This is a genomic window from Stenotrophomonas sp. YJH_SMC_16, from assembly GCF_059367875.1.
This window is the reverse complement of sequence record NZ_JCAFRH010000003.1, coordinates 282258-389620: the sequence shown is the minus strand read 5'-3', so window position 1 is coordinate 389620 and position 107363 is coordinate 282258. Positions and strand designations below refer to the sequence as shown.

The 107363-nt window shown below is 63.3% G+C and carries 112 protein-coding genes, 2 tRNA genes, 1 pseudogene and 1 riboswitch (2 of these 116 cut by a window edge); of the genes and pseudogenes, 65 read left to right on the top strand and 50 right to left on the bottom strand.

The features are described 5' to 3' along the window. Positions 1 to 135: the 5' portion of an alpha/beta hydrolase family protein gene (locus AC5P6E_RS09370; RefSeq protein WP_329834775.1), read on the bottom strand. The gene continues 939 nt to the left of window position 1, outside the view; 135 of the gene's 1074 nt are visible here — the first part of the coding sequence; its start codon is at positions 133 to 135; its stop codon lies off the left edge, out of view. A gap of 261 nt (positions 136 to 396) precedes the next feature. Between AC5P6E_RS09370 and AC5P6E_RS09365 the strand changes: the two genes are divergently transcribed. Beyond that, on the top strand, positions 397 to 903 hold the full coding sequence (locus AC5P6E_RS09365) for a P-loop nucleotide/nucleoside kinase family protein (protein WP_049482965.1): 507 nt from the start codon (positions 397 to 399) through the stop codon (positions 901 to 903). Positions 904 to 921: 18 nt separating this feature from the next. On the opposite strand, the gene AC5P6E_RS09360 is transcribed toward AC5P6E_RS09365, so the two are convergent. Next, positions 922 to 1416, bottom strand: coding sequence for a DUF6265 family protein (locus AC5P6E_RS09360; protein ID WP_010486050.1), 495 nt, complete (start codon positions 1414 to 1416; stop codon positions 922 to 924). Between the two features lie 134 nt (positions 1417 to 1550). On the opposite strand from AC5P6E_RS09360, the gene AC5P6E_RS09355 reads away from it, so the two are divergent. Next, positions 1551 to 2384: an AraC family transcriptional regulator gene (locus AC5P6E_RS09355; RefSeq protein WP_049436581.1), complete on the top strand. Its 834-nt coding sequence runs from the start codon at positions 1551 to 1553 to the stop codon at positions 2382 to 2384. 4 nt (positions 2385 to 2388) lie between these two features. Here AC5P6E_RS09355 and crcB read toward each other — a convergent pair whose 3' ends face one another. Then, positions 2389 to 2781: a fluoride efflux transporter CrcB gene (crcB, locus tag AC5P6E_RS09350; RefSeq protein WP_313125080.1), complete on the bottom strand. Its 393-nt coding sequence runs from the start codon at positions 2779 to 2781 to the stop codon at positions 2389 to 2391. Positions 2782 to 2863: 82 nt separating this feature from the next. Beyond that, a riboswitch (Fluoride riboswitch) is annotated at positions 2864 to 2927 on the bottom strand. A 22-nt stretch (positions 2928 to 2949) separates the two neighbouring features. After that, positions 2950 to 3351 carry a transcriptional regulator gene (locus AC5P6E_RS09345; RefSeq protein WP_010486043.1) on the bottom strand — a complete coding sequence of 134 codons (402 nt, stop codon included), beginning with the start codon at positions 3349 to 3351 and terminating at the stop codon, positions 2950 to 2952. A gap of 111 nt (positions 3352 to 3462) precedes the next feature. On the opposite strand from AC5P6E_RS09345, the gene AC5P6E_RS09340 reads away from it, so the two are divergent. Next, the gene (locus tag AC5P6E_RS09340) at positions 3463 to 3672 is read left to right on the top strand and encodes a helix-turn-helix domain-containing protein (RefSeq protein WP_010486042.1); all 210 of its coding nucleotides are present in this window, start codon (positions 3463 to 3465) and stop codon (positions 3670 to 3672) included. 352 nt (positions 3673 to 4024) lie between these two features. After that, positions 4025 to 4261, top strand: coding sequence for a hypothetical protein (locus AC5P6E_RS09335; RefSeq protein WP_019337197.1), 237 nt, complete (start codon positions 4025 to 4027; stop codon positions 4259 to 4261). A 1-nt stretch (position 4262) separates the two neighbouring features. On the opposite strand, the gene AC5P6E_RS09330 is transcribed toward AC5P6E_RS09335, so the two are convergent. Both AC5P6E_RS09330 and AC5P6E_RS09325 read right to left on the bottom strand, forming a co-directional pair. Next, on the bottom strand, positions 4263 to 5312 hold the full coding sequence (locus tag AC5P6E_RS09330; protein ID WP_134958222.1) for a 4Fe-4S dicluster domain-containing protein: 1050 nt from the start codon (positions 5310 to 5312) through the stop codon (positions 4263 to 4265). Continuing rightward, complete coding sequence (locus AC5P6E_RS09325; protein ID WP_010486039.1) at positions 5309 to 5596, bottom strand: hypothetical protein; 288 nt, start codon at positions 5594 to 5596, stop codon at positions 5309 to 5311. The genes AC5P6E_RS09330 and AC5P6E_RS09325 overlap by 4 nt, the downstream gene beginning before the upstream one ends. A 179-nt stretch (positions 5597 to 5775) precedes the next feature. On the opposite strand from AC5P6E_RS09325, the gene AC5P6E_RS09320 reads away from it, so the two are divergent. Further along, a complete protein-coding gene (locus AC5P6E_RS09320; RefSeq protein WP_029380056.1) occupies positions 5776 to 6216 on the top strand; it encodes a group III truncated hemoglobin in 441 nt (146 codons plus the stop codon). Between the two features lie 44 nt (positions 6217 to 6260). Next, positions 6261 to 7670, top strand: coding sequence for an oxygen-independent coproporphyrinogen III oxidase (hemN, locus tag AC5P6E_RS09315; protein ID WP_029550729.1), 1410 nt, complete (start codon positions 6261 to 6263; stop codon positions 7668 to 7670). Positions 7671 to 7693: 23 nt separating this feature from the next. Here the strand turns inward: hemN and AC5P6E_RS09310 are convergent. Then, positions 7694 to 7780 (bottom strand) — tRNA-Leu (locus tag AC5P6E_RS09310). A gap of 131 nt (positions 7781 to 7911) precedes the next feature. Here AC5P6E_RS09310 and AC5P6E_RS09305 point away from each other — a divergent pair. From AC5P6E_RS09305 to AC5P6E_RS09290, 4 genes are all read left to right on the top strand, one after another. Then, positions 7912 to 8346: a BLUF domain-containing protein gene (locus tag AC5P6E_RS09305; RefSeq protein WP_010486035.1), complete on the top strand. Its 435-nt coding sequence runs from the start codon at positions 7912 to 7914 to the stop codon at positions 8344 to 8346. Between the two features lie 142 nt (positions 8347 to 8488). Further along, positions 8489 to 9775, top strand: a complete 1287-nt coding sequence (locus tag AC5P6E_RS09300) for a nucleotide sugar dehydrogenase (RefSeq protein WP_010486032.1) — start codon at positions 8489 to 8491, stop codon at positions 9773 to 9775. Positions 9776 to 9830: 55 nt separating this feature from the next. Further along, positions 9831 to 11453 carry an FMN-binding glutamate synthase family protein gene (locus AC5P6E_RS09295; RefSeq protein ID WP_043402155.1) on the top strand — a complete coding sequence of 541 codons (1623 nt, stop codon included), beginning with the start codon at positions 9831 to 9833 and terminating at the stop codon, positions 11451 to 11453. A 108-nt stretch (positions 11454 to 11561) separates the two neighbouring features. Beyond that, on the top strand, positions 11562 to 12023 hold the full coding sequence (locus tag AC5P6E_RS09290) for a GNAT family N-acetyltransferase (protein WP_071305438.1): 462 nt from the start codon (positions 11562 to 11564) through the stop codon (positions 12021 to 12023). A gap of 122 nt (positions 12024 to 12145) precedes the next feature. On the opposite strand, the gene AC5P6E_RS09285 is transcribed toward AC5P6E_RS09290, so the two are convergent. Both AC5P6E_RS09285 and AC5P6E_RS09280 read right to left on the bottom strand, forming a co-directional pair. Beyond that, entirely contained in the window at positions 12146 to 13393 is a 1248-nt protein-coding gene (locus AC5P6E_RS09285; RefSeq protein ID WP_329834779.1) for a TIGR03862 family flavoprotein, read from the bottom strand. Further along, positions 13380 to 13814 (bottom strand): FKBP-type peptidyl-prolyl cis-trans isomerase, encoded by a 435-nt coding sequence (locus AC5P6E_RS09280; RefSeq protein ID WP_004152813.1) that lies wholly within the window; start codon positions 13812 to 13814, stop codon positions 13380 to 13382. The genes AC5P6E_RS09285 and AC5P6E_RS09280 overlap by 14 nt, the downstream gene beginning before the upstream one ends. Before the next feature lie 70 nt (positions 13815 to 13884). On the opposite strand from AC5P6E_RS09280, the gene AC5P6E_RS09275 reads away from it, so the two are divergent. From AC5P6E_RS09275 to AC5P6E_RS09260, 4 genes are all read left to right on the top strand, one after another. Further along, a complete protein-coding gene (locus AC5P6E_RS09275) occupies positions 13885 to 14250 on the top strand; it encodes a DUF6164 family protein (RefSeq protein WP_049413235.1) in 366 nt (121 codons plus the stop codon). A gap of 366 nt (positions 14251 to 14616) precedes the next feature. Further along, positions 14617 to 15384 (top strand): sulfurtransferase, encoded by a 768-nt coding sequence (locus tag AC5P6E_RS09270; RefSeq protein ID WP_329834781.1) that lies wholly within the window; start codon positions 14617 to 14619, stop codon positions 15382 to 15384. 153 nt (positions 15385 to 15537) lie between these two features. Continuing rightward, positions 15538 to 16533 carry an LLM class flavin-dependent oxidoreductase gene (locus tag AC5P6E_RS09265; RefSeq protein ID WP_043402145.1) on the top strand — a complete coding sequence of 332 codons (996 nt, stop codon included), beginning with the start codon at positions 15538 to 15540 and terminating at the stop codon, positions 16531 to 16533. A gap of 69 nt (positions 16534 to 16602) precedes the next feature. Further along, positions 16603 to 17100, top strand: coding sequence for a pyridoxamine 5'-phosphate oxidase family protein (locus AC5P6E_RS09260; protein WP_019338431.1), 498 nt, complete (start codon positions 16603 to 16605; stop codon positions 17098 to 17100). Between the two features lie 57 nt (positions 17101 to 17157). Here AC5P6E_RS09260 and AC5P6E_RS09255 read toward each other — a convergent pair whose 3' ends face one another. Further along, entirely contained in the window at positions 17158 to 17817 is a 660-nt protein-coding gene (locus tag AC5P6E_RS09255) for an exopolysaccharide biosynthesis protein (RefSeq protein ID WP_329834783.1), read from the bottom strand. Beyond that, entirely contained in the window at positions 17801 to 19105 is a 1305-nt protein-coding gene (locus AC5P6E_RS09250; RefSeq protein WP_032952709.1) for a hemolysin family protein, read from the bottom strand. The genes AC5P6E_RS09255 and AC5P6E_RS09250 overlap by 17 nt, the downstream gene beginning before the upstream one ends. A 292-nt stretch (positions 19106 to 19397) precedes the next feature. Here AC5P6E_RS09250 and AC5P6E_RS09245 point away from each other — a divergent pair, with 292 nt between their 5' ends. Both AC5P6E_RS09245 and AC5P6E_RS09240 read left to right on the top strand, forming a co-directional pair. Continuing rightward, positions 19398 to 20024, top strand: a complete 627-nt coding sequence (locus AC5P6E_RS09245) for a DUF47 domain-containing protein (RefSeq protein ID WP_004152833.1) — start codon at positions 19398 to 19400, stop codon at positions 20022 to 20024. A gap of 13 nt (positions 20025 to 20037) precedes the next feature. Further along, entirely contained in the window at positions 20038 to 21159 is a 1122-nt protein-coding gene (locus tag AC5P6E_RS09240; protein ID WP_019338433.1) for an inorganic phosphate transporter, read from the top strand. 330 nt (positions 21160 to 21489) lie between these two features. Here AC5P6E_RS09240 and AC5P6E_RS09235 read toward each other — a convergent pair whose 3' ends face one another. The 3 genes from AC5P6E_RS09235 to parE form a co-directional block, all read right to left on the bottom strand. Continuing rightward, positions 21490 to 22986: a S10 family peptidase gene (locus AC5P6E_RS09235; RefSeq protein WP_483698735.1), complete on the bottom strand. Its 1497-nt coding sequence runs from the start codon at positions 22984 to 22986 to the stop codon at positions 21490 to 21492. Between the two features lie 109 nt (positions 22987 to 23095). Next, entirely contained in the window at positions 23096 to 23671 is a 576-nt protein-coding gene (locus tag AC5P6E_RS09230) for a GNAT family N-acetyltransferase (RefSeq protein WP_049447770.1), read from the bottom strand. Between the two features lie 153 nt (positions 23672 to 23824). Next, positions 23825 to 25714 carry a DNA topoisomerase IV subunit B gene (parE, locus tag AC5P6E_RS09225; RefSeq protein WP_019338185.1) on the bottom strand — a complete coding sequence of 630 codons (1890 nt, stop codon included), beginning with the start codon at positions 25712 to 25714 and terminating at the stop codon, positions 23825 to 23827. Positions 25715 to 25886: 172 nt separating this feature from the next. Between parE and AC5P6E_RS09220 the strand changes: the two genes are divergently transcribed. From AC5P6E_RS09220 to truD, 10 genes are all read left to right on the top strand, one after another. Continuing rightward, on the top strand, positions 25887 to 26120 hold the full coding sequence (locus tag AC5P6E_RS09220) for a hypothetical protein (protein WP_010485998.1): 234 nt from the start codon (positions 25887 to 25889) through the stop codon (positions 26118 to 26120). Positions 26121 to 26520: 400 nt separating this feature from the next. Further along, positions 26521 to 28185, top strand: a complete 1665-nt coding sequence (gene pyrG, locus AC5P6E_RS09215; protein WP_019338186.1) for a CTP synthase — start codon at positions 26521 to 26523, stop codon at positions 28183 to 28185. Positions 28186 to 28274: 89 nt separating this feature from the next. Then, the gene (kdsA, locus tag AC5P6E_RS09210) at positions 28275 to 29105 is read left to right on the top strand and encodes a 3-deoxy-8-phosphooctulonate synthase (RefSeq protein ID WP_019338187.1); all 831 of its coding nucleotides are present in this window, start codon (positions 28275 to 28277) and stop codon (positions 29103 to 29105) included. After that, positions 29102 to 29449 (top strand): hypothetical protein, encoded by a 348-nt coding sequence (locus tag AC5P6E_RS09205; RefSeq protein WP_049435949.1) that lies wholly within the window; start codon positions 29102 to 29104, stop codon positions 29447 to 29449. Before kdsA ends, AC5P6E_RS09205 begins: the two co-directional genes overlap by 4 nt. Further along, the gene (locus tag AC5P6E_RS09200) at positions 29449 to 29778 is read left to right on the top strand and encodes a hypothetical protein (protein ID WP_019338189.1); all 330 of its coding nucleotides are present in this window, start codon (positions 29449 to 29451) and stop codon (positions 29776 to 29778) included. Before AC5P6E_RS09205 ends, AC5P6E_RS09200 begins: the two co-directional genes overlap by 1 nt. Before the next feature lie 95 nt (positions 29779 to 29873). Beyond that, positions 29874 to 31166 (top strand): phosphopyruvate hydratase, encoded by a 1293-nt coding sequence (gene eno / locus AC5P6E_RS09195; protein WP_057502983.1) that lies wholly within the window; start codon positions 29874 to 29876, stop codon positions 31164 to 31166. Positions 31167 to 31170: 4 nt separating this feature from the next. After that, positions 31171 to 31524 carry a cell division protein FtsB gene (gene ftsB, locus AC5P6E_RS09190; RefSeq protein WP_019338191.1) on the top strand — a complete coding sequence of 118 codons (354 nt, stop codon included), beginning with the start codon at positions 31171 to 31173 and terminating at the stop codon, positions 31522 to 31524. After that, positions 31521 to 32219 carry a 2-C-methyl-D-erythritol 4-phosphate cytidylyltransferase gene (gene ispD / locus AC5P6E_RS09185; protein ID WP_010485984.1) on the top strand — a complete coding sequence of 233 codons (699 nt, stop codon included), beginning with the start codon at positions 31521 to 31523 and terminating at the stop codon, positions 32217 to 32219. The genes ftsB and ispD overlap by 4 nt, the downstream gene beginning before the upstream one ends. A 34-nt stretch (positions 32220 to 32253) precedes the next feature. Beyond that, a complete protein-coding gene (gene ispF / locus AC5P6E_RS09180; protein WP_043402123.1) occupies positions 32254 to 32751 on the top strand; it encodes a 2-C-methyl-D-erythritol 2,4-cyclodiphosphate synthase in 498 nt (165 codons plus the stop codon). Continuing rightward, complete coding sequence (truD, locus tag AC5P6E_RS09175; RefSeq protein ID WP_071305430.1) at positions 32748 to 33779, top strand: tRNA pseudouridine(13) synthase TruD; 1032 nt, start codon at positions 32748 to 32750, stop codon at positions 33777 to 33779. The genes ispF and truD overlap by 4 nt, the downstream gene beginning before the upstream one ends. Positions 33780 to 33878: 99 nt before the next feature. Here truD and AC5P6E_RS09170 read toward each other — a convergent pair whose 3' ends face one another. Next, positions 33879 to 34418, bottom strand: a complete 540-nt coding sequence (locus AC5P6E_RS09170; protein WP_005409007.1) for a Smr/MutS family protein — start codon at positions 34416 to 34418, stop codon at positions 33879 to 33881. Between the two features lie 209 nt (positions 34419 to 34627). Between AC5P6E_RS09170 and surE the strand changes: the two genes are divergently transcribed. From surE to AC5P6E_RS09150, 4 genes are read left to right on the top strand one after another with little or no spacing between them, the layout of a single operon-like run. After that, entirely contained in the window at positions 34628 to 35407 is a 780-nt protein-coding gene (surE, locus tag AC5P6E_RS09165; RefSeq protein WP_010485979.1) for a 5'/3'-nucleotidase SurE, read from the top strand. Then, complete coding sequence (locus AC5P6E_RS09160; protein WP_010485977.1) at positions 35404 to 36081, top strand: protein-L-isoaspartate(D-aspartate) O-methyltransferase; 678 nt, start codon at positions 35404 to 35406, stop codon at positions 36079 to 36081. The genes surE and AC5P6E_RS09160 overlap by 4 nt, the downstream gene beginning before the upstream one ends. Before the next feature lie 18 nt (positions 36082 to 36099). After that, the gene (locus AC5P6E_RS09155; protein WP_010485975.1) at positions 36100 to 36714 is read left to right on the top strand and encodes a YqaA family protein; all 615 of its coding nucleotides are present in this window, start codon (positions 36100 to 36102) and stop codon (positions 36712 to 36714) included. Beyond that, positions 36711 to 37496: a peptidoglycan DD-metalloendopeptidase family protein gene (locus AC5P6E_RS09150; RefSeq protein WP_329834789.1), complete on the top strand. Its 786-nt coding sequence runs from the start codon at positions 36711 to 36713 to the stop codon at positions 37494 to 37496. The genes AC5P6E_RS09155 and AC5P6E_RS09150 overlap by 4 nt, the downstream gene beginning before the upstream one ends. Positions 37497 to 37634: 138 nt before the next feature. On the opposite strand, the gene AC5P6E_RS09145 is transcribed toward AC5P6E_RS09150, so the two are convergent. After that, the gene (locus AC5P6E_RS09145) at positions 37635 to 38009 is read right to left on the bottom strand and encodes an Mth938-like domain-containing protein (protein WP_329834791.1); all 375 of its coding nucleotides are present in this window, start codon (positions 38007 to 38009) and stop codon (positions 37635 to 37637) included. A 13-nt stretch (positions 38010 to 38022) separates the two neighbouring features. Then, positions 38023 to 38328, bottom strand: a complete 306-nt coding sequence (gene yhbY, locus AC5P6E_RS09140; RefSeq protein ID WP_004152868.1) for a ribosome assembly RNA-binding protein YhbY — start codon at positions 38326 to 38328, stop codon at positions 38023 to 38025. Between the two features lie 65 nt (positions 38329 to 38393). On the opposite strand from yhbY, the gene rlmE reads away from it, so the two are divergent. From rlmE to AC5P6E_RS09050, 18 genes are all read left to right on the top strand, one after another. Then, entirely contained in the window at positions 38394 to 39026 is a 633-nt protein-coding gene (gene rlmE / locus AC5P6E_RS09135; protein WP_005409014.1) for a 23S rRNA (uridine(2552)-2'-O)-methyltransferase RlmE, read from the top strand. A gap of 69 nt (positions 39027 to 39095) precedes the next feature. Next, a complete protein-coding gene (ftsH, locus tag AC5P6E_RS09130) occupies positions 39096 to 41030 on the top strand; it encodes an ATP-dependent zinc metalloprotease FtsH (protein ID WP_057502978.1) in 1935 nt (644 codons plus the stop codon). 102 nt (positions 41031 to 41132) lie between these two features. After that, positions 41133 to 41318 carry a hypothetical protein gene (locus tag AC5P6E_RS09125; protein ID WP_005416039.1) on the top strand — a complete coding sequence of 62 codons (186 nt, stop codon included), beginning with the start codon at positions 41133 to 41135 and terminating at the stop codon, positions 41316 to 41318. 581 nt (positions 41319 to 41899) lie between these two features. Then, positions 41900 to 42796, top strand: coding sequence for a dihydropteroate synthase (gene folP, locus AC5P6E_RS09120; protein WP_019338212.1), 897 nt, complete (start codon positions 41900 to 41902; stop codon positions 42794 to 42796). Further along, a complete protein-coding gene (gene miaA, locus AC5P6E_RS09115; RefSeq protein WP_019338213.1) occupies positions 42796 to 43749 on the top strand; it encodes a tRNA (adenosine(37)-N6)-dimethylallyltransferase MiaA in 954 nt (317 codons plus the stop codon). The genes folP and miaA overlap by 1 nt, the downstream gene beginning before the upstream one ends. Before the next feature lie 96 nt (positions 43750 to 43845). Further along, entirely contained in the window at positions 43846 to 44121 is a 276-nt protein-coding gene (hfq, locus tag AC5P6E_RS09110) for an RNA chaperone Hfq (RefSeq protein WP_004152891.1), read from the top strand. Positions 44122 to 44135: 14 nt separating this feature from the next. Continuing rightward, a complete protein-coding gene (gene hflX / locus AC5P6E_RS09105; RefSeq protein ID WP_019338214.1) occupies positions 44136 to 45446 on the top strand; it encodes a ribosome rescue GTPase HflX in 1311 nt (436 codons plus the stop codon). A gap of 103 nt (positions 45447 to 45549) precedes the next feature. After that, positions 45550 to 46044, top strand: a complete 495-nt coding sequence (locus tag AC5P6E_RS09100; protein WP_005409020.1) for a CinA family protein — start codon at positions 45550 to 45552, stop codon at positions 46042 to 46044. A gap of 34 nt (positions 46045 to 46078) precedes the next feature. Further along, the gene (gene ubiB, locus AC5P6E_RS09095) at positions 46079 to 47761 is read left to right on the top strand and encodes a 2-polyprenylphenol 6-hydroxylase (protein ID WP_029550825.1); all 1683 of its coding nucleotides are present in this window, start codon (positions 46079 to 46081) and stop codon (positions 47759 to 47761) included. Between the two features lie 165 nt (positions 47762 to 47926). Then, complete coding sequence (gene lexA / locus AC5P6E_RS09090) at positions 47927 to 48562, top strand: transcriptional repressor LexA (RefSeq protein ID WP_010484251.1); 636 nt, start codon at positions 47927 to 47929, stop codon at positions 48560 to 48562. A 204-nt stretch (positions 48563 to 48766) separates the two neighbouring features. Next, positions 48767 to 49804 (top strand): recombinase RecA, encoded by a 1038-nt coding sequence (gene recA, locus AC5P6E_RS09085; RefSeq protein WP_010484252.1) that lies wholly within the window; start codon positions 48767 to 48769, stop codon positions 49802 to 49804. Positions 49805 to 49914: 110 nt separating this feature from the next. Next, on the top strand, positions 49915 to 50406 hold the full coding sequence (gene recX, locus AC5P6E_RS09080; protein WP_049412637.1) for a recombination regulator RecX: 492 nt from the start codon (positions 49915 to 49917) through the stop codon (positions 50404 to 50406). Between the two features lie 109 nt (positions 50407 to 50515). Next, entirely contained in the window at positions 50516 to 53164 is a 2649-nt protein-coding gene (alaS, locus tag AC5P6E_RS09075; RefSeq protein WP_019338219.1) for an alanine--tRNA ligase, read from the top strand. A gap of 147 nt (positions 53165 to 53311) precedes the next feature. Continuing rightward, positions 53312 to 53515 carry a carbon storage regulator CsrA gene (gene csrA, locus AC5P6E_RS09070; protein ID WP_004152909.1) on the top strand — a complete coding sequence of 68 codons (204 nt, stop codon included), beginning with the start codon at positions 53312 to 53314 and terminating at the stop codon, positions 53513 to 53515. A gap of 78 nt (positions 53516 to 53593) precedes the next feature. Further along, positions 53594 to 53686 (top strand) — tRNA-Ser (locus tag AC5P6E_RS09065). Positions 53687 to 53768: 82 nt separating this feature from the next. Then, positions 53769 to 55247 (top strand): DUF6538 domain-containing protein, encoded by a 1479-nt coding sequence (locus AC5P6E_RS09060; RefSeq protein WP_495230917.1) that lies wholly within the window; start codon positions 53769 to 53771, stop codon positions 55245 to 55247. A gap of 184 nt (positions 55248 to 55431) precedes the next feature. Then, the gene (locus AC5P6E_RS09055; RefSeq protein ID WP_495230916.1) at positions 55432 to 55860 is read left to right on the top strand and encodes a hypothetical protein; all 429 of its coding nucleotides are present in this window, start codon (positions 55432 to 55434) and stop codon (positions 55858 to 55860) included. A gap of 103 nt (positions 55861 to 55963) precedes the next feature. Further along, entirely contained in the window at positions 55964 to 56560 is a 597-nt protein-coding gene (locus tag AC5P6E_RS09050; protein WP_495230915.1) for a hypothetical protein, read from the top strand. A gap of 733 nt (positions 56561 to 57293) precedes the next feature. On the opposite strand, the gene AC5P6E_RS09045 is transcribed toward AC5P6E_RS09050, so the two are convergent. Further along, complete coding sequence (locus AC5P6E_RS09045; protein ID WP_126559308.1) at positions 57294 to 57641, bottom strand: helix-turn-helix domain-containing protein; 348 nt, start codon at positions 57639 to 57641, stop codon at positions 57294 to 57296. Between the two features lie 149 nt (positions 57642 to 57790). Between AC5P6E_RS09045 and AC5P6E_RS09040 the strand changes: the two genes are divergently transcribed. From AC5P6E_RS09040 to AC5P6E_RS09030, 3 genes are read left to right on the top strand one after another with little or no spacing between them, the layout of a single operon-like run. Continuing rightward, positions 57791 to 58654 (top strand): hypothetical protein, encoded by an 864-nt coding sequence (locus AC5P6E_RS09040; protein WP_495230914.1) that lies wholly within the window; start codon positions 57791 to 57793, stop codon positions 58652 to 58654. Continuing rightward, positions 58651 to 59013, top strand: a complete 363-nt coding sequence (locus AC5P6E_RS09035; protein WP_495230913.1) for a hypothetical protein — start codon at positions 58651 to 58653, stop codon at positions 59011 to 59013. Before AC5P6E_RS09040 ends, AC5P6E_RS09035 begins: the two co-directional genes overlap by 4 nt. Before the next feature lie 45 nt (positions 59014 to 59058). After that, positions 59059 to 59553, top strand: coding sequence for an ABC transporter permease (locus AC5P6E_RS09030; RefSeq protein WP_239519075.1), 495 nt, complete (start codon positions 59059 to 59061; stop codon positions 59551 to 59553). Between the two features lie 676 nt (positions 59554 to 60229). Here AC5P6E_RS09030 and AC5P6E_RS09025 read toward each other — a convergent pair. From AC5P6E_RS09025 to AC5P6E_RS08995, 7 genes are all read right to left on the bottom strand, one after another. Further along, positions 60230 to 61408, bottom strand: coding sequence for an ATP-binding protein (locus AC5P6E_RS09025; RefSeq protein WP_164190871.1), 1179 nt, complete (start codon positions 61406 to 61408; stop codon positions 60230 to 60232). A 409-nt stretch (positions 61409 to 61817) separates the two neighbouring features. Next, complete coding sequence (locus AC5P6E_RS09020) at positions 61818 to 62021, bottom strand: hypothetical protein (protein ID WP_495230912.1); 204 nt, start codon at positions 62019 to 62021, stop codon at positions 61818 to 61820. 198 nt (positions 62022 to 62219) lie between these two features. Beyond that, positions 62220 to 62882 (bottom strand): His-Xaa-Ser repeat protein HxsA, encoded by a 663-nt coding sequence (gene hxsA / locus AC5P6E_RS09015; RefSeq protein WP_495230911.1) that lies wholly within the window; start codon positions 62880 to 62882, stop codon positions 62220 to 62222. 2 nt (positions 62883 to 62884) lie between these two features. Next, positions 62885 to 64054, bottom strand: coding sequence for a His-Xaa-Ser system radical SAM maturase HxsC (gene hxsC, locus AC5P6E_RS09010; RefSeq protein ID WP_495230910.1), 1170 nt, complete (start codon positions 64052 to 64054; stop codon positions 62885 to 62887). After that, a complete protein-coding gene (gene hxsB, locus AC5P6E_RS09005) occupies positions 64041 to 65537 on the bottom strand; it encodes a His-Xaa-Ser system radical SAM maturase HxsB (RefSeq protein WP_495230909.1) in 1497 nt (498 codons plus the stop codon). Before hxsB ends, hxsC begins: the two co-directional genes overlap by 14 nt. Continuing rightward, a complete protein-coding gene (locus tag AC5P6E_RS09000) occupies positions 65524 to 65829 on the bottom strand; it encodes a hypothetical protein (protein ID WP_495230908.1) in 306 nt (101 codons plus the stop codon). The genes hxsB and AC5P6E_RS09000 overlap by 14 nt, the downstream gene beginning before the upstream one ends. Positions 65830 to 66333: 504 nt before the next feature. After that, positions 66334 to 66699, bottom strand: coding sequence for a hypothetical protein (locus AC5P6E_RS08995; RefSeq protein WP_495230907.1), 366 nt, complete (start codon positions 66697 to 66699; stop codon positions 66334 to 66336). Between the two features lie 214 nt (positions 66700 to 66913). Here AC5P6E_RS08995 and AC5P6E_RS08990 point away from each other — a divergent pair, with 214 nt between their 5' ends. Continuing rightward, entirely contained in the window at positions 66914 to 67360 is a 447-nt protein-coding gene (locus AC5P6E_RS08990) for a BLUF domain-containing protein (RefSeq protein ID WP_495230906.1), read from the top strand. A gap of 620 nt (positions 67361 to 67980) precedes the next feature. Here AC5P6E_RS08990 and AC5P6E_RS08985 read toward each other — a convergent pair. After that, positions 67981 to 68280 carry a hypothetical protein gene (locus tag AC5P6E_RS08985; RefSeq protein WP_495230905.1) on the bottom strand — a complete coding sequence of 100 codons (300 nt, stop codon included), beginning with the start codon at positions 68278 to 68280 and terminating at the stop codon, positions 67981 to 67983. Positions 68281 to 68341: 61 nt separating this feature from the next. Here AC5P6E_RS08985 and AC5P6E_RS08980 point away from each other — a divergent pair, with 61 nt between their 5' ends. Further along, the gene (locus AC5P6E_RS08980; protein ID WP_495230904.1) at positions 68342 to 68956 is read left to right on the top strand and encodes a hypothetical protein; all 615 of its coding nucleotides are present in this window, start codon (positions 68342 to 68344) and stop codon (positions 68954 to 68956) included. A 169-nt stretch (positions 68957 to 69125) separates the two neighbouring features. Here AC5P6E_RS08980 and AC5P6E_RS08975 read toward each other — a convergent pair whose 3' ends face one another. The 3 genes from AC5P6E_RS08975 to AC5P6E_RS08965 all read right to left on the bottom strand — a co-directional run bounded on the left by AC5P6E_RS08975 (position 69126) and on the right by AC5P6E_RS08965 (position 72083). After that, positions 69126 to 69602 carry a hypothetical protein gene (locus tag AC5P6E_RS08975; protein ID WP_495230903.1) on the bottom strand — a complete coding sequence of 159 codons (477 nt, stop codon included), beginning with the start codon at positions 69600 to 69602 and terminating at the stop codon, positions 69126 to 69128. Between the two features lie 348 nt (positions 69603 to 69950). Beyond that, complete coding sequence (locus tag AC5P6E_RS08970) at positions 69951 to 71123, bottom strand: MFS transporter (protein WP_495230902.1); 1173 nt, start codon at positions 71121 to 71123, stop codon at positions 69951 to 69953. A gap of 204 nt (positions 71124 to 71327) precedes the next feature. Beyond that, the gene (locus AC5P6E_RS08965; protein WP_495230922.1) at positions 71328 to 72083 is read right to left on the bottom strand and encodes an EAL domain-containing protein; all 756 of its coding nucleotides are present in this window, start codon (positions 72081 to 72083) and stop codon (positions 71328 to 71330) included. Between the two features lie 1564 nt (positions 72084 to 73647). Here AC5P6E_RS08965 and AC5P6E_RS08960 point away from each other — a divergent pair. Further along, the gene (locus AC5P6E_RS08960; protein WP_495230901.1) at positions 73648 to 75915 is read left to right on the top strand and encodes a methyl-accepting chemotaxis protein; all 2268 of its coding nucleotides are present in this window, start codon (positions 73648 to 73650) and stop codon (positions 75913 to 75915) included. 211 nt (positions 75916 to 76126) lie between these two features. Here AC5P6E_RS08960 and AC5P6E_RS08955 read toward each other — a convergent pair whose 3' ends face one another. The 5 genes from AC5P6E_RS08955 to AC5P6E_RS08935 all read right to left on the bottom strand — a co-directional run bounded on the left by AC5P6E_RS08955 (position 76127) and on the right by AC5P6E_RS08935 (position 79598). Continuing rightward, positions 76127 to 76405, bottom strand: coding sequence for a hypothetical protein (locus AC5P6E_RS08955; RefSeq protein ID WP_125892001.1), 279 nt, complete (start codon positions 76403 to 76405; stop codon positions 76127 to 76129). A gap of 39 nt (positions 76406 to 76444) precedes the next feature. Then, positions 76445 to 76678 (bottom strand): hypothetical protein, encoded by a 234-nt coding sequence (locus tag AC5P6E_RS08950; RefSeq protein WP_200731513.1) that lies wholly within the window; start codon positions 76676 to 76678, stop codon positions 76445 to 76447. Positions 76679 to 76795: 117 nt separating this feature from the next. Beyond that, a complete protein-coding gene (locus tag AC5P6E_RS08945) occupies positions 76796 to 77314 on the bottom strand; it encodes a chemotaxis protein CheW (protein WP_495230900.1) in 519 nt (172 codons plus the stop codon). A 75-nt stretch (positions 77315 to 77389) separates the two neighbouring features. Next, positions 77390 to 77695, bottom strand: a complete 306-nt coding sequence (locus AC5P6E_RS08940; RefSeq protein ID WP_495230899.1) for a hypothetical protein — start codon at positions 77693 to 77695, stop codon at positions 77390 to 77392. A gap of 151 nt (positions 77696 to 77846) precedes the next feature. Continuing rightward, positions 77847 to 79598 (bottom strand): EAL domain-containing protein, encoded by a 1752-nt coding sequence (locus AC5P6E_RS08935; protein ID WP_495230898.1) that lies wholly within the window; start codon positions 79596 to 79598, stop codon positions 77847 to 77849. 271 nt (positions 79599 to 79869) lie between these two features. Between AC5P6E_RS08935 and AC5P6E_RS08930 the strand changes: the two genes are divergently transcribed. The 3 genes from AC5P6E_RS08930 (at position 79870) to AC5P6E_RS08920 (ending at position 82610) form a co-directional block, all read left to right on the top strand. Then, positions 79870 to 80322 carry a BLUF domain-containing protein gene (locus AC5P6E_RS08930; protein ID WP_495230897.1) on the top strand — a complete coding sequence of 151 codons (453 nt, stop codon included), beginning with the start codon at positions 79870 to 79872 and terminating at the stop codon, positions 80320 to 80322. Positions 80323 to 80824: 502 nt separating this feature from the next. Then, complete coding sequence (locus AC5P6E_RS08925; RefSeq protein WP_495230896.1) at positions 80825 to 81436, top strand: hypothetical protein; 612 nt, start codon at positions 80825 to 80827, stop codon at positions 81434 to 81436. A gap of 592 nt (positions 81437 to 82028) precedes the next feature. Next, on the top strand, positions 82029 to 82610 hold the full coding sequence (locus AC5P6E_RS08920; RefSeq protein ID WP_495230895.1) for a hypothetical protein: 582 nt from the start codon (positions 82029 to 82031) through the stop codon (positions 82608 to 82610). On the opposite strand, the gene AC5P6E_RS08915 is transcribed toward AC5P6E_RS08920, so the two are convergent. After that, positions 82550 to 83194: a LuxR C-terminal-related transcriptional regulator gene (locus AC5P6E_RS08915; RefSeq protein WP_495230894.1), complete on the bottom strand. Its 645-nt coding sequence runs from the start codon at positions 83192 to 83194 to the stop codon at positions 82550 to 82552. The genes AC5P6E_RS08920 and AC5P6E_RS08915 overlap by 61 nt on opposite strands. A gap of 217 nt (positions 83195 to 83411) precedes the next feature. Between AC5P6E_RS08915 and AC5P6E_RS08910 the strand changes: the two genes are divergently transcribed. Next, positions 83412 to 83582: a hypothetical protein gene (locus AC5P6E_RS08910; protein WP_495230893.1), complete on the top strand. Its 171-nt coding sequence runs from the start codon at positions 83412 to 83414 to the stop codon at positions 83580 to 83582. 296 nt (positions 83583 to 83878) lie between these two features. Beyond that, positions 83879 to 84031 (top strand): hypothetical protein, encoded by a 153-nt coding sequence (locus AC5P6E_RS08905; protein ID WP_495230892.1) that lies wholly within the window; start codon positions 83879 to 83881, stop codon positions 84029 to 84031. Between the two features lie 27 nt (positions 84032 to 84058). Here AC5P6E_RS08905 and AC5P6E_RS08900 read toward each other — a convergent pair whose 3' ends face one another. From AC5P6E_RS08900 to AC5P6E_RS08890, 3 genes are all read right to left on the bottom strand, one after another. Further along, positions 84059 to 84709 carry a YoaK family protein gene (locus AC5P6E_RS08900; RefSeq protein WP_495230921.1) on the bottom strand — a complete coding sequence of 217 codons (651 nt, stop codon included), beginning with the start codon at positions 84707 to 84709 and terminating at the stop codon, positions 84059 to 84061. An 89-nt stretch (positions 84710 to 84798) separates the two neighbouring features. Further along, on the bottom strand, positions 84799 to 86394 hold the full coding sequence (locus AC5P6E_RS08895; protein WP_495230891.1) for a sensor domain-containing diguanylate cyclase: 1596 nt from the start codon (positions 86392 to 86394) through the stop codon (positions 84799 to 84801). 631 nt (positions 86395 to 87025) lie between these two features. Then, positions 87026 to 87454: a BLUF domain-containing protein gene (locus tag AC5P6E_RS08890; RefSeq protein ID WP_481442063.1), complete on the bottom strand. Its 429-nt coding sequence runs from the start codon at positions 87452 to 87454 to the stop codon at positions 87026 to 87028. A 461-nt stretch (positions 87455 to 87915) separates the two neighbouring features. Between AC5P6E_RS08890 and AC5P6E_RS08885 the strand changes: the two are divergent. Beyond that, a pseudogene (locus AC5P6E_RS08885) lies at positions 87916 to 88312 on the top strand (hybrid sensor histidine kinase/response regulator); the annotation flags it as partial. Positions 88313 to 88641: 329 nt separating this feature from the next. On the opposite strand, the gene AC5P6E_RS08880 reads toward AC5P6E_RS08885, so the two are convergent. The 5 genes from AC5P6E_RS08880 to AC5P6E_RS08860 all read right to left on the bottom strand — a co-directional run bounded on the left by AC5P6E_RS08880 (position 88642) and on the right by AC5P6E_RS08860 (position 95378). Beyond that, positions 88642 to 90816 carry a methyl-accepting chemotaxis protein gene (locus tag AC5P6E_RS08880; protein ID WP_495230890.1) on the bottom strand — a complete coding sequence of 725 codons (2175 nt, stop codon included), beginning with the start codon at positions 90814 to 90816 and terminating at the stop codon, positions 88642 to 88644. 945 nt (positions 90817 to 91761) lie between these two features. Further along, a complete protein-coding gene (locus tag AC5P6E_RS08875) occupies positions 91762 to 93222 on the bottom strand; it encodes a DASS family sodium-coupled anion symporter (protein ID WP_495230889.1) in 1461 nt (486 codons plus the stop codon). Between the two features lie 116 nt (positions 93223 to 93338). Continuing rightward, positions 93339 to 93797, bottom strand: a complete 459-nt coding sequence (gene atpC, locus AC5P6E_RS08870) for an ATP synthase F1 subunit epsilon (protein WP_495230888.1) — start codon at positions 93795 to 93797, stop codon at positions 93339 to 93341. Between the two features lie 81 nt (positions 93798 to 93878). Further along, positions 93879 to 94658: an acetoin reductase gene (locus tag AC5P6E_RS08865; RefSeq protein WP_495230887.1), complete on the bottom strand. Its 780-nt coding sequence runs from the start codon at positions 94656 to 94658 to the stop codon at positions 93879 to 93881. A 420-nt stretch (positions 94659 to 95078) separates the two neighbouring features. After that, the gene (locus AC5P6E_RS08860; RefSeq protein WP_495230886.1) at positions 95079 to 95378 is read right to left on the bottom strand and encodes a diguanylate cyclase domain-containing protein; all 300 of its coding nucleotides are present in this window, start codon (positions 95376 to 95378) and stop codon (positions 95079 to 95081) included. On the opposite strand from AC5P6E_RS08860, the gene AC5P6E_RS08855 reads away from it, so the two are divergent. Next, positions 95318 to 96160, top strand: a complete 843-nt coding sequence (locus AC5P6E_RS08855; protein ID WP_495230923.1) for a hypothetical protein — start codon at positions 95318 to 95320, stop codon at positions 96158 to 96160. The two genes, AC5P6E_RS08860 and AC5P6E_RS08855, sit on opposite strands and share 61 nt — an antisense overlap. 216 nt (positions 96161 to 96376) lie before the next feature. On the opposite strand, the gene AC5P6E_RS08850 is transcribed toward AC5P6E_RS08855, so the two are convergent. The 4 genes from AC5P6E_RS08850 to AC5P6E_RS08835 all read right to left on the bottom strand — a co-directional run bounded on the left by AC5P6E_RS08850 (position 96377) and on the right by AC5P6E_RS08835 (position 99789). Continuing rightward, positions 96377 to 97261: a hypothetical protein gene (locus AC5P6E_RS08850; RefSeq protein WP_495230885.1), complete on the bottom strand. Its 885-nt coding sequence runs from the start codon at positions 97259 to 97261 to the stop codon at positions 96377 to 96379. 57 nt (positions 97262 to 97318) lie between these two features. Further along, entirely contained in the window at positions 97319 to 97723 is a 405-nt protein-coding gene (locus tag AC5P6E_RS08845) for a hypothetical protein (RefSeq protein ID WP_495230884.1), read from the bottom strand. Positions 97724 to 98738: 1015 nt separating this feature from the next. Beyond that, positions 98739 to 99107, bottom strand: coding sequence for an H-NS histone family protein (locus AC5P6E_RS08840; protein ID WP_293793107.1), 369 nt, complete (start codon positions 99105 to 99107; stop codon positions 98739 to 98741). A gap of 187 nt (positions 99108 to 99294) precedes the next feature. Next, the gene (locus AC5P6E_RS08835) at positions 99295 to 99789 is read right to left on the bottom strand and encodes a hypothetical protein (protein ID WP_495230883.1); all 495 of its coding nucleotides are present in this window, start codon (positions 99787 to 99789) and stop codon (positions 99295 to 99297) included. A gap of 509 nt (positions 99790 to 100298) precedes the next feature. Between AC5P6E_RS08835 and AC5P6E_RS08830 the strand changes: the two genes are divergently transcribed. Together AC5P6E_RS08830 and AC5P6E_RS08825 are read left to right on the top strand one after the other, a co-directional pair. Next, the gene (locus AC5P6E_RS08830; RefSeq protein WP_293793111.1) at positions 100299 to 100775 is read left to right on the top strand and encodes a hypothetical protein; all 477 of its coding nucleotides are present in this window, start codon (positions 100299 to 100301) and stop codon (positions 100773 to 100775) included. A gap of 258 nt (positions 100776 to 101033) precedes the next feature. Further along, the gene (locus AC5P6E_RS08825) at positions 101034 to 101735 is read left to right on the top strand and encodes a hypothetical protein (protein WP_495230882.1); all 702 of its coding nucleotides are present in this window, start codon (positions 101034 to 101036) and stop codon (positions 101733 to 101735) included. Positions 101736 to 102187: 452 nt separating this feature from the next. Here the strand turns inward: AC5P6E_RS08825 and AC5P6E_RS08820 are convergent, their stop codons facing one another. Continuing rightward, complete coding sequence (locus AC5P6E_RS08820) at positions 102188 to 103042, bottom strand: SMP-30/gluconolactonase/LRE family protein (protein ID WP_495230881.1); 855 nt, start codon at positions 103040 to 103042, stop codon at positions 102188 to 102190. A gap of 46 nt (positions 103043 to 103088) precedes the next feature. After that, entirely contained in the window at positions 103089 to 104813 is a 1725-nt protein-coding gene (locus AC5P6E_RS08815; protein WP_495230880.1) for an IlvD/Edd family dehydratase, read from the bottom strand. Positions 104814 to 105002: 189 nt separating this feature from the next. On the opposite strand from AC5P6E_RS08815, the gene AC5P6E_RS08810 reads away from it, so the two are divergent. Further along, the gene (locus tag AC5P6E_RS08810; protein ID WP_495230879.1) at positions 105003 to 105788 is read left to right on the top strand and encodes an SDR family NAD(P)-dependent oxidoreductase; all 786 of its coding nucleotides are present in this window, start codon (positions 105003 to 105005) and stop codon (positions 105786 to 105788) included. Positions 105789 to 105839: 51 nt separating this feature from the next. Here the strand turns inward: AC5P6E_RS08810 and AC5P6E_RS08805 are convergent, their stop codons facing one another. Then, entirely contained in the window at positions 105840 to 106790 is a 951-nt protein-coding gene (locus tag AC5P6E_RS08805) for a LysR family transcriptional regulator (protein WP_495230878.1), read from the bottom strand. Between the two features lie 171 nt (positions 106791 to 106961). On the opposite strand from AC5P6E_RS08805, the gene araD1 reads away from it, so the two are divergent. Beyond that, positions 106962 to 107363: the 5' end (the start) of an AraD1 family protein gene (gene araD1 / locus AC5P6E_RS08800; RefSeq protein WP_495230877.1), read on the top strand. Its footprint extends 603 nt past the window's final position; only the first 402 of its 1005 coding nucleotides appear in the window; it begins with the start codon at positions 106962 to 106964; its stop codon lies beyond the right edge, outside the window.

The following is a 107363-nucleotide window of genomic DNA, read 5'->3' as shown; positions in this document are numbered from 1 at the left end:
TGCCGGTACATCCAACCGCCAGGGCGCGCCCTGCAGTTCGCCGCTGAGCATGCGTGCCGCCGTCGGCGGTGCAGCCAGCGATGTCATCCAGGGCAGCAGGCAGAGGGCAACAGTGCATCGAAGCAAGGGACGCATCGGGGTCATTCCATGCGGGAATGGCGCCGAGCATAGATGCCAACGAAACGTTGCGCGCGCTGCACTGCCGCAGGGGGTTGCGGGCCGAACAGGCGGCGCTCTACGCTGGCGGCATGGCCCTGCACAGCACCGCGTCGATTATCCGCATTCCTCACGGGAAGGCGGGGGAGCGCGCGGTCGTCACGGCCATGCAGCCCGCCCGGGAAGGCGGGCTGCACGCAGCGCTCTCCCGGGTAGATGAATCCACCAAGGAGAACGCAGATGCACGACTCTTCATCGAACGACCCTGCGCCGACCCTGCACCTGGTGTGTGGCAAGATCGGTGCCGGCAAATCCACCCTGTCTCAGCAGTTGGCATTGGCGCCGCGCCACGTATTGATCAGCGAAGACGCATGGCTGGCGGCGCTGTACCCGGGCGAAATCCATTCCATTGCCGACTATCTGCAGCGCGCAGCCACGTTGCGCACTGTGCTGGCCGATCATCTGCGCGCATTGCTGCAGGCGGGTGTTTCGGTGGTGCTCGATTTTCCATTCAATACGCCAGCCAGCCGCGCGTGGGCACGTGAAGTGTTCTCGCCGGCTGGCGCTGCACATCAACTGCATTTCCTCGATGTTGCCGACGACGTCTGCAAGGCGCGGCTGCGCGCGCGCAATGCACTCGGCGAGCATCCGTTCCAGGCCAGCGACGAGGAGTTCGCACAGATCACCCGCCACTTCGTGGCACCGGCCGCGGAAGAGGGCTTCGTGGTGATCCGCTATACGGCGTAGGACTGGGCGCGGTGCCGGTCAGGTCGCGGGCACCGGTCCACCGCATGCGACGCGATGCATCGGGAAGTCCATTGCCTGCTTCGGATTGTCCTGCGCGATCTCGATGCGCGCATGCGCGCGCTGGTCGTCGAGGCGCCGATAGTGGATACGCTGCGGGAAGTCGTTGGCGGGATTCTCGAACACGGCTTCATTGCCATCGACCCGGGTGGCGTTGAAGTCTGTGGCGTTCTGGCCAGAAGGCAGGGCGGTCAGCACCAGGCGTCCATCATCGTGCTGGCGCAGCTGCATGAACTCGAAGCCCACCGTGCGGCCATCCCGCAGGGTGCGGCTGCTGCCGAACAGGGTGTTTCCAGCCAGGATGGACCACTGCTCGCCGGCACCGGCCGGCTGGCCATCAAGCTGCCAGCAACCGGCCAGCCAGGCCAGGTGTTCGATCTTCGAGGGTGAGGCGGACAGTGCGTGCGGGGCCGCGAGCAGCAGCGGCAACAGGGCCAAGGCGATGCGGAGAGACATCGGTGCCTCCATGCGCGGGAACGTGCGGCCTGTATAGCGCCCGGGGGATCACGCGGCCAGTGCCGTCCTTTCCAGTGCTTATTCCGATACGATCTGTCGCATTGAGCCCTTTTTGATTGACCCGGAGTCCCGCCATGGTCGACCGTCTCGCCATCCTGCTCGAACGTTTTGCGGTCACTGCCTCGGTGTTCCATGCTGGCGCGCTGTGCGGTATCAACACGCTGGACGGCGAGGACGAGGCGGGTCAGTTGCACCTGGTGCGGCGCGGGCCGCTGCAGGTCAGTCACGGGCAGCAGACCGTGCAGGTCGAAGTGCCGAGCCTGCTGCTGTATCCGCGGCCGATGCCACATCGCTTCAGTACCGACCCGCAGCAGGGCGCCGACATGGCCTGCGCCAACCTGCATTTCGAGGGCGGCCGACTCAATCCGATCAGTGCTGCGCTGCCCGATTTCATCTGCTTGCCGCTGGCCGACCTGTATGGAGGCAACGCGGCGCTGGAACTGCTGTTCGAAGAGGCGTTCGAGCAGCGCTGCGGGCGGGCAGCGATGGTCAACCGGCTGTTCGAGGTGGTGATGATCCAGGTGCTGCGCCAGCTGATGGAAGGTGGCGAGATGCGCGGCGGCCTGTTCGCCGGGCTGGGTCATCCGCGGCTGCGGCTGGCATTGGTGGCGATGCATGAAGCGCCCGCACAGTCCTGGACCCTGGAAGACCTGGCCGAGGTCGCCGGCATGTCACGCAGCGTGTTCGCCGCCAGCTTCCGCGAGGCGATGGGCACCACGCCAGGCCAGTACCTGCAGGGGTGGCGGGTCGGACTCGCGCAACAGGCGCTGCGGCAGGGGCGGCCGCTGAAGCGGATCGCCGACGATGTGGGCTATGGCAGCGAAGCGGCGTTGTCGCGCGCGTTCAAGGCGCATACCGGGCAGTCGCCACGGGAATGGCGCGGGCAGGCGCGGGCCAGCGCGGCCTGATCGGTCAGCCCAGCACCAGCCGGGCCAGCTTCATGCCACCAAACAGACCGGCCAGGGCCAGCGCCACCGAGCCACCGGCATACAGTGCCGCCAGCCCATGCTGGCCACGCTGCAGCAGCAGGCCGATCTCCAGCGCGTAGGTGGAAAACGTGGTGTAGCCGCCGAGGATGCCGGTGGCCAGCAGCAGGCGCAGCTGTGGCGAGGCGCCATTGCGCATGGCGAAGACCTCGACCACCACGCCCATCAGCAGCGCACCGCTGATGTTGATCAGGAAGGTCGACCAGGGCCAGGGACTGCCGACCGCCACCCGCGCGCCGATCAGGTTGCAGGCGTGGCGCAGGCAGGCGCCGATGCCGCCGCCGACGAAGACCAGGAAGTAATTGTTCAATGCTTGCATGGCGTGCCTCGAATGCGGGTTCGCAAGGTCAATGGCGAACGCCGAGGGCAGGCACGACCTGCCGTCGACGAACACCGGGTTCGTCCTGGCAGGAGCCATCAGCCTTCTCAGGCGGTTATCGGGGGAGCCCCATCCCCATCGTGGTCCATGCTACCAGCGGCGGTGCATTCACGTCATCGAGGTCGTCAGAACGCGAGCCACCTTGCTGCGGCTGAAGCCATCCATCAGCAGTTCGAACGCGAGCAGATCCAGCGCCGCATGGCGGCGGTGGTCGATCTCCAGCCCGTTCTCGGCCACCAGATGGCTGACCAGCTCGTAGGCGTCCTGCCAGACATCCAGATGGGCCTGGCTGGGGATGTAGGCACTGCCGGGCTCACCGACGCCGAGCCCGCTGACCCCGTACAGCAGCTCGCGGGCGTCCAGCTTGGCCGCATCTGCGATGCGGAACAGCTGTTCGGCTTTCACGTGCGAGGCGCTCACGTGATCGTTGAGCCAGTTGCTGATGGTTGCTGTCGTTGATTTGGCGGCGCGTGCCAGATCGGCCGGGCGTGGGTGCCCGGCTTTCTTCATGGCTGCCGCGAGTCGTTGGCCGAGAGTATTCATCTATGCAAGCCAGCTTAACGCGTGGATTGCGAAGAAGCCTTGTCGCAAGAATCAGTCTGGTTAACAGAAGGACCGACCGTGACCGAATTCTGGAGCAAGCGGCAGGTGCGCACCCGGCTGGGATTCCGCACCGACGCCGAACTGGCACGCTTCTTTGGCATAAGCCGTTCCGCAGTGTCGCAATGGCCGAGGGACTTCCCGATTCCGGCCCTGCGGCAATACATCCTGCATCAGCGCTATCCGAACCTGTTCCCCACGACAGAAGCGTCGGCGGGCGAATCCATCTGACTTGCGCCGCCTTTTGTCGCATCTAGCACGCTAAGCGCCTTTTGCTAAGTATGCTTAGCAAAATAGGTAAGATCGATCGATCTGAGAATCACAATTGGCGCCATCTACTGGAGGTGTCGGTTCCTGGGTCCCGCTTACTGTCGGCTTCACCCCATCCGGGGGGCCGGGTCCCCGTATGTAGTTTCGTGAACGATTAATAATTTCAATCACGAAAGTCGCTGCATGTAATTGACCTGTCGTGAAATCTATGACTAATTGGAGTCAACCAAGCGTGAAGCCTGGGAGTCTTTCAGTAGCACGCAAGTGAGTCGGTAGACCGTCAACAATGCAGAACAAGTCCAACGGAGGTCGTATGGAATACGGCATGCATGGCTTGGCTGAACGGGTACGCCGCGAACTGGAAGCCAGTTACCACAAACACGGATGCGGTCCGGCGTTCTGGGATACCTACCAGCAGGTGCTGGACCGTCTGGTCCCGCAGGGGACCGAGCGTACCGAAGTCACCAACGAAATGGCGCTGATCATCGAGCAGCTTGGCATCGTCCGGCGTGCGCAGCTTGTGCCGCCGCACGCCAACGGGTCGCGTTGATTCAGAGCAGGCGCCAGGCGCCGCAGGCAAGCAGCGCCAGCAACAAGGACAGCAGGGCCAGGGTCCGGGGTCGCCACAGGCGCTTCGGTTGTCCAGCCATCGCCTGCGGACTGCAGTAGCGCACCAGCCCCGGACCGAAACCGGCCCGGTGCTGTTGTTGTGCGCAGGCCTCCAGGCAGGCGCCGCAGGCCAGGCAATCGGCCTGCGGCCCCTGGCGGATGTCCAGCTGCATCGGGCAGGCGCTGACACAAGCAGCGCAGTCGATGCAGTCACCGAGGCGGTCGGCGCTGAAGGTCGGCATCGGTCCGGCCAGCAGCGGATGCGCGGCGCGGAATACGTAGTCCTGCGCAGTGGTCGGGTCGAGCAGGCCGCGGCCACGGCCCAGTACTCCGCCAAGCCCGGACGGACGTGGCCCGCGCGGCTCACCGCGACGGGCGTCGTACAGCATGCGCGGTGTGTGCGGATCGGTCAGCAGCGGCTGCATGCGTGCGAACGGGCACAGCGAGCGGCAGACCTGCTCGCGCAGGAAACCGGCATTGCCCCAGGTCGCGGCTGCATAGAACAGCACCCAGAAGGTTTCCCAGCGGCTCCAGCCGGCGTGGGGCGCAGCGGTCACCAGTTCGGCGATGGGGCTGAACAGGCCGACGAAGGTGATCCCGGTCCACAGCGACAACAGCCCCCAGGCCAGCTGGGTGGCCGGGCGTACAGCAGGTGCAGGCAGCATGCGGGCCGCGCTGCGGGCGATCCAGTCGAAGGCGCGCCGCCACAGGGTCTGCGGGCAGGCATGGCCGCACCAGATGCGCCCGGCGAGGTGGGTAAGCAGCGCAAGGCCCACCGCCAGCACCGCCAGCAGTCCGATCAGCACGCCGGCGTCGCTGGGCCACAACGTCCAGCCAAACAGGTCGAATCGCCGCGCGTTGATGTCCAGCAACAGCGCCTGGCGACCCTCCCAGCGCAGCCACGGCAGTGCGTAGAACAGCGCCAGCAAGGCGGCGCTGAGCGTGCCGCGCCAGTGCCAGGGACGAGGGATCCGGGTGCAGGACGTACTCATCCCAGCGGCAGCTCGTCGTCGTCATCGCTCGGCATCGGCCGCTGCAGGTACCAGGTGACCGCACTGGACAGTGCCGTCACCGACCAGAACATGAAGAATCCCGCCGTATAGCCCAGTTCGCGACTGATGGCCGTGCCCGGGAAACTGATGGCCTGCAGGCGCAACGGATCGACGAAGGCGAAGAACACCACGCTGGCAACACCGGCGGCGATGAAGCTGGGCCAGAGGATGGCGCCCCACTGCTGGATCAGCCTCTGGCGGCGGTTGGGAGAAGGTCTGTTCATGCTGTCCCGGATCGAAAAGTGGGCGGCGCGTATACTTCGCCAAGGCTGGCGCGGCATCCGCAGGGCATGCTTCCTGCAAGCGTGCCAGCCTAGGTGCAGCGGACTGCGCCGACATTGATCTGGATCAACGGCGCTGCCGCCTGGGTGCGGCACACTGCCGGCACGCTTTGGGTACCCCGATGAACGCAACACCGCCGCCTGTCCTCCCCGTCGCCTCGCCCGGGTTGTGCACCGAGCAGGACGTGACCCGCCTGGTTCACGATTTCTATGCCCGCGTGCGTGAGGAAGAACGGCTGGGACCGGTGTTCGAGGCGCACGTCCACGATTGGCCTGAGCATCTGGCGCAGCTGGTCGACTTCTGGTCGGCGATGCTGCGCGGTACCCGCCGCTTCAAGGGCTCGCCGATGTCCAAGCACATGGCCATCGAGCTGGACAAGGACCTGTTCGACCGCTGGCTGGTGCTGTTCCGGATCACCACTGCCGAATGCAACAACCCGCCGATGCAGGAACTGGCCAACGACGTGGCCGCGCGCATCGGTGACACCTTCTGGAAGCGCTACCAGATGCTGCGCTGGCCGCAGGTGGGTCTGCCGGTGCTGGGGATCCCCGGCAAGGATTGATCTGGGTCAAGGCGGCGCAGGCCGCCCGGCGCGATGCTGGCGGCATGGACACGTTCTCTCCCGCCGCCGGTGGCCTGGCCTGGACCTTCGACCCCGACCTTCTGCGCCGGCACGACCGGCCGGGCCCGCGCTACACCTCGTATCCGACCGCGCCGCATTTCCATGATGGCTTCGACGCGCCGGCGCTGCGCCAAGCGATTGCCGACAGCAACCAGCTGGCCCGCGCGCTGTCGCTGTATGTGCATGTGCCGTTCTGTTCCAGCCCCTGCTTCTACTGCGGCTGCAACCGGGTGATCACCCGCGATCGCGGTCGTGGCCACAGTTACGTCTCGCGCGTGCTGGCCGAGGCCGACCTGTTGGCGCCGCAGTTCGATGACGGCCGCGAGGTGATCCAGCTGCACCTGGGTGGTGGTACGCCGAACTTCCTCGATGCCGAGGCGATGACCACGCTGGTGGAAGGGTTGCGCCGGCGCTTCGATTTCAGTGATTCGCCGCAGCGCGATTTCTCGATCGAACTCGATCCGCGCTTCATCGACACCCGCGACGTCGCCATGCTGGCGCGGCTGGGCTTCAACCGGGCCAGCCTCGGCGTGCAGGATTTCGACCCGCAGGTGCAGGAATCGATCAACCGCATACAGGGTGTGCAGCAGACGCTGGACATCCTGCGCGCCTGCCGCGACAGCGGCATGCGTTCGGTCAACGTCGACCTGATCTATGGCCTGCCGGGGCAGAGCCTGGAAGGATTCGGCGGCACCCTTGAACTGGTGCTGGCGCTGCGCCCGGATCGCCTGGCGGTGTATGGCTACGCGCATCTGCCGCATCTGTTCCGCGCGCAGAAGCAGATCGACGAAAGCCGCTTGCCTTCGCCGGAAGACAAGCTGGCATTGCTGGGCCTGGCGGTGGAGAAGCTCTCTGCGGCTGGCTACCAGTACATCGGCATGGATCACTTCGCACTGCCGGAAGAGGATCTGTCGCGCGCGCAGCGTGCCGGCCAGCTGCATCGTAACTTCATGGGCTATACCACCCACGCCGATACTGATCTGCTTGGCTTGGGCGTGAGTGCGATCAGCCACATCGGTGCCACCTACAGCCAGAATCCGCGCGATCTGCCGTCGTGGGAGGATGCGGTGGACCAGGGCCAGCTGCCGGTCTGGCGCGGCGTGGCGTTGAGTGCCGACGACCAGCTGCGTGCGGAACTGATCCAGCAGCTGATGTGCCAGGGCGAGGTGGATGGCGTGCTGCTGGGGCAGCGTCACGGCGTGGATTTCGAGCAGTACTTCGCCGAGGACCTGCGTTCGGTGCAGCGGCTGCAGGAAGACGGCCTGGCCGAATACCGCGATGGCGTGGTGCGTGCCAGCGAACCTGGGCGACCATTGCTGCGGTTGCTGGCGATGTGCTTCGACCCGTACCTGCGTGCCGCGCACGAGCAACCGCGTTATTCGCGGGCGATCTGAAGGTAGCGTGTGCTGCGCTCGCGTGGTGCCCGGAGCCGGAATCGAACCGGCATGGGGTTGCCCCCGGCGGATTTTAAGTCCGATGCGTCTACCAGTTTCGCCATCCGGGCCTGCAGCGCGGCGCCGATTGTAGCCCACCTGCGGTGCCGCGACCGGATTGCATCACGGCGGCCGCGTGCTTAACTGTCGATCGCATTCATGTCATAGTCCCTGCCATCGTTCCCAGGGGGGGAGCCACCTGATGTCGCTGCACGCGATTGCCTATGCCAGTGAGGCCCGCGCCGATCTGCAGACAACCGATCTTGACCGCCTGCTGGCCGACGCCACGGCATTCAATCGTGTAGCCGGTGTCACCGGTGTCCTGATGTTCGACGGAGCACGCTTCCTGCAGTATCTCGAGGGCCCGGAGGACGGCATCGATTCGGTGTTCCAGCGCATTCTCAACGCGCGCAGCCACGTGCAGCTGAAAGTGCTGTGCCGTGCACCCGTGGTGCAGCGCGCATTTCCGCGCTGGTCGATGGGCACGCGGCGGATCGAGCCGGAGCTGCTGGCGCAGATTGTCGATGCCGCGTGGCCCGGCTTCCTGCTTGGCAGTGGTGGATTCGAGCGCCTGCTGCAGGCCTGGACCGGCGCCGACGGCGAACTGGAACCGGCCGCGGTGGCGTTGGGGTCCTGAGCCCGCCTTGGCGGCAGGGCGCCGGGGCCGGTAGGCTGTAGCCTTTCTGGCGCAGGTTTTCCGGAGTGGTGCAGCAGATGAGTGTGTTGGCCGAAGCCATGGCAGCGTATGTGCGATCGCATCCGTTGCACGGGATGTGCCGATGAGTGCGCCGGTTGCGGCGGCCAGCGCCCCCCGGTTTGCGGTGATCGGCCTGGGTTATGTCGGCCTGCCTTTGGCGGTGGCGTTTGGCCGGCAGTGGCCGACGTTGGGCTTCGATATCGATGCCGGTCGCATCGCCGAGCTGCGCAGCGGCCAGGACCACACGCTGGAAATGGAAGCCGACGAGCTGGCCAGTGCGCAGCTGCTGCAGTTCGGCAGTGATCCGGCATTGCTCGATGCCTGCAATGTCTACATCGTCACCGTGCCGACCCCGATCGATGCTTACGAGCAGCCTGACCTGGAGCCCCTGCGTTCGGCGACACGGCTGATTGCCAGTCATCTTCGCGCCGGCGATCTGGTGATCTACGAGTCCACGGTGTACCCCGGCACCACCGAGGAAGTGTGCGTGCCGCTGCTGGAGCAGGGGTCGGGCCTGCGCTTCAACGAAGACTTCTATTGCGGCTACAGCCCGGAACGGGTCAGTCCCGGCGACCGCCAGCGGCGCCTGGCCGACATCCGCAAGATCACGTCCGGCTCGACACCGGAAGTCGCTGCGGTGATTGATGGTCTGTACCAGCGCATCATCGCCGCCGGTACGTTCCCGGCACCTTCGATGCGCGTGGCTGAGGCGGCCAAGGTGGTCGAGAACATCCAGCGCGACGTCAACATTGCGCTGGTCAACGAGCTGGCCCTGATATTCGATCGGCTCGGTATCGATACCCAGGACGTGCTCGACGCCGCCGGCAGCAAGTGGAATTTCCTGCCGTTCCGGCCGGGGCTGGTCGGCGGTCACTGCATCGGCGTCGATCCGTATTACCTGCTGCACAAGTCCGAGAGCGTGGGCTACCACCCGGACCTGATCCACACCGCACGGCAGGTCAACAACCGCGTCGGCGAGCATGTGGCGGCGCGGGTGCTGGCGATGCTGGCCGAGCGTGGCCGTGTGCCGGCGGACGCACGCATCCTGGTGCTGGGCGTGACCTTCAAGGAGGATTGCCCGGACCTGCGCAACAGCCGCGCGCTGGAACTGGCGCAACGGCTGCGCGATGCCGGCGCGCAGGTAGAGGTCAGCGACCCGTGGGTCGGCCCGGCGGCATTGACCGGCGAGGGCCTGGATTGGCTGGCCGAGCCCGGGGCAGGGCGCTATGACGCAGTGGTGCTGGCGGTGGCCCACGCCCGTTTCAAGGCGATGGATGAATCCGCAATCCGGGGGCTGTTGGCGCCGGGTGGCCTGGTCTACGACGTGAAATCGGCCTGGCCGCGCAACGTGGTTGACGATCGCTTGTAAGCCCGGGCAGTGAACGGCGCGGTAGACTCGGGGGCAGTTGCAACCGAGGAAAGCCATGCACCGGTATATCGTCTACCTGCTCGCCATCCTGATGTTCCCGATATGCCTGTGGCTGGCCACGATCTGGCCGGCCTGGTATTGGGGCGTCGGCTTGACTGCCGCGATGGTGGCGCTGGGGACCTGGGATCTGCTGCAGAAGCGCAGCACGCTGCGCCGCAACTATCCGGTGATGGCGCACTTCCGCTACGGGCTGGAATCGATCGGCCCGGAGATCCGCCAGTACTTCGTGCAGAGCGACCTGGAAGACGTGCCGTTCTCGCGCCAGCAGCGGGCACTGATCTACCAGCGCGCCAAGAACGAGATGGACACGGTGCCGTTCGGCACTCTGCGCAGCACCTATGCGGTGGACTACGAGTGGATCAATCATTCGCTGGCACCGACCGCCATCGCCAAGCATGACTTCCGCGTGTTGATCGGCCCGAACTGTGCCAAGCCCTATTCGGCCAGCGTGTTCAACATCTCGGCGATGAGCTTCGGTTCACTGTCGGCCAATGCCATCCGCGCGCTGAACGAAGGCGCGCGCCAGGGCGGCTTCTATCACGACACCGGCGAGGGTTCGATCTCGCCCTACCACCGCGAGATGGGCGGTGACCTGGTATGGGAGATCGGCTCGGGCTACTTCGGTTGCCGTGACGAGAAGGGCGGTTTCAGCGAGGAGCGCTTCGTTGCCAATGCCACCCATGACCAGGTCAAGATGATCGAGATCAAGCTGTCGCAGGGCGCCAAGCCGGGCCACGGTGGCGTGCTGCCGGCGCCGAAGGTGACCGCCGAGATCTCGGTGACGCGTGGCGTGCCGATGGGGGTGGACTGTGTGTCGCCGTCGCGTCACTCGGCGTTCTCGACGCCGGTCGAGCTGCTGCAGTTCGTCGCCCGCCTGCGCGAGTTGTCCGGTGGCAAGCCGGTCGGCTTCAAGCTGGCCATCGGCCACCCGTGGGAGTGGTTCGGCATTGCCAAGGCGATGCAGGAAACCGGGTTGCTGCCGGATTTCATTGTGGTCGACGGCGCCGAGGGCGGCACCGGTGCGGCACCGGCCGAATTTGTCGACCATGTCGGCGTGCCGATGCACGAGGCGCTGCTGCTGGTGCACAACACCCTGGTCGGCCTCGATCTGCGCGACCGCATCCGCATCGGTGCGGCTGGCAAGATCACCAGTGCGTTCGACATCGCGCGGACCATCGCGCTGGGGGCTGACTGGTGCAATGCCGGCCGAGGCTTCATGTTCGCGCTGGGCTGCATCCAGTCGCTGAGCTGCCATACCGACAAGTGCCCGACCGGCATCGCGACCCAGGATCCCGCACGCTGGAAGCATCTGGATGCACCTGACAAGGCCACTCGTGTGTACAGCTACCACGAGCACACGCTGCATGCCTTGAAGGAACTGCTGTGTGCAGCGGGCCTGAACGACCCGGCTGAACTTGGGCCGGAGCACATCCTGCGTCGTGTTTCGCCGGTGGAGATCCGTTCGCTGGCCTCGCTGTACCGTTACCTGGAACCGGGCGAGCTGCTGCACAAGGTGCCCGACCATGCGGTGTTCCATGCGTTCTGGGCCGATGCACGCAGCGATTCCTTCCAGCCGCCGCCGAAGATCCAGGCACTGCGCGCCAGCAAGTCTCGATAACGTGTTGTGTTGTAGAGCCGAGCCCATGCTCGGCTGATCTTCGTTCCAACATCGCGATGCGTGATCGAGAAGCAGCCGAGCATAGGCTCGGCTCTACAAGGAGATGTCATGCAGTTCAGGACCGGCACCATGGATGACGTGGCCATGTTGTGGGCGCTGCGCACGCGGTGCGTGCGGGAGACCTGCAGCAGTCATTACCCGCCTGAGGTCATTGCGCCCTGGTCTGCCTCGCCGCCACCGTCGCAGTACGCGCGGCTGTTGTCGCAGGGTCGCTGCGTGGTGGCCGAGGACGAGCAGGGCGGTCTGCTCGGCTTTGGCGTGTTCGATGCCGATGCCAATGAAGTCGATGCGTTGTTCGTCGATCCGGATCGTGGCGGCAAGGGCATCGGCCAGGCGCTGATGCAGCGCCTGCTGGCGATGGCCGATCCTGAGCGCGAGGTGGTGCTGTCAGCCTCGCTCAACGCCGTGCCGTTCTATCAGCGGCAGGGGTTCATCAGTGTGCGCGAAGAGGCCTACCCGCATCCCAGCGGCGTGGCGCTGGCTTCGGTGAGCATGCGCCGGCCGTGGTGAGTGCCCGTTTTCTGCGTTCTGTAGAGCCGAGCCCACGCTCGGCTGCTTTTGATTCAAGCTGAGCGTGGGCTCGGCTCTACAGGTAGCGCAGTCGAGCATGGCTCGACGCTACAAGGCCGGTTTCAGCGCCCGGCCAACCACCCGATCACGCCTTCCGCAGCACGCAGGCCACTGGCGTAGCACGCGGTCAGCAGGTAGCCACCCGTTGGTGCCTCCCAGTCCAGCATCTCGCCGGCACAGAACACCCCGGGCACTGCCCGCAGCATCAGGCCATCATCCAGCGCACCCAGGCGCACGCCACCGGCGGTGCTGATCACTTCGGCCATTGGCCGGGGACGCAGCAGGCGCAGCGGCAGGCGCTTGAGCGTAGCCGCCACAGCCGGCAGGTCGTTGCCCGCTTCTTTACCCAGAATCTCGAACACCAGTGCGGCTTTCACTGCATCCAGGCCGGCCTGGCGGCGCAGGTGCTCGCCGAAGCTGCGGCCCTTGCGCGGGCGTGACAGATCGGCCAGCAGGCGCGTCTCGTCACGGCCCGGCACCAGGTCCAGCCACAGCATCGCGTGGCCATCGCGGTTGATGGTCTCACGCAGGTCCGCCGCCAACGCGTAGATCAGGCTGCCTTCGATGCCGTACTCGCTGGCCACGCATTCGCCCTGCAGCGACTGTGGCTGTCCGGCCAGGTCGATCCAGTGCGCGACCACCGGCTTCAATGGCGCGCCGGCATTGCGCTGGGCGAAGAATGGGGTCCAGCCCACGTCGAAACCGCAGTTGGCCGACTGCAGCGGTGCGATGTCCACGCCATGGGCCTGCAGTGGCGCGACCCAGCCGCCGTCGCTGCCCAGCTGCGGCCAGCTGCCGCCGCCCATGGCCAGCAGGGTGGCATCGGCATGTACTTCAACGGCGCCGTCTTCGGTTTCAAAGCGCAATGCGCCTTCATCACTCCAGCCGATCCAGCGGTGGTTGGCGTGCAGGCGCACACCCTGCTCCTTCAACCGACGCACCCAGCCGCGCAGCAGCGGCGCTGCCTTGCGGTCGACCGGGAACACGCGGCCAGAGCTGCCCACGTAGGTCTCCACGCCGAAGCCGGCGGCCCAGTCACGCAGTGCCTGCGCGTCGAAGCCATCCAGCCAGCTGCCGACAACGGCAGCCTGCTCGCGGTAGCGGCTGTCGAACAGCGGGCGCGGATCGGAATGGGTCAGGTTGAGTCCGCCCTTGCCGGCGATCAGGAACTTGCGGCCGGGCGATCCCTTGGCCTCGTACAGGTCGACCTCCAGCCCAGCGGCGCGCAGGCGCTCGGCGGCGAACAGGCCGGCCGGGCCGCCGCCGATGACGGCGACCCGCTGGGTCAGTGCGGTGTTACGGTTTGACATCGAGCAGCTCGACGTCGAACACCAGAGACGAGCCGGCCGGAATCGGGCCAACCCGGCGGTCGCCGTAGCCGTAGTCCGGGGGGATCATCAGCGTGCGCTTGCCGCCGACCTTCATGCCGGCCACGCCCTCATCCCAGCCGCGGATGACCTGGCCGGCGCCGAGTGCGAAGGTGAACGGTTCGCCACGGCTGACCGAGCTGTCGAAGGTCTTGCCGTGCTTGGTCTCGGTGCGGTTGTCATAGATCCAGCCGGTGTAGTGCACGGTGACCTTGTTGCCGGCAACGGCCTCGGTGCCGGTGCCTGGGACGGTATCGATGCGCTCGAAGGTGGTCAGGGTGCCACCCGGCGGCGGGCCGGACGGTTCGGTCGAGCAGCCAACGGCGGCGAGGGACAGCAGCAGGGGAAGCAGCAGGCGGCGCATCGGGCGTCTCCGGAAGGGCGCAGGGCGAGGGCGGCAAGGGTAGCGCATCGGCGCCGGGTATCATGGGGGCATGGCAAAACTCCTGCTCAATCTGCGCAATGTCGGCGACGACGAATATGCCGATGTCTGCACGCTGCTCGACCAGCACGGCATCGCCTGGTATCGCACCGAACCCAGCCCCTGGGGCATTTCCAACGGCGGCCTGTGGCTGCGCGAGGACGCCGATCACCTGCGTGCGAAGGCGCTGATGGCGGAGTACCAGGCCGAACGCGGGCCGCGCATCCGTGCCGAGCGCGAGCAGGCGTTGCGCGAGGGCACGGCGGAGACCTTCGGCAGCCTGTTCCGGCGCCGACCGGGGTATGTGGTGCTGGTGCTGCTGGCGATGGCCGGTGCGGCGGCGCTGGTGCTGCTGCCGTTCGTGCTGTTGCGGGGGTAAGGGGTTTCGGCCGGGTTGCACCCGGCACCCGCAGAGGCAACGGCAACGTCAAAAGCCGGGCTTCAGTGAGAGGGCGGGGCGGTGTGGGCACGCGGGGGACGGCAAAAGCTGCTCCTGCGTGCCTCGTAGAGCGCCTTGCTCGTGTGCGCTGTCCTGCGCACACGGCAAGACCGGGGTTGGGCATCCTGCCCAACCCGCCCGGCGCATGCCCCGGGCCCATGGCGCTCTGCGCCCCCGCCTGCCCACACCGCCCCACCCCTGACAGATTCCGGGTGTCTGCCGGGCTTGGGGTCGGATCCCTCTGCCGTGCAGAGGGCTCTGATCCCTGAATCTGTCTGTGCGGGCAGGAGGCGCTAAAATGGCGGGATGATCGCCAATACCGCCGCTTACCATTTCGTCGTCATCGACGCTCCCCAGGCCCTGTGCGACCAGCTGCTGGCACGTGCCGAGGCGGCGCAGCTGCGCGGCACGATCCTGGTGGCGGGCGAGGGGCTGAACCTGTTCCTGGCAGGGGCACCGGAAGCGGTCGAGGGCTTCTATGCGGCCCTTCGTGCCGATGCGCGCTTTGCCGACATGCGGGTCAAGACCAGCCTCAGTGAGCATCAGCCGTTCGCGCGGCTGAAGGCCAAGGTGAAGGACGAGATCATCAGCTTCCGCCGTGACGACGGCCAGCCATTGGACTATCCGCGCGCGCCGGCGATCGATCCGGCCACGGTGCAGCGCTGGTTGCGGCAGGGGCATGATGACGCCGGCAAGCCGGTGGTGATGCTCGATACGCGCAACCTGCAGGAAGTGGAGTACGGCACCTTCAAGGATGCGCTGGTGCTGCCCATCCACAAGTTCACCGACCTGCCCGAGGCGCTGGCGCCGCACCGCGAAGCGCTGAAAGACAGCACCGTGGTCAGTTTCTGCACCGGCGGCATCCGCTGCGAGAAGGCCGCGCTGTGGATGTTCAATGACGGCATGGACAATGTGCTGCAGCTCGATGGCGGCATCCTCGGCTACTTCGAGGAGGTGGGTGGCGAAGGCTACGAAGGCCGCTGCTTCGTGTTCGATGAGCGCGTGGCGCTGGACGCCGAGCTGAAGCCGATGGTGGACCAGCCGCTGCCGGAGCCGCGCCCCAGCGCGTTCTGACCGCGCTTCTGTAGAGCCGAGCCAATGCTCGGCTCTACACGATCCGGTGGGCGCTGAACCTGCCCCCACGGGAATCAGCATCCCGCCACCGTCACTGGCCGCGGCGCCGGGCCGTCCCCATGCATGGGGGATCCTGTGACGGAAAAACGCCTGATGATCCCGTTGTCGATCCTTGACCTGGCCCCGGTCTGCGAGGGCAGTGACACCACAGCCGCTTTCGCCAACATGCTGGAACTGGCCCAGCACGCCGATGCGCTGGGCTACCGCCGCTACTGGCTGGCCGAACACCACAACATGCCCGGCATCGCCAGCGCGGCCACCGCTGTGCTGATCGGCCATGTGGCCGGGGGCACAAAGCGCATCCGCGTCGGTGCCGGCGGCATCATGCTGCCGAACCATGCCCCGCTGCAGGTGGCCGAGCAGTTCGGCACGCTGGCCTCGCTGTATCCGGACCGCATCGACCTCGGCCTGGGCCGCGCGCCGGGCACCGATCAGCCGACCGCGCGTGCACTGCGCCGCTACTTCGACAGCGCCGACCAGTTCCCGCAGGATGTGCGCGAGCTGCTGCACTACTTCGAGCCGGTACAACCCGGGCAGGCGGTGCAGGCGGTTCCAGGTGGTGGCCTGCGGGTGCCGACCTGGATCCTCGGTTCGAGCCTGTTCGGCGCGCGCATGGCCGCCTCGATGGGCCTGCCGTATGCGTTCGCCTCGCACTTCGCGCCCGACGTGATGGACGAAGCGCTGGCGGTGTACCGCCGCGAGTTCCGCCCTTCGGCCACGTTGAAGCAGCCGCACGCGATGCTGGCCCTGAACGTTGTCGCCAGCGACAGCGAAGCCGAGTCACGCCGCCTGTTCACCAGCCAGCAGCAGAGTTTCGTCAATCTGCGCCGTGGCCGGCCGGGCAAGATTCCGGCGCCCATCGACGACATCGAATCGTTCTGGGAACCGCATGAAAAGCTGGGTGTGGAGCGGGCATTGGCCTGCACCGTGCTGGGTGATCCGCAGCAGGTGGCCGAGGGCATCGCCGCCTTCGTCGAACGGCACAAGCCGGACGAGCTGATGCTCACCGCCAATCTGTACGACCACCGCGCGCGCCTGCGTTCGTTCGAACTGGCGATGCAGGCCTGGCACGCCCGCCACGCGGGCTGAACAATTGCGTCACGGCCTGTTGCGGCCGATCCGCGTCTGATGGGGGCTCCCACTTCTGGAGTCCCCACCATGGCCGAGACCCGTGCCGAACACATTGCCCAACTGGCCGAGCTGATCAAGGACGTGGAGGTGGCCATGTTCACCACCACCGGCGTCGACGGGCGACTCTACAGCCGGCCGCTGGCCACCCAGCAGGTCGCCTTCGACGGTGACCTGTGGTTCGTGATCACCGGCGACAGCCCGAAGGTGGCCGAGATCGCGCTCGATCCGCGGGTCAACGTGGCCTACGCCTCGCCCTCGAAGAACACCTACGTGTCGGTGGCGGGGCGGGCACGCGTGGTCGATGATCGCGCGAAGATCGAGGAGCTGTGGTCACCGGCGATGAAGCTGTTCTTCCCCGGTGGCAAGGATGACCCCAACCTTCGCCTGATCCATGTGCGCGCCGACAGTGCCGAATACTGGGATGGCCCGGGCACTCTGCTGGGCACGGCGCTGAGCTTCGTGCTGTCGGCAGTGCAGGACGAACCGGCGGCGTTGGCCGACAACGGGTTCATCGACCTTCGGTGATGGCCGATGTCCGGTAGTGGTAGTGCCGGCCAGCGGCCGGCTCTACCGGCTTCCGGCTCAGAACCAGCGCTGGAACAGTTCCACCGTATAGCCCACCAGCTGCCCCGAACTGAAACCGAAGAATGCGATCGCTGCCAGCGCCGCGATCCAGTTGAACAGCATCAGCGCGCCATCGCGTTCCATCAGCGCCAACGAGAACAGCAGCAGCTGGAAGCCGAACAGGAAGTTGGTGAAGGGAATCGGCAGCGACAGCAGCAGGCCCAGCAACACCAGCAGCAGGCCGCTGAAGGCGTGGGCGGGCAGCGGTGTCAGCAGTTGCGGCATGCGTGGTTTCAGCATCTTGTCCAGACGCCGAAGCGGGCGGTCGATGCGGTCCAGGAAACGGTGCATGGTGCCGCGCTTTGGCCCGCGGCGGGCGATGAAGCCCGGCAGCCAGGGGCGGCGCAGGCAGCACAGCATCTGCAGGCCGATCAGGATCACCAATGGACCGCTGACCGCGCCGCCCATGCCCGGAATCGGAATGAACGAGGGCAGGATCGCCACGAACAGGAACACGCCGAACGCGCCCTGCTGCAGGTTGCACAGGATCTGGCCCAGCGGCATGTGCTCGGCCGGATCGCCGGAGGCGAACATCTCCAGCAGGGTGCGGATGCCCTCGTTGCGGTAGGCCGGGCGCTGGGCGCCCGGGCCCTGGCCGGCCTCAGGCGGTGAGCTCATCGGCCTGCTCGTCGGACAACGTGCGCAGCAGCAGCTTGTCCACCCGCGCACCGTCCAGGTCGACCACTTCGAAGCGCCAGCCGGCCCAGTCGAAGTACTCGCCCGCGTGCGGAATGCGGCCGAAGTAGTGGATGCACATGCCGGCCAGCGTGTAGTAGTCGCCGTCCTCGGCGTCGGGCAGGTCGTTGCTGCCGATCAGTTCGCGCACGTCTTCGATCGGCAGTGAGCCGTCCACCAGCAGCGAGCCGTCCTCGCGGGTCACCACCAGCGCATCTTCGTCGGCGTTCTCCACCGCCTGCAGGCGGCCGACCACGGCACCCATCAGGTCACTGATGGTCACCAGGCCCTGGATCTCGCCGTACTCGTCCACCACCAGCGCCATCGACTGCTGTTCCTCGCGGAAGATCTCCAGCAGCTTCATCGCGTGGGTTGATTCGGAAACGTACAGCGGTTCCCGCAGGGTCTGGAACAGCGCGTTGTCGCCGCGCGCCATGCGCGTGGCCAGCGATTTCAGTTCGAGCACGCCGACCACGTCCATGTCGTTGTCGCGGTACACCGGGTACCGCGAGAACTCGTGCTCGGCCATGATCTCCAGGTTGCGCTCCAGCCCGGCCTGGGTGTCGAGCCAGGCGATGCGGTTGCGCGGGGTCATCAGGCTGTCGGCGGTGCGGTCGCCCAGGCGCATCACGCGGTTCATCATGTCGCGCTCGTGGGCGTCGATCACCCCGGCCTCGTGGCTCTCGGCCACCAGCATGCGGATCTCTTCTTCGGTCACCGAGGCGACTTCATCCTTGCCCAGGCCGAACAGCCGCAGGACCAGCTGGGTCGTCTTGGACAACAGCCAGACGAAGGGCAGGGCCAACCTGGCCAGCCAGCTCATCGGCATGGCGACCAGGCCGGCAATGGCCTCGGAGCGGGTCAGGGCCAGACGCTTGGGAACCAGTTCGCCGAAGATCAGCGTGATGAAGGTGATCAGCGAGACCGCCAGGGCGGTGCCTACCTCGCGCGCGTACGCAAAGCCGGGCATCAGGCCCTGCAGCCAGCCGGCGATCGCGTCGCCGATCGCATCACCGCCGAGGTAGCCGGTCAGCACGCCGATCACGGTGATGCCGATCTGCACGGTGGACAGGAAGCTCTCCGGCTTCTCCGACAGCTCCAGTGCCTTGGCGGCGCGCTTGGAGGTGGCGGCCATCTGCTTCAGGCGGCTCTTGCGCGAGGTCATGACCGACATCTCGGACATGGCGAAGAAGCCGTTCAGGAGAACCAGCGCGAAGACAATCAGGATCATTTCAAACACGGGCATCGTCCCCGGTTGGTGGCAGGGAGGGCGGGTGCTTGCGATGGCGGCTGGCGCTCAGGAACAGGGTCCGGCGCGGCGCAGGGGGATAAGGGTCGTCGTCCATAAGGTGCGCCCGAGGGCGCGCTGGCATCTTAGCAAAGGGGCGTGGCAGGGTGGCAACCGCCTGTTCAGGTTGGGGGCTCCAGAGCCCCGAAAGGGTACGGGGATACCCGTGATGGTCATCTAGCCGTCATAATTCCGTCTGGTGCCGTCCTTCCCGCGACGGCTGACAGGTTTCTCAATGTTCTCTCTGCAGACCATTTTCGGTTCCGGCAAACAGTTCTACACCCTGCTTGATGAGGCTGCCGTCGCGGCCTCCGACGCCGCCAAGGCGCTGCATTCCATGCTGCGCGAGGCCGACCGCCAGCCCGCGCTGGACGCCTTCAAGCTGGCCCGCCTGCGCGAGCGCGCGGCCTCGGACAAGATCAGCCAGGCGCTGGTAGACAGCTTCATGACCCCGATCGAGCGCGAAGACATCGAAGCGCTGGGTTCGGCCCTGTACAAGATTCCGAAGCAGATCGAGAAGTTCGCCGATCGCTATTCGCTGGCCACGACCCACCTGGAGCACATCGACTTCGCGCCGCGCGCGGCGATGCTGGAACAGGCTGCCGGCGTGGTGGTGGAGATGGTCGCCGACCTGCGCCACATGAACCTGGACCGGATGACCGCGCTCAACGAGAAGCTGCGCTCGCTGGAGAACGAGGCCGACCGCCTGATGCTCGAGCTGTACCGCGACATCTATTCCGGTCGCCTGGACAACCTGCAGATGTTCCTGCTGAAGGAATTCTTCGAGATCCTGGAAAAGGCCATCGACCGTTGCCGCGAGGCCGGCGTGGTGGCGTACCAGATCGTGTTGAAGAACAGCTGACGGACGCCGCCGCATGTTGACCCTTGTCCTGGTGGTGATCCTGGCCGCGCTCGTTTTCGAGTTCATCAACGGCTTCCACGACACCGCCAACTCCATTGCCACCGTGGTGGCGACCAAGGTGCTCTCGCCCGGCTGGGCGGTGATGCTGGCCGCCTTCATGAACCTCATCGGCGCGTTGACCGGTACCGCGGTGGCGCTGACCATCGCCTCGGGCCTGCTCAACACCAACGTGGTCGACGTCACCCCGCAGGTGATCCTGTGCGCCCTGCTGGGCGGCATCATCTGGAACCTGATCACCTGGTGGAAGGGCCTGCCGTCCTCGTCCTCGCACGCCCTGATCGGTGGCCTCTGCGGCGCCGGCCTGGCTGCGGCCCACAACAACTGGGACGCCCTGATCTGGTCCGAGCGGCTGGGCAGCTGGGCGCAGAACAAGGGCCTGCTGTGGAAGGTGTTCGTGCCGATGATCACCTCGCCGATCGCCGGCTTCCTGCTCGGAATCGTGGTGATGGTGCTGCTGTGGGCGCTGATCGCCGGCCTGGCCAAGATCGGTGGTGCCATCGGCCGCCTGGCCCGCCCGCGCATCGTCAACGCGTTCTTCGGCAAGGCGCAGATCGCCTCGGCGGCCTACATGGGCTTTGCCCACGGCCACAACGATGCGCAGAAGACCATGGGCATCATCGCCATGACACTGATCGGTGCAGAAGCCACCGGCGCACTGAACGACCTGCCGTCCTGGCTGGCCTTCATGCACCCGGATGCGCATGCCGGTGACGGCATCGCGATGTGGATCGTGCTGACCTGTGCGGTGGTGATGGCTGCCGGTACCGCCTCGGGTGGCTGGAAGATCATCAAGACCCTGGGCCACAAGATGGTCAAGCTGCACCCGATCCACGGCTTCGCCGCGGAGACCAGCTCGGCCACCATCCTGACCCTGGCCGCCCACTTCGGCATGCCGGTCTCGACCACGCACAGCATCTCCACCGCGATCATGGGCGTCGGCTTCGCCAAGAACCCGCGCTCGCTGAAGTTCGGCGTGATCGAACGCATCGTCTGGGCCTGGATCCTGACCATCCCGGCAGCAGGCGGTTGTGCGTACCTGATCCTGAAGCTGTTCGAGCTGGTCGGCTGGACCTGATCTGCACGCACACGTTGCACAAAAAAAGCCCGCCGTATTCCGGCGGGCTTTTTTCATGGGCAGATCATTCTTCCGTATCAAGCGTGTCGACCAAGGTCGACACCCACCAGAGCAGTGCACGACGCCGTTCCGACAGTTCGCGGAGATCTGTCGAAGGCGGGACGGGGCCGGTTGTGGGGGTTTCCGCGGCATGGATGCCGCGGCCAAGCCCCCAGGGACGGGTTTACGGCGTCCCCCGCAACCGGCCCCACCCCGCCCAACCACGGAAAGCCCGCTTTTGCCGTTGCCGTTGATTCGGCGGGTGCCGGGCCGCAGGCCCGGCCGAACCCCTCAATTACGCTGGAACAGCGCCTGCACATCCCTGCGGAACGCCGCCTGGCTGTCGGCCCGGCTGTAGAACATGTGCCCGCCTGGATAACTGCGCACCTGCACCCGGTCCGGGTTGCTGCCCATCGTCGGCATCTGGTCCACCGTCAGGATCGACCCCATGAACGGGCACGACAGGTCGTTCCAGCCATGCACGATCAGTACCTGCAGATGCGGATCGATCGCCACCGCCTGGCGCAGCTGGGTCACCGCGCCCTGGCGCAGCTCGCCGTTGCGGTCCCACAGCCGGTTCACGTCGTAATTCAGCGCCTGGTAGCGCGCATCCACCTTCCAGCCGACCACGCGCGTCACGAAGTCGACCATCGCCGTGGTGGTCGGTGCAATGATGCTGTCCAGCAGCGGATCATTGGCGCGCTGCTCCGGATCATTCGGGAACGGATCGAACGCGGTCACGTTCGAGTCGTAGCGGCTGCCCAGCGTGCCCTTGTCGCGGAACACCTCACGCAGATAGGCCTGCGTCTCCAGGCGGCCACCGGCGCGGCGCACGAACTGCGGGTCCAGCCCGGTCAGTTCGGTTACCCGGCGCAGCATCGCCTCGGTCGCCTGCGGGTCGCTGCGGCCTTTCATCAGCGCGGTGGCGTAGTCGCCACGGGTGTACTCCACCACGTCACGCATCGCTGCATCCGTCAGCTTGCCCTGGCGCTCCAGGTGCGCGGCGGCGATCGACGGCAGTGTCTGCATCCATGCCATCGGCGAGACATCGGCGTTGTCTTCCAGGGTCGGGCTCAGGTAGGGCGAGACCAGCACCAGGCCGTTCATCGCCACGCCCAGCCGGGTCTGCAGGAAGTGGGTGATGCGGGGGCCACGGTAGCCACCGTAGCTCTCGCCGGTCAGGTACTTGCGTGCACCCATGCGCTGGTTGCGCAGCAGCCAGTCGTAGATCGAGCGCGACAGGTACTCGATGTCAGCGCTGGGGTTGTACAGCTGCTTCTTCGCTTCGTCATCGCCGATGCGCGCGCGGCTGAAGCCGGTGCCGACCGGATCGATGAACACCAGGTCGGTGAAGTCCAGCCAGGTGCCCGGGTTGTCGTGCAGGGTGGCGGGGGCCGAGGCACTGTCGCCTTCCGAACCGAAGGTGACCACCTTGGGCCCGATCGCGCCCATGTTGAGGTAGACCGACGAGGCACCGGGGCCGCCATTGAGCGCGAAGGTCACCGGCCGATCCTTGCCCGCCATCGTGTAGGCGGTGAACACCACATCGGCGATCACCTTGCCCTTGTCGTCGCGCACCGGCAGGGTGCCGACGGTGGCGGTGTAGTCGAGCGTGCGGCCGGCCAGGCGCATGCTCTGGCGGACCGACGCATCGGCGGGCAGCGCAGGCGCTTCGGTCTTGTCGTCCTTCGGGTCGGGCTTGGCGTCGGCGGCGGGCGCGGCCAGTACCGTGGCAGGGGCGATGAGCAGGCCGACGCAGAGCGCGGCAGTGTGCAGCAGGGACTTCATGGCACCGGATTGGCAGCGGAAGGGGGTTCCGATGCTAGGCCGGTGGCGGGCATGCCGTATGTGTCCAAAGGCATGCCCGCCGGTCGAGGCCGCCACTGGCCAGATTGGGTCAAGCGGGCAGGGGTGTGCGCACGTCGTCGGCCAGCAGGCCGTATACCGCCGAATCGGACAGTTCACCCTGGATGCGCCAGCGCTGCCGCAGCACGCCCTCCAGGTGGAAGCCCAGCCGTTCAAGCACGCGTGCCGAGGGCTGGTTGCGCGGGTCGACCTCGGCTTCCACGCGATGCAGGTGCAGGGTCTGGAACAGGTAGTCCAGCAGGTGCTGCAGCGCTTCGTGCATGTAGCCCCGGCCCTGCCTGTCGGGGGCCAGCAGGTAGCCGATCTCGGCACGTGCGGCATCGCGGTCCAGGGCGAACACCACGCAGATGCCCAGCAACGGACCGTCCAGCGTTTCGCGCACGGCCAGCTTGAGCTGGGTGCCAGTGGCCTGTGCGGCCAGATCATCGTCGATCTGCGCGCGCGACTCGGCCGGTCGTGTCCACGCCGGGTGGTTCCAGAACCGCATCACGTCCGGATCGGACTGGATCGCGAACAGGGCGGCCGCATCGTCGCGGCGGATCGGGCTCAGGACCAGGCGTGCGCTGTGCAGCGGCAGGCCCGGGAACAGCAGCGAGTGGCTGGCCAATACGATGATCCACGCGGATGGACGCGCATTATGGCGCCGCCGGGTTTGCCGATGGGGGCGGGATGTCTGTAGAGCCGAGCCGATGCTCGGCTGCCCGGCACGGCGCGGAATGCAGCCGAGCGTGGGCTCGGCTCTACAGGAGGGCTGCGGGAGTCAGACTTCCAGCGAAGCCAGGTCGCCCTTCGACTCCAGCCAGCCCTTGCGGTCGGAGGCACGCTTCTTGGCCAGCAGCATGTCCATCAGCGAGCGGGTCTGCTCGCCGTCGTCCACGGTCAGCTGCACCAGGCGGCGGGTGTCGGGGTGGATGGTCGACTCGCGCAGCTGTGGCGGATTCATCTCGCCGAGGCCCTTGAAGCGGGTGACGTTGATCGCACCCTTGATCTTCTCGCGTTCGATCTTGTCCAGCATCGAGCGCTTTTCTTCCTCGTCCAGGGCGTAGAACACCTGCTTGCCCACGTCGATGCGGAACAGCGGCGGCATGGCCACGAACACGTGGCCGGCATCGACCAGCGCCGGGAAGTGCTTGAGGAACAGCGCGGTGAGCAGGGTAGCGATGTGCAGGCCGTCCGAGTCCGCGTCGGCCAGGATGATGACCTTGCCATAGCGCAGGCCGGCAATGTCGTCCTTGCCCGGGTCGCAGCCGATGGCCACGGCCAGGTTGTGCACTTCTTCCGACGCCAGCACGCTGTTGGAGGACACTTCCCAGGTATTGAGGATCTTGCCGCGCAGCGGCAGGATCGCCTGGAAGTCCTTGTCGCGCGCCTGCTTGGCGCTGCCGCCTGCCGAGTCACCCTCCACCAGGAACAGCTCGGTGCGCGACAGGTCCTGGCTGATGCAGTCGGCCAGTTTGCCGGGCAGGGCCGGGCCCTGGGTGACCTTCTTGCGGACGACCAGCTTTTCGGTCTTCAGGCGCGCACTGGCGCGTTCGATGGCGATCTGGGCGATCTTCTCGCCCAGTTCCACGTTCTGGTTCAGCAGCAGGCTGAAGGCATCGTGGGCGGCGCCTTCGATGAAGCCAGCAGCCTGGCGCGAGGACAGGCGTTCCTTGGTCTGGCCGCTGAACTGCGGGTCGGTCATCTTCAGCGACAGCACGAACGACACGCGGTCCCACACGTCTTCCGGGGCCAGCTTGACGCCACGCGGCAGCAGGTTGCGGAAGTCGCAGAACTCGCGCAGCGCCTCGGTCAGGCCGGTACGCAGGCCGTTGACGTGGGTGCCGTGCTGGGCAGTGGGAATCAGGTTGACGTAGCTTTCCTGCACCAGCTCGCCTTCCGGCAGCCAGGCCACGGCCCAGTCAACAATTTCGGTGTCCTTCTTCAGGTTGCCGACGAACAGCTCGGCCGGCAGCATCTCGCGATCGCCCAGTTCCAGCTTCAGGTAATCGCGCAGGCCGTCTTCGTAGTACCAGGTATCGACTTCACCGGTGGCTTCGTCGGTCAGCTTCACGGTCAGGCCCGGGCACAGCACGGCCTTGGCGCGCAGCAGGTGCTTGAGCGCGCGCACCGCGAACTTGGGCGTGTCGAAGTACTTCGGGTCGGGCCAGAAGCGCACGCGGGTACCGGTGTTCTTCTTGCCGACGCTGCCGACCACTTCCAGCGGGGTGGCACGGTCGCCGTTGCGGAAGGTGATGCGGTGTTCGGCACCTTCGCGCTTGATGTGCACTTCCACCAGGGTCGACAGCGCGTTGACCACGCTGACGCCGACGCCGTGCAGGCCGCCGGAGAAAGTGTAGTTGTTGTTGCTGAACTTGCCGCCGGCGTGCAGGCGGGTGAGGATCAGCTCGACGCCCGGGATCTTCTCTTCCGGATGGATGTCCACCGGCATGCCGCGGCCGTCATCGCTGACCTCCACGCTGCCGTCCTTGTACAGGGTGATCTCGATCGAGCGGGCGTGGCCGGCGAGGGCCTCGTCCACCGAGTTGTCGATCACTTCCTGCGCCAGGTGGTTCGGGCGCGCGGTGTCGGTATACATGCCGGGACGGCGCTTGACCGGGTCAAGGCCGGACAGGACTTCAATATCGGCGGCGTTATAACGGGCGTTCATCTGTCTTCGAAAGCTTGGAGCGACGGGCAAGTGTGGGGTCTGGCACGGGATTTTGCACGCCTGCGGTTCAGTCTCGGCGACGCAGAGGGGGTAAAATGGCAGCCGCTGGAATCTGAACGCCGGCGACCCCCGTTGGGTCGAAACATCCAAGCCACACCGCGAGGAGGACCTCATGAAGAAGTTGCTGACCATTGCGATCCTGGCCGCTGCCGCCGTTGCTGTGCCGCTGGTGATGGCCCAGAACGCCGGCCAGCCGGCCCCTCAGCAGGGTGACCAGGCCGACAAGGCGCAGGCCGAGGCCGATGCCAAGGCCAAGCGTCGGGCGCAGGCCAATGCCGAAATGAAGGCGCAGGGCCAGCCGGCCCCGCAGCAGGAAGAGGAAGAGGAAGCGCGCAAGAAGCGCTGATCCCGCAACCTGCCAGGCGCCCTTGCGACAAGGGCTGCGCTCCGGAACGCCCCGCATTGCGGGGCGTTTCTTTTTAGTGGCGTGCCATCTGCCTCTTGGGTTGGCGGCCATCAATCTGTAAACTATGGCTTTCCGGGAGTAAGTGCGTGTCCACCCTTTGCGAATGGGCTGGAGCGGCCAAGCGTGGCTTCCAGCATGGCGGGTCGCAGGTGACGGTCGATTTGACCGGCACGGCCGCCCCGACCTCGCACGGTGGTCCCGGTCCGGCGCCTGCCGCCGCACGGATCCGCACCTCCCTCGCTGTCCCAGCGAACCGGAAAACCCCCTCCGAGCACCATGCCTGCCCTCCGGGCGCGCGTGGTGCTGCCGTTTTCCATTTCCAGACAGGATGCTTGCAGCCATGACTCCCTTGATTTTCGTAACCGGCGGCGTGGTGTCCTCGCTCGGCAAAGGCATTGCCGCTGCGTCACTGGCCGCCATTCTTGAAGCCCGTGGCCTGAAGGTCACGATGATGAAGCTCGACCCGTACATCAACGTCGACCCGGGCACCATGAGCCCGTTCCAGCACGGTGAGGTCTACGTCACCGACGACGGCGCCGAGACCGACCTCGACCTGGGCCACTACGAGCGCTTCGTGCGCACCCGCCTGAGCCGCAAGAACTCGGTCACCACCGGCCGCATCTACGAGAACGTGATCCGCAAGGAGCGCCGCGGCGACTACCTGGGCGCGACCGTGCAGGTCATTCCGCACATCACCGATGAAATCCGCCGTTGCATCGACGAAGCCACCGAAGGCTACGACGTGGCGCTGGTCGAGATCGGCGGTACCGTCGGCGACATCGAGTCGCTTCCGTTCCTGGAGGCGATCCGCCAGGTGCGCACGGAGCGTGGCCCGGAGAAGGCGCTGTTCATGCACCTCACCCTGGTGCCGTACATCGGCGCCGCCGGTGAGCTGAAGACCAAGCCGACCCAGCACTCGGTGAAGGAACTGCGCTCGATCGGCATCCAGCCGGACGTGCTGCTGTGCCGCTCCGAGCAGGCGGTGCCGGATTCGGAGCGCCGCAAGATCGCCCAGTTCACCAACGTTTCCGAGCGCGCGGTGATCAGCGTGCCGGACGTGGACGTGCTGTACCGCATTCCGTCGGGCCTGCACGCGCAGGGCCTGGACGAAATCGTGGTCAACCAGCTGAAGCTGGCCGACAAGGCCGGTCCGGTCGATCTGTCGATGTGGGAAGACGCGGTCGACGCCACCCTGCACCCGTTGGACGAAGTGACCATCGCCGTAGTCGGCAAGTATGTGGACCATCAGGACGCCTACAAGTCGGTCGGTGAAGCACTCAAGCATGGCGGCCTGCGCCAGCGCACCAAGGTCAACCTGAAGTGGCTGGAAGCACAGGACCTGGAAGGCACCGACATGGCCGCACTGGCCGATGTTGACGGCATCCTGGTGCCGGGTGGCTTCGGTGACCGTGGTTTCGAAGGCAAGGTGCAGACTTCGAAGTTCGCCCGCGAGCAGCACGTGCCGTACTTCGGCATCTGCTACGGCATGCAGGCGGCCGTGGTCGATTACGCGCGCAACGTGGTCGGCCTGGAAGGCGCCAACAGCACCGAGAACGACCGCCAGTCGCCGAACCCGGTGATCGGCCTGATCACCGAATGGCGTACCGCCACCGGCGATGTCGAGAAGCGTGACGACAAGAGCGACCTGGGTGGCACCATGCGCCTGGGCCTGCAGGAGCAGCGCCTGAAGCCGGGCACGCTGGCCCGCGAGCTGTACGGCAAGGACGTGGTCGCCGAGCGCCACCGCCACCGTTACGAGTTCAACAACCGTTACCGCACCCAGCTGGAAGACGCCGGCCTGGTGATCGCCGGCAAGTCGATGGACGACACCCTGGTGGAAGTGGTTGAGCTGCCGCGCGATGCGCACCCGTGGTTCCTGGCCTGCCAGGCGCACCCGGAATTCCTGTCCACGCCGCGTGACGGCCATCCGCTGTTCATCGGTTTCATCCGTGCCGCGCGCGAGCGCAAGGCCGGTGGCAAGCTGCTTTCCGAAGCGCGCGCCTGACTTGTGAATGGGGGCTTCGGTCCCCATCCTGCATGCTTCAACCCCCAGCGCACCGGCCCGGCCGGTGCTGCGGACAACAAGGAAACGCCATGAAACTGTGTGGATTCGAGGTCGGGCTGGACCAGCCCCTGTTCCTGATCGCCGGCCCCTGCGTAATCGAGTCGATGCAGCTGCAGCTTGATACCGCCGGCAAGCTGAAGGAGATCACCGACAAGCTCGGCGTCAACTTCATCTTCAAGTCCAGCTTCGACAAGGCCAACCGCACCTCGGGTACCGCCTTCCGTGGCCCGGGCATGGAGGAGGGCCTGAAGGTCCTGGCCGAGGTCAAGAAGCAGATCGGCGTGCCGGTGCTGACCGACGTCCACGAATACACCCCGATGGACGAAGTGGCCTCGGTGGTGGACGTGCTGCAGACCCCCGCGTTCCTGGTCCGCCAGACCGACTTCATCCGCAAGGTGTGCTCGGCCGGCAAGCCGGTCAACATCAAGAAGGGCCAGTTCCTGGCGCCGTGGGACATGAAGCCGGTCGTGGAGAAGGCCAAGGCCACCGGCAACGAGCAGATCATGGTCTGCGAGCGCGGTGCCAGCTTCGGCTACAACAACCTGGTCAGCGACATGCGTTCGCTGGCGGTGATGCGCGATACCGGTTGCCCGGTGGTGTTCGACGCCACCCATTCTGTGCAGTTGCCGGGCGGGCAGGGCACCAGTTCCGGTGGCCAGCGTGAGCACGTGCCGGTGCTGGCCCGTGCTGCGGTGGCCGTGGGCATCTCCGGTCTGTTCGCCGAGACCCACCCGGACCCGTCCAAGGCGCTGTCCGATGGCCCCAATGCGTGGCCGCTGGACCAGATGGAAGCGCTGCTCGAGACCCTGATGGAACTCGATGCGGTGACCAAGAAGCACGGCTTCTCGCGCTTCGCGTGAGTCGTGACCCGTGGCGGGCGCTGGAGGACCAGCGCCGCCGCCGGCACTGGAAGCAGTGGCCGTGGGGCTTGATCGCACTGGCCCTGGCCGTGCTGTTCACCGTGGGCATGTTCGGGCTGGTGCTGATCGGCGCCGCATCCGTGCGGCCACCGGGTGATGGTGGCAGCGCGCTCAATCTGCGCGCGTACTTCATTGCGCTGCTGGTGGCGGAGCTGCTCGGTGCCGCGGGATGCGTCGCTGCCGCCGTGCTGGCCTGGCGGTTGAATCGCGGCAAGGTGGCCGCTGGCCTGGCGATCATCCTGCTCTCGCTGTGGCTGGGCGCCCTGTTCTACGGAGTGCTTTGATGAATACGACCACATCGGCGCGCGGCTGGCCTTGGGGCCTGATCGCCCTGGGGCTGTCCGTGTTGACCTGGATCGCGCTGGTGGTGGGCGTGCTGGCCTTCACCGCCAGTTTCCGGCCGCCGGGGGACGGAAACAACGGCGTGCAGGCCACGCAGTGGTGGTTGCTGGGCGCGCTGGTCACGATGGTGCTGTCCTTCCTGGGTAGTCCGGTGGCGATGGTGCTGGCCTGGCGACGGCGGCGTGGCCCCATCCTGGCGGCGATTGCCGGTGCGTTGCTGGTGATGTTGGTGTCGCTGGTGCTGATCGTGATCGGGTCCAGCTGGGGCTGAAGCCGCCCATTCCATTTGGCAAGTGGCGGGCAGCCGGGGATAATCACGCGGCATTCGTTTTGTCGCCCCTCTCCAGACAGGTAACCGGTCCGACCATGAGTACGATCCGCAGCATCCACGCCCGTGAAATCCTCGACAGCCGTGGCAACCCCACGCTGGAAGCCGAAGTCATCCTGGAGGACGGTTCGTTCGGTCGTGCCGCGGTTCCCTCCGGCGCCTCGACCGGCACCAAGGAAGCGGTCGAGCTGCGTGACGGCGACAAGACCCGTTACCTGGGCAAGGGCGTGCGCAAGGCCGTCGACAACGTCAACACCACGATTGCCGCCGCGCTGAAGGGCGTCGAGGCCACCGACCAGGCCGGCCTCGACCGTCGCCTGATCGACCTCGATGGCACCGAGAACAAGGGCCGCCTGGGCGCCAACGCACTGCTGGGTGTTTCGATGGCCGCCGCGCACGCCGCCGCCGCATCGAGCAAGCAGGCACTGTGGCAGTATCTGGCCGCCAAGACCGGCGTGAGCCCGTCGCTGCCGGTGCCGATGATGAACATCATCAACGGCGGTGCGCATGCCGACAACAACGTCGACTTCCAGGAGTTCATGGTGCTGCCGGTCGGCTTCACCTCGTTCTCCGAAGCGCTGCGCGCCGGTACCGAAATCTTCCATTCGCTGAAGTCGGTGCTGAAGGGCCACGGCCTGAGCACGGCGGTCGGCGACGAAGGCGGCTTCGCGCCGGACTTCCGCAGCAACGTCGAAGCGCTGGACACCATCCTCGAAGCGATCGGCAAGGCCGGCTACACCGCCGGTGAAGACGTGCTGCTGGGCCTGGACGTGGCTTCCAGCGAGTTCTTCGAGAACGGCAAGTACAACCTGGTCGGCGAGAACAAGCGCCTGACCTCCGAGCAGTTCGTCGACTTCCTCGCCGACTGGGCCGCGCAGTACCCGATCATCACCATTGAAGATGGCCTGGCCGAGAACGACTGGGCCGGCTGGAAGCTGCTGACCGACCGCATCGGCAAGAAGGTGCAGCTGGTCGGCGACGACCTGTTCGTGACCAACCCGAAGATCTTCCAGGAAGGCATCGACTCGGGCACCGCCAACGCGATCCTGATCAAGGTCAACCAGATCGGTACCCTGAGCGAAACCCTGGAAGCGATCGCCATGGCCGATCGCGCCGGCTATGCCGCCGTGGTCTCGCACCGTTCGGGCGAAACCGAAGACACCACCATTGCCGACATCGCCGTGGCCACCACCGCCACCCAGATCAAGACCGGCTCGCTGTGCCGCAGCGATCGCGTGGCCAAGTACAACCAGCTGCTGCGCATCGAGGAAGCCCTCGGCGCCGGCGCGCGTTACGCCGGTCGTGACGCGTTCGTTTCGCTGAAGCGCTGAGCCGATGCGCGACTGGCGCTGGATGCTGCTGGTGCTGGCCCTGCTGCTGGGCTGGCTGCAGTACCGCTTCTGGTTCGGTCCGGGCAATTCGGGTGAAGTGATGATGCTCGAAGCCCAGGTCGCCAACCAGGAGCGGGACAATGAGGGCCTGCAGCAGCGCAATGATGCGCTGGCTGCCGAAGTGAAGGACCTCAAGGAAGGCCAGTCCGCCATCGAGGAACGCGCGCGAAGCGAGCTGGGCATGATCAAGCCTGGCGAAAAGTTCTACCGCGTGGTCGAGGATGCGCCGGTGCATCCGGCGCAGCCTGCGGCGAGCGTCAGCGCGCAGGTCGGCGAGCACCCGGCGGACGTGCCATGAGTGCGGCGATCTGGGTCGTGGTTCCGGCTGCTGGCCGTGGCACCCGCTTCGGCGCGCCGTTGCCCAAGCAGTACCTGCAGGCAGGTGGACAGATCCTGCTCGCCCATACCCTGGACGCCCTGCTGGCGCACCCGGCTGTGGCCGGTGCGATGGTGGTGATCGGCCAGGACGACGCCGACTGGCCGGGCTGGAACGAGTGGGCGGGCAAGCCGGTGCTGACCTGTGTCGGTGGCGCGACTCGTGCCGCTTCGGTGCTGGCCGGGTTGCAGGCGCTGCCGGAGTCGGTGCGCGCCGATGAGTTCGTGCTGGTGCATGACGCAGCCCGACCGAACCTGTCCCTGGCCGATCTCGGCCGCCTGCTTGAAGTCGGCCGTGCCGACCCGGTTGGCGCGATCCTGGCCGCCCCGGTGCGCGACACCCTCAAGCGTGCGGGTGACGACGGTGGCATCGACGGCACCGAGCCGCGCGAGCGCCTGTGGCGCGCACTGACCCCGCAGCTGTTCCGTCGCCATCAGCTCAGCCGCGCGCTGTCCGAAGCTGCCGCCGCCGGTGTTGAAGTCACCGACGAGGCCATGGCCATGGAGCGCCAGGGCCAGCGCCCGCTGCTGGTGGAAGGCAGCGAGGACAACTTCAAGGTCACCACCCCGGCCGATCTGGACCGGTTCGAATTCGTACTTTCCCGCCGCGCCAGCTGATTGCCCGCGCGGCCCTGCTGCAAGGGTTGCATCCATGAGCACCGCACCTTTCCCGCCCGTCCGCATCGGCCAGGGCTATGACGTCCATGCCTTCGGTGAAGGCGATCACATCATGCTCGGTGGCGTGAACGTACCGCACAGCTGCGGCGTGCTCGCACACAGCGACGGCGACGTGATCCTGCACGCTCTGTGCGACGCGATGCTGGGCGCACTGGCGCTGGGTGACATCGGCCAGCATTTCCCGCCAAGCGACAGCCGCTGGAAGGGCGCCGACAGCAGTGATTTCGTGCGCCACTGCGACAGCCTGCTGCGTGAGCGTGGCTGGCGTGTCGGCAACACCGACATCACCGTGATCTGCGAGCGGCCCAAGGTTGGCCCGCATGCGCTGGCCATGCGTGAGCGCATCGGCGAGCTGCTGCAGTTGCCGCTGGATGCGGTCAGCGTCAAGGCCACCACCTCGGAAAAGCTGGGCTTCACCGGCCGTGGTGAAGGCATCGCCGCGCAGGCCGTGGTGCTGCTGGTGGCCGCATGATTCCGTTGCCGCTTGCATTCGGTGCGCCATTGCTCACGGCGCGCATCCGCACCACGCCGGACGATTTCCAGGTGGACGAACTGCCGGCCTTCGAGGCCACCGGCGAAGGTGAGCACCTGCTGCTGCATATCCGCAAGCGCGGCGCCAACACCGTGCATGTGGCCAAGGTGCTGGCCAAGTGGGCCGGCCTGCCGGAAATGGCGGTGAGCTACGCCGGCATGAAGGATCGTCACGCGGTCACCACCCAGCGTTTCAGCGTGCACCTGCCCAAGCGCATTGCGCCGGACCTGGCCGAGTTGGCCAGTGATGAGATCGAAGTGCTCGAAGCGACTTGGCATAACCGCAAGCTGCAGCGTGGCGCACTGGCCGGCAACCGTTTCAAGCTGGTGTTGCGTGAAGTGCAGGGCGATGCCGCAGCTATCAGCGAACGCCTGCAGCAGGTTGCCGAGCGCGGCCTGCCGAACTGGTTCGGCGAGCAGCGCTTTGGCCGCGACGGCGGCAACGTACCGGCGGCACTGGCGATGTTCGGTGGCCGCCGCATGCGCAAGGATCAGCGTTCGTTGCTGCTGTCAGCCGCGCGTTCGGCGCTGTTCAACCGCGTGCTGGCCGCGCGCGTGGAGCAGGGCAACTGGGATCAGCCGCTGGAGGGCGAAGTGTGGATGCTCGATGGCAGCCGCAGCGTGTTCGGACCCGAGCCGTACACCGACGTGCTGGCCGAGCGCCTGGCGCGTTTCGACATCCATCCCAGCGCGCCGCTGTGGGGCGAAGGCGAGCTGCGCAGCACCGATGCGGCACGCGAGCTGGAGCTGGCCGCGCTGGACGACGAGGAATCGAAGGCCCTGCGTGCCGGCCTGGAAGGCGCACGGCTGAAGCAGGAGCGCCGCGCGCTGCGGCTGCGCCCGGCGCTGCTGCAGCACCAATGGCTGGCCGATGACGTACTGGAGCTGTCGTTCGCGCTGCCGCCGGGCTGCTACGCCACCGCCGTGCTGCACGAGCTCGGCCCGGTCGAAGACGCCTCGCAGGCCTGACAGAAAAAGGGGACGGAGGCGAAGAGCATCCACGCATGGCGTGGATCTACTTTCCTCCGCTCACCACAGTAGATCCACGCCATGCGTGGATGCGTTACCTCACCGCCGTGCCAGCAGCACCAGTACCGCGCCGGTACCGCCTTGCCCGGTTGGCGCCGAGTGGAACGCCAGCACATCGTTGCGCAGCCGCAGCAGGCGGTCGACCAGGTTCTTCAGTACCGGCGCACCGCCATCGGACTGCAATCCTTTGCCGTGGATGATGCGCACGCAGCCATACTCGTGTGCATGCGCCTCCAGCAGGAACTGGCGCAGCAGCGTCTCCGCCTGCGCGGCGGTGGCACCATGCAGGTCCAGCTCGTCCTGCACCGAATACTGGCCACGCTTGAGGCGCTGGAACAGGCGCGGTGGCAGGTTGTCGCGGCGATAGCTGGCCACGTCGCCGGCTTCCAGCGGCGTGCTGTCGCGCAGCAGCCGGGCGAACTCGCCGGCGGCTTCGGCCTCGTCACGTTCGGCCATGCGCGCGCGCGGCTTCGGCCGGGGCGCAGCCGGTGCCGGCTCGGCATCCTTGCGCAGCGGCGTCACTTCGCCGATGGCCGCACGGAACAATGCGGCCGGATCTTCGTCTTCAGGGTGCGACATGCGCACAGGGTAAACCGCCGGCGCAGGTCTGCCTATGACGGTTCGATGTCGGCCGTGACCGCCGGCAGGGTAGGACCAGCGGCTCGCATGCGGCACAATAGACGATGCCCTTGCAGGGTCGACGGCTTCCGCAGGGGAGTACGACGGTCCCGCCCACACTGCACGGTGATGGAATCGAATTCTTGGAAAATCAAGCGGTTAAATCGAAGATGCGAATCCTGGTCAGTAACGACGATGGCGTCGACGCCGCAGGCATCCGGATGCTTGCTTCGGTGCTGCGCGAGGCCGGACACGAAGTCACGGTGGTGGCACCCGACCGCGATCGCTCCGGCGCCAGCAATTCGCTGACCCTGGACCTGCCGATCCGCCTCAAGCGCATCGACCATTACACCGTCTCGGTGGCCGGCACCCCGACCGACTGCGTGCACCTTGCGCTGACCGGGCTGCTCGAGTTCGAACCCGACATTGTCGTGTCCGGCATCAACAACGCCGCCAACCTCGGCGATGACGTGATCTATTCCGGCACCGTCTCGGCGGCGATGGAAGGCCGCTTCCTCGGCCTGCCGGCGGTGGCGGTCTCGCTGGTCACCCGCAACCACGATCCGAAGCACTTCGAAACCGCCGCGCGCGCCGCAGTGGAGATCGTCGCCCGGCTCAAGGCCGATCCGTTGCCGGCTGACACCATCCTCAACGTCAACGTGCCGGATCTGCCGTGGAGCGAGGTCAAGGGCTTCGAGGTCACCCGCCTCGGCAACCGCCATCGTGCAGAAGGCTGCATCGCGCAGAAGGACCCGCGCGGCAACGAGGTGTACTGGATCGGCCCGGCTGGTCGTGAGCAGGACTCCGGTCCCGGCACCGACTTCCATGCGGTGCGCACCGGCCACATCTCCATCACCCCGATCCAGGTCGACCTGACCCGCTACCAGGCACTGGAGAAGGTGGCCAGCTGGGTTGGCGGCCTCAGTGCGGCGCTGGACCAGCCGGCATGAGCCCACGCCTGCGCCTGCAACCGGAAGCCGTCGGTATCGGCATGACCTCGCAGCGCGTGCGTGACCGACTGGTCGATCGCCTGCGCGAAGCCGGCATCGTCGACGAGCCGACCTTGAACGCGATCCGGGTGGTGCCGCGCCATCTGTTCATCGACGAGGCACTGGCGTCACGCGCCTACGAAGACACAGCCCTGCCGATCGGCCACGGCCAGACCATCTCGCAGCCCTGGGTGGTCGCGCGAATGACCGAGGCGGTGCTCCAGGTCGCGCCGAAGCGGGTGCTGGAAGTCGGCACCGGTTCCGGTTACCAGGCCGCCATCCTCGGTGCGCTGGGCCTGGAGGTCTACACCGTGGAGCGCATCGGCGATCTGCTGCGCCAGGCCCGCAAGCGCTTCCGTGCGCTGGGCATGAACATCCGCACCAAGCATGACGACGGCCGCGTCGGTTGGGCCGAGCACGGTCCGTTCGACGCCATCGTGGTCACTGCGGCGGCGCCGGCACTGGTCGACGCCCTGATCGAGCAGCTGGCCGAGGGCGGCCGCCTGGTGGCGCCGGTCGGTGGCCCCGGAGCGCAGTCGCTGGTACAGCTGGACCGCAAGGCCGACGGCAGCATCGAACAACACGTGCTGGCGCCGGTCACGTTCGTGCCGCTGCTGTCTGGCATGCTCGACTAATCCACGGAGCAGGGTTGCATGAAGATTTTCGGGCCGCTGTACGAGCGGGCGATGAAGTGGGCGGCGCACGAGCGCGCGCCGACCTACCTGACGGTGTTGAGCTTCTTCGAGGCGATCATCTTCCCGGTGATGCCGGAGGTGATGCTGGCACCGATGTGCGTGGCCCAGCCCAAGCGCGGCTGGTGGTTCGCCACCCTCAGCCTGGCCGGCTCGATGGTCGGCGCGCTGATTGGCTATGCACTGGGTCATTACGCCTTCGAGGCGATCAAGCCGCTGTTCGAAGCGCTGGGCATGCTGCCGGCGATCGAGCAGGGCATCATCACCGTGCAGGCGAAGATGGCCGAGTCGCCCTGGGCGGTGTTCACCTTCCTGGTGCTGGGCGGCTTCATGCCCATCCCGATGAAGGTCTTCACGTGGGCATCGGGTATCGTCGGCGTACCGATGCCGCAGTACCTGCTGAGCATGCTGATCGGTCGCGGCAAGCGCGTGTTCGTGCTGGCTGCGGTCATCCGTATCGGTGGTGCGCGTGCCGAAGCGGCACTGCGTCGCTGGATTGAACCGCTGGGCTGGATCGCCACCGCGCTGGTGGTGGTGCTGATCGCCTGGCTTGTATGGAGGTCGAAGTTCGCATGAGTCCTGATCGTCTGAGCAAGGGAGTGCGCATCGGCGCGCTGGCGTTGCTGGTTTCCACCCTGGCCGCCTGCGGCACCGCCACTGTGGTCCGCCCGGGTGGTGGCAGCACCGCCAGTGGTGTGACCACGCCGAAGACCTCGGTGCCCAAGCCCGGGCAGACCGTGGTGGTGCGCAAGGGCGACACCATCTATGCGCTGGCCCGCATCCATGACATCACCCCGGCCGACCTGATTGCCTGGAACAGCCTGGACAACCCCTCGACCATCCACCCGGGGCAGGTGATCCGGCTGTATCCGGCCGGTGCAAGCGGTGGCCGCGCGCCGACCACGGTGGTGACCCCGCCGCGCTCGGGTGGCAGCAGTGGCGGCAGCACCGCGCGGGCCCCGGCGCCAGTCGGTCCGGTGAAGAGCAACATCGCCTGGCGCTGGCCAGCTGACGGCGCGATCGTCGGCCGCTACGTGGCCGGTGATGCGACCAAGCAGGGCGTGGACATCGCCGGCACCAGCGGCCAGGCGGTCAAGGCCACCGCCAATGGCGTGGTGGTGTATTCCGGCGCCGGCCTGGTCGGCTACGGTGAACTGATCATCATCAAGCACAGTGACCAGTGGCTGTCGGCCTATGGCCACAACCGCAAGCGGCTGGTGAACGAAGGCCAGAGCGTGAAGGCCGGTGAGCAGATTGCGGAAATGGGCCGTACCGGTGCGAACCGCGACATGGTCCACTTCGAGATTCGTTACAACGGCAAGCCGGTCGACCCGCAGCAGTATCTGCCGGCACGCTGATCACCGTGTGATCGGGTAGCGCCGGGTCACGCCCGGCGGCTTTCCGCGCCGCGACGCGGCGCCGCCCGAGCATGGGCTGGGGCGCTACAGAGTACGTGTGATCCAGGGCACTGCCGGGCCATGCCCGGCGACGCCACGTCAGCCTTCGAGAATGAAGGCGGCGGCGACCTTGCGGCCTTCGCCGGCCAGGATGTTGAAGGTGCGTGCGGCGGCCGGAGTGTTCATCACTTCCAGGCCGATGCCGCGTGACAGGCAGGCGGCCATCACCACCGCCGGCGGGAACACCTGGCGGTCACCGGTGCCGAGCACGATCAGCGCCGGGTTCAGCGCCAGGATCGGCTCCAGGTCGGCCAGCTGCAGTTCGGTGGCCTGCTTCACCGGCCAGCGCTCGACCAGCTGGTCCGGGGTCAGGAAGAAGCTGCTGCCCAGCACCAGCTCGTTGACCCGGGCCGAGCGGCCATCGGCGGCGCGCAGGCTGTAGGCGTAATCTGGCGGTTCGTGGTTCAGCTGCATGGCAGTAGGGCGATCAGCCGCGCGGCAGCACGATCTGTCGCTGTTCCTTGCTCGGGCGGTACAGCACGGCGACGTGGCCGATGCGCTGCACCAGCGCGCTTTCGGTGGCTTCGACGATCTCGCCGATCATCACGTCACGGGCGTCGCGGTCTTCGGCAGCGACCTTCACCTTGACCAGCTCGTGGCGCTCCAGCACTTCGTTCAGCTCAGCGATGAAGGCCGGGGTCACACCCTTGCCGCCGGTCTGCAGCAGGGCCTTCAGGTCGTGGGCTTGGCCGCGCAGGAAACGGGTCTGGGAAGCGGTCAGGGCGATGGACATGCAGGAAAACACGGTTGAATGGGGCGATCAGGGTATCATGAGGACCCCATCAGCCCCTATTTTCAATGGCTACCCGCAGCAAAAGCAGCCAGCGCTGGCTCAAGGAACACTTCTCCGACCCCTTCGTGAAGAAGGCCCAGGCCGAAGGCATGCGTTCGCGCGCCGCCTACAAGCTCGAAGAGCTGCTGGAACGTGACCGGTTGCTGAAGCCGCACATGGTGGTGGTCGACCTCGGCGCGGCCCCGGGCGGCTGGTCTCAGCAGGTTCGGAGACAGATCGGCGACACCGGCCGCGTGCTGGCGCTGGACATCCTGGACATGCCGCCGCTGGCCGGCGTCGAGTTCCTTCATGGTGACTTCAGGGAAGAAGCCGTTCTATCACAGTTTGAAGCCATGCTCGGGGATCAGCCGGTAGACCTTGTGCTGTCGGACATGGCCCCCAATAAGAGTGGTGTGGGCGCGGTCGACCAGCCGCGGATGATGCACCTGGCGGAGCTGGCCCTGGATTTTGCCGACAACCACCTGAAAACCGGTGGGGCATTCCTGATCAAGCTGTTCCAGGGCGAGGGCTTTGACGACTACGTGCGCGACATGCGCCGCCGGTACGACAAAGTCTCCATCCGCAAGCCGGAAGCCTCGCGCAAGCGCTCTCCCGAGGTGTATGCCTTGGGTCAGGGAAAACGCGCCCACATGAAGTAAGCTCGCAACGTACGCAAGTTCGACCCCAACGCAACGCCAGCACTGAGAGGAACACCGGAGCCAATGAGGATGAACGACTTGACCAAGAACCTCCTGCTATGGGTGGTCGTCGCCGTCGTGCTGATGGTGGTCTTCCAGAGCTTCTCGCCCAAGTCCTCCGGGGCCGGGGCGCAGGGCGCGTCGTATTCGCAGTTCCTGGACCAGGTGGACAGCGGCAACGTGCAGAAGGTCGCCTTCGGCGGCGACATGCGCGGCGGCACCAGCCAGCTGACCTACACCACCCGCGGTGGGCAGTCGTCCACCATCACCGCGCCGTTCGATCGTGACCTGATCAACGTGCTGCGCACCAAGAACGTGGAGATCGTGCAGGAGGAGCCGTCCAGCGGCATTTCCCTCGGCGCGATCCTGATGAATTTCCTGCCGGTCATCCTGATCATCGGCTTCTGGTTGTTCATCATGCGCCAGATGCAGGGCGGTGGCGGCGGTGCCAAGGGCGCGATGTCCTTCGGCAAGTCGCGCGCCAAGCTGCAGGGCGAAGACCAGATCAAGGTCACCTTCGCCGACGTCGCCGGCTGCGACGAGGCCAAGGAAGAAGTGGGTGAACTGGTCGACTTCCTGCGCGACCCGTCCAAGTTCACCAAGCTGGGCGGCAAGATTCCACGCGGCGTGCTGATGGTGGGCCCGCCGGGTACCGGCAAGACGCTGCTGGCCAAGGCCATCGCCGGCGAAGCCAAGGTGCCGTTCTTCTCGATCTCCGGTTCGGACTTCGTTGAAATGTTCGTCGGCGTCGGCGCCAGCCGCGTGCGCGACATGTTCGAGCAGGCCAAGAAGCACGCGCCGTGCATCATCTTCATCGACGAAATCGACGCCGTCGGTCGCCACCGTGGCGCCGGCCTGGGCGGCGGTCACGACGAGCGCGAGCAGACCCTGAACCAGCTGCTGGTCGAGATGGACGGGTTTGAAGGCGGCGAAGGCGTGATCGTGATCGCCGCGACCAACCGTCCGGACGTGCTGGACCCGGCGCTGCTGCGTCCGGGCCGTTTCGACCGCCAGGTCGTGGTCGGCCTGCCGGACGTGAAGGGCCGCGAGCACATCCTGAAGGTCCACATGCGCAAGCTGCCCCTGGCCGACGATGTCGAGCCAATGGTGATCGCGCGCGGTACCCCGGGCTTCTCCGGCGCCGACCTGGCCAACCTCTGCAACGAGGCCGCCCTGTTCGCTGCGCGTGGCAACGAGAAGGAAGTCCGCATGGACCACTTCGACCGTGCCCGCGACAAGATCCTGATGGGTGCCGAGCGCCGCTCGATGGCCATGAGCGAAGAAGAGAAGACGCTCACCGCGTACCACGAGGCCGGTCACGCCATCGTCGGCCGCCTGGTGCCCGAGCACGACCCGGTCTACAAGGTCACCATCATTCCGCGCGGCCGTGCGCTGGGTGTGACCATGTACCTGCCGGAAGGCGACAAGTACTCGATGAATCGCGTGGCGATCAAGTCGCAGCTGTGCTCGCTGTACGGTGGTCGTGTGGCGGAGGAGCTGATCTTCGGTGCCGACAAGGTCACCACGGGCGCTTCCAACGACATCGAACGCGCCACCAAGATGGCCCGCAACATGGTCACCAAGTGGGGCCTGTCCGACCAGCTCGGCCCGATCGCCTATGGCGAAGAGGATGACGAGGTGTTCCTGGGCCGTTCGGTCACCCAGCACAAGAGCGTGTCCAACGACACCGCGCGCCGCATCGATGAGGAAGTGCGCAAGATCCTCGACGAAGCCTACGCGCGCACCACCGAGCTGATGACGGCCAACCTGGACAAGCTGCACGCGATGTCCCAGCTGCTGCTGCAGTACGAGACCATCGACGCGCCGCAGATCGACGCCATCATGGAAGGCCGCGATCCGCCGCCGCCGGCCGGCTGGAGCAAGTCGAACAAGGATGGTGGCAACGACAAGGGCGGCGACGCCCGTCCGCTGCCGCCGATCGCAGGCCCGGCCGAATCGCACTGACGGCCCGCTGCACGTGACACCAGACGAGGCCGGGGTAACCCGGCTTCGTTGTTTATGGGCCATCGGCCCATCCTGAAGAACCGATCTGACGCTGGAGCCCGCATGTCCGCCCCGAAGCCCGAACCGATTTCCCACACCGCCGAAATGGTCATCGCCACCGTGGTCGGCGTGGGTGTGGGCCTGGGGGCCGACAATCTGCTGCTGGGCTGCGTGGTGGGTATCGCCGTTGGCATCGTGCTGAGCATCGCCAGGACCCTGTACGTGGATCGCAAGCGCCGCCGCCGTTGAGGGGTATCGGCAGGGCTGCGCCCTGCACCCGCGGTAGTGCCGGCCGCTGGCCGGCAACCTCAGCAGCAACAGCAACAGCAACAGCAACATTCCGTGGTTTGGCGGGGCGGTGTCGGAGGGCGGGGACGCCGTGAACCCGTCCATGGGGGCTTGGCAGCCGCATCCATGCGGCTGACACCCCGCCCTCCGACACCGCCCCACCTCTGACAGATTTCTGCTGCTGTTGGTGGGTGTCGACCTTGGTCGACACGGTGGATCCACGCCATGCGTGGATGAATTTCGATTCCAATTCGAAATATTCGATTCCGATGGAGATTCATCCACGCATGGCGTGGATCTACTGCAGATCGCGGAAATCTGTCGAAGGCGGGGTGGGTCCGGTTGCGGGGGCGTGAGCCGCATGGATGCGGCGACCGAGCTTACATGGACGTACTTGCAGCGGCCCCCGCAACCGGACCCACCCCGCCATTCTTCAGTGAACCCGCTGTTGCTCCGGCTGTTGCTGTCGCTCTGGCCTCTGCGGGTGCAGGGCGCCGCCCTGCCGAACTAAACTACCTTTCGTTGTCCCAGCAGGATTGCCCATGTTCGATACCTCGCCCCAGCTCGACTGCGCCGGCCGCATCCTGCGCCTCGACCGTGCCCAGGTCATGGGCATCGTCAACGTCACCCCGGACTCGTTCTCCGATGGCGGCGCGCACGACACCACCGAGGCGGCCGTCGCCCACGGTCTGAAGCTGGTCGAGGAGGGCGCCGACCTGCTCGACATCGGCGGCGAATCGACCCGCCCGGGCGCTGCGCCGGTGTCGATCGAGGATGAGCTGCGCCGGGTGATTCCGGTGATCGAGCAGCTGGCCGCCCGCACCCAGGTGCCGATCAGCATCGACACCTTCAAGCCGGAGGTGATGCGCGCGGCGGTGGCCGCTGGCGCCGGCATGATCAACGACATCTTCGGCCTGCGTCAGGACGGGGCGCTGGACGCCGCCGCTGCAACCGGCGTGCCGGTGGTGCTGATGCACATGCAGGGCGAGCCAGGCCACATGCAGGCCGATCCACATTACGACGACGTGGTCGCCGAGGTGCACGGCTTCCTGGTGCAGCGCCTGTTCGCTGCCGAGATGGCGGGCATTGCGAAGAAGAACCTGTTGATCGATCTCGGTTTCGGTTTCGGCAAAACCACTGCCCACAACATGACCCTGCTGGCGCGCTCGGAACGCTTCCTGGAACTGGGCGTGCCGATGTTGGCTGGCCTGTCGCGCAAACGCAGCCTGGGCGAACTGACCGGCCGCGACACGCCATCCGAACGGGTGGCTGCCTCGGTGGCGGCGCATCTGATCGCGGTCCAGCGCGGTGCGCGAATCGTGCGCGTGCATGACGTGGCGGCGACCGTCGATGCGCTGAAGATCTGGCAGGCCGTCGACGCCGTGCCGACGCCACGTGCCGACGCCACGCCGACGATCCGCTGGCCGGACGAAGATTGATGGGCATCGACCGGCGGCCACTGGCGATCGCCGTGATGGGGCCGACCGCCAGTGGCAAGACCGCCACCGCGATCGCCCTGGCACAGCAGCTGGATGGCGAAATCGTCAGCGTCGACTCGGCGCTGGTCTACCGCCACCTCGACATCGGCTCGGCCAAGCCTGACGCCGCCGAGCGTGCACAGGCGCCGCATCATCTGCTGGATCTGCGCGATCCCTGGCAGACCTACTCGGCAGCCGAGTTCGCGGCCGATGCCAGCCGGGTCGTGGCCGACATCGTGGCGCGTGGCAAAACGCCGATCCTGGCAGGTGGTACGGGGCTGTACTTCCGGGCCCTGCTGCAGGGCCTGTCGCCGATGCCGGAGGCTGACCCGGTAATGCGCGAGGCGCTCAGCGCCGAGGCGGCCGAGCGTGGTTGGGCGGCACTGCATGCGGAGCTGGCCGAGGTCGATCCGGCAGCGGCCGCGCGCATCCATGCCACCGACCCGCAACGCATCCAGCGGGCGCTGGAAGTCTACCGCCTGACCGGTACCCCCATCACCGAATGGCAGCGTCGGCCGGGCGTGGCGCCGTTGCCGGTACGCACCCTCAAACTGATCCTGGCACCGCGTGACCGCGCCGTCCTGCACCAGCGCATCGAGGCCCGCTTCGACGCCATGCTGGCGCAGGGCTTCCTGGACGAGGTGCGGGCACTGCGTGCAATGCCGGAAATGGCCGCCGTGACGGCGCCGCTGGACCTGCCGGCGGTGCGTGCGGTCGGCTATCGCCAAGCCTGGGAATACCTCGACGGCGAGGGCGATGCCGCCCGTTTCCGTGACAAGGCGATCTTCGCCACCCGCCAGCTGGCCAAGCGCCAGCTGACCTGGCTGCGTGGCGAGCTTGATGCGCGCTGGTTCGACCCCCATATGGACAGGGAGCGCCTGGCCGGCGCGGTGTCGACCTTCGTCGCACGCTGAACCCCCGCCAGCCGTGTAACATCATCGGTCGGCGGGCGGCTCGGGGGCCGTGGCAACCGTCGGCAACCCAATAAGAACAATAATCAGGAGTGTGCAATGTCCAAGGGGCAATCGCTGCAGGATCCTTTCTTGAACGCACTGCGGCGCGAACGCGTGCCGGTTTCGGTGTACCTGGTCAACGGCATCAAGCTGCAGGGCACAATCGAGTCGTTCGACCAGTTCGTGGTCCTGCTGCGCAACACGGTCAGTCAGATGGTCTACAAGCACGCCATTTCCACGGTCGTTCCGGCACGCAACGTAAAGGTCGGTCCGGGCGGTGGTTACGTGCAGTCGGGTGAAGGTGGTCAGGCAGGTGATGAAGCAGACGAGTAATACCGGAGCGGTGAATGTTTGACCGCTCGAAGAAGGGCGAACACGCCCTGTTGATCCAGCCCCATTTCGGCAAGCTGGAAGACGATGTGCTGGAAGAATTCGGTGATCTGGCCCGCTCGGCTGGGGCCAGCATTGCCGCGACGATCACCGCGCGCCTGGACCGTCCGAATCCGTCGACCCTGATCGGCAGCGGCAAGCTGGACGAGATCAAGGCGGCGGCCGACGCCAGTGGTGCCGACCTGGTCCTGGTCAACCATGCGTTGAGCCCGGGCCAGGAGCGCAACCTGGAACGGTTCTTGGAGCGCCGGGTGATCGACCGTACCGGCCTGATCCTGGACATCTTTGCCCAGCGTGCGCACAGCCACGAGGGCAAGCTGCAGGTCGAGCTGGCGCAGCTGCGTCACCTGGCCACGCGGCTGGTGCGCGGCTGGACCCACCTGGAGCGCCAGCGCGGCGGTTCGATCGGCCTGCGCGGCCCGGGTGAAACCCAGTTGGAAACCGACCGGCGCCTGCTGCAGAAGCGGGTCGAGCAGCTGCAGAAGCGCCTGGAAAAGGTCGAGGTGCAGCGTACCCAGATGCGCCGTGCGCGTGTGCGCAGCGAGCTGCCGCGCGTGGCCCTGGTGGGCTACACCAACGCTGGCAAGTCGACCCTGTTCAACGCCATGACCGGCGCCGAGGCCTATGCCGCCGACCAGCTGTTCGCCACGCTGGACCCGACCGTGCGCCGCATCGCGGTGCCCGGTGGCAACGTGGTGCTGGCCGACACTGTCGGTTTCGTCCGTGACCTGCCGCATGACCTGGTTGCCGCCTTCCGCTCGACGCTGTCGGAGGCACGCGAGGCCGATTTCCTGCTGCACGTGGTCGACGCCGCCGATCCGCACCGCGAGGAGCGCATCGCCCAGGTGGACGAGGTACTGACCGCAGTCGGTGCCGGTGATCTGCCGCAGTTGCTGGTGTTCAACAAGATCGACCGCATTGAAGGCGCCGACGTCCGTCACGACGGCCAGGACGGTATCCCGGACGAGTCGCGCCGCGAGCGGGTGTGGATTTCCGCGCGTGACGGGCAGGGCCTGGACCTGCTGCAGGCGGTGCTGGGCAAGCGCCTGGGACTGCAGCACGTCACCGGCGAACTGCGCCTGCCGCCGGATGCGGGCCGCCTGCGCGCGCGCCTGCACCAGCTGGAAGTGATCCGCAGTGAGCAGGCCGACGAGGAAGGCTGGCTGCTGCAGGTCGACCTGCCGATCGCCGAAGCCGAAAAGCTGGCCGCCAGTGCCGACGGCGCACCGATCCGGGCGCTGCTGCCGGAGAAGCTGCCGGAGTGGTGAGGCAGCGCCGGGCCATGCTCGGCGACTGCTATCGCGGCGGCGCGCGACATCAGCCTGTCATCTGCGGTACAACGTGCAGGCTCTTCACCCCACCGTCATGCCGATGTCCATTCCCACCGACGCCGATCTCAATGCCCAGTCCGCCGCGCTCGGGCAGCGCCTGCAGCAGGCCTCGCTGCAGCTGGTGACCGCTGAAAGCTGCAGTGGTGGCTGGATCGCCAAGTGCATGACCGACATTGCCGGTTCCTCGGCGTTCTTCGACTGCGGCATGGTGGTCTACAGCTACGAAGCCAAGCAGCGCCTGCTGGGCGTGCGTGCGCAGACCCTGGAGCAGTTCGGTGCGGTCAGCCGCGAAACCGTGCTGGAAATGGTGTCCGGTGCGCTGGTCAACTCCGGCGCCGGTATCGCCGTCGCGGTGACCGGGATCGCCGGCCCCGGTGGAGGGAGCCCGGACAAGCCGGTCGGCAGCGTCTGGATCGGCTGGAAGCGCCGTGGCGGCTATGCCCGCGCCGAACTCTTCCAGTTCGATGGTGACCGCGAAGCCATCCGCCGGCAAACCGTGGCGGCGGCATTGCGCGGTATCGACGCCCAGCTGTGACATGCTGCTCCGGTAATCGTCCGGAGCACGCATGATGTGGGAAACGCTGGGCACGGTCCGTGACCTGGGCCGACTGCAGGAAATCGCCGTCGTCCTGATCCGCTATGGCTTCGGCGATGTGGTGCGGCGCATCGGCCTGGCCACCACGCTGGAGCGGGCAGGGCGCCTGCTGCACTGGAACGAGGACCGCCAGGAGCTGCTGCGGATGACCGCACCGGTGCGCGTGCGCAGCGCGATGCAGGATCTCGGCCCGACCTTCGTCAAGCTCGGCCAGGTGCTGGCGACGCGCGTCGACCTGCTGCCACCGGAATGGATCGCCGAGCTGTCCGAACTGCAGAACGCGGTACCTGCGCTGCCGTATGCGGACATCCGCGAGCAGCTCGAAGCCGATCTTGGTGCGTCTCCGCAGGACGTGTTCGCGTTCCTCGACGAAACCCCGATGGCGGCCGCCTCGCTGGCGCAGGCCCATCGTGCGCGCCTGCATGACGGTCGCGAGGTGGTGCTGAAGGTGCGGCGCCCCGGCATCCGCGATGTGGTCGAGGCCGACCTGCGGTTGCTGGCCCGCCTGGCCGAGATCGTCGAGGCCCGACTGCCGGATCTGCGACGTTACCGCCCGGCCGAAGTCGTGCAGCAGTTCACCGTGTCGCTGCGCCGCGAGTTGGATTTCGCCGCCGAATGCCGCAATGCCGAGCGCATCGCGCGCAACTTCAATGGTCGTGATGACATCCTGATTCCCCGCGTGCACTGGCAGTGGACCTGCGAAAGCCTCAACGTGCAGGACTTCGTCGACGGCATTCCAGGGCGTGACCTGGCCGGTGTCGATGCGGCTGGGCTGGACCGCCGCGAACTGGCGCGACGCGGTGCCGACATCGTGTTGAAGATGGTGCTGGAGGACGGCAGCTTCCATGCCGACCCGCACCCGGGCAACATCATCTACCTGCGTGACGGCCGCATCGGCGTGATCGATTTCGGCATGGTCGGCGCCTTGTCGGAAGTGCGGCGTTTCCAGGTGGCTCAGCTGCTGCACGGGCTGGTCGAGCAGGACCCGCAGGGCGTGGCCGACGTGCTGCTGGACTGGGCCGGCGGTGTCGAGGTGGACGAGAACCGGCTGCAGCACGACATCAGCCAGTTCGTCGACCAGTACCGTGGCGTGCCGCTGAAGGACCTGCGCATCGGCCTGATGCTGGGCGACATCACCCAGCTGCTGCGCAGCTACAGCCTGACCCTGCCGGCTGACCTGGCGTTGATGATCAAGGCGTTCCTGACCCTGGAAGGGATGGGGCGGCAGCTGGACCCGGATTTCGACATGGCCAGCGCCGCGCGCCCGTTCCTGGAGCGGGTGGTGCTGCAGCGCTATGCCCCCACGGCGCTGCTCAAGCGTGGCCGACGCAGCCTGCTGGGCCTGGTCGACTTCGCCGGCGAACTACCGCGCGACCTGCGCAAGCTGGTACAGGCAGCGCGCCGTGGGCGCCTGCAGCTGAAGGTGGAAACCACCGCACTGCAGGGCTTTGGCGAACAGGTGAACCGGGCCGCGAACCGGCTGGTGATGGGCATCGTCACTGCTGCGCTGATCATCGGCTCGTCGATCGTGATGCACAGCGTCGGTGGCGTCTCCAGCCGCTGGCTGCTGGCGTTGGGGGTCTGCGGCTTCATCGGCGCCGGCTTCTGCGGTGTGTGGATCCTGTTCTCGATCTGGAGAAGCGGCAAGCACAACTAGTGTGCTTGCCGCAGCGATTCCTGTAGAGCCGAGCCATGCTCGGCTGCTCTTGCCCAGGTCAGCCCAGACATTCACCACATTGCCGAGCACGGCTCGGTACTACAGATGTCGCCGTGTCGTCTCCGGCACTTGCAGTCCTGTGAGTTAGTAGTAATACTGCTAATCATGGACCTGACCGACACCCAGCAGGCGATCCTGCAGTTGATCGCCGAGCGTATCGAGAGCGAAGGCGCACCGCCGTCGCAGACTGAAATCGCACGTGCGTTCGGCTTCAAGGGCGTGCGCGCGGCCCAGTACCACCTGGAGGCCCTGGAGCAGGCCGGTGCGATCCGTCGCATCCCGGGCCAGGCCCGCGGCATCCGCCTGGTGCAGGCGCCGCCGGTCGAGAAGCTGGCCGAGCCAGGCCTGCCCGACAGCGTGCTGCGCCTGCCGGTGCTCGGCCGGGTTGCGGCGGGCCTGCCGATCGGCGCCGATATCGGCTCGGACGATTTCGTGGTGCTGGACCGGGTGTTCTTCTCGCCAGCGCCGGACTACCTGCTGAAGGTGCAGGGCGATTCGATGATCGACGAGGGCATCTTCGACGGTGACCTGATCGGCGTGCACCGCACCCGCGACGCCCATTCCGGGCAGATCGTGGTGGCCCGCATCGATGACGAGATCACCGTCAAGCTGCTGAAGATCGCCAAGGATCGTATCCGCCTGCTGCCGCGCAACCCCGACTACAAGCCGATCGAGGTGCAGCCGGACCAGGACTTCTCGATCGAAGGCCTCTATTGCGGCCTGTTGCGACCCAACCGTTGACCCGTTCCATAGCGCATTACCCCGCGGTCTTTTGTGGCGATTCTCTGGTTCCACTGAGGTTGGTACGGATGTCCGATAATTCTTTTCAGAGCGCCGGGCAGAATCTCAGCCTGTGCGATACGTCCGACTTAAAGTGAGCCCATGGCAAAGAAGACCCCCAAAGACAGCACCTCCAACGACACGACCTCTGCAAGGACCCAACCGATGGACGAGAACAAGAAGCGCGCCCTCGCTGCAGCTCTGGGCCAGATCGAAAAGCAGTTCGGCAAGGGCTCGGTGATGCGCATGGGCGACCGCGTGGTCGAGCCCGTCGAAGCCATCCCGACCGGTTCGCTGATGCTCGACATCGCACTGGGCATCGGCGGTCTGCCGAAGGGCCGTGTCGTCGAGATCTACGGGCCGGAATCCTCGGGCAAGACCACGCTGACCCTGCAGGCCATCGCCGAATGCCAGAAGATGGGCGGCACCGCGGCCTTCATCGACGCCGAGCACGCGCTGGACCCGATCTACGCCGCCAAGCTGGGCGTGAACGTGGACGACCTGCTGCTGTCGCAGCCGGATACCGGTGAGCAGGCGCTGGAAATCGCCGACATGCTGGTCCGCTCGGGTTCGGTCGATATCCTGGTGATCGACTCGGTCGCCGCACTGACCCCGAAGGCCGAAATCGAAGGCGAGATGGGCGATCAGCTGCCGGGCCTGCAGGCCCGCCTGATGAGCCAGGCGTTGCGCAAGCTGACCGGCAACATCAAGCGCTCCAACACTCTGGTGGTCTTCATCAACCAGCTGCGCATGAAGATCGGTGTGATGATGCCGGGCCAGAGCCCGGAAACCACCACCGGCGGCAACGCGCTGAAGTTCTATGCCTCGGTGCGCCTGGACATCCGCCGTATCGGCGCGATCAAGAAGGGCGACGAGATCATCGGCAACCAGACCAAGATCAAGGTCGTCAAGAACAAGCTGGCGCCTCCGTTCAAGCAGGTCATCACCGAGATCCTGTACGGCGAGGGCATCAGCCGCGAGGGCGAGCTGATCGACATGGGTGTGGATGCCAAGCTGGTCGAGAAGGCCGGTGCCTGGTACAGCTACGGCGAAGAACGCATCGGCCAAGGCAAGGACAACGCCCGCGGTTACCTGCGCGACAACCCGACAGTTGCTGCGAAGCTCGAAGCCGAGCTGCGCGAGAAGTTCCAGCCGACCGAAGCCAGCCGTGAGGAAGGCGACGACGAAGGCGACGACGAGTAAAGCTTGCTGTGGGGCAGGGCGGCGCCGTCAGTGACGTCGCCCTGTCCCGCAGGTTCGAATCGCCCAGGGATGGGCTGGGCGCCACGGATGGCGCCACCCTTGGAGTACGCATGTCCGACGCCGACGACATTCCCAACGGTCGCAAACGCCGGCCGCGTGAGCAGACCCCCGTGCAACGGGCGCTGGGCCTGCTGGTTCGCCGCGAGCACTCGCGCAAGGAACTCACCCGCAAGCTGACCGCACGCGGCATCGAAGACGATGCGGCGCAGGCGGCTGTCGCCAAGCTCACCGAGGCCGGCTGGCAGGACGACACCCGTTTTGCCGAGAATCTGGTGCGGATGCGTGCCAACACCGGCTATGGGCCGATCCATGTCCGCGCCGAGCTGGGGACCCACGGCCTGGACAGTGCCGCGATTGCCGCGGCGATGGACAGCTACGAAGGCGACTGGCAGGAAAACGCCCGTGACCTGGTCCGCCGACGCTTTGGCGAGGCCGGCCCGCAGGACCTGACGCAGCGGCGCAAGGCCGCCGATCTGCTGGCCCGACGCGGCTTCGACGGCGACAGCATCCGCCGCGCGACCCGCTACGACCCGGATGACTGAGACTGGCGGCGCCGGGCCTGATACCCTTTAGGTTTTCGGCGGTCCCTCGCGACCCTGGCCAATGCGGCCGGTGGTCCGGGCCCGCCGGCCCGCAGACTGCCAGCCCCCAATGAACGCATCCGCCAAATTCACGACTTCCCAGATCCGCAGCGACTTCCTTGAATTCTTCAAGGGCAAAGGCCACACCATCGTGCCGTCGGCGCCGCTGGTGCCGGGCAATGATCCGACCCTGCTGTTCACCAACTCCGGCATGGTGCAGTTCAAGGACGTGTTCCTTGGTGCGGAGAAGCGCAGCTATGTGCGCGCGGCCGACGTCCAGCGCTGCCTGCGCGCTGGCGGCAAGCACAACGACCTCGACCAGGTCGGCTACACCGCACGCCACCACACCTTCTTCGAAATGCTGGGTAACTGGTCCTTCGGCGACTACTTCAAGAAGGACGCGATTGCCTGGGCCTGGGAACTGCTGACCCAGGTCTGGAAGCTGCCGGCCGAGCGCCTGCTGGTCACCGTCTACCAGACCGATGACGAAGCCTACGAACTGTGGCGCGACATGGTCGGCATTCCGGAAGCGCGCATCGTGCGCATCGGTGACAACAAGGGCGCGCCGTTCGCTTCGGACAACTTCTGGCAGATGGCTGACACCGGCCCCTGTGGCCCGTGCACCGAGATCTTCTACGACCACGGCGACCATATCGCCGGTGGTCCCCCGGGTTCCCTGGATGAGGACGGCGACCGCTTCATCGAGATCTGGAACCTGGTGTTCATGCAGTTTGACCGCCAGCCCGACGGCACCCTGGTGCCGCTGCCGGCGCCGTGCGTGGATACCGGCATGGGCCTGGAGCGCCTGGCGGCGATCCTGCAGCACGTGCACACCAATTACGAGATCGACCTGTTCCAGGCCCTGATCCGCAAGGCCTCCGAGCTGACCGGCACCGCCGACCTGGAAAACAAGTCGCTGCGTGTGATCGCCGATCACATCCGTGCCTGTTCGTTCCTGATCGTCGATGGCGTGCTGCCTTCCAACGAAGGCCGTGGCTATGTGCTGCGCCGTATCATCCGCCGCGCCCTGCGCCATGGCTGGATGCTGGGTGTGCGCCAGCCGTTCTTCAGCAAGCTGGTGCCGACCCTGGTCGAGCAGATGGGCGAGGCCTATCCGGAACTGCCGGCAGCTGTGGATACCGTCACCCGTGCGTTGCAGGCCGAGGAGGAGCGTTTCGCTGAAACCCTCGACGCCGGCATGAAGATCTTCGAAGACGTCGCGGGCAAGGCCAGCAATGGCGTGATCCCGGGCGTTGACGCCTTCCGCCTGTACGACACCTATGGCTTCCCGCTCGACCTGACCCAGGACATCGCCCGCGAGCGCGACCTGACCGTCGACATCGCCGGCTTCGATGCTGCGATGGAACAGCAGCGCGAAACCGCACGTGCGGCCGGCAAGTTCGGTGGCGGCGTGACCCTGCCGGCCGAGCTGGTGGCGACCCTGAGCCCGACCCGGTTCCTCGGCTACGACCGCCTGCAGGCCGACGGCCTGACCGTGCTGGCCGTGCTGAAGGACGGTCGTCCGGTGCAGTCGGCCGATGCCGGTGACGCAGTCATCGTGATCACCGACCAGACCCCGTTCTACGCCGAATCCGGCGGCCAGGTCGGCGACACCGGCGTGCTGACCGGCAACGGAGTGCGCCTGGCGGTGGACGATACCCAGAAGTTCGCGGGCCAGTTCCATGGCCACGTCGGCACCCTGTCCGACGGCGGCCTGAAGGTCGGCGACGTGCTGTCCGGCCAGGTCGATGGCGAGCGCCGCGGCGCCACCATCCTCAACCACTCGGCCACCCATCTGCTGCATGCCGCCCTGCGCGAAGTGCTGGGCACCCACGTGCAGCAGAAGGGCTCGCTAGTCGCTCCGGACCGCCTGCGTTTCGACTTCTCGCACTTCCAGCCGATCAGCGCGGAAGAGCTGGCTGTGATCGAGCGCAAGGTCAACCAGCAGGTGCGCGCGAACAACGCTGCCGAAGTGCACAACATGGGCATGCAGGAAGCGCTGGACTTCGGCGCCATGGCCCTGTTCGGCGAAAAGTACGGTGAGCACGTGCGCGTGCTGAAGATGGGTGACTACTCCACCGAGCTGTGCGGCGGTACCCACGTCAACCGCACCGGCGACATCGGCCTGTTCAAGATCACCTCCGAGGGCGGTGTCTCGGCTGGCGTGCGCCGTATCGAAGCGGTCACCGGCCAGGGCGCCCTGGACTACGTGGACGCCGAAGAGGCCCGCCTGGCCGAGGCCGCCGACCTGCTCGGTGGCAGCGCTGCCGACGTGGTCGAGAAGATCCGTGCCCTTGGCCAGCGCCAGAAGCTGCTGGAGCGCGAGCTGGAGGCCGTGAAGGCCAAGGTCGCCGCCGGTGCCACGGCCGACCTGTCCGGCCAGGCTGTCGAGGTTGCCGGCGTGAAGGTGCTGGCTGCCCGCCTGGAGGGCTTCGATGCCAAGGCCCTGCGTGACGCCATGGACCGCCTGAAGCAGCAGCTGGGCGATGCGGTGATCGTGCTGGCCGGTGCCCAGGACGGCAAGGCTGCCCTGGTTGCGGGCGTGAACGGCAGTGCAATGGGCAAGGTCAAGGCCGGGGAACTGTTGTCCCATATCGCCAGTCAGATCGGGGGCAAGGGCGGCGGACGCCCGGACCTCGCCCAGGGTGGTGGCGAGGACGGGCCCGCCCTTGCCACTGCGCTGGCTGCAGTTGTCGAGTGGGTCAGCCCCCGCCTGTGATGAACCTGGCCGTCCCCCTCCTTGTAGGAGCGGGACGGCTGACGGTACCATTGCGAATCTTTTCCCTTTGTCGTGGTAGCGCTTCTTGACGGAGCGTCAAGCCGGTGGGGGATACCCTTCCACACGGTTCCATGGAGACTTACAAAAATGTTGATCCTGACTCGCCGCGTCGGCGAAACCCTGATGATCGGTGACTCGGTGAGCGTCACCGTGCTTGGCGTCAAGGGTAACCAGGTGCGTATCGGCATCACCGCGCCGAAGGACGTCGCTGTGCATCGCGAAGAGATCTATCAGCGCATCCAGCGTGGTGATGAAGCCGGTGGCACCGGTAGCGAAAATTCTGCCGAATAACGCTTTACCTTCGCACTCGATTAACGTTATGATTCACGCCCCGCTGAGGTGCAACGCACCAGACGCGGAGAAAACCCCGGAGTGATGCCCGAGTGGCCGAAGGGGCTCCCCTGCTAAGGGAGTATAGGGTCAAAAGCTCTATCGAGGGTTCGAATCCCTCTCACTCCGCCAGTTGATAGGAAACCCCCGCAGATCAGTGATTTGCGGGGGTTTTTCTTTTTGCGGCCTTGGACACTCGCTTGGACACTTCGTCATGCGAGTAGCGCACTACTTGGTTCGCGGCACCACTGGCCGCTTCTACGTTCGGCTGAAGGTGCCGAGCGATCTTCAATCCCTGCTGGGCTGCAAAGTCATCAAACGCGCCACCGCGACGACCTGTGCGCGTGTCGCCACCGCCTGTGCGCTGGTGATGCAGGCAGGCTATGCTCAGATCTTCGCTGCCCTCAGGAATGACGGTATGGGACCGGAGCTGGATGAGCTCTTGAAGATGCTCAAGGGAAAGCCTATCCGCGAGTTGACCCTTCAAGGGGTCAAGCTGCCGGGCGGGGTGGAGTTGGGGCGTGTCGAGATCAACGACGATCGTGATCGTGTGTTGTTTCAGGAGACCGTTCGCGATCTCCTGGCGCTCGACCCATTGGCTGCCTCCGTCGAAGGCGTTGTGCCGCCCTCGGCACCTCGTCCCACTCGACCGGCGGGCAGTGAGAGGTCCTCCGTGCCAGTGGGCATCACGCTTGCGGATGCGCGCGAGAAATACCTGTTGGGCATCCAGGGCAAGAACGTTGGCAAGACCATCGTTCAGAAGCGGAAAGCGCTGGTCGACCTGGAGCTCTTCTTGGCGGGGCAACGCAAGAACGGCCGACCGGTGCTGTTGCAGGAACTGACCCGCCTGGACTTCGCCGATTGGTTCTTGCATGAGCAGTCCTTGGGGCGGGTGATCACCTACATCGCCAACCGCTTCTCGGTTTGCGTGACCTTTCTTGACTGGGCGCAAACCTCGGGCCTCTATCCCGTCGGCGACAACCCTGCGGAGGGGCACGCTCGGGTGTCAAAGCAGGTCAAGAAGCAGCGTGCCAAAACGCACGGCTCGCAGGCTTTCTCTGCGGAGCAGGTGCAGCGTGTCTTTGACCCTGAGAACTTCCGGCAACTGAAGGGAGATGCGGCCAAGTGGATCCCGCTCATCCTTCTCTACACGGGTGCGCGTTCCAACGAAGTGGCCCGCTTGGAGCTTGAGGACTGCCGGGAGGAGGACGGGATCCCGATCTTCCACTTCACCTGGCTGGGCGAACACAAGAGCCTCAAGACCGACGCCAGCGACCGAAAGACGCCGGTGCATCCCGACCTCATCGCGTTGGGCTTGTGGGAGCGGGTGCGTAGGCTGAAGGCGGCTGGCGAGACCAAGCTTTTCCCGGACCTGACGTTTGACGCGAAGAACGGGCCTGCAGGCAGGGCCCAGCACGCCTTCTCTCGCTACCTGGTCAAGCTGGGCATCAAGGCGCGCGGCGGCGGCAGGGTGGGGCACCACAGCTTCCGTGACACCGTCATCGGCGCGCTCAAAGCGAAAGGTGTCCACCGTGAGCTGCGCGAGGAGTACACCGGCCACGAGCTGTCCGACCGGCAAGAGCATGCCCACGCCTATGAAACGGAGTTCGCGCCGCGGGTGCTGGCCGAGGCTTGCCACGCGGTGCTCCACTGGGGACTGAGGCTGGGCAGGAGTGACTTGGGTGAGGAGTGAGGTCTGTTGCCGGATGGTGGTGCCACGCGCGACTGTGGCTTCCATCTTCCACGGCCCCACTGCTCACCGATTCAAATCAATTCTTTGGGTGTACCAAGCGCGCAGCCAGCAGTTGGCCACGAGGCTGGCCTCAGCACGCAGGGTTGGACGACACGTTTAGTTCTTCCAAATCAGGGAAACCGATATGCACACAGACATTGCAGCCGCCATGGGTTTCGGCGACCTCTACAGCGGAAGTGAGGCCTTTCGTGAGCGCTTCGATGAGATGCTGGCCGCGGTGAAGGCGCTCCCAGAAGGCCTGCAGGAGCGTGGGCGGTCACTGATGTATCCCCAGCTGCACAACGCTTGCGTGATGGGGGATGTCGAACTGGTAACGGCGCTCCTAGCCACCGGCTTGGACCCGGATGCGTATACCTACACAGACGACGATGAGGATCAGCCTCCATTGGTCTGGCTGGCCCGTGACCTGGAGCTCGATTTCGACGTTAAGCGTCAGATAGCTGATGCGTTGCTTGCTGCGGGGGCGGACATTCAAGAAGGAGAGCCCGAGGAAACAGCTCGCTCGGCGGGCGACAATGATTTAGCAGAATATCTACTTTCCAAGTGTCGCTGATAGGATCGAGGCGGATGAGGCTGGGTCGGATTCCCATTCTCATTGATGAAAGGTTTGATGGCGTGCTCGCTATATTATCTTCTAAAATTAGTTGGAGGTGAATGTGAAATCTTCGGATACTGAGCCGGTAGATATGGGGAAGGAGCGGAAAATCCGTGCGGCTCGAGGTCGTCGGATGGATGGGGTCTGGGCCCAAATCGAGATATTGGTGGATACTTTTGCTAGCTATATATGGATCGTGGCAGGAATTTTCTCAATTGCTTTTGTTTTGTACGGCAAGTATGTTTCTTCCTCGCCGGCGATACAGACTGCTCAGCTCATTCTAACAGCTGCCGGTGGCGTTCAAATTCTGTTGGGTGTCTATGTCGGATTCGGCAAAAGAAATTTTCTTAATCGGTTGATAGGCAATGAAGAGGAACAGCCGACGGTATACGTTAGAGAAGTGATGCAGAGTCGCGCCTTCGTCAAGCTGTTGAAGGGTCTGCGCGATTGTGATCCGAGCTCACTTCATCAGTGGCGCTCAGATATCGATAGTTTAATTTCCGGTTACGAGCAGGCCGTCACAGAACAGTCTTCCAAAAATCCAAATCGTGAGTGGCTTTCCCAGAAGGATATCGCCGAAGGCCTACTTTCCGCCTCATACAATACCTTCTACGGAACTGCTATGGTGCTGGCCGCGGCAGTTCTTCCTCTTATCTAAATAGCTCCGATCCTATCTGCAAGAGCAATAGCTACCGCCAGCCATGCAAGGGCAACGGCAATAATTCCTTTGGCGTGGGATTGCTTCTTCATTCTGAGAAAGTATGACGAATTTCGATTCTGTCAAGTGCCTGTATGTATATAAACATGTCTATGGAAAGTTTCTCTTCTTCGGTGGCGACACTGCTGTTGGCGGGTAAACGTGGCGAAGATGTTTGAGGGAGTGGCTACCAGTCGCGTGGATATTCGCCCATAGCTGAATGACCAGCTGCGCCTGCGCCTTGGGAAAATGACCAACAAGTGGCCCGGTTGCGACCAGGAAATGTTCCCATTTCATGAGTCGGAGTGGCCGGCTTTCCTGCCGGCTGCGAGGTAAAATGACGAATCCGCACTCCAATGGAAAACCGAAGCAGGTTAGGTAAGGGCTGCCTCGACTCTGTAGATCGGATTAGGGTGCAGATGACCCCACCAATACGGGCACCACGCAGTTTGCCCCCATCTGCGCCAGAATCAGCAAGATGAACATCGCCGTCGTCGCTCGGGTGCGGGCGAAGGTCCGCCAAATGGAGCCAGCCCAAGGGCAGGCCCTAGTGCAGACGCGGGGGGCCGCCGTTTACGAACAGTAGGCCGCATAATCGAAGCTCCTAGCAGATTGCTGGCCTTGCCACGTCTACGTGCAGCCTCGGCGTCAAAGTCGCAGGGCCGGTTGCACCCAAGAGAACGATTGCGATCGCCTATTCGCGATGCGCCAACAGGCGTTCAATTGCTTGCTTCCGCTTGCCCGGCGGGAGCGCGGTTAGACCTTCAAGGGCTTGAGAAAGCTTGGCCTGTTGAGCCTCGCTTTGAACACCCAGCGCCAAGATGGCGTCTGCCATCGCCGGCGTCGTCGCCAGCAAGTAAGCCGGCGGCACGTCCAGTGCCTGCGCGAGCTCAAACAGTGCTTCCAGGCTCACCGTCATCGATTCGCTCTCGTAGCGACTGATGCGAGCCGATGCGGTGTCTTTGTCCAGGCCCATCCTGACCCCCACTTCGCGCTGGCTGAAGCCTCGAAGGATCCTGGCTTGGCGCAGTCGCGCGGCCACGATCGCTCGCGGAGTTGTCGGCGTAGTCACAGGCTGAACGGATGCAGTGCAGGCATGCACCGATGATGACCCAAGGCCTACGTCGCGGGTAGACTCTACGTGTCACGTAAGTTCGTGGCAAGTCCATCCATCACGGAACGAGGGGCTGTATGAAGAACGGTGCAGTTCTGGCTAGCGCGCTCGCGCTGGCCGTATCGACGGGTGCCAGCGCCCAATCCACGACCCCATCGGGCCTGCTTCGCCAGATTGGCGGGGCCCTTTCTGGAAAGTCCGGGTCACAGGCCAAGGTGTCCCACCCCCTGTACGCCGAGCCGGCCGGCATGTACTGGGACCTGGACGGGGACAGCCTTGATGGTGTTCAGCACCTGCGCGAAGGGCTGTCCTCCACCGGCGCGCAAGGGATCGACATGTGCGACATGGGCCTGTTGGCCATGGCACACTCCGCCTACCAGTTGAGGCCTGACAAACGGCAGTGGTGCTTGCGGCAGGCGTGGGTGGCCGCAAAGAGGACGACTGGCAGCAAAGAGGCGGAGCCGCCAGCGGCGGTGATCGAGCAGCGCTTCGGGCCGGCCTTCGACGCAAGGCTCGAGCGGTTCAAAGGGATTCGGCGGTATGCCGTTCGCCCGAACTTCAAAGCGCTGGGCGGAGTCAGCTACAACGCGGAGCGTGGCGTCATGGAAGTGTTCGTGCCGATGCCGCAGATCTCGGTTGCTGGCTTGAGTGTCACGGGAAAGAACTTCGTCCCCTGGATCCGCAAGACACCCACCGGCGTGTCCAGTCCGCCGAACGCGGGGCGCTACCGGTTGCTGATCCGGATGGACCCCGCCGAAGCCGCCAACCTCGCGCGGCAAGGCCGCTCGTTCCAAGACGATCGCGTGGTCTTCTCGGTCAATCGGGTTTGGATCGACGGCACGGAACCCAAGATGGACGTGACCGTCGAGAAGGTGAGCCTGGGCTATCGGAACGAAACGATCGAAGTGGACGTCACCAAGAACCAAGGAGAAGGTGCATGAAGCGTGGAATGGTGGTCGCCGCGGTAGCAGCTGTTGCCTTGATCGCCTGCGGTAAGGCGGAACCGGGACCGTCGGTGGAGCAGGTGGCGAAGGCTTACGAGCAGTATTTGAACGCGAACTTGGTGGCTGAGCTGGGGCAGCGCGTGGAAGTGCGCGGCTGGGACGACTTGAACGCCGACTGCCATCAGAGTGGGCCTGAGCGAACGACGTGCGTCACGGGCGGCACCCTCGATGTGATCGGTTTCCAAGGCGGTAGCCAACTGAAGGAGGCTCCTGCACCTGTGCCGGCCCGGGCAGACCTGGTGTTTGAAAAGCGGGCAGGGCAGTGGGTGCTCATCGACGCACAGAAGAAGCCCTGATCGGTCCTTGCAACCCGCCCTCGTTTTCGCTCATTTGGAGGCTCCATGAATGCCCATGTCCGCTCTCACTTGACCGCATCCCATATGCAGTGGGGCCTGCTCGCACCCGCAACGGTCCTCCTGGGCGGTGCTGGCCTGCTCGCCTTCGCAGGCGGTGCAGAAATTTCTGGAGAGCTGGGGCTTGCCTGGCAGGCTGTGGCGGCGTTCTCGGCTGGCGTTGGCGTGCTGGCGCTCCTCCTGCTGCTTTACGTGCTGAACTGGCGGGCGGCGCGCGTTAGGGCAGCCAGGGCGGCCAACCCCTTCCTGGAACCGAAGCGCGGGGGCTTTTGGAAGGGGGCATTGATGGGCACGTTGGTTGTGGTGGCCGTGCAGATCGGAAGCATCGGGGTGGGGATCTTCTGCCCTGGCCTTATCGAGTCGGAACGCAACTTCTTCGTGTCTGTCCCGCCGCTGGCGTTGGCCGCCCTCTACACCGTCTTCCCGGTTGCGCCACTCGTCGGCGGGCTGATCGGGCGCGTGTGGCGCGCCACCAGCCTGTAGGGCGGGCGCTTCAGAATATCGTCCTAGGGGGCAATAGACGCGCGGTTAGTTCAGATACTGCAAGGCTTTTGGGCTCATTGCTGGAAAAAAAGCTGGCAGGAGCTCTGCCCGACAGCGCGACTGTTGCGGGAGTATTCTTGAACAGTCGCGCGTTCGGGACGGGTCGGCTCCGTCTTTCCGCTAAGTGAAGATCTGAATTAGGGCGTCAACCTCCGGCAGTCTCTGCCTAGAAGCAATCGCGTTGCCTAGAACGAAGACCTGCCTAACGTTCCGATGAGCTTCCCCGCCGTAGAGTCGCTGATACTCACGCTTGTAGTGGGCCGTATCTCCATTGCACTGGTGCCCATTCGTTGCGAGGAGCACGGCCTCTAAGCATGGCGACTGGGTCAGCATATGGATCTTGGCTCGTCTGCCAATAGCTCTAACTGTGTCGTCCCAGTCAGTGTCGGTGTCGAAGAGGGCAGCCACTTTGCTGTAACTGCCTTGCCGACCGATCCGGATGGCGTCTTGGATCACACTTCTTGCGCCTTTTCCCCTCGCATTTCGAATCGTCACACTTGGACCATGACGGTTACCGCAAAGTGCATCGCGGAGCATCTTAAGAAGTTCGACCTCCGCGTCGCCTTCGCCGACTACTAGCAACGTTGGTCTTAGGTTTCGGACAATCTTTGGGGCTCTAGACATCGCTCCGAACCTCCGGGAGGGCTCCGATCGCGCCAGACTCATACTTTGCCCGGAGGTTATCGTCGCTTCTCAAGCCCTGCACCTGGTCGCCACGGAACGCGGTACTGACGCAGTCGCGCTTTTCTACGAAGTATGTCTGCGCCTTGCTGATGTAGTCCAAAACCTTCGTTGTGTGACTGGTGAAGAACAGTTGAGCGCCCGAAGGATTGGTTTGCTCCGCGTCGAAAAGTGAAAGCAAAGACTCTAGCAAATGGGGATGGAGATCACTTTCCATTTCGTCAATGACAGCAAAACCGCCAGTGCGCAGTACGGGTAACAGCATCGCGAGGAGGACGTATGCAGACTGAGTGCCATTGGACTCCACCTCGTAAGGCAGCGTGAAGTGCTCGCCGTCTTCCCTTGTATGACGGAAATAGGCGCGCAGCTTCGTTTTTTTCTTGCCGGCTGCGTCCACGGAGTCTTCTTCCCTAACCTCGAAGCTATCAAGGCCAAGATCCCATGATCTCAAAAGGCTGATGGCCTGGTCGCGCACGCCATCGAGCTTTTTAAATGCCTCGTTGGCGTATTTCAAGTTGCTCAAGTAGTGAGGGCGACCATCAATGTCTACATTCCACTGTCCCATGTAACCATCAATGAACTCGCTGGAATCGCTGTCATGCTGTCGCGCTGTCGAGACCAAAGAAGCATTCCGCCTTGCTCTTCTGGCGACATGGAGCGGGAGATCGAATGACTTGAGCTGCACATCATAGGCGTCGCTGCGTGCGTTCCACTCCCGTTTGAAGAGGTAGCTGAACCTGGTCGCCTTCTTGTACAGCGCTTCCCACAGCACACGCTTCTCTGTCAGTTTGAGCTCGTACTTCCACGTCTCGCCCTTGGAGTCGAACACTATTTCGAACTCCGACGGTTCATCCGGATTCAGTATGCGAGGTGGAAGCGGAATATCCTCGTCAACATCAAGGCCAAAGGAGCCCTTCATAAACCATAGGAGGAAGGCCGCGGGCTTGAGTAGGGCTGTTTTGCCGGACGCGTTGGCACCGAACGCTGCCAAGACGGTTGTGAGGCGTGTGCCATCGGCGGCGCTGCGCTCGTAGCCTCTTGAAGGTGCACCCTTTGGCAACTCAAAGAGAACCTCCGTTTCCTCAAGGAAGCTCTGGAAGTTCTTGAATTTCAACGACCTGATCATGTTCCATCATCCGAAGGGTGGTGCTAATGGCCAAATCTTACAAGAAATTGGTTAATTGCGCATGTAACGCACGGCCGCGCACTGCTCTGGCTCTGTGCCCCAAACGGGGCAGCCTATCGGATGCAGCCTTGGCGTCGGCGTCGGGAACCATCAATGGGATCCACCGCAATACTTCTTGACGGTGGTGCGCTCGGCCGCGCGCCAGCTTCAAAAGCTGGATAGTTGCTGGGAAATTACGCGCATTGCTGACCTGAGGCGGTTATCATCAGAACAGCCCATCAGGCTAATCCATTGATGGGCTTTGTTATTTCTGTATTCTGGGGGCTGGCGCCAGTGGCGTTGCGCGGACAAATACCCTCGTTCGGCGGTTCGCGAAAGATGCCGCGACTATGACCACCTACGTCTCTCGACGCTCCATCAGCGCCATCCGGTAGTTCTCGCAGGCGTCCCTCAAGCCCGATTGGACCGCCGCGATCAACGCATCGGTGCTCATGACGGAAGCTTCGTTCCGTTCGACGATCAAAATCGGAAGGGCATCAATGGCCTGTTGCCAGTCGTGCTCAGAGCCTCTGTGGTGCTTGTTGTTGCAATTGTGGTCCATCGTCTCCGCTCCCCTTAAGGATGGAAGCATCTAACCATGTGCGCAAAGCTGCGCAAGGTGTACTTAGGAGCGGATCTGCAGATGTGTCGAGCCGTTAGCGATTCAGGGCTTAAATGCCACGGATGTCTCACTCTTCTGGAGGCCGGCGTGGTAGCTTTCTGGCCTCCGGGGGATCCACGGGATCGTGCGTGTTGAGGGCTAGAGCCGCACCCCAAGCGCGTCCAGGGTGGGAGTCGTCATCGTTCCGGTTGCCCGGATGCCGTGGGCCAATTGGAACATTCGCAGCGCCGATTGGGTCTCTGGAGTGAGGATCCCGTCGATGGCACCTGGATCGTAGCCCTTGGAATAGAGCGCTGCCTGGACGCGCATGATCAGCAGCTTAAGCGCATCGGCGTCCCGTCCCTCCGTGACAGGCTTGTCGTAGGTGCCCGGTTCCAGCGTCAAGCTATTCGTCGACCTCGAGTTTGCTCGGGCGGCCGGCTCCAAATTCTGGGTCGGGTAGCTATTCAAATGGCTGGCGCCACTCCCGGTAGTCCGGGGAGCTGCGGGCGCCGCCGGTGCCACTGGCGCGGTGTAGCGGGTGGGCGGTGGGGTATAGGTCGCCGGTGGCGGGGTATAGGAGCGATACGAGCTTCCCGACCCGGACGAATGGGAGCGATGGGAACTGTGTGATCGATGGGAGCTGTGGCTGCGGTGCCCTGCATACAGGTTGTGCCGTCCTGCATTCAACGAGGTGCTCAGGACGGTCGCGTATTTCCCGTCCATCTCGGAGAGCCTGGAAAGGTCGGACTGGCCCTTGGGCGGCTCCGTGCCCAAGGTTCCCAAGGCGGCGGCGCCGACGATCATCAGTGCGTTGGACATGATCAGGTTTCCAGGACGGGAGAGATGGACCGGCTGGTCCAAGCCGGTGTGACCCACGAGAAGAAGCCGCCGCACTGCTGCCGAACCGAGCAGCCGTCACAGGCTGGCAGGTAGTCGTTCTTCCAAGGCGAAATGCTCTGCACGGCGTAGGGCCAAAGCGATCGGTCCAACGCGCACAGGGGCAAGTTGTAGAGCGAGACCGGAATTCCGCCCCCGGCCAGTAGCCCAACCGCTTCGGACAGGACGTCGCCATAGTCAGCCGGATCGGCCCAAAGCTCACGCTGATGCGCTTTGGCAAAGCCGATAGGCTCGATGCCCATCAGTGCAACGTGTTCGACGAAGGGCAGGTTGCGCCAGATGTAGCGGGCCAGCTGTGCCAGCCGCTCGACCGTGGGCTTGACCAACACGACCCGTATCTCCACCCGCTGCTGGGCGGCTTCCAATGCGTAAAGCCCACGAAGGGTCTGAGCGAACGCCCCCTCGCTTTGCACCACGTAGTCGTGCAGGGCATAGCGGTCGCCGTAAAGCGGAATGCCCCAGCTCAGGTTGGGATGGAGACCTGCAAATTTGGCATGCAGGCCAGGCCCACGCAGGCGACCGTTGGACAAGATGTGGAGCTGGGTGTTGGGCAGCACGTGCGCGCACTTGGCCACCACGTCGACCAACCCGTCGCCCAGCAAGGTTGGTTCCCCGCCGCTGATCGCCAGCGAAGGTTCTTCCGGATCGATGAGGTCGATCAGGTCCAGGAGGTGCCTCACCCGCCAATCGTCTTGAACGTCTCGGGGCGGCTGAGAGCACATCAGGCAGTAGCTGTTGCAGCGCTCGGTGGCGAACAACACATTGCCGGTGTCTCCGCGCCGGTAGCGGATCGCCACCTTCTGCTGCAGGGGATTGAGCTCCACCACATCCCCAGGCTTGCAGACACCTGGCGGACCTTCCAGGCGAACGAGGGGAGTCTCACTGGGTGAGTGCAACCCGCCTGAGGCCAAGACTGCACCCCAAGGCAGGTCTAGCAGCTCATTGCTGGCGTGGTCCGCTGGGACGTCCCGGAGGTCCAGAGCCAAGCGCTCGAAGGGAAGTGCTGATTGGGCAAACTCTGCCAGCGACACGACCTTGAGAAGGCTGGCCTTCGCCGACGGCGCCAGCTCGGCTCTGGTTTCAAGCGGCAGCACGGGCGGCGTCCTCGACCGATGGCTTCGGATTGGCCCAAGCGCGTATCAACCCTTGGATGTTCCGGTCAGCCTTCTCGTATCGCTCCAGCAGGAAATCAAAGAGCCCCATGTTCCGCCGGCAGAAGTCGCTGCTGGGCCGATGGCCGATAGGATCCCCTTGGCGGGCGTAGTGCTCGATCGGATCGGCGCCGCACATCGGCACAAACGCGCAGTCGGAGCACGAGGGAAGGGCCTCGGCGACCCCGGCGTCCAGCAAGCGGGCCATGGCAGGCGAGGTCAGCCATTGGCTGACCGGTTGGCTGACGTGGCCCAAGGCAAAGGCATCGTCCCCCATGGCGGCCAGCATGCGTGCCTCGTCCGACGGATAGACCCGCCCATCGTGGTCATAAATGACAGCGCCCAACCCGGCTCCAGAAGGCGATCGGAGATCGACGTAGCCGTGCCCGAAGGACGTGAAGAGCTGGGAGAGGAGGAGAGACGCGTAGGACTCTTCCATGGCGTAACCGGCCAGGTTTACCGACAGCAAGTGATCGAAGGCGCGCCGGTAGAAGGCAAGGAAGTCTTCCGTCGGGTAGCCGGTGCGCCGGGCCGTCTTGGTGGCGAACCCGTAGGGGCTCAAGGGACGTAGGGAGATGCTGTGGAATCCCAGCTTCCGGTATTCGTCGATGATGGCCTCCGGAACTTCGAGGCTCTGGCGGGTCAGCGTCGTCAGCGCCGAGACGCCATCGTCTCCCAGCCAACGGCGCCCGCGCTCAATCCCCTCCACAGTCCGACGGTAGCTGTCGCGGCCGGGCCGGGGGCGGTTGGCGTTGTGAAGCCATTCGGGACCGTCGAGTGAGGTGGACAATTTGAAGCGATGTTCGGTCAGAAACGCCAGCTGGTCGTCGGTGAGGTCATGCAGGGTAGATGCCAGCACGAATCGCAGGATGCGTCGGGCGCTCCGGTTGCGCTCGACGATCCGCCGGGTGATGGCCTTCACTTGCTCAAAATTGAGCAGGGGTTCACCCCCTTGAAATTCGATCGTCAGTTCTTGGCTCGGCCATTCGAACAGCCGTTCCACCGCCTGTTCGGCGTGCGCGCTTTCCATGTCGAACCCAGTGGCGCTCGTCTCCTGCCGCGACACCTGGCAATAGTTGCAGGTGTGGTGGCAGCGCAGGGAAACCACGAAGATGTGGAGAGCAGGTCCTCCCATCAGATAGGACTTTCGGCTGCGGATCTGACTAAGCAGGGGGGCCAAGCTGCTTCGATCGGTCCCGGCAACGGCCAAATGCCGGGCTTCCAAATCCGGAAAAAGGGCGGACTCGGTCGGAAGCTGGTGTGTCACCAGACGCTGAACGTCCTCCATCTTCATCAGGAGCCAGTCGCCCGCCATGGAGGAGACAAATGCCCGGTCGTGATCCCAAGGCAGGCGCCGGAACCGCAGAGGCAACAGTTGGTAGTCCGATGGGGCGGCGAAAGCCTCAGCGGGCCTAAACCTCGACATGGGGCATCACCGGCTGTGCCTGGTTCAGCGCTGCGCGAAGCAGCTCCTGCTGCAGCCCGCTCGTCTCCGCTCGGACGGCCGCTCGCAGGCGCTCGTCCAGCAAGTCTCGGGAAAACCGCGCCCAAAGATTCTCCGGCAACTCGGAGCCATCCAAAGACCAAAAGATGACAGTAAGGTTTGTGCCATGGCTACGAACCTCGACACCAAGCTCGCCGCCATAGCGATGCGCGGCCCGAGCGGTCACGTCGTCCGAATAGAGTGCGCGATCAATAGTGAATTGCGAGCGTTCCATTGCCCATCCCCCCCCCTGGATGGACGAACTTTGCCCCTGTACGAGCATTGTTGCAAGTTCGACGGCTCAACGACGTTCCATACTTGCTGATCTTCCCCTGTGTGGACAGGGGGAGTGTTAGTGTAGGTCTTCGGAGCTCAAGCCCATGCCCGGAGGGGAGGCGTGCCAAGTGGCTTCCCCCGTACATCACAGGCTGGACAAGCCTTGCCATCCGACTTTGATAGAACCGGCCGCGCTCCAGTGGTGCGCAGGGGTGGTCGAGGCAGTAATGCTCGACCACGGCTACTTGGGGCAGGTCTGATCGTCCACAGGTGCGGAAAGGCCATCCTCTTGACGGTCTGGATCCCAGTTTCTCTGGCACTCACCGTTGAGTACAGTTCGCTCGTTCCGATCCCCCCCGGCATTGACGGCCTTTAGGTTGAGCATTGCTTGTGCCATCTGCTGCTGTAAGTCTCAGCCTCTTCCCCGCAGCGCACCGTTCGTCCAATTGACGCAGAGGGATTTTCAGGCCGGTATGTCATCTATGTTGAGTGTCGCCATGATCTCCCCAGCAATCTCCTCATTTGCGCAGAGGAAGAAGACAGCATCCCTTTCTGCAGCCTGAGACAGGAAATGGTGGACGGTGATCAAAGCGGCAGTCGTGGTTCTGACGAACACCTCGTGACACTGCGAGAGCCGAACATGAACAAGCTGGGTTTCAAGCGCCCGCTTGGTGGCGTGAACTCCGGCACGTCGATCGCTGTCAATTCGCCCAGGGAGGCCCACTCCGCATCCGGTGTAGACACATTTGTCCTTGAACCTAGTTCTCCAGACGTACTGAGGGGAGCAGGGTTCGAACGGGCGGGGGTGTAGGGGCTTGCTCTTGATCATGCAGGGGCGATGGGGTCTGGGCTGATCGCGTCCTGCGAGTTGCGCGGAGCGGTCTAATGCCGCTCGCGGCCGTTCAGTTCTGAGTGGCGTGGCGAGAATAGGTGCACGGACGTGAAAGCCCCGCGACTGCCAACGCCGCTTTCGCTCTCGTTTCCTGCACACGTGGAGCACGAGGGCCGATGTAAGCTTCACCCTGAATTCGAGGTTGTTGCGCATGCCCAAGTGTCCCCCCAAGTGTTCTGTTGTCTTTGTAAGCTCGGCGGTAGGAGAGGCTGAGGAAAAGCTGCTTATCGATCTGATGGCCGCCGGAGCCAGGTTCAATGAGAAGTGTGGGTCGCGTGCAGTGGTGTGCTTCGATGGGAGCCGTTTTTTCACCTACCTTGAGGGCACCGCCAGTTCAGTAGCTGCGACTTTGGCCTATATCGAGTCGTTGGCCATCCACTCGGAGCTCGTCCAGCTCGCTCGAGGTGCCGTTCAGCAGCTTCGTTTTCCGGATCAGCCAATGCTATTCATGCGGGTGTCCACTCCTCGGTTGAAGTCTTTGGTCCGCGCTGATTGGACCAACTTCTCACAGCGTCTGAAAGGAAAGTTTGAGCCCATCACGGGCATGGAGCAGCTTGCCGAGCTGGTTGCGCAACACGGCGAGCCGGCTGAAGCCTAAATGGTTGCTGTGCTCACTTGGGGGGGGGCAATTGGAGTTCGTTTCAGGTGTATAAGCGATCTAGGTAGGCATAGGGCAGATCGATGCGCTTCGAGTTCTCTCATACCCATATCTATCCTGGTGCCACCGCCATCCTTTCTGGCAGCCTCTCGCAGAGTAACGTTGAGACGACCTGTCTGGTCGAGATGAGCGATGGAGTCGTCCTGTCAACGAGTTGCTCGGTGAGAGGGAATGAAGTTCTGCTTTCAATGCCGGAGTATTTGACGGCACGTGGGGCGAAGATACCCGCGAAAATGTGGGCGCTGCGTAGGGATCTTGAGACTGGAGCATGGAGGGCAAAGCCCCCATTGAGTGCCTAGATGGGTGCATCTAGCGCTACCTGGTCTTCGCACCGCCCTGTGAAGGCTATGCTGTACAACCCACGTTGAGCTCAGAAATGCACCCCTTCCAAGATTGGACATTCATCGCCAATGGCAGAATCATTACCGCCCGAGTGGAGGTGGACGAGTACGGGGGCGGAACCATCATCAGGTTTGAGGCTCGTCCTGGCCCCGCTCAGAGTGGGCTCGCGATCAAAGTGGGCTCTCAGCAGGAGGCCGCCGCCAAGTTAGAACGGATCCTCACTGATCTACTGGGCGATGGCTGGTAGTACGGGAGTCCATCAGGGATATCTGCTCGGTGAGCATCCGAAGACACTGCTGAAAGGCGGCGGTGAAGATCGGGCCGTTTAGGCCCGCATGAGCGTCCGCCGCTTCTACCAATATCAGGTCCCAGATCCGGCCCAATGACCGCGAATCGTTGTGGGTGGCGATGGTCGCGCCGAGCGCATACTCCATCGCTTTGAGGTAGCCCCGATGCGCTTCCAAGTCGACCTCGCATGCGTGCAGGCGTTCAGCAAGTTGCTCCAGGGTGTATTTCATAGCGGACTCGACGTGAGGGTGAATACGAGGGATAGTCCGTCTAGGTCATTAGGCAGACACAATGAGCATTCTCAACGTCTTGCTGAGCCCTAGCCAGCTCCTCGTTGCTGTTGACACTCTGGCAGAGGATGCCCGGACCGGCGCCCACTCCTCGGGTGCCAAAATGCTCCTGATTCCGCAGCACAATCTCGTGATGGCCGCACGCGGGTCGACACAGTTCTTCCTTCGTGTCTATGAGCTGGCACTTCAGGCGAGCTTCCGTGCAGATTTCACGATGGAACAGCTTTCTGCGGAGCTGGGGCTGGTGTTGGACCAGCTGTGGCCAAACTACGTCAGGGCGGCCGCCGAGGCGAGCCTGCCGGTCGATAAGCTCGGAACGGAGTTGGTGCTTGGAGGCTGGTCGCCGAGGAACCGTCGAATGATGGCCACTGCGTATGCCAAGAGCGACAACACCAGACCGACTATCGTGCAGTGCCTTGATGGCGGCTTGGCCTCGCCCGGAGAACCCTTGGCCGGCAGGCCTGACAGCTTTGCCCCAGCCGATGTCCTCGCAGCCGGCAAGATCCAGGCCACTTGGCTTAACGCGCGGATAGGACGGCAGGTGGCTGGTGGTCGGCTTCTGGCGACGGTGCTGCGGGAGGGGCAAGCAGTGACGCAAGATCTAGGTGCGATCTAGATCCTCGGGCATCAGCCCCGGCAGGATGCAGGCCTTGCGATCGAGCAGGTACTCTAGGGCGCCTGTCGCTTACTGGGCCCACCGCGCAGCCTGACCGTTTTCGGATGCGGGGCAGCCACTGCAAACTGAGCCCCGAAAAGAAGCCCCGCTGAGGCGGGGCCTCTCTTGCTTACGCAACGCCCCACTTGTGAGCGGAAGCGGGCTTCTGCTTGTAGATGGCGCCAGCAAAGTCCACGTGCAGCTCCATCCAATCGCCGCCCTTCTGGCGGGCCAGCACTTCAAAGTGCTTGGGGTGGCGCTGCGGCTCTCCAGCAGATGTCCATCCTGCCTGCTTCACGGCATCCAGCGCTGCGGCAGGATCTGCGTGCACGTGTTCACCGGCGCGATGGCCCGGCCCATGATGAGGCTTCTTGTGCTCGATCTCCACCCGCCTGCCGCCCATGCGGGCAATACTGAGCACCTTGATCTCCGAGGGACGGCGTTCGCCTTCCAGAATGACTGCCAAACCGGGCCTGATGGCGAAGGCCTCGGCACCCTTGGGCCCCAAGTCAGCTAGGTGCGGCTGACCGTCCGCCAGCAGGGTGAAGCGATGGGCGAATACGTGTTCAACAACGCCTGACAAGGCGATTTTTTCATGGTGCGGCATGTATTTCTCCTGAGAGCGCCCATGCTCGGGCGCATAGATCAGCTGGGTGCCGCACGTTGCGCGTTCAATGCAACGCCATGCCGGGATTCAGCGTAGGTTGCCCGTCGCAGATCAGTCCAGCGCTCAAACAAGGCCGATCGGCCCCTCCAAAAAAAATCGGACCTGGTGCAACAACTGTTGTCGGTTGAAGGGCTTGTTAAGCACCTTGAACCGGGAGCCGCCGCCATCGGTGCGCAGCAGACCTGCTCTGGCTGGGTAGTGCCGGACGCTGGCCGGAACCGTCCAATCAAAGGGCTGTGATGTCCAGCGCCCAATCCCTAGTCCGAGATGCATGTGCCGCCCAGTGCTTCAGGTGCGGACGATTGCAGGGACGTCGCGTGTTTCCGGAACTCGCCAGGCCAAAAGTACTGCCGCCGTGGCGATGGCTGCCAGGGTCAGGAAGGCGGCGTCATAGCCAGCGTGCTGCACGATGAAGCCCGCCAAGGCGGGGCTGAGCGCGCCCCCCACACCAAAGACAGTGGAGACCGCGCCCAGCGTGACATTGAAACGCCCGGTGCCCTCGCTCAAGTCACTCACCATGATGGGGATGAGCGCACCGAAGATGCCAGCGCCAATGCCATCGAGCAGCTGTACACCCAGCAACCACGCTGGCGCGTCGGAAAGGGGATAAAGTGCCGCCCGAATGGGTAGGATAAGAAATGCCGCCAACAGCAGGGGCCGCCGCCCCCAGCGGTCCGCACGCGAGCCCACGAGCCACGCCATCGGAATCATCACCAATTGCGCAGCCACGATGCAGCCAGCTGTCATCGTCGTCGCCAGGGCAGGACTGCTTAATGAGAGCTTTTGCCCCACCAGGGGTAGCATGGCCGCGTTGGCAAGGTGGAAAAGGCAACTGCACGCGGCCAGCAGCAATAGTCGGCGGTCATGCAGTAGGCGTGCGGGTGAGGGCGGGGCCGCACCTCGCGGTTCGGCAACGGAGCCACGGGCCTGCACATCATCGATCGCCGCGACGGGGATCGAGCCAGCGGCCGCCAAACTGGCCAGTGTCATCACCGCCATCAGGTAGAACACCACCGTTGGTCCCCACAGATAGGCGAGCCCACCGGCCAGCAATGCCGCCACCACGTTGCCGGCATGGTTAAAAGTCTCGTTGCGCCCCATGCGGTGGGCGAAGGCGCGAGGTCCGCTGACGCCCAGCGAGATCGCCGCGATGGCCGGGGCAATCACCGAGGCGGCCACTGCGCTCAATGCCTGCGTCGAGGCCACCACGGCAAAGTCCTGCGTCCATGGCAGCAGCAGGCAGCTTGCCGTCACTACAATGACGGCGATGGCCAGCACCATCCGCTTGGAGTGCGTACGGTCCATCAGCGCGCCGGCGGGCGTCTGGGTCAGCAACCCGACGATGGCAGCAACGGTCATGACCACACCGATGCTGGCCGGCTGCCAGTGGTGCACCGAGAGCAGGTAGATGGCCAAGTAGGGCCCTAGGCCGTCGCGGACATCGGCCAAGAAGAAGTTCAAGCCGTCCAGGCCGCGCTCGGCGCGCTGGCTTACGGGAGAGTGCGGAACGCGAGCGGTCACGTGGATACGGCCAAGGGCTTTGAGGGACGGCCAAGATCGGTCGCCGTGTTATGCGCGAGATGCTGTGATGGTGGTGTCGCGCCCCTCCCTTGGAGTGCGCCGGCCTACGGGGCGCTCCAAGATGAGCCAGGATCCTCAGGTCGATCAGGGAATCTGCGCGTATGTCGCGATACCCTCGAACATGGGGCGGCCAAACCAGTAGCCCTGCATTAGCCTGATGCCCAGATCACCAAGGCATCGCGCTTCTTCGCCGGTCTCGACGCCCTCAGCGATGACATCGATGCCGAGCTCGCCGCACATGCTCACTACGCCGGCCACGATGGCCCGACGCGAATGGCTGCCGTCAATGCCTCGCACTAGCGCCATATCCAGCTTGACGATGTCGGGTTGGAAATCGGCCAGCAGATTCAGTCCGGCAAACCCCGCGCCGAAATCATCGATGGCGGTCCTGAAGCCGATGCGCTTGTACTCCGTCAAGACTTCCGCAAGCCATTTGCTGTCGTCGACCTTTTCACCTTCCACCGCCTCGAAGATGATGCGCTCGATCGGGAAGCCGTATCGGCGCGCCGCATCCAGCGTCGAACGGATGCACAACTCGGGCCGGTAGATCGCGTTTGGCAGGAAATTGATCGAGAGATGGGACTGCATCTGCAGCGAGGCCGCAATCCTAATTGCCTTCTCGCGGCACGCTTGGTCAAACGAGTACTGGTTCGAGGTAACCACTTGGGATAGCACCGAATGGGCAGACTCGCCCGCAGAACCGCGCACCAGCGCTTCGTGCGCGAAAATGCTGCTCGCAAATGTGTCCACAATTGGCTGGAACGCGTAGCTGAACCCGAACGGCAGCACTTCTGCATTGCGGCACAAGGAGCAACCTGTACGAACATCTTTGGGGTGCATATGGATTTTCACTGCCTCAGACTCGTGAGTACTATTGGGCAATTGAGCAGTATGACCGCAGAGGTGTATACGCGATCTACACAAGTGGAGATTGGGGGGCGACAGGCCTTACATGTTGTTGATGAAGATCACCGTTGACGAAGACCCGGCACTCAGAAACGAGGAGAAGCTAACAGATTGGTCGCGACGGCTGGTAGTGATGAGGAGAGTGGCGCAGGGGCGCATGTCCTTCAAGATACTAAGCAGCTATCGCCGGCACAGAGGGGGATTTCATGTCAAAGTTGTCAGTGCTATTTGCGAAAGCAGCTATCGATAAAACCGGCGAGGAGCACCTCGCTGTAGTTGCGGCTGGAGAGCGACCTTTCAATCAAGGGAGTGGGCAGCATGCGGTCGTATGCCTCCACGGGGGACAGGAAGACTTAGCAGAGTCACGAGAGGTCAATCGATCGGAGCGTCAGACTTGCGTCGTCGACGCCAGACACTGTGGCCAACGGGTAGCTGGGATATCAAGCGGTTGGGCTATCACAAGCACATTGTTCAGTGTCGTTTCTCTGAGGACTCCAATCAGCTCGTAGTCCTGCACGCGGTGTTCAAGAAGTATCGCTCACATCCTACAGTTGTCATCGCTGCTTCTGAATCCAGCGATCGCTCTATATCGTATTGAGCGAATTACGCCTGGCTTGCGCCACACGCCGAGGTAGGCATAACCAGCGGCTTCATTTTTCGTGACGCTTTGGTCCTAACGTCTTTCACTGGAGGGGCTGCTATCTATATCGGGCTGAATGCATCAAACCATGGCGACACGGTGTTTGTCCCGTGCGCTTACCAAGCCACTTTGGATATCAAAGCAGGCGCACCAAAGACCGATTGAGAGCCACACGCTGGTGCTTCTTTCCTCCATTCCCAGCCGACAAGAGTAGTCGCGAGCCAACCCGCCTGTGATCATGCGGCGACGGCGATCCGGGTGGCGATCCGGGACTACCCTCACGCTAGCGAAGCAGATGAGCACTACGTCCGTGCTGACGCGTACGCGGCAATACTCCCTCGTTTCCGGCGTCCAGTGCAGTAGAACACAGCGTGCTTCCGGTGCGCTGCAAAAGATCGTCGTTAGGGAAGCACTTCGCCATCGGTTTCACAGCACCATCACGAGGTGTCCCTGCTGAGCGATGTATCAGCACGCGAGAAATCCAAAGCCCACTCTCTTTTTCACTTCTTTTTCACGCGAAGTTTGAATCTCAACTTCTTGCGTCAGCAAAGCACGGGCGTTGCCCCACCTCTTTCTTCTGGTCTCACTTCAGTTGGGAAAAGGAGTGCCGCTACCTTGCAATCGGTCTAGCAGGCCGGGTGATGTCGGCCTACTCAAGCCACCTCGCTGCTTTCCTCGCATCAGGAGCGCTGAGCTGTTTGCACGGTGGTTGCAAGCCAGAGCGCCTAGCGTCAGATCGTGAGTTGTCAGGAAGGTCGTTGAAACAGGTTTTGGTATGCGATGGAAGCGACACGCCGAAAACCAAAAAGAGCATTCGCTATCCCATTGTCGCACCCTTATTGAGCAGGATCATTCCGGATGAATTGGTTTAGAAATTTAAGTATCTCAAAGAAACTGTTGCTGGCATTCGCCGTCACCACCAGCATGACCTTGGCGTTGGGAATCTTCACGATCGTGCGGGCGTCTCACTCAAAGCAAGAGTTGTCCAGGATTGAGACCGTTTGGGCGCCTGGCAGCTACGCCATCGGAGAGATGCGTGCGCAGTTTGGCGATCTGCGCATCTACGAGACATCTCAGGTCAGTGAGGCAGGTTCACCAGAGGCAGTCAAGCAGTACGAGCAGCGGATCGTGGCGGGCAAGGCCAAGATCAACGATCTGGTGAAGCAATACGAGCGGTCCCTGGCCGACAGTGAAGATGCTGCGTTGTTCAAGCCGGTCAGCGCTGCGTTGAGCGATTACTTTGTCATCCACGATCGGCTTCACGCTGCGCTCCTCGCTGGCGATGCCGAGGCCGCGCAGACGATCTCGGTGACAGAATCCAGGGCAAAGCGCGTGGCGCTGTTCGACGCCATGGAGAAAGTCAGCGAATACAACCTTCGCGGCATGAAGGCGGAACTCGCAACCAACGCAGCAAGCCTCAACAACCTGATGTCGATCACAGGCTTGGTCGTGGCGGTGCTCTGCTTAGTTGCAAGCGTGTTGGGTTGGGCGATCAGCCGTTCGGTCACCCGCCCCATTGGTGAGGCGTTGGCCGCTATCCGCAGCGTGGCCAATGGCGACCTCAACGTGCGAGCCGACTACCAGAGCCGCGACGAGGCAGGCCAGATGCTGCTCTCCCTCCGTCAAATGGTTGCCACCTTGGAGCGTTTTTCGAACGACACCAAGGTCATGGTCAAGCTTCACGAGGCCGAAGACATCTCGCACCGGATTCCGGAGGACCTGCCGGGTGTTTACGGGGAGCTGGCCAAGGGCATGAACACAATGGTGTTTGAGCACCTTGAGGCCATCCTGGATGCCATCCAAGTGCTCAACGAGTATGCGGCCGGTGACCTGCGGCGTGATGCGCGACGTCTGCCAGGCTCCCGCGCGGTGCTCCACGAGTCAATGGACGCTGCCAAAGCAAGCCTGCTGGCGATCAATACGGAGATCAAGCGGTTGGCAGTGTCGGCCGCCGACGGTGACTTCTCCGCCCGCGGTGACACGTCTGCGTTCCGGCACGACTTTGCAGGGATGGTTTCGGACCTCAACCGTTTGATGGAGACAGCTGACCACAGCCTCAGCGCCGTCTCCACCTTGCTTCAGGCCATTGCCTCTGGCGACTTGACCCACCGCATGGAGGGCGACTTCCGCGGCGTCTTTGCGACGATGAGTCAAGACGCCAACGCGACCGTGGCTCAGCTGACCGATATCGTCTCCCGTATCCAGCAGGCATCCACGGCAATCAATACCGCGTCGACGGAAATTGCGGCTGGCAATGGCGACTTGTCGCGACGCACCGAACAACAAGCGGCCAACTTGGAAGAGACGGCGGCGTCCATGGAGGAGCTTACCTCCACGGTGCGCCAAAACGCAGAGCATGCGCGCCAAGCCAGCGAGTTGGCCAGTGGGGCCTCGCGCGTGGCCGGGCAGGGCGGTGGAGTGGTCGGGAAAGTGGTGGAGACGATGGGGGACATCGAAGCGTCGTCGCGTCGCATCGGGGACATCATCTCCGTGATCGATGGCATCGCTTTCCAGACCAACATCCTCGCACTCAATGCGGCCGTGGAGGCGGCTCGAGCCGGGGACCAGGGGCGAGGGTTCGCCGTGGTGGCCTCCGAGGTGCGCACGTTGGCGCAGCGCTCTGCCTCTGCAGCCAAGGAGATCAAGGGGCTTATCGAGGACTCTGTGGCCAAGGTCGCTCAAGGATCGGTGCTGGCTGAACAGGCTGGCCAGACGATGACTGAGATTGTCAGCTCGGTAGAGCGCGTGTCCAACATCATTGGTGAGATATCTGCCGCCTCTCAGGAGCAGGCGTCGGGCATCGAGCAAGTGAACCAGGCTGTTTCTCAGATGGACGAGACGACCCAGCAGAACGCCGCGTTGGTGGAAGAAGCGACCGCCGCCGCCCGTTCCATGGAAGACCAGTCGGTACAGCTGGCTGCAGCCGTCGCGGTCTTCAAGGTGAATGACGGCGCGCAGGGAAAGACGTCATCAGCGGCCAGTGCCCGTTTGGCCAAGCCAGGTGCTGTGGACGGCTCCCGCCTTTCTCAACCCGCCTACGTAGGCAAGCCAACCCCGCCGAAGGCATTGCCAGCTCGTCCAGCACGGCAGGTATCTGCGGACGCAGCGCACTGGCAGGAGTTCTAACCGCCCTTCCAAGGCCAGTGCGAACGCATGGTCGCTCGCAGGGCATGGCTGACCGAAGTTGCCGCTGAAGTCAGCGTGGGTGAGGCCGCCTGGATGGCGGCCTCAGACCCGCAAGCGCGCCGAAAGCTCGGCGCCTTGCGCCGTGAGGCAGCAAGGCGGCATGGCATTGGCCGAGGTTACGGCCGCCCGATGGCCGCTCTGCTTTAGCAGTTCAGCGGCTCGGAGACGGGGGAATGCCAGCCAATGGTTCCCTCAGGATGCCCAGCCAGGGCTCAACGATCTCCTCGAACGCGAAGACATGGTCCCGGTGCTGGTCCATCCCCTGGAGGTAGTGCCGAATGCTGCGCTCAAACTCGTCTGCGACGTTGGCGTTGCCGGCGTTCGTGCGAAGCAGGAGCACTGTGGCCGCTTCCAGCGCCGCAACACGGATATGCATGCGATTCATTGCTTCTTGAAGACGCAAAAATGCGTCCCTGACCTCGTCGTTCACCAAGCCCTCCGCGAGCGGGCACATCAACACAGAAGAGGATCAGTGGCTGCTGCTTGAGCCCGGGATCGTCAGACGAGCACGGTTGGCGGCGATCAAAAGGGCATTGCCAATTCGCTCCGCTTGCGTCGGAGTCATCGTCGAGCCGCACATGGTCGAGTCACCGGCCGCATTGCGAACTTGGTAAAGCCCGAGTGCAACCACTGCTGTTTCGGCGTCAATGCCGACTTCAAACCCGTCCAGTGGGAACCACGTTGCTCCGTCGAATTTCTCCATCGAGCGCCTCATGCACGGAATCGCGTTGTCAGCTAGAGATTACCGCAAAGCGTGGAACTTGGGACGCGCGCGCATCGGTTGCAGCTGAAAGCGGCAGCACCGTGCAGCAGTCGGCAATCAACCTGAATCGATCTCCAGCCGTTGCTGAATGGATAGGGCACGACCCGGGTCAATGACGGCGACGCGTTTGCCGTTTCCCAGCTGCACGCCCTGTGGGCAGAGCTCAGCGAATCGGTCGCCGTGAGCGGCAGGCTTGGCACGCCAGGCAGACAGGCTCTCGATGACCAAGACTTCGTCCACTGCAAGGGCGAACAGCTGAACCGCGGATTGAACCAACAGCATGGCTGGACAACCCGTCCCGACCGCATCGCCTCCGGTGATCAAGCCCAGATCAACCACAGGGACGTCTTGCCCTCTGATCGAGACTACAAACTGGCGGTCCCGGGTTCGTGTCAGCGGCTCTGGTCCGCGTATTTCCACGGCCGACTCGACATCCACACCGAACAAATCGCAGCCCAGACGCACAATCACCAGCTCCAGCAATGGCTCTGGTGAGGCCTGCAGAAATGGATCGAAAGGCAGGGAAACGGTCAAGGTTTCTGTGGGCAGCAAAAGACCAAAGGGCGGTCGCATCATGCCCTTAATGTGTCGCCACCGTTGCGATTCATGCCCTAGGAAATCCGAAGCGTTCAGATTGGCAGGACAGGGGCCTCACTCCGATAAAACCTGCCCCTCGTCCGAAGACGATGGGTTAGCGGTGGCTGTCGCGTCCGTGCCGGCCATTCGCTTCATGAACTCTTCGAACCTCATCCGGCTCACCGCTTGATGGTTTTGGCACTGCGGGCACACCATCACACCGGCGCCTTCCAAGTCCGTCAGGCCCTCGCCCGGTGCTAGCAGCGAGGTGAGACCACAGCTGCTACAAGTGGCCTCAACAGCATGCAGACGCGCCAGAGCGCCGTCGGAGGTCAGTTCTCCATTGACAAAGCGAAGCAGAAAAAAGCCGGTATTAGCCACGGGTAGGGTCCTGAAATAGGCCAGAGGCAGTCAGCAGCCTCAGCGATCTCGGAGACTTCCTGAAAGCGATACGCACGCTGCAGGGTCCTTCCGCGTGCCTCCATCCGGGACGGTTCGTCGGCTGGAAGACCGAGTATCAAACTGCCTCGGGTCAGGGCGCAAGGAGCTCGGCCAACTCAATGGCGCTGATGGGTCTGGAAAGCGCGAAACCTTGAATTTCGTCACACCCAAGGCCTCGGAGCTTGGCGACCTGATCGCTCGTCTCCGCTCCTTCAGCGACGGTCGAGTAGCCCAGATCATGGGCCAGACCGACGATCGCTTGGACCTTGAGCAACGCGCGTTGGTCTTCGGAAATATCGTCTATCAGTGACTTGTCGAGCTTGAGCGTGTGAATGGGCAACTCGGTCAGGTATCCGAAATTGCTGTAGCCGCTGCCGAAGTCATCCACCGCGAGCCGAATGCCTGACGAGGCCATCCGCTTGAGTTGCTCGCCCGGCAGCGAGTTGACCCGCAGCCATTCTCCCTCGGTGATCTCGACCTCCACGTCCTGGCAATCCAAACCCTGCGCGTGGATTTTGGCCACGAGTTCATCGGCCATTCCTTGCCGCGCGACATCCCGAGCGGAGAGGTTGATGGAAAGGCTCAACGCAAGGCCAGCACGCTTCCATTGTGCCAATTGTGCCAATGCATGGTCGATAACCCACTCGGTGACCCCCTCCATCAGTGCAGTGCGCTCGAAAACGGGGATGAATTCGGCAGGACTAACTGGGCCAAGCTGCGGGTGGTTCCAGCGAATGAGCACTTCCGCAGACACCGGTTGAAGGTTGCTGGATCGGAAGCGCGGCTGGTAAACCAAATGGAACTCGTCTTGCAGCAGCCCGTGCCTGGCGTCGGCCGCCAGACGGTAGCCCCGTCGCAGGCCTTCGTCGCGCTGGGCGGAGTACCAGTTGAAGCTTTCGTGGGCCGCGATGGCAGAGTGGAGGCCGATCAGCATCTTGCGGATGACGTCATCTGCGTTGTCTCGGCCGAGTTCCGCTTCGCAAATTCCCGCGTGGAAAAGCGGCGACATGGGAACCTCTGCCGCCATCATCGGGCGGGTAAGTCTCACCCGAAGTTCCTCGACCAGGCGCTCGATGGCCTCGCGGCTTGGGAGTTCCACCACGAAAGCAAAGCGGGTCACGCCGACGTGGTAGACCTCCGCCAATCCATCCAGGGCAACTTTCACCCGGACGCCAGCGCGTTTGATGAGGGCTTCCAGGGGAGCCATGCCCAGCACTTGGCCCGCCTCGTTTGCACGCGGCAGATCAAGGACATCCACGAGCACTGCAAAGCATGTTCGGCCGGGCGACCTAGCGGACCAAGCGTTGTAGTCGATTGAGAATTGGTGCCGATTGGGCAGACCGCTGACCGGCTCTCGCCGCCCCGTCAGTGCACGCAGCTCCAGCTCATTCATCACGGCCATGCCGAGCGTTTCCAGCTGACGCCGCTCGGCTTCCGAAAACTCCCGGGCCTGTTTGTCCATCACGCACAGCGCGCCGATGGCGGTCCCGTTCTGCGCGACGAGCGGAGCACCTGCGTAGAACTTCAAATGCGGGTCGCCGGTGACAAGAGGATTGGACGCAAATCGCGGGTCACGTCGCAGATCAGGCACGACCATGACTTCCGCTGAGCCAATCGTGTGCGCGCAGATAGAATCCCGGATGTTCATTTCGCTCATCGGTAGGCCCTTCCGAGCAATCAGCCGTTGGCGATCAACCTCTACAAGGGACACAAAGGCCACGGGGGCGCGGAAGGTATGCGTCGCCAACTCGGTCAGGCGATCCAAAGAAGCCCCGGTCACGTCGTTCAACGCGTTAAGGCTGCCCAATGTAGACATGCGTTCTTCGGAGCGGGTGGGGGACATGCTATGCAACCGATCAGTAGATGAACAGGTCTATCAACCATACGCCCAGATCCGACGCGCAGCCAAGTGGGAAACTACGAGGGGATTGCCTCCTGCGACAAATGGTCATGTCTCACCGCGGGACTGATCAAGAGCTTCACCGTTTTCTTGATCCGGGACGGCAACATTCTGAAGCGTTTATCCGTTTCGAAAAGGTGGATCTGCGTCACGACTGAATCGGCTACCCGCCATTAGAATTTGGTGTCCTGGGGTGACCGTGAGGAAGGGGATCATGCCCATTCGCGCCATTGCCTATTCCAGCAGTGCAATTGAAGACTTGGCAACTGATCGCTTGGCGAATCTCATCAGCGATGCCGCCGCTTTCAATTTGCAAGCCGGGGTGACTGGAGTCCTGCTCTACGACGGGGAGAGCTTCCTCCAATACCTGGAAGGCCCCGAGGACGGGGTTCGGGTTGCCTATGATCGGGTGTGCCAATCGTCCAGCCACCGAGAAATAGTGGAGCTGTTTCACGGGCGTGCGGACAAGCGCCATTTCCCATTCTGGACCATGCATTACGTGACTGTGCGAGACAGTGAGCTCGAAGCCGTCGCCCGTGGCGCTTGGTCTGGTGCGTCCGGTTTAACCCGATGGGATGCATCCGACGGTGCCTTGGTGCGGCTCAAGGCCGCCGTTGCCCAGGATCTTCCGTCGACTGATCCGATAGCGCTTTGGCGTCAGGGATAGTTGGTTCAGCACCCTTGTGCTGTGGTCGCGCGCGCACCGACCAACCAGTGCAGCAACTGCTCGGACCGCGGCCCATGATCCCGCCCAAACGGCCGCGACTTGTAGGGCCGCGGGCAAGCGCCACGTCACCGCGTCTCCAACAGCAAGCACCGCGTCAAACAGTTTCACCGGTCTGACCGACTCCTCTCGATGGCGTATGCGGGCCCCTTGCGGTGCCCGGGCAGGGCGTCAGGCGAACATCCAAACGCTCTTTTGCCAGAGTGGCACCAGAAGGCCATGCTCGGTGTGCAGCACAGGGGACGGGATCGTCAAATCAGGCTTGGCATACCCAAATGGCTCGGTGGAGCAGAGATTGGCACCACTTGGTCAAGCCGTGGTTGGCGCGATCCTCTCTCCTCTGGATGCTCTCGCCCGACCGACGTCTCATTTCTGGTGGCGGAGCCGCGGCGGTGCCAGGTGACAGCGGCTCCCGGAAGCCCATACTCGTCTGAGAGGGGGGGCCATGAACACCAAACGCAATGTGCGTGTGAGCGGGTCGGCTGATTACAGGCCTTGGCCAGAATTGAACCATGCTGCCCGGTCGCTACGCCGGATGGCCAGGGAAGAGGCGGGCTTTCGACTTCACCTGATGACCGGGTCCTTGGTGCTGACAGCCATGGCCGTCGAAGCCTTTTGCGCCACCGTGGGCCCGCAAGCGCTTCCCGACGCTTGGCATCATGGACGAGCTCCAGTCTTCCGGAAGCCGTTGGCCCGTCAGCTGGAGCTCATCGGTGCGGGGGTAGGTGTGTTCGTCGACTTTGACCAAGAGCCCTGGACGTCGGTGCACCAACTACTGGAGGCTCGCTCAGACCTGCTGGCGCCCAAGCCAGGGTTCGGAGTGGACGAGGTGCTGAGCGTGGACGAGGATGCTGACGCGAGGTTCGATGCACACATGGCCGTGCAGGCGCAGCACCGAACGCTTCATGGGATCGCCGATCTGGAACGCGTGGCGGGCGAAGTAAACCGAGGCTTGCTCAACCTGTGGGACGCCGTAGGGGGTGACGAGCTGGCTCTGAACGTGCTGGAGGCCGCTCAATGGACGGTGACCGAGGTGCATGGTGGAGGTCAACCTTGAACCTCGCCCGGTTTACCCGGGTGTATCGGCGCGGCGTTTGCGCATTCTGATGCACATGCCGGCATGAATAGGCGTATTTTTATCCTCTTCCCTGAAAATGTTGGACGTATTTGTGGCCGCGTGAAGTCTCAATCCGTGATCGATACGCGTAGCCCTGCTCTCGGCATCCTCAGCCCGGTTCAGAAAACAGGGGCGGTCACCGGGGCAGCCCATGACAGAAGAATTGGCCCGCGGATAAATAGTTCAGAACAGTTCGGAGAAGGCGCTAGCAGGCAGGGTGTAAAACCGGCATCGGCGTCGCCAATGGGCGGCCTTTCCAGGACAGCAATGCTGGCCTTTCGCCGGTAAAACCGATCAATCGCATTTTCCACACACAGCAGCGAGCCGGGGGCGTCGCCGCACAGTGATCATCAAAGACCCCAAGTGGAAAAATTGTGAATGGAGTGGGCGTTGGTCGCGGATTTGTCGGGGGCAACGCACGCGGCGGGAGCGGCGTTCAGTGCCTCAAAACCGATTGCAGGGTCTGCCCTAAAACGGTCTTCAGAATCTGTATTGCCGGCCGATGCACCTCAACATGGAGGCTTGTAATCCAATGGATAACGTCCAGCCAAACGCTGGGGCTGGTGGTTTCTCCGACTGGGAGATGCTGTTCCGCTTGGAAATGATGGCCAGGAGCATGCGAGGCCTCTTTGAGCACCGCCCCATTGCCCCACCGCATGATCTTAGCAGCGGGTCATCGAGCGTGCGGACGCACCCGATGGCCGAGACGATGGAGCGGCTGCTTATTCTGGGGAGCGTCGGCGATCCCAGCTCTCTGGCGACCAGCGATGCTCGCCATGCCCTTCGACGTACTCTGCTTTCAAGCGAGCTCGGGCGGGGACTGCTCCTGCCGCCCGACCTGCAAGATAAGAATGAGCGGGGTCTTTGCCTTGCCCTGGCCGAAGCGACTGACTCTATCGCAGACGGGGCTGTGGCAAGCGCAGCCATGAAGGTTCTGATGGACCCGTGCACGCTCCGGCGCCTGGCAGCCTTGGTCGAGAGCGGCGAAGGGTCTGGGGTGCATCCAGCGAGCACCGTGCAAGTCTTCCTGCAGACCTTTGCCGTGGGCCAATCTCAGGAGGAGCCCAACAGCCCCTCGTTCTTCGCCACATCCAACATCGCGGCGACGGACTGAACTCCGAGCTGGCGCATGATGGCCCTCTTGTGCGATTCGACCGTGCGCAGGGACAGGTGAAGGGCCTCTGCAATGTCCGGTGCGGAACGACCCTCGGCGACGAGCCTCAAAACCAGTTGTTGCTTGGTGGTCAGGGACGGTCGTTGGCGAGCCAAGTCTTCCCGTGTCGCGATCAGCGATGCAGCCACGTAGGTGCATCCCGTTTGGACCGCTGCAATGGCCCGCTCAAGCTCTTGCACAGGGCACCGGCGATGCAGGAATGCCTTGGCTCCTGCCTCCATCGCTTGGGCTGCCACGGCGGCAGTGGCTTCAGCAGGCAGAAAAACGAATGCCGCGCTCGTACCCTTTGCCAGCATCTCTCGCATCAGGGACACGCAGCTGGTGCCGGCAACGTAAAGGTCAGCCAAGACAAGCGCGTCCGCTCCCAGGCTGAGGTCGGCCCTCAACGACTGCGCGGTCGTGGCAACGCTGACGTGCTCAAAATGCTCGCCAACCAAGGATGCAATCCCTTCCGCGACAATGCTGTAGCTGTCGACCACAAACAAACGGCGGTAGGGGAGGGCGGTGGTACTGGCGGAAGACAAGGAGGGATCCTTCAAGGTGTAGGGCGCAGGATGTCCGGGCGCGGATAGAGACTACACCCCCGTCCCCCAACCGAAGCTGTTGGCCGGGAAAGCTAAACCATTTAGCAAGGTGCCGCTGGTGTGCAGGCTGTCCTGGTCGGCAGCAACGGGGCGGTAACTACCCCGAGCCTATGGTTTGCTCACGGCATCGCTCCGATGCCATCTGCGGAGAAGTAGCATGGGCACCAACCAGAATCAGCCGGGCCAAGATCAGCAGAACCAGAAGGACCAGCAGGGTCAGCGCACGCCCGGTCAGCGCGATAGCGACGACCAGCGCCAGCAGCAGCAAGATCCCAGCCAGCAGCGTGAGCGCGGTGGTCAGCAGGGCAGCCAGGACGAAGAAGAATAACAATCGCCCCCGATCGCCGTTTCCTGGGCCCGGTTTTTTGCCGGGCCTTTTGTTTGGGCAACACTTTTTTACCCATTGCCGTGTGATTTCCTCACCTAGGGCCGAATAGCTCGGGGTGTAAGCTAAGGAGACTGGATTAAAACGTGCAGGAGTTGGCCGTGAATCCCTCAACCGCTGGCATGGTCCGCTGGCTTAGTTTTCGTCTTCGCAACGGGCAGTCGATTGGTCCGGATCGGCTGCTGCAGGCTTGGTCTTGGGCCTGCGAACACCCGCGGTGCGCGGTCCGCCGAGAGTCCATGAACGAAGGGCATTGCGTTTACGCGCTGTATGGTCCCGAATCACTTGCATCGCCGAAATTGGCGGAACAACGGATGCGCGACTACCTGCTGGACGCAGGATACATTTTCACCATGGGCAGCCTTGGCCGGCGGGAAGCGGCAGCGCACTGAGCACGCCGTGAGGCGTCGATGCCTCGACTAGGGAGTGCCGTCCCCTGGGTGGGTCGTCGGCTTGCTGGCAAGGTGGCATGAGAGCGCCGCAGCCATGGCTGCCGCGCAGAGAGCTGGAGCGTTCAACAGCTGGAACCCAAACCTCGGGAATGCCCAGGCTGCGCTGATTCCTCTGCCCACAAAGGCGAAGAGCACCAACGTCCCCAAGACAAGCCGCCGCCAAGGCAACGGCGCCCCGCGGGTCGATTGGCCCAGCAGCAGACCCATGTCGGTGAAAAAGCCTGTCAGGTGGGTGCTGCGAATTGCGGAGCCGCTGTAGTAAGTGGTCATGGCGTTTTGAAGGCCACAAGCCGCCGCTGCCATGCAAGCACCCCAAGTGTCGCCCTGGACGAGCGCCCACGCGGAGGCCATGAGCAGCAGGGACTGGCCAGCAAGAAGGCCCACGTAGTGCCATGACAGATCGCGTCTGCGCAACGTTAGACCAGCGACGTAACCACCGGCCACGAAGCTGGCGACCACGGCACTGAGCTGCAGAGCAAGGACCCACCGACCATTCCCGACGGCAATCGCACCAAGCGAGGTCGTGCCAGTGAGGTGGCTGAGTGCTTGGTGCTCAAACCCCAAGTAGCCGGCAGCGTTCACCATCCCAGCGCTATACGCTAGAACGGTCGTTCCCACCCAAACGCCTCGCGGCACGTGCAGACCCACGCCTTGCTCTTGGCATTGTCACAGCGCCCAGTGTGCCAGCCGGGGGCCCGTTCTGGGCGTCAGGAAGCAGAAGGGTGGTCCGACCGGCTTCGCTTTTGGTAGAGCACCACTTGGTTCCGTCCAGCATCCTTGGCTCGGTAGAGGGCTTTGTCCGCCTGGCGGATGGCCAAATCTGCGTCGCCCTCGGTATCGGGGAAGTGGCTGACACCGGCTGAAATCGTGACCTGGCCCACCGCAGGGAAGGCATGCTCCTCGATCGCTTTGCGCAGCCGCTCTGCCACAAGCACTGCCCCCCGGGCATCGACCCCGGGCAAAAGCATCAAGAACTCTTCCCCACCGAAGCGGCACAGGACGTCCTGCGGCCGCGCGTTGGCGCGCATGCAGTGCGCTAGACCGGCGATCACGTCGTCGCCCACGCTGTGACCGTAGCGATCATTCACGGCCTTGAAATGGTCGACGTCGAACGCGATGACCCCAAAGTGCGCGCCGGAGCGGCTGAACTCGCTCAGCGCTCGCTCAAGGCCGCGACGGTTGTAGAGCTGCGTCAGGGGGTCAGTGAGGGCAGCGACGTCCAGTTTTCCCATGCGCTCGCTGAAGGTCCTGAAGCTCACCAGCACGGCCCTCTTAAGTTGCGCCGCCTCGAAATACCACGAGTTGACCAAGCGGACCGTGGAGATCGCCTCGCTGACATCCTTGGCCTGTACGTTCTTGGCCAGCTGCCACAGCGGGGCAGAAATGCTCCTTGAAAAGAACCAGATCAAAACCAGCGAGAGAATGCCCAAAGGCGCAGCGTTGCGCAGCACGGTCGACATAAGCCCGCCCAAAGGGGCCAATGTCGCCTCCAGGGGGCGCTGGGCGACCACGCCCCATCCCACGGCAGGCACCGGTGCAAAGCCGGCCAGCATGTGGACGCCATGGCTGTTGACGGTGTGGAGAGCGCCGGCGCGCCCCTGGCTTACCGCGCGCACCACCTCGTTGCGGATGGCTGACTCTCCGACGCGGTTAGGTTCGGGGTGATACAGGAGCTTCCCATCCCGACCCACCACGTAAAGGTAGGAGCCGTCCCGATAAAAATGCGTCCCCAACAGGGTGTGCAGGACGTTCTTTTCTTTCAGATGAATGGACGCAGTGACGTAGCCTGCATAGGCGCCTTTCGCGTCGAACACGGGGTGGGAGATGGTGACCACCAAATTGCCGGTGGGCGCGATGAACGGGTCGCTGACCAACGGCGAGCGACGCTCCAAGGCCTGTTTGTTTGCCGCGCTGGTGAGGGCTTTGCCCTGAACCTCGGGCATCGCTGGGGAGGCGGCCTTGACCACGCCTGCAGCGTCCACCACCGCCACGGAGTTGAACGAATCCGTCTGCTGCTTAAGCCGTTCGGCTTCTTCGTCGGGCGTGGAGGGTTGGTCCAGGTGACGGCCGATGTGTGCGGCGCTGGAGGCCAGCTGCTGCTGTGCACTGAGCACGAAATGCTGAGTGGTTTGCGCCAGCTTGTTGGCGTAGACGCGATTCGCTTCCAGGGTGCTGTCGATAAGCTGCTTGCGCTGCACCTGATAACTGGCCCACACGGCGTTGCCGAGCATCACCAACGCAGACAGCGTCGCCAATGCAAGGATCAAACGCTGCAGGTTGAGTTGTCGACTGGATGGAATCACTGGGCGCCCCCCGCGCCGGCGCGTAGATCACCGTTTGTTATCGGCTGGGTTTTTCCGAACTGAAGCTTGATCGTGGGCGGCAGCCCCACGTGATTCCGATGTGCTTATTTCTGCCAAGAAAGTGCCACTTTGCCTGGACTGCCAATGGCCCTCAGGGCGCGGGTCCAGTGGTCATTCCGAAGGGACCCGGATGGAAAGAGTCGTTCGTTATGCCTACCGCTGTCGAGTAGGCCTGATGTAGCCCTGACGGAAAGCGGCGCAAAAACTCTTCAAAGCGCGCTCGGCTGATGGCCTGGTGCGTCGAACAGTGCGGACAGGCAAGTACGCCTGCACCGTTGAGGTCGGTCAAACCCGCGCCAGGCGAAAGATCCGACCCACGCCCACAGCTGGAGCATTCAGCTTCCACGCGCGTCAATCGGAGGATGCGGCCCTCTTCTGACTGTTCAGCGTCGACCGTTTTCAGAGTGAAAATGCCAGTGTTGGGCACGGACAACGTCTCAGAATCATGCTCGGTGAAGCAGAATATCACCTTAAGAAAATCACCTGACCAGCTCTGGACGATGGGGGCGGTCGGCACAAGGGGGACGATGATGTTGGCTCCCCCGTCGCTATCCTGTGAACAGGTTCGCGCTCAGTCGGACGCGTTGGCCACCGGAAAGTGAGGCCGCAACACCGAGCGGAGCAACTCCATTCCAGGGCCATGGGCCACCGATCGTTGCCCAAACTCGTCCCATCCCGCGTTGATCAATCCAGAAACGACCGTTTGGCCGGTGTCCAATCGGGTCATTGCCCAGTAAGGCACAGCGCGCTGAGCGATGGGAGCGTCGAGAAGGGGCCTCATCAGGGTGTGCGAGCGGCTTTGCTCTATGCGCCGGACCACGGATTCCAATCCATCGGAGGGCCCCTCGATGTATTGGAAAAATCGGGTTCCATCAACGAGCATGGCTCCAGTAACGCCCGCCATCCGGTTGAACGTCGCCGACTGGGACACGATCGAGCGCAGCTTTTCATCAACGAGGCCAGGTGCGGCGAAACTGGAATACGCAAACGCTTTGAGCATGGAAGGGGTCCTGATGTGACGGGCATCACTATACGGCGGGCGTGGGTACTGCGTCCCAGTCACCCGTTTGCGCCTTCGCGTTCAGGTTCAGTGAGCGGGCCTTGCCGCAAGCTGCGTCTCATCTGGCCATCCGCTCGTGCGAAAGCGCCTGAGTTTGATGCGGCGTCCGCTGGCTGCTTTGGGCGTTTTGACGCTCTCCCTTCACGCCGTGGACTAAGTTAAGTGCGCGAGTCGCGGTTGACTGAGGGCATGAAGCCCGAACGGAGCGGCGGCTCACCCCCTTCGCGCCATTTGCAGGAATTGAAGTGCTTCCCAACCGATCCGTCTTTCCTCGCGCCAAAGGGGCCGCTGCCGAGCGGATTAGGAACCACGACTGGGCGAACACGCCTCTGGGAGCGCCGGAACACTGGCCATCGGCGCTCAGGAGCGCGGTGGAGCTGATGTTGAATTCGCCAGAGAGCATGTATCTGGTTTGGGGCTCAGGGCTCATCTTTTTGTTCAACGACGCCTACACGCCGATCTTGGGCCCGCGTCTGGATCGAGCCATGGGGAGCCCCCTGCGCGGGCTGTGGGCCGACGCGTGGCCGGCAGTTAAAGAGCCGATCAAAAAAGCGTTTAGAGGCGAAGGGTCTCGGTTTGAGAACTTACCCATCGCGATGAACCACTATGGCCAGCACGAAGACACGTGGTGGACCTTCTCATTCTCCCCGCTCTATGGCGAGGGGGATGGGGGGCGCCGTCGCCTTCTGCGTGACCAATGAGGTGACCGGTCTGATCACGGCCCAAGAGCGGCTCGCCCGTGAGAACAAGCGACTCATCGCGCTGTTTGAGAAGTCCCCGCTGTTCATCGCCTTTTTGCGTCGAACGAACCTTCCCCAGCAACTCCGGCAGCGTGAAAGGCTTGTGCCGCAGGATGACGTCTCGTTGAAGGGCATTCGGGTCTGCCTCTCAGTCCGCCGGCGTAGCCAGTGACCGGCATGCCCCTTAACGAGCGAAGGCGTGCACGTCCATTCGTCCCGGACAAGGCCACGTCCAGAGCCAGAAAATCGCCAGCCGGTTGCTGTGCTAGGCGCTCGACAGCGGAATCAGCTTCGTCGTAGGCTCGTCTTCCAGCATGATGATCGAATCAGCACGGAGTATGCCGGCCCCCCGTGGGGCCGGCATCCATCAATGGTTGGTCTTCAGCCTCAGAACGTCGACCACTCTGCTACAGATTGTCCCGATACCCGCTTGGGGATGTGGAGAGAGTGAACCGAAGCTCGGTTCGGCTGGTTGGATTCGGTTCCCTCAATTTTGAAGAGAGAAGCCGCCTTTTCAAGCTCACTCGCTTGCTCGGCCATCGATCGGGCCGCGGCACTTGCCTCCTCTACCAAGGCAGCATTCTGCTGCGTTGCCTCGTCCATCTGAGCGATTGTTTGATTGACCTGCTCAATTCCCGAGGCTTGCTCTATGCTGGCTTGGGCGATCTGGCGCACGATCTCTCCAGTCTTAGCTGCTGAATGTCCCAGCTCTCCCATGCTTGCCTCTGACCGCCTCGCAATCGAAATCCCGGCCTCGACCTGGCTGGTCGATTCATCAATGAGTGCCTTGATGTCCTTTGCGGACGCGGCGGCACGCTGAGCGAGTGTGCGTACCTCCGAAGCGACTACAGCGAATCCGCGCCCCTGCTCCCCAGCGCGAGCCGCCTCAACCGCTGCGTTCAATGCAAGGATGTTGGTCTGGAAGGCGATGCCGTCAATCAGGGTAACGATCTCGCCAATTCGTTGCGACGATGAATTGATCTGTCCCATCACCTCGACCACTTCACTAACGACGCGAGTGGTGTCTGCAACCGCTTCACCTGCATTTTCGGAGGAGGCGTTCGCTTGCTGTGCATGCTCAGCGTTCTGGCGTACCGTCGAGGTCAGCTCTTCCATTGATGCGGCAGTTTCCTCCAAGTTTGCGGCCTGCGATTCGGTCCTGCGTGAGAGGTCACTGTTCCCTGCCGCGATTTCATCGGCTGCGGTAGCGATGGACGCAGAGGCTTGCTGGATGCGCCGCACGATCTCGGTCAGGTTTCCTGCAGTTCGATTCACATCTCGCTGCATTGCTGCAAAAACGCCTTGGTAGTCTCCTTCGATTCGCTTGGTCAGATCGCCCTCGGCCATCGCACTCAGGACCGCTGAGAGCGCGCTCAAACTCTCGTCTGCTGTAGCCATCAACCGATTCAGATCTTCAATCATCACCCGGAAATCATGGTGATAGGCTTGCGCATTGCCGCGGACGCTGAAGTCACCAGCGGCTGCTGCTTGGGCAAGTCGCTTGATGTCTCCGTTGATCGCTTCCAAGCTGAACTTGGCCGCGTCCATGGACTCGTGGATGATTGCGCGTGTGCCGGGCAAGCGCTTCGCGTCGCGGCTGAGGTTTCCTTGCGCATACTCATTCAGAACCTCTATAGCGTCGACAATCGCATCCAAGTGCTCAAACACCATGGTGTTCATCCCTGATGCCAGCTCGCCGTAAACGCCTGGGAAGTCCGTCTGCATGCGGAAGCTAATGTCCTCGCCGGCATGCATGTGAATCATGGTTCGGGTCTGATTAGAGAAGCGCTGGAGCATCTCAATCATGCCATCCGTGGATCGGAGCATTTGTCCGACCTCATCAGGGCTTTCATCTCTGTGACGCACATTTAGATCGCCTTGCGTTACCGCTTCGATCGAGGCTAAGACCTTCGAAAGGGGGCCAGTCAGGCTGCGAGAGATAAGCCAGGATGCAAGCGCTCCAATGACGAGGCTCAACGTTCCGAAGGTCGTCAGCAGGCCAGTAGTCCTGAGCGATAGCGAAGCTGCTTCCTCCGCACCTTCCTTCACCAAGCGGTGCTGCAACGTGGTGAAGTCAGTAAGAGCTGAATTCCAGTTGTCAGAGGCTGGTCTGACCTTGGTGACTAGAAGGAGATTGGCCGCATCGTAGTCACCGGACTTGATAAGCTGATCCAACTCCTTGTTGAGATCGCTGGCCGCGACCGCCGCGCTGTTGACCCGCTGCCTCAAGGCTTGGGTCTCAGCGGTGCTGGCTGGTCTTGAGGTAAAGGCAGTCCAGCGTTGGTCGTACTCTGACTTCAGCTTCTCCATTCTGTCGGTGTCAGCAGCTACATCCGAGCCTCTTTTCAGGAGCATGTCGCGACGAAGCAGCATCATCTCTTTGTTCAGCGCGAGCAGTCCATAGAGCTCACCCATGCGGGCGACACGTAAGTTGACTGCCGATTCAAACTGTTGGCGCTGTTTGTAGGTGCTGTGCAGAGCGATCCCAAGAATGGTCGCAATCAAGGCCAGTAGGATGACGAAGCCGAGCGTCAGCCGGGTGCCCACTTTCAGGCGGCGCATTGTGTACATTTTGTGAAATTCCGTAGTCAGTCGATTCCCGACTGCCGGGATGTCTGCTTAGGGGAGGGACCCGGCAGGCAGTAAAGCATTAACGGCCCGCCCGAGCTCTTCTTTAGCTATCTAGGCTGAGTTGAACTACCAGTTAGAGCGCTCTCGGTCTCGAGGGTGTCTACCTGTACATTCCTCAGATGTATGTCAGCACGCTAGAGACAGTTGTGGGCATAATTTCAGGAGGGGATTGCTTAGGACTGTTTCGTCAATGCGGACAGGACACTCTGCAAGGTCAAACGACACGGACAGAGTACCGCTGTCCACTCGACCTAGTGCTAACTCGGATGAATGCCGGTGGCTATCAGATCGCAGGTGGGGACTGCGCCTGTAGGCCTAGTTGACGTGTATCAGCAAGGCCATGGAAGAACTGTGGTCGCAAGGGCATGTCAGTCGAACCATCACCGGCTTGTCCGCCGATATGGATGTCGCGAGATGCGATCTCGCTGACGATGGCGTTGCCTCGATCCCTGACGTTGCGGTTGCGCCATCGCCCACGAAATGCGTGGTCGTGGTGATCAAGTGTTGATCGGCCAGGGAGTTAGCAGCACCAGCCTTGCCTTGGAGAGCCTCGAAGATCGGCGCTGCGTAGTTGCGCACCCGTGCCAGATCTTCCTAATAACCCTCATGCCTGCGACTCCACGGACCTTTATCCGGAGTTGTCACGGTCGCTGCGGAAGTCGACTCCATTCCGGTCACCGGGGGGCTCGACATAGGCTATACGCGCGATCTCACGCAGCAGTTCGGACTGCGTGCTGCGCACGACCGATATGCCGGCCAAAGCCGCAGTGAAAGCTAGTCGTACAAAACTATGATGATTGTGTCGTCACTTGGGTGAACGCTATCGGCCTCTGAGGCCACATCCAGTGTGCTTGCGAGCTGTCGAACGGTCGCCTTCTACCAGAACCCAAGGACTCGCCACCAAGCGCTGCCCACTATCGCGAAGATGAGAAGTTCAACCAGGCACATGACCAGGCCGACCTTCCACCACACCCCCAAGGTGACAAAGCCACTACCAAAAATGATGGGCGACGTGCCGGTGGCGTAGTGAGTCAGCGTCATCATGATGGCCGAGGAGGCCGTCATCATCAGCATGAAGAGGGGGACATAGTCGGCGGGTATGAACAGTGCCCCCACACCGAGGAAGGCGAGCAGCATTGCGCTGATGTGGGCGGTGGTGCTGGCAAACAGGTAGTGGGAGAAGACAAAGACCAAAATGAGCACGGCTGCGATTGCCTGCCAGTCCATGCCACTTGCGGTGATGGAGTTCTTCATTGCCTCTGTAAACCAGGAAATCACGCCCAGCTTGTTGAGCTGCTCCGCCATCATTACCAGCGCGCCGAACCATATCAGGGTGTCCCAGGCGCTCTTCTCGGAGAGCACATCGTCCCAGTCCAGTGTGCCGGTGATGATCAGCACGAACAGGCCGACAAGCGCCACGACCGTGGGGTCCAATGTCCACGCGGGGCCGAGGATCATGGCGGGGATGTTCGCCCAGAGAACCAGCAGCAGGCCGAAGGTTCCGATCATCACCTTCTCCTTCGGTGTCAGCGGCCCCATCGCCTTCAACTCGCCCTTGGCAAAGTTGACGGCGTTGGGCGTCACTTTCAGTTCCGGCGGAGCCATCAAATAGATGACCAGCGGCATCACAGTTAGACAGGCCAGCCCCGGCAGGAGCATGCACAACGCCCAGCTTGTCCAGGATAGGTGCAACTGTTGATTGGTCGCCTTGGCGACAAAATCCACTACCAATGGATTCGGTGCGGTCGCAGTCAGAAACATGGCCGATGTGATGGGGTTGGCATGGTAGTTCACCAGCGCCAGATAGGTTCCGACCTTGCCCTCGGTGCCTTTGCCTGGATCGGAATCAAACGCGTTGGCTATCGATTTCATGATCGGGTGGACAATGCCGCCACCGCGAGCCGTGTTGCTGGGGGTAAAAGGCGCGAGCACCAACTCGCATATCGTGAGGCCGTAGCCGATTCCGAGCGTGCGCTTGCCAAGCAGTGCAATGAACAACATGCCTATACGGTTGCCCAGCCCTGTCTTCTTCAGGCCGCGAGAGATCAGAATCGCAAGCACGATTAGCCAGATGAGCGGACTCGAGAAGCTCGAAAGTGCGTCGGTGATGGCGCCCTTTGAGCTGCTCGCTGTCACCTGGGACAGTGCTACCAGTACCAGGGCCATCATCGCCATTACACCGATCGGCATCACTTTGAGGATGATGGCGACGATGGTTGTGATGAATATGGCCACCAGCGCCCAGGCCTGGGGTGTCAGTTCGGCAGGACAGGGCAGCAAGAGTAGAACGATCAGCACGACCGTTGTTGCCAATGCCTGCGGCAGCTTGAATGGCACTGCGCGCCTGAAGTATTGGAACGCTGATCTGAAACGATTTGGCATGGCCGAGCCTGACTCTATCCGTGCGTGGACGGGGAAAAACTCTCAAAGCAGCACACAAGGCTGGTAACCGCTCACGGCTCGCGGCGCGGGGGCTGCCCGAAGTGGTGCATGAGATTCAAGTGAGCTTGCACGTAAGCACCGCTGCTGAAGCAGCGTGCCATGGGTGAGCTGGCAGCAGCTTCTGCCACCTCGGCTCTGGCCGCGTCCTTGTCTTCGCTTTTGAGCGCCAGGTCGGCCAGAACAGTCACCCGCGCCGGTAACACCTCCACGAAGCCTCCTGACACATAGAAATGAAATGGCGGCTTGTCGGCCGCATCCGGGTAGATCAGGAGGAGGCCCTCGCGCAGCGTTGCCAGCATTGGTGCGTGCCTTGCCATCACGCCAAATCTGCCAGCTTGGCCGGGAAGGCTGACCTCCCGTACGTCGCCCTCCCAATGCACCTCGATAAGGCTTGCGACCGAAAGAATGAATGTCTGCCGGGTTCGGCTGATGGACGTAGGCTCAGGTGTAGACAGGGTATGCGAGGGCATGGAGGGCGACATTGAGATCCTGGGGCAGGTACCCGGGGGGGGGCGTGTTTGCCACGCCCGCGGCACGGATGGTTTGACCCATCAGCGGAACACGAGGCCGCCGTCGATCAATGGTGCTTGTCCCGTCATGTAGTCCGAATCCGGTCCTGCAAGGAAGGCAACAAACGCAGCCACGTCTTCCGGAGTCTCCACTCGGCCCAACGTGATGCCTTTGACGAACTTTTCATAGCTGGCCCCAATTGGAGCGCCGGTGATTTCGGCCATGCGCTGGTCGATCTCCACCCACATGTCGGTGCCAACCACACCGGGGCAATAGGCATTGACGGTGATGCCGTGAACCGCAAGTTCCTTTGCCGCCGCTTGCGTAAGGGCCCGGACAGCGAACTTCGTTGACGAATAGACGCCGAGAAGCGCGTAGCCCTCATGGCCGGCGATGGAGCTGGCGTTGATGATCTTCCCGCCGCGACCCAGGGCCTTGAACTGCTCTGCGGCAGCCTGGATGCCCCAAATCGTGCCTTGAACATTGATGCGATAGATCGCCTCGACCTCGGTCTGCGTTACATCGGCGAGCGGCTTGACCTGCGATACTCCAGCGTTGTTGACGATGATGTCAAAGCCGGCAAGTTCTTCGCTTGCACGATTCACCGCTGCAAATACCTGGGAGCGATCACCCACATCCGCAGTGATGACGATTGCCTTGCGTCCCATGGAGGAGATCTCTTCGGCCACCGCCTGGAGTCGGTCCACTTTCAGGTCAACCAATGCAACGTCAGCACCATCACGCGCCAGGCGCAAGGCAATCGCGCGACCAATGCCTTGCGCAGCGCCGGTAACCAGCGCAGCTTTTCCACAGATATTCATATTGTGAGCTCTCCAGCGATCAGATCGATCCGGTCCATGCAATGGCCCGCGCGTTGCATCGACATCGCTGCGGCGCGGGGTACTGGTGGCGGATCAGGCGTTCAGCGAGCGGGGCTCGCTTCATGCAAATGGTGCGGCGCAGCATGCCGTCCTGCCATGATCTTGATCAATTCAGATGGCAAGCCGCAGGGGGGAATGCTCCGCCGGGTCAGACTCGCTCGACGGGCAAGCAACCATCGCGTGTCCTGGGCCTATGAGCCCACGCGGTCGACGAGTGGCGGGGCGCGGGGGCCGACCCTTGGAAGATCCTTCAGGAATATTGATTCCACGACATTGCCGAGGAGCGTCGCGCATCCATTCACCAGCGTACGGGTGGTGCCGTCGGCCTGACGCACTCCCCACCGTAACGGCCAAACCCGCTTACGCGGCGGGCACGGCATTGGAACGACTGCGCTTCCGATAGAGAATCACCCGGTTTCGCCCCGCACTCTTCGCTTGATAAAGCGCTTTATCTGCCTGCCTGATTGCCAGATCGGGAACCGACTCCGTATCAGGGCAGTGGCTGACGCCGGCCGAAGGCTCCACCCGTTGCGAGGGATGGCGCTTTCTTTGCGATTGCCTCGCGCGACCGCGAAGAGCTTGAGGACACGTGTCGCCTGATGAACGAACAGGCCGCGCTTCAGATCGACGCCCTGGCGTCCGATGAGCAGCGGGTGTCACTCCGACTGAAGGCCGAGAAGGCGCTACAGGCCGCCAGACGTCTGGCTGAAGAAGAGGGCTTGATGCTTGCTCAGGCACAAGCGCGCAAAGCGAGAACCGTTTTCAATGAGGCTGATTTGGTTCTATCCGCCAAGGCGGAGGATTATCGCGATCTGATCGTAGAGAAGTTGCGTGAGCACGCTTACGTGAAAATCATCTCCGTGCGGAGAGACAGCCGTCATCTGATCTTTGTAAGGCTAGAGGACGGGAGTTGGTCCGATCCAATGTGGGCCAATCGCAAGCTCCTAGTTGCATGCTACCGCGCGAGAATCGCCAATGGGTTTGATCTCAGTTCCTTGAGTCACTGGGGAAAGACCAAGGCCAAGATTCGCCAGATCTTGTTGCCCAGAGCGGCTCAGCTCCTCCAGTTGGAAGGTGTCAAACGACTCTTGGCCGATGCGCTTGCGAGGGGGCAGCGGGCTGTGGTCATGGGCTCGTTTGTTTTCTGGTATGAGAGCTTCAACAACGTTGGATGGCTGGTGAAGGAGCGTGCGGCGGACGGCGCAGGAGGCGATGCCGACGCTGTTTGGAGGGAGGGGAAGATCGTCTCAAAAAACCACGGTCGGATCGTGGTTCTTCCTTACACGAAGAACAATGGGGAGAACGTCAACGGTCATACGAAGAATTCAGCGCATGACGGCGAGGCCAAACCCAGGCATCCCGATGACGTGGTGGAGATTCCCTTTGAAGAACTCAAAGGAGATCTTATGATCGGCCTGTTTGGAGAGCTTCAATATGAGTAGTCGTAGGGATGCTTTGCGCCCCAAGGAGCTGTAATAGGCCCCGGTCTCCGCTGTGCTGCTGCCTCGGCGGCGGCCGGTGTCCGGCTTGGATCAGTCAGGCGACGGCGACTGGAATTCGTCGCGGCTAAATTGATCTGCAGCGGCAGTACATCCAGGCCTTGGCTTCACGTCGTTTGCTGGTGGTCATGTCTGACGCATATATCGCCCCGTGTGGCCTTATGGTTTGGATGTTCTTTCGGTGGTGATGGTGCGGAATGAGCTGCGCGTCGCTTTATACTCGTCGGGGCTAAGAACCTCTCTCCTGGCCGTATTCAGAACGCCAGAAACAAGCTGCTCGTACACGGCGCGCCTGTTGATTCCAGAGTCTGGGATATGCACAGCAGCCTCGTAGAACATGCCATCCATCAGGTAGAAGGATACGCGTAGTTGGAGTCGATATTTTCGCCAAGCACGATTGAATTGGGATTCAACGGAGTTGTCATCGTTCTCGGGTATGAGGAAGAACAATACGAATGTATTGTTCTTGGACAGTTCGACAAGTCTTTCGAATGTATCGAAGTCAGGTGGGTGTGAGCGGATCACCTCGATCACAATATTTGGCTTTAACCTGGTGGGGTGGAACGTGGCGGTAGCTCTTCCGCAAAGATCTGACTCAATGTAACTGCCATCTGGGCAAATTACTCTTGCACTGGGCCCTGTGAACCATCTGTAGTCGCTGCCGGCGATGGCGTTGAATACTGGTTGTAGCTCGTACGTTTTCGATTCGCCTTTACTTGCAGCTGGACGCCCGGTTTCCTTGTGAATGTAGGCGCTGAACCGGGGCACAAAGGTCACGATCTCAAAAGAATCGCCTGCGTTCTTAAGGAAGTTCTCCAAATACGCGATGCAGCGATCATGGTTCGTGTCGTGCGGATCGCCTTTCAGTTTTGCTTTCGACGGTTGTCCCAATGCCCTGAAGTGCTTTCGTGTTGGGTGGTTGACTGGGACGACGATCTGCGATTCGCTATTGAAAAGGACAGTTGAGCGCATTTCGGCAAGCGACAAAGCATCCCGGATATCATCCTCTGTATACGTCTTTTGGTTGCTCCCGGTGACAATCATCTTTCCGTCCTGGGGATGGTGGAAGGATGATCTCTCGTCAGGCCCCTCTGCGCAACTCTATTGGGATCTTACTTTTTGAAGCAGCAATGGTTTTGCGAGTGGGGTCCAGGCCAAGGGGAAAGGGGAAAGGCCGATCAACTTTGCGTCCAGCTCATCTTGTAGAGTTCTAGGTAGGCGTCTTCCTGCATCTAGTGCCTCTACTACGTTCGCATGATCATGGCTCCGATCTTCTTCGATCAGACTTTGAATCCACTGCTCGCATGCGTTGTACTGTGATGCGCGCATTGCCGCGATGTTCAACGCATTCGAGAGCTCTTCAAAGGTCTGGTATTCTCGCGATAGAGAAACACCGATTGCTGTCGACTCCCGATCGGGGAGCATGCTAAGTAGGTACTGAGACCCTGTACGTTCCAATTTGAAGCCGCAAGCGCGCAGATAGGATTTTGCCTTTTTTAGGTTCATTGGAGGTTCCTTTGAGCGCGCAATCTATTGCAAACTAGAAGCTTGTCAATGGATGGCGTCTTGCGTGTGATGCCTGCGATTGGTTTCCTTCGATCTCCGGAAATTGCACCAGTGAGGCTGGATTCGTGAGTTTCTGTGCGGCCGGTCTGGATTTAAGCCGTCCCGCTCCTTCTGATCTACCTCAGTCCGCTAATGGTCGCGGCGGTGGCACTGCTGTTTGACACGACACATGTTGGATATGAGCAGGCGTTGGTGTGCTTACCGGTTCGGCGCACGCGCCGACCCAAGGCAATGCGCTAACCGGTCGATGGAGTTGATGAAAGCCCCCGGAACCATTGATGTGATCTCTTCTTCCTCCTGAGGCTGTTGTGCATGCGCTTGGAGGATGCGGAAAGGCGCTATCTGTAATGCTGCGGCAAGCGGTGCCGATTGAGCAGGTTGGTGGACTGGCCAAATGAACGCTGGAATAAGGTGCTCAACTCTGCCGCGAATGCTGTCATCTGGACAGTCCTCGGCCACGCTTTGCATTCCTTTTTCGCTTCGGCAGAAGAGTCGGGTTCTGCGCTGCTTCCGTCACTTTGCTGCTCCGGCGGTGGCCGGTGTCCGGCTTGGATCAGTTGGGCGACGGCGGCTGGGAAGGGTTCCACCGGCCGGACCAGCGTGGCTCGGGCAAATGCCGAATGTGCGCTGCGCTGGTGCTGATGGACTTGGTGGTTCGAGCGGCGGTTCAGCCGTTCGTCGAGCAGCCGCCTGCGTAACGTTCATCCCATGACTCCAATACGCGGGCCCAGGCGGATCAGCCGATTGGCAGAAGCATCTACGTTGCGCAGCTCGAAGCAGTGCTTTCCGCCAGCCCTTGGCGCAGCCAGCCGAGGGCTACCGATCCTGAGAGGGCGTGGCTGCAACGCCAGCCCTCTGAAGGTCCCGTCGTGCCATGAGTCAAGCGAGCGTGCTGGGAAGCCGCGGTTCCAGCGGTATGCGGAAACCGCGTTGACTCAGGCCACCGACTTGGCACTCATTTGATCAGAAAATCGCTCGCTGACTTGCCCTTTTCAACCAACGCCGCCAGCCATCTCGGTTGCCGGCCTCGCCCCGACCAAGTCTCATTTGGGTTGGCCGGGTTTCGGTACTTGGGCGCTACTTTGCTGCCGGCCGACCTCGCCGGCTTCCGGCCTGATGGCTTCTTGGTCCTTCCTGAAGCTGGACTTGAAAGATCTCCGTAGAGCTCCTCAATCGTGTAACCGTGGTCTTTGACGTACTTGTTGATCTTCGCCCGCATGGCCGCAGCCTTGGGGCGTGTCATTACTTTGGCCTGCTGCTTTTCCGCTTGGGCAATCAGTGATTTGAGTTCTTTGGCCGAGAGGCCGTTGACGTTTATGACCACGGGGCGATCCTTGATTAGACTGGCCTAGCGTAGTTGTAAAGGCGGATGGAAGCGAATTGTTGGGTATGGTGCCCGTCGCAGAATCCAACTGGGTCGTGGAGTCGAGGGCTGTGAGATTGGGCGCAGGGAGGGGCCCGGATATCCAATCGCGCCCTAGCGCCGGATCTGCCACAGGAGCGACAGGGCGTCAGTGGACAGCGTTGGGCGGTCCAAGTGGTGCCCGTAGCTCGATCCCTTCGGTCTTGATGGTCCGCAGTGCCTTTTGATCGCTGTCATACCAGGCGATTACCTCGCTGCTGGTGATGATGATCTCCCCCCACCCAAGCAAGTGCTCCCCTCTCCAGATCTCGGTTTGCTTGGACGGTCTGCCTTTCCGGAGCCGATCAGAAACCCTTGCCGCTTCCGCTGAGCCAAATCGCTCGCCAGCGATGCCAGGAATGGTGGAGGCAATGGAAAGGAGAGCAGCTGCGCAGACGCCCGTGACCGCCACTCCGATGAGCGTAAAAAGCACAACGATGGGCTGTCGCACCCAATAGGATCGTCGCATCAGCCAATCCCTCAGCCTTGTATCAGGCTTTGCTGGCGCCCCGGTTATGACAAGGAAGCCAGTGGCGAGGAGGAGAAGGGTGACAACCTTTGGCCAAGGCACATCCTTGAAAAGCTCGGAGCCTTCAGAGGCCACGACGTAGACCCCATGTATGACCTTGGCATCGACTGGCTAAGGGAAGGAGGTTGGCTCAAGCCCCAGCTGAGTCAGGTAGGTGGTCTGCGATACATCCCAGCAAAATGGAGGAGAAATCCCAGAATCGTGGCGATCGCGAGCAGGCTGCCGGCTGTAGCTGCAATGGTGCTGCCCACACTCGAACCGACGCGTGGCTTGCTATCTTCCCCTGTTTCGTTCGTCCTGGCCGCAGTGTAGGCCTGACCTTGTTGCCGGAGGTGGCCTTCTGCAACTTGGCGCTGCTTCTTTCTCACTGTGGGGCCTTAAGCGAACAAGAGATTTTTGACGAGTTTCCAATGCGTAGCCTAGCGTAGTAGGCAAAGGGACACATCGGGACTTTGCAGCCTTGCTGCCGAAACGCCGCGTGCCTAATATGATGGCGTGATGGTCGGTGGCGCTTGCATGTGGCCTTCGCAAATGGAGGGGCCGGACTGGGCTCGGCTCATATCTGGATGACAACTGGGGGACGCATGAGCGACATGGAAGAGCGGTTTGCAGAGATTGAACGGCGTTTGGCATTGCTCGAGGCAAGAAACGCCGTGCCGGCAGCAGGAGCCAATGGCAATTCATCCGGAGCGCGTCAGGCAGAAGAGTCCGTGGTGTCGATCGCTGTCTCGAACAAGCGATACGACCACGGTGACTACGAGGATCACATCTGGTTTGATTGCGATTACACGCTTTCCGAAGAGTCCAAACCCACCCGGGCAGTCAAGGGAACCATTGAGTTCATGGACTTGTTTGGTGAAGTGAAGTTCCGGCTGAATGTGACCGTAAACTCTCCCATGAATCCGGGTCGGCCTCTTGCCAACCCTGGCATTGGATTCACCTTCAATCAGTTCATGCCCGAGCACCAGTGGATGCTGGCCACCGATCTCCTTGACATGAAGATCAAATTCGTCGCCTCCAACATGATCTACAGCGACGGTACATCCCAGGTCTTGGCTTGACGTTGTTTGCCCGTAATCAAGTCCGACGCCTTTAGTTGTTGGGCAGGGTCGCAGGGGGCGATTGGCTTCGCCTCACTGCATTTGGAATGGTGGCGGCCTGGTCGCAAATGCCCTGTTGGTATCTACAGAGGAAAACAAGCAGTGCTGGGTCTTGTCGTCGACATGGGCGTGGATGGCAACTGAGGGCATGATTGACCGGTGAGCGCTTGACCGATGTCATCGATCATCTAGCGTTCCGCAGGGAGAGTGAATTTGGACGTGAACAAGGTTGCATGGGATCTCACGGACAAGGCGCACAATGGCGGTTGGCTGCTCCGCTTGTTTGGACTTGTCCTGGTAGCGGATGTGATCTTCACGCTGTTGCTGGGCAGTGGCGTTTGGGAGGGGAGGTCAGCCTCGGGCGATCAACCGTTCGTGTATTTGGCGGTGATCCTCGTCTACGGTGCAGTGGTGCAGGTCCTTGGTCCTGGCACTTGGATTGTCGCGATGGAGCTGCTGAATTGGATCACAGGTCTCATACAGTCTTGGCTGCACGTGTCTCCCAGGCCGCGCCAACCCAGCCGACAGCGCCATGTGACCCGCGTCGACGCAGAACGCTGGCTGGCTCAGGAGCCCGACGCAGCCCGTCGGGAGCCGGTGGAGCGCCAAATCGCTGAGCGGCGGAGAGCTTTGAGGCGCTGGCAGTCTGTTGTCCAGGCAGGCTGGGTCGGGGTCGTACTGGTGATCGCCGACGGGTACTTGCCCAGTTCGACCCTCAGCCAGCTCACAAGTTGGAATGCATGGAGCCCCTGGGTGCTGGGTTTGATGTCTGGGCTACCTTGTCTGATTCACCTTTGGGTTGGCCCCCCTGGGCACGACATGATCGAGCTGCCTTCGCTGGCAGCTGAGATCCGGTCGAAGACATCCAAGGGCGTGTTGGGATCAGCGCGGGCAAGAAACCTCGGCGGTATGAGGGTCTAACTCAAGGCTCGTGGGAACCAGACGCTTAGACTGCGCGCGTGGTGTTCCATGCGCAGACACACCGCCTATAGACCTGCGGCTTCCTTGTGCGATGACTCGCCCCGGAAAGAAATGACGCGCGCTGTGACGGGCCGGTCCCCTCGATGCCGAAGGCATCACCAATCAACGCTGGTGTCCTGTGTTGCTCGTTGTTCTGGCATCTAGATTTTGAACCCATACGTCCACGTGTAAACGATGGTGCTTTTGGGACCCTGGGCTAGTCACTGGATGCGTACTGTGCCACTGTGGGGTATCGCCCTGCTAGGACGTGGTGCCACGCTGTTGGTCCCGCAGCTCAAGACGCTGATAGCGGCTGGGTGCGGCCGCGCAATGGCCGCCTTACCGCTCGCACTACGGTTCCTTCTATCGTTTAAGCCCCGAATGTTGAGTTGAATGCAACAGGCAAGCTGGCTTCACCCAGCGAAGGTAGCGGCTTGCGGACCATCGATCTCAAGCTCCACAGCAAACAGCCCACCAGCCAAAGGCTGGTCCTTCAACTGGTCAGGGGTCAGATCGCTACGTGCGCTGGTGATGTAAAGCGTGCGTAAGTCCTTGCCGCCGAAGCAGGCGCTGGTGATGAATTGCGTCGGCAGGGCTACTTGGCCAACAAGCGCTCCGGTGCCGTCGTGGCGCGTGATCTTCGAGCCACCCCAGCGGGCAATCCAGATGCAGCCCGCACTGTCGGTGACCATGCCATCGGGGGCGCCGTCGGCTTCATCGTGCTGCAGCCAGAGTTCGGCAGGTCCCAGCTCGCCAGTGTGCGGATCAAATGCGTGACGCCAGGTACGCAGAGCACCAGTTTCGTTGAGGAACATCTGAGCGCCGTCAGCCGACCAGACTGGACCATTGCTGATATGGATGTCGTCGCGCATCCGTTTGCAGCGTCCCTCATGATAGCGATACAGGGCACCCGTCGCCGCTGCGCACTGGAAGTCAGTACTGCCGATCCACCAGCGCCCGGCCGCATCGCACTTGCCATCATTCAAGCGATTGTTCGGCCGCTCTGGCTCGGGGCGATGCAGACGCTGGAAATCTCCAGTTTCTGGATCGAACAGGGCCAGGTCATGGCGCAGGCTGACCAGCAGGCCCGCATGGTCCCTGCGCTCTGCCAGCGCCGTGATTTCCTCTTCGAACGACCAGCTTCTGCACTGTCCATCGGCTGGGCGATAGCGGTGCAAGCGACGGCCCAGGATGTCAACGAAGTAGACCGCCTGTTCGCGCACCGACCAGGTAGCGCCTTCGCCGAGCGTAGCGTCCAGGGGCCACACGCACGTCGCCTGGGCTGTGGGGGGGAGGGAGGGTGACGTCATGGGATCAGTGTGAGTCGCGGGTGACGCTATGACCGCTTCCACCGACGAGGATGTCAAGGTCGGCGCCCAGATGCGCCTGCTGCACATGGTCGACGTAGAGCTTGGCCCAGCCGCGGGTCGGCGCGGGCGGCGGCACCCACAGCGCACGTCGCCTTTCCAGTTCGACATCGTCCACATCCAGGTGCAGGCGACGGTTGGGCACGTCCAGTTCGATGAAGTCTCCGTTCTGCACCAGTGCCAGCGTGCCGCCGGCAGCGGCTTCGGGCGAGGTGTGCAGTACAACGGTCCCGTAGGCGGTGCCGCTCATGCGCGCGTCGGAAATCCGGATCAGGTCGGTAATACCACGCTTGAGCAGCTTCGGTGGAAGCGGCATGTTGCCTACCTCGGCCATGCCCGGATAGCCGCGCGGTCCGCAGTTCTTCAGCACCATGATGCAGGTTTCATCGATGTCCAGCGCTTCATCATCGATGCGCGCCTTGAGATCTTCGATGTTCTCGAACACCACCGCGCGACCGCGGTGCTGCAGCAGGTGGGGCGAGGCGGCCGATGGCTTGATCACCGCGCCATTCGGCGCGAGGTTGCCGTGGATAACCGCGATGCCCGCTTCGGGCTTGAACGGCTGATCCAGCGGACGGATCACATCGCGGTTCCAACACGGCGCGTCGGCCACGTTTTCGCCGAGCGTGCGCCCGTTGGCCGTGATGGCGTCCAGGTCTAGGTACGGTGCGATTTCGCGCAGCACGGCGGGCAATCCGCCGGCATAGTAAAAGTCTTCCATCAGATACTTGCCCGATGGCTTGAGGTTGACCAGGCAGGGCAGGCGCGAGCCCAGGCGGTCCCAGTCTTCCAGGTCCAGCTTCACACCAAGCCTCGCGGCCAGCGCCAGCAGGTGCATCACCGCATTGGTGGAGCCGCCGATGGCAGCGTTGGCCTTGATTGCGTTTTCAAACGCCGAACGGGTGAGAATGCTGGACATCACCTGATCTTCCTCGACCATCTCCACGATGCGTCGACCCGTCAGGTGGGCCAGGCGGAATCGGCGCGAATCCACGGCCGGGATGGCGGCGTTTTCAGGCAGCGACATGCCCAGGGCTTCAACCATGCTTGCCATCGTGGAGGCGGTGCCCATGGTCATGCAGCTGCCCTTCGAGCGCTGCATGCTGGCTTCGGCTTCAACGAACTCCCTCTGGCTGAGTTCACCGGCACGAACCATCTCCGACATCTCGATGACCCCGGTGCCAGAGCCCACCGGGTTGCCCCGCCAGTTGCCCGACAGCGACGGGCCACCGGAGAGACCGATGGTAGGCAGGTCGACACTGGCCGCACCCATCAGCAGCGAGGGCGTGGTCTTGTCACAGCCCATCAGCAGTACGACGCCATCAAGCGGGTTGGCGCGGATCGATTCTTCCACGTCCATGCTGACCAGGTTGCGGAACAGCATTGCGGTCGGCTTGACCTGGGTTTCGCCCAGCGACATCACCGGGAACTCCACCGGCAGACCACCGGCTTCCCAGACGCCACGCTTCACATGCTCGGCCAGTTCGCGGAACGAGGCGTTGCACGGGGTTAGCTCGGACCAGGTGTTGCAGATACCGATGACGGGGCGGCCATCGAAGACATCGTGGGGTAGACCGAGGCTCTTGAGCCAGCTGCGGTAGTAGAAACCTTGCTTGCCTTCCCGGCCGAACCAGTCCTGGCTGCGGCGTTTTGCCTGTTTCGGTGAGCCCATGGGAGCGTGGATCCTTGCGACGAGGTGGAGCGGGGGATGTTCGGTTGATCGATGCGGATGAGCCGACAACGGATCGCTTTACGGGAGCGGATGCTACAGGGCATATTGATGCGGTAAAAATGAAAGTATCGCCAAAATCCATATATAAATAGTTATCAATAGGCATGTATTTAAGTGGAGGCTTGCTCAGTGTTCATTGATCCATCTCCGGCCATCGCGCCGCAGTACCCCGACCTGCAGGGAAGAACCGTGTTCATTACCGGCGGTGGCAGTGGCATCGGTGCGGCGATGGTGGAGGCCTTCGCGCGGCAGGGTGCGCGCGTGGCCTTCATCGACATCGACGAGACGGCCAGCTCAGCGTTGGCGGCGAGGTTGCAGGCAGAGGGGGTAGCAGCGCCGTGGTGGCGCCGCTGTGATGTCGTTGACGTGGCGGCGCTGCAGCAGGCCATCGCTGATGCCGGCGCCGCGCTGGGTGATGTGCACACGCTGATCAACAACGTTGGCAGTGATGATCGCCACGCCTTGGCCGAGGTGACGCCGGAGTACTGGGAGCGCCGCATCGCCATCAACCAGCGTCCGGCATTCTTTGCCATCCAGGCGGTGTTGCCGGGCATGCAGCGCCTCGGTGGTGGATCGGTGGTCAACCTGGGATCCACCGGCTGGCAGACCAAGACCGGTGGTTACCCGGTGTATGCCACGGCCAAGTCATCGGTGCAGGGGCTGACGCGCGGCCTGGCGCGCGAGCTGGGCCAGCAGCGTATCCGCATCAACATGCTCACCCCGGGCTGGGTGATGACCGAGCGCCAGGTTGAGCTGTGGTTGGATGAGGCTGGAGAGCAGGAACTACAGCGTAACCAGTGCCTTCCGGACAAAGTGGTGCCAGCCGACATCGCGGCAATGGCCTTGTTCCTGTCCTCCGATCAGTCGCGTGCGTGCACCGCGCAGGAGTTTGTGGTTGACGCCGGCTGGTCCTGAGTTCGACCGTTGTTGGCCGGTGCCCGCAACAGGCACCGGCTCTGCCGCCGGTCAGGCCGGCGGTAGACCGTAGACCTCATTGGCAGCCTGCCTGATCGCTTGGAGCACGTTGGTCGCGCCGGGCGACAGCAGCCAGTCGCTGCGGGTGATGATGCCGAACGAATCCATCCGGCACGACAGTTCCACCGGCACCACCTCGACCATGCCGAACTCGGCGTAGTGGCGGGCGACGTCGGTGGGAACCACGGCCAGATAATCGCCCTGCTGCAGCATCTTGGTGAGGAACACCAGAGCGGCGGTGCCGATTACCTGCCGGGGCGGCTCCAGCCCGGCGCTCTGGAACATCAGCTCGAACCGGTGGCGCAGCACGCTGCCGACGGGCGGCACGATCCAGCCGTGCGCGGCAAGGTCGCGCAGGCCAGGTTTCCTGACCTGGAAGATCGGATGGCCACGGCGGGCAATGGCGCAGACGTCTTCTTCGGCCAGGGCCTCGTAATGCAGCTGGCTCTTGTCATGCTGGGCGAACAAGCGCGAGACCAGGAAGTCCACGCGGTTCTGCGATAGCCGCTCCAGCAACACGTCGCTGCTTTCCACCAGCACTGACAGGCGCAGATCGGGGTGCTGTTCGGTGACCCGCGCGAGTGCGGTGGGCAGAAGGGTGACAGATGGCCCGGAAATGGTGCCGATGGAAACCTGGCCCGCATGGCCGCTGCGCAACGCTTCGATTTCAGCGCCCGCTTCGCCGAGGCTGGCCAGCGCGATGCGCGCATGGCGGATCATGCTTTCGCCATACCAGGTGGCGCGCATGCCGCGCGGCAGCCGCTCGAACAGCGGTACCCCGATCATGTCTTCCAGATCCTTGAGCAGCTTGGAGGCGGCAGGCTGGGACATGTTCAGCACTTCAGCAGCGCGGTGGATGTTGCCTTCCTCTTCGATGGCCACCAGCAGCATCAGTTGCCGGGTTTTGAGGCGGGCGCGCACGAACCAGGGTGAGGTCTGCATGGGGCCTATGCATATCCATTTGAGTATGTTTGTTTGGCAAATGTATATTTGTTGTGTATCTGTGGCAAGGGCAGAATCGGGTCTCCGGGTCTGCTTCCGATCCGGCGCAATCCTTCGGAAGGCGGGACTGCGTCCGGAAGCCCCCGGCCTTCTTGGCTCCGGTGGAACACAATGCGATTTATCCAGCTTGTTGATGATCTAGGCGCAACGCGGGTGGGTGTGGTGCTGGCAGATGGCCTGCAGGTACGCCTGCTGGATGCGGTTGATTCCACCTATGCCCTGGCCCAGCGTGCCATTGCCGCAGGCCAGGATCTGGAAGCGGCTGCGGCGCCCTTGCTGGGCGGCGAGCTGCTGGACTATGCCGCGCTGCTGGCTGCTGGTCGCGTGCTCAGCCCCTTGCACCATCCTGACCCGGCGCACTGCCTGGTCACCGGCACAGGCCTGACCCACCTGGGCAGTGCCGCGGCACGCAATGCCATGCACCAGCAGCTGTCACAGCAGGCCGAAGCGCCGCTGACGGATTCGATGCGCATGTTCCAGGCTGGCCTGCAGGGCGGTATTCCCAGTGATGGC

Excerpts from the sequence above, each read along its gene's own strand:
- AC5P6E_RS08995 (WP_495230907.1), bottom strand. The coding sequence starts at position 66,699 with ATGATCAAGAGCAAGCCCCTACACCCCCGCCCGTTCGAACCCTGCTCC.
- AC5P6E_RS09150 (WP_329834789.1), top strand. The coding sequence starts at position 36,711 with ATGAGTCCTGATCGTCTGAGCAAGGGAGTGCGCATCGGCGCGCTGGCG.
- AC5P6E_RS09200 (WP_019338189.1), top strand. The coding sequence starts at position 29,449 with ATGAATACGACCACATCGGCGCGCGGCTGGCCTTGGGGCCTGATCGCC.
- AC5P6E_RS08845 (WP_495230884.1), bottom strand. The coding sequence starts at position 97,723 with ATGAACCTAAAAAAGGCAAAATCCTATCTGCGCGCTTGCGGCTTCAAA.
- crcB (WP_313125080.1), bottom strand. The coding sequence starts at position 2,781 with ATGCAAGCATTGAACAATTACTTCCTGGTCTTCGTCGGCGGCGGCATC.
- AC5P6E_RS09360 (WP_010486050.1), bottom strand. The coding sequence starts at position 1,416 with ATGTCTCTCCGCATCGCCTTGGCCCTGTTGCCGCTGCTGCTCGCGGCC.
- AC5P6E_RS09335 (WP_019337197.1), top strand. The coding sequence starts at position 4,025 with ATGGAATACGGCATGCATGGCTTGGCTGAACGGGTACGCCGCGAACTG.
- ubiB (WP_029550825.1), top strand. The coding sequence starts at position 46,079 with ATGTGGGAAACGCTGGGCACGGTCCGTGACCTGGGCCGACTGCAGGAA.
- lexA (WP_010484251.1), top strand. The coding sequence starts at position 47,927 with ATGGACCTGACCGACACCCAGCAGGCGATCCTGCAGTTGATCGCCGAG.
- AC5P6E_RS09325 (WP_010486039.1), bottom strand. The coding sequence starts at position 5,596 with ATGAACAGACCTTCTCCCAACCGCCGCCAGAGGCTGATCCAGCAGTGG.
- AC5P6E_RS08985 (WP_495230905.1), bottom strand. The coding sequence starts at position 68,280 with ATGAAATACACCCTGGAGCAACTTGCTGAACGCCTGCACGCATGCGAG.
- rlmE (WP_005409014.1), top strand. The coding sequence starts at position 38,394 with ATGGCTACCCGCAGCAAAAGCAGCCAGCGCTGGCTCAAGGAACACTTC.
- AC5P6E_RS09160 (WP_010485977.1), top strand. The coding sequence starts at position 35,404 with ATGAGCCCACGCCTGCGCCTGCAACCGGAAGCCGTCGGTATCGGCATG.
- hfq (WP_004152891.1), top strand. The coding sequence starts at position 43,846 with ATGTCCAAGGGGCAATCGCTGCAGGATCCTTTCTTGAACGCACTGCGG.
- truD (WP_071305430.1), top strand. The coding sequence starts at position 32,748 with ATGATTCCGTTGCCGCTTGCATTCGGTGCGCCATTGCTCACGGCGCGC.
- AC5P6E_RS08815 (WP_495230880.1), bottom strand. The coding sequence starts at position 104,813 with ATGGGCTCACCGAAACAGGCAAAACGCCGCAGCCAGGACTGGTTCGGC.
- AC5P6E_RS08920 (WP_495230895.1), top strand. The coding sequence starts at position 82,029 with ATGGATAACGTCCAGCCAAACGCTGGGGCTGGTGGTTTCTCCGACTGG.
- AC5P6E_RS09305 (WP_010486035.1), top strand. The coding sequence starts at position 7,912 with ATGTCGCTGCACGCGATTGCCTATGCCAGTGAGGCCCGCGCCGATCTG.
- atpC (WP_495230888.1), bottom strand. The coding sequence starts at position 93,797 with ATGCCCTCGCATACCCTGTCTACACCTGAGCCTACGTCCATCAGCCGA.
- AC5P6E_RS09245 (WP_004152833.1), top strand. The coding sequence starts at position 19,398 with ATGTTCTCTCTGCAGACCATTTTCGGTTCCGGCAAACAGTTCTACACC.
- AC5P6E_RS09295 (WP_043402155.1), top strand. The coding sequence starts at position 9,831 with ATGCACCGGTATATCGTCTACCTGCTCGCCATCCTGATGTTCCCGATA.
- AC5P6E_RS08945 (WP_495230900.1), bottom strand. The coding sequence starts at position 77,314 with ATGATGCGACCGCCCTTTGGTCTTTTGCTGCCCACAGAAACCTTGACC.
- AC5P6E_RS08935 (WP_495230898.1), bottom strand. The coding sequence starts at position 79,598 with ATGTCCCCCACCCGCTCCGAAGAACGCATGTCTACATTGGGCAGCCTT.
- AC5P6E_RS09280 (WP_004152813.1), bottom strand. The coding sequence starts at position 13,814 with ATGCGCCGCCTGCTGCTTCCCCTGCTGCTGTCCCTCGCCGCCGTTGGC.
- AC5P6E_RS08865 (WP_495230887.1), bottom strand. The coding sequence starts at position 94,658 with ATGAATATCTGTGGAAAAGCTGCGCTGGTTACCGGCGCTGCGCAAGGC.
- AC5P6E_RS09055 (WP_495230916.1), top strand. The coding sequence starts at position 55,432 with ATGCACACAGACATTGCAGCCGCCATGGGTTTCGGCGACCTCTACAGC.
- AC5P6E_RS09145 (WP_329834791.1), bottom strand. The coding sequence starts at position 38,009 with ATGCAGCTGAACCACGAACCGCCAGATTACGCCTACAGCCTGCGCGCC.
- kdsA (WP_019338187.1), top strand. The coding sequence starts at position 28,275 with ATGAAACTGTGTGGATTCGAGGTCGGGCTGGACCAGCCCCTGTTCCTG.
- AC5P6E_RS08965 (WP_495230922.1), bottom strand. The coding sequence starts at position 72,083 with ATGCACCCCAAAGATGTTCGTACAGGTTGCTCCTTGTGCCGCAATGCA.
- yhbY (WP_004152868.1), bottom strand. The coding sequence starts at position 38,328 with ATGTCCATCGCCCTGACCGCTTCCCAGACCCGTTTCCTGCGCGGCCAA.
- AC5P6E_RS09250 (WP_032952709.1), bottom strand. The coding sequence starts at position 19,105 with ATGATCCTGATTGTCTTCGCGCTGGTTCTCCTGAACGGCTTCTTCGCC.
- eno (WP_057502983.1), top strand. The coding sequence starts at position 29,874 with ATGAGTACGATCCGCAGCATCCACGCCCGTGAAATCCTCGACAGCCGT.
- AC5P6E_RS08880 (WP_495230890.1), bottom strand. The coding sequence starts at position 90,816 with ATGCGCCGCCTGAAAGTGGGCACCCGGCTGACGCTCGGCTTCGTCATC.
- AC5P6E_RS09040 (WP_495230914.1), top strand. The coding sequence starts at position 57,791 with ATGAAGAACGGTGCAGTTCTGGCTAGCGCGCTCGCGCTGGCCGTATCG.
- hxsA (WP_495230911.1), bottom strand. The coding sequence starts at position 62,882 with ATGTCCAACGCACTGATGATCGTCGGCGCCGCCGCCTTGGGAACCTTG.
- AC5P6E_RS09125 (WP_005416039.1), top strand. The coding sequence starts at position 41,133 with ATGTCCGCCCCGAAGCCCGAACCGATTTCCCACACCGCCGAAATGGTC.
- AC5P6E_RS09270 (WP_329834781.1), top strand. The coding sequence starts at position 14,617 with ATGATCGCCAATACCGCCGCTTACCATTTCGTCGTCATCGACGCTCCC.
- hemN (WP_029550729.1), top strand. The coding sequence starts at position 6,261 with ATGGACACGTTCTCTCCCGCCGCCGGTGGCCTGGCCTGGACCTTCGAC.
- AC5P6E_RS08905 (WP_495230892.1), top strand. The coding sequence starts at position 83,879 with ATGAACGAAGGGCATTGCGTTTACGCGCTGTATGGTCCCGAATCACTT.
- AC5P6E_RS09030 (WP_239519075.1), top strand. The coding sequence starts at position 59,059 with ATGAATGCCCATGTCCGCTCTCACTTGACCGCATCCCATATGCAGTGG.
- AC5P6E_RS09170 (WP_005409007.1), bottom strand. The coding sequence starts at position 34,418 with ATGTCGCACCCTGAAGACGAAGATCCGGCCGCATTGTTCCGTGCGGCC.
- alaS (WP_019338219.1), top strand. The coding sequence starts at position 50,516 with ATGAACGCATCCGCCAAATTCACGACTTCCCAGATCCGCAGCGACTTC.
- AC5P6E_RS09240 (WP_019338433.1), top strand. The coding sequence starts at position 20,038 with ATGTTGACCCTTGTCCTGGTGGTGATCCTGGCCGCGCTCGTTTTCGAG.
- recX (WP_049412637.1), top strand. The coding sequence starts at position 49,915 with ATGTCCGACGCCGACGACATTCCCAACGGTCGCAAACGCCGGCCGCGT.
- hflX (WP_019338214.1), top strand. The coding sequence starts at position 44,136 with ATGTTTGACCGCTCGAAGAAGGGCGAACACGCCCTGTTGATCCAGCCC.
- ftsH (WP_057502978.1), top strand. The coding sequence starts at position 39,096 with ATGAACGACTTGACCAAGAACCTCCTGCTATGGGTGGTCGTCGCCGTC.
- parE (WP_019338185.1), bottom strand. The coding sequence starts at position 25,714 with ATGAACGCCCGTTATAACGCCGCCGATATTGAAGTCCTGTCCGGCCTT.
- AC5P6E_RS09265 (WP_043402145.1), top strand. The coding sequence starts at position 15,538 with ATGATCCCGTTGTCGATCCTTGACCTGGCCCCGGTCTGCGAGGGCAGT.
- AC5P6E_RS09220 (WP_010485998.1), top strand. The coding sequence starts at position 25,887 with ATGAAGAAGTTGCTGACCATTGCGATCCTGGCCGCTGCCGCCGTTGCT.
- AC5P6E_RS09255 (WP_329834783.1), bottom strand. The coding sequence starts at position 17,817 with ATGAGCTCACCGCCTGAGGCCGGCCAGGGCCCGGGCGCCCAGCGCCCG.
- AC5P6E_RS08960 (WP_495230901.1), top strand. The coding sequence starts at position 73,648 with ATGAATTGGTTTAGAAATTTAAGTATCTCAAAGAAACTGTTGCTGGCA.
- AC5P6E_RS09355 (WP_049436581.1), top strand. The coding sequence starts at position 1,551 with ATGGTCGACCGTCTCGCCATCCTGCTCGAACGTTTTGCGGTCACTGCC.
- AC5P6E_RS08990 (WP_495230906.1), top strand. The coding sequence starts at position 66,914 with ATGCCCAAGTGTCCCCCCAAGTGTTCTGTTGTCTTTGTAAGCTCGGCG.
- AC5P6E_RS08910 (WP_495230893.1), top strand. The coding sequence starts at position 83,412 with ATGGGCACCAACCAGAATCAGCCGGGCCAAGATCAGCAGAACCAGAAG.
- AC5P6E_RS09000 (WP_495230908.1), bottom strand. The coding sequence starts at position 65,829 with ATGGAACGCTCGCAATTCACTATTGATCGCGCACTCTATTCGGACGAC.
- AC5P6E_RS08950 (WP_200731513.1), bottom strand. The coding sequence starts at position 76,678 with ATGGAGAAATTCGACGGAGCAACGTGGTTCCCACTGGACGGGTTTGAA.
- AC5P6E_RS08805 (WP_495230878.1), bottom strand. The coding sequence starts at position 106,790 with ATGCAGACCTCACCCTGGTTCGTGCGCGCCCGCCTCAAAACCCGGCAA.
- recA (WP_010484252.1), top strand. The coding sequence starts at position 48,767 with ATGGACGAGAACAAGAAGCGCGCCCTCGCTGCAGCTCTGGGCCAGATC.
- AC5P6E_RS09035 (WP_495230913.1), top strand. The coding sequence starts at position 58,651 with ATGAAGCGTGGAATGGTGGTCGCCGCGGTAGCAGCTGTTGCCTTGATC.
- AC5P6E_RS09100 (WP_005409020.1), top strand. The coding sequence starts at position 45,550 with ATGTCCATTCCCACCGACGCCGATCTCAATGCCCAGTCCGCCGCGCTC.
- ftsB (WP_019338191.1), top strand. The coding sequence starts at position 31,171 with ATGCGCGACTGGCGCTGGATGCTGCTGGTGCTGGCCCTGCTGCTGGGC.
- AC5P6E_RS08925 (WP_495230896.1), top strand. The coding sequence starts at position 80,825 with ATGAACACCAAACGCAATGTGCGTGTGAGCGGGTCGGCTGATTACAGG.
- miaA (WP_019338213.1), top strand. The coding sequence starts at position 42,796 with ATGGGCATCGACCGGCGGCCACTGGCGATCGCCGTGATGGGGCCGACC.
- AC5P6E_RS09320 (WP_029380056.1), top strand. The coding sequence starts at position 5,776 with ATGAACGCAACACCGCCGCCTGTCCTCCCCGTCGCCTCGCCCGGGTTG.
- csrA (WP_004152909.1), top strand. The coding sequence starts at position 53,312 with ATGTTGATCCTGACTCGCCGCGTCGGCGAAACCCTGATGATCGGTGAC.
- AC5P6E_RS09285 (WP_329834779.1), bottom strand. The coding sequence starts at position 13,393 with ATGTCAAACCGTAACACCGCACTGACCCAGCGGGTCGCCGTCATCGGC.
- AC5P6E_RS08930 (WP_495230897.1), top strand. The coding sequence starts at position 79,870 with ATGCCCATTCGCGCCATTGCCTATTCCAGCAGTGCAATTGAAGACTTG.
- AC5P6E_RS09020 (WP_495230912.1), bottom strand. The coding sequence starts at position 62,021 with ATGGACCACAATTGCAACAACAAGCACCACAGAGGCTCTGAGCACGAC.
- hxsB (WP_495230909.1), bottom strand. The coding sequence starts at position 65,537 with ATGTCGAGGTTTAGGCCCGCTGAGGCTTTCGCCGCCCCATCGGACTAC.
- AC5P6E_RS09060 (WP_495230917.1), top strand. The coding sequence starts at position 53,769 with ATGCGAGTAGCGCACTACTTGGTTCGCGGCACCACTGGCCGCTTCTAC.
- AC5P6E_RS09290 (WP_071305438.1), top strand. The coding sequence starts at position 11,562 with ATGCAGTTCAGGACCGGCACCATGGATGACGTGGCCATGTTGTGGGCG.
- AC5P6E_RS09300 (WP_010486032.1), top strand. The coding sequence starts at position 8,489 with ATGAGTGCGCCGGTTGCGGCGGCCAGCGCCCCCCGGTTTGCGGTGATC.
- ispF (WP_043402123.1), top strand. The coding sequence starts at position 32,254 with ATGAGCACCGCACCTTTCCCGCCCGTCCGCATCGGCCAGGGCTATGAC.
- AC5P6E_RS09235 (WP_483698735.1), bottom strand. The coding sequence starts at position 22,986 with ATGAAGTCCCTGCTGCACACTGCCGCGCTCTGCGTCGGCCTGCTCATC.
- pyrG (WP_019338186.1), top strand. The coding sequence starts at position 26,521 with ATGACTCCCTTGATTTTCGTAACCGGCGGCGTGGTGTCCTCGCTCGGC.
- AC5P6E_RS09330 (WP_134958222.1), bottom strand. The coding sequence starts at position 5,312 with ATGAGTACGTCCTGCACCCGGATCCCTCGTCCCTGGCACTGGCGCGGC.
- AC5P6E_RS08980 (WP_495230904.1), top strand. The coding sequence starts at position 68,342 with ATGAGCATTCTCAACGTCTTGCTGAGCCCTAGCCAGCTCCTCGTTGCT.
- AC5P6E_RS08850 (WP_495230885.1), bottom strand. The coding sequence starts at position 97,261 with ATGATTGTCACCGGGAGCAACCAAAAGACGTATACAGAGGATGATATC.
- ispD (WP_010485984.1), top strand. The coding sequence starts at position 31,521 with ATGAGTGCGGCGATCTGGGTCGTGGTTCCGGCTGCTGGCCGTGGCACC.
- AC5P6E_RS09345 (WP_010486043.1), bottom strand. The coding sequence starts at position 3,351 with ATGAAGAAAGCCGGGCACCCACGCCCGGCCGATCTGGCACGCGCCGCC.
- AC5P6E_RS09275 (WP_049413235.1), top strand. The coding sequence starts at position 13,885 with ATGGCAAAACTCCTGCTCAATCTGCGCAATGTCGGCGACGACGAATAT.
- AC5P6E_RS09155 (WP_010485975.1), top strand. The coding sequence starts at position 36,100 with ATGAAGATTTTCGGGCCGCTGTACGAGCGGGCGATGAAGTGGGCGGCG.
- AC5P6E_RS08830 (WP_293793111.1), top strand. The coding sequence starts at position 100,299 with ATGAGCGACATGGAAGAGCGGTTTGCAGAGATTGAACGGCGTTTGGCA.
- folP (WP_019338212.1), top strand. The coding sequence starts at position 41,900 with ATGTTCGATACCTCGCCCCAGCTCGACTGCGCCGGCCGCATCCTGCGC.
- AC5P6E_RS08890 (WP_481442063.1), bottom strand. The coding sequence starts at position 87,454 with ATGCTCAAAGCGTTTGCGTATTCCAGTTTCGCCGCACCTGGCCTCGTT.
- AC5P6E_RS09260 (WP_019338431.1), top strand. The coding sequence starts at position 16,603 with ATGGCCGAGACCCGTGCCGAACACATTGCCCAACTGGCCGAGCTGATC.
- AC5P6E_RS08855 (WP_495230923.1), top strand. The coding sequence starts at position 95,318 with ATGAACGAACAGGCCGCGCTTCAGATCGACGCCCTGGCGTCCGATGAG.
- AC5P6E_RS08975 (WP_495230903.1), bottom strand. The coding sequence starts at position 69,602 with ATGCCGCACCATGAAAAAATCGCCTTGTCAGGCGTTGTTGAACACGTA.
- AC5P6E_RS09365 (WP_049482965.1), top strand. The coding sequence starts at position 397 with ATGCACGACTCTTCATCGAACGACCCTGCGCCGACCCTGCACCTGGTG.
- surE (WP_010485979.1), top strand. The coding sequence starts at position 34,628 with ATGCGAATCCTGGTCAGTAACGACGATGGCGTCGACGCCGCAGGCATC.